Annotated in this window: 106 protein-coding genes, 1 pseudogene and 1 riboswitch (1 of these 108 cut by a window edge); of the genes and pseudogenes, 43 read left to right on the forward strand and 64 right to left on the reverse strand. The window is 58.3% G+C overall.

Annotated elements, in window-relative coordinates; translation table 11 throughout:
• Positions 1–146 precede the first annotated feature (146 nt).
• The 3 genes from CRO62_RS17230 to CRO62_RS17245 form a co-directional block, all read right to left on the reverse strand.
• Positions 147–563: an RNA-binding S4 domain-containing protein gene (locus CRO62_RS17230; protein ID WP_097100991.1), complete on the reverse strand. Its 417-nt coding sequence runs from the start codon at positions 561–563 to the stop codon at positions 147–149.
• A 3-nt stretch (positions 564–566) separates the two neighbouring features.
• A complete protein-coding gene (locus tag CRO62_RS17235; protein WP_097100992.1) occupies positions 567–3,653 on the reverse strand; it encodes a helicase-related protein in 3,087 nt (1,028 codons plus the stop codon).
• Positions 3,654–4,114: 461 nt separating this feature from the next.
• Positions 4,115–5,467, reverse strand: coding sequence for a ubiquinone biosynthesis hydroxylase (locus CRO62_RS17245; protein ID WP_373694483.1), 1,353 nt, complete (start codon positions 5,465–5,467; stop codon positions 4,115–4,117).
• On the opposite strand from CRO62_RS17245, the gene tesB reads away from it, so the two are divergent.
• From tesB to CRO62_RS17275, 6 genes are all read left to right on the forward strand, one after another.
• Positions 5,416–6,300, forward strand: coding sequence for an acyl-CoA thioesterase II (tesB, locus tag CRO62_RS17250; protein ID WP_065662955.1), 885 nt, complete (start codon positions 5,416–5,418; stop codon positions 6,298–6,300). The genes CRO62_RS17245 and tesB overlap by 52 nt on opposite strands.
• Positions 6,301–6,511: 211 nt before the next feature.
• Positions 6,512–6,862, forward strand: a complete 351-nt coding sequence (locus CRO62_RS17255; protein ID WP_019565993.1) for a P-II family nitrogen regulator — start codon at positions 6,512–6,514, stop codon at positions 6,860–6,862.
• Between the two features lie 28 nt (positions 6,863–6,890).
• Positions 6,891–8,240 carry an ammonium transporter gene (locus tag CRO62_RS17260; protein ID WP_003516494.1) on the forward strand — a complete coding sequence of 450 codons (1,350 nt, stop codon included), beginning with the start codon at positions 6,891–6,893 and terminating at the stop codon, positions 8,238–8,240.
• A gap of 217 nt (positions 8,241–8,457) precedes the next feature.
• Positions 8,458–11,133 (forward strand): DNA translocase FtsK, encoded by a 2,676-nt coding sequence (locus tag CRO62_RS17265; RefSeq protein ID WP_179784556.1) that lies wholly within the window; start codon positions 8,458–8,460, stop codon positions 11,131–11,133.
• Positions 11,134–11,288: 155 nt separating this feature from the next.
• A complete protein-coding gene (locus CRO62_RS17270) occupies positions 11,289–11,963 on the forward strand; it encodes an outer membrane lipoprotein carrier protein LolA (RefSeq protein ID WP_013636963.1) in 675 nt (224 codons plus the stop codon).
• A gap of 165 nt (positions 11,964–12,128) precedes the next feature.
• Positions 12,129–12,932: an exodeoxyribonuclease III gene (locus CRO62_RS17275; RefSeq protein ID WP_097100994.1), complete on the forward strand. Its 804-nt coding sequence runs from the start codon at positions 12,129–12,131 to the stop codon at positions 12,930–12,932.
• An 18-nt stretch (positions 12,933–12,950) separates the two neighbouring features.
• Here the strand turns inward: CRO62_RS17275 and CRO62_RS17280 are convergent, their stop codons facing one another.
• Together CRO62_RS17280 and CRO62_RS17285 are read right to left on the reverse strand one after the other, a co-directional pair.
• Positions 12,951–13,406, reverse strand: a complete 456-nt coding sequence (locus CRO62_RS17280) for a cyclic nucleotide-binding domain-containing protein (RefSeq protein WP_097100995.1) — start codon at positions 13,404–13,406, stop codon at positions 12,951–12,953.
• 117 nt (positions 13,407–13,523) lie between these two features.
• Positions 13,524–14,207: a response regulator transcription factor gene (locus CRO62_RS17285; protein WP_003492637.1), complete on the reverse strand. Its 684-nt coding sequence runs from the start codon at positions 14,205–14,207 to the stop codon at positions 13,524–13,526.
• 286 nt (positions 14,208–14,493) lie between these two features.
• Between CRO62_RS17285 and CRO62_RS17290 the strand changes: the two genes are divergently transcribed.
• Positions 14,494–14,997 (forward strand): L,D-transpeptidase family protein, encoded by a 504-nt coding sequence (locus tag CRO62_RS17290; protein ID WP_041694570.1) that lies wholly within the window; start codon positions 14,494–14,496, stop codon positions 14,995–14,997.
• Between the two features lie 62 nt (positions 14,998–15,059).
• On the opposite strand, the gene CRO62_RS17295 is transcribed toward CRO62_RS17290, so the two are convergent.
• The gene (locus tag CRO62_RS17295; protein WP_003492641.1) at positions 15,060–15,629 is read right to left on the reverse strand and encodes a CarD family transcriptional regulator; all 570 of its coding nucleotides are present in this window, start codon (positions 15,627–15,629) and stop codon (positions 15,060–15,062) included.
• 541 nt (positions 15,630–16,170) lie between these two features.
• Here CRO62_RS17295 and CRO62_RS17300 point away from each other — a divergent pair.
• The gene (locus CRO62_RS17300; RefSeq protein ID WP_097100996.1) at positions 16,171–20,931 is read left to right on the forward strand and encodes an NAD-glutamate dehydrogenase; all 4,761 of its coding nucleotides are present in this window, start codon (positions 16,171–16,173) and stop codon (positions 20,929–20,931) included.
• A 108-nt stretch (positions 20,932–21,039) separates the two neighbouring features.
• Positions 21,040–22,416 carry an MFS transporter gene (locus CRO62_RS17305; RefSeq protein ID WP_097100997.1) on the forward strand — a complete coding sequence of 459 codons (1,377 nt, stop codon included), beginning with the start codon at positions 21,040–21,042 and terminating at the stop codon, positions 22,414–22,416.
• 51 nt (positions 22,417–22,467) lie between these two features.
• Here CRO62_RS17305 and phaR read toward each other — a convergent pair whose 3' ends face one another.
• Positions 22,468–23,043: a polyhydroxyalkanoate synthesis repressor PhaR gene (gene phaR / locus CRO62_RS17310; protein ID WP_003516476.1), complete on the reverse strand. Its 576-nt coding sequence runs from the start codon at positions 23,041–23,043 to the stop codon at positions 22,468–22,470.
• Positions 23,044–23,284: 241 nt separating this feature from the next.
• On the opposite strand from phaR, the gene CRO62_RS17315 reads away from it, so the two are divergent.
• From CRO62_RS17315 to bfr, 4 genes are all read left to right on the forward strand, one after another.
• Positions 23,285–24,463 (forward strand): acetyl-CoA C-acetyltransferase, encoded by a 1,179-nt coding sequence (locus CRO62_RS17315; protein WP_097100998.1) that lies wholly within the window; start codon positions 23,285–23,287, stop codon positions 24,461–24,463.
• A 127-nt stretch (positions 24,464–24,590) separates the two neighbouring features.
• Positions 24,591–25,316, forward strand: a complete 726-nt coding sequence (phbB, locus tag CRO62_RS17320; RefSeq protein ID WP_013636970.1) for an acetoacetyl-CoA reductase — start codon at positions 24,591–24,593, stop codon at positions 25,314–25,316.
• A 263-nt stretch (positions 25,317–25,579) separates the two neighbouring features.
• A complete protein-coding gene (locus CRO62_RS17325) occupies positions 25,580–25,891 on the forward strand; it encodes a bacterioferritin-associated ferredoxin (protein WP_013636971.1) in 312 nt (103 codons plus the stop codon).
• Positions 25,857–26,342 (forward strand): bacterioferritin, encoded by a 486-nt coding sequence (gene bfr / locus CRO62_RS17330; RefSeq protein ID WP_003516472.1) that lies wholly within the window; start codon positions 25,857–25,859, stop codon positions 26,340–26,342. The genes CRO62_RS17325 and bfr overlap by 35 nt, the downstream gene beginning before the upstream one ends.
• 48 nt (positions 26,343–26,390) lie before the next feature.
• On the opposite strand, the gene CRO62_RS17335 is transcribed toward bfr, so the two are convergent.
• The 14 genes and pseudogenes from CRO62_RS17335 to rplU all read right to left on the reverse strand — a co-directional run bounded on the left by CRO62_RS17335 (position 26,391) and on the right by rplU (position 38,570).
• Positions 26,391–26,903, reverse strand: a complete 513-nt coding sequence (locus CRO62_RS17335) for an RNA pyrophosphohydrolase (protein ID WP_013636972.1) — start codon at positions 26,901–26,903, stop codon at positions 26,391–26,393.
• A gap of 58 nt (positions 26,904–26,961) precedes the next feature.
• Complete coding sequence (locus tag CRO62_RS17340) at positions 26,962–28,161, reverse strand: divergent polysaccharide deacetylase family protein (RefSeq protein WP_097100999.1); 1,200 nt, start codon at positions 28,159–28,161, stop codon at positions 26,962–26,964.
• Between the two features lie 63 nt (positions 28,162–28,224).
• Complete coding sequence (locus CRO62_RS17345) at positions 28,225–29,550, reverse strand: S41 family peptidase (protein ID WP_003516467.1); 1,326 nt, start codon at positions 29,548–29,550, stop codon at positions 28,225–28,227.
• Positions 29,540–30,946 carry a murein hydrolase activator EnvC family protein gene (locus CRO62_RS17350; protein WP_097103090.1) on the reverse strand — a complete coding sequence of 469 codons (1,407 nt, stop codon included), beginning with the start codon at positions 30,944–30,946 and terminating at the stop codon, positions 29,540–29,542. The genes CRO62_RS17345 and CRO62_RS17350 overlap by 11 nt, the downstream gene beginning before the upstream one ends.
• A gap of 160 nt (positions 30,947–31,106) precedes the next feature.
• Entirely contained in the window at positions 31,107–31,589 is a 483-nt protein-coding gene (gene rlmH / locus CRO62_RS17355; RefSeq protein WP_097101000.1) for a 23S rRNA (pseudouridine(1915)-N(3))-methyltransferase RlmH, read from the reverse strand.
• Positions 31,590–31,747: 158 nt separating this feature from the next.
• Positions 31,748–32,192 (reverse strand): annotated as a pseudogene (gene rsfS, locus CRO62_RS17360) (ribosome silencing factor).
• Between the two features lie 94 nt (positions 32,193–32,286).
• Complete coding sequence (locus CRO62_RS17365; RefSeq protein WP_075807713.1) at positions 32,287–32,871, reverse strand: nicotinate-nucleotide adenylyltransferase; 585 nt, start codon at positions 32,869–32,871, stop codon at positions 32,287–32,289.
• Between the two features lie 42 nt (positions 32,872–32,913).
• Positions 32,914–34,200: a glutamate-5-semialdehyde dehydrogenase gene (locus CRO62_RS17370; RefSeq protein ID WP_065662946.1), complete on the reverse strand. Its 1,287-nt coding sequence runs from the start codon at positions 34,198–34,200 to the stop codon at positions 32,914–32,916.
• Complete coding sequence (gene proB, locus CRO62_RS17375; protein ID WP_003516458.1) at positions 34,193–35,362, reverse strand: glutamate 5-kinase; 1,170 nt, start codon at positions 35,360–35,362, stop codon at positions 34,193–34,195. The genes CRO62_RS17370 and proB overlap by 8 nt, the downstream gene beginning before the upstream one ends.
• Positions 35,359–36,426 (reverse strand): GTPase ObgE, encoded by a 1,068-nt coding sequence (gene obgE, locus CRO62_RS17380; RefSeq protein ID WP_097101001.1) that lies wholly within the window; start codon positions 36,424–36,426, stop codon positions 35,359–35,361. The genes proB and obgE overlap by 4 nt, the downstream gene beginning before the upstream one ends.
• Positions 36,427–36,594: 168 nt before the next feature.
• Complete coding sequence (locus CRO62_RS17385) at positions 36,595–37,185, reverse strand: GNAT family N-acetyltransferase (RefSeq protein ID WP_097101002.1); 591 nt, start codon at positions 37,183–37,185, stop codon at positions 36,595–36,597.
• The gene (locus tag CRO62_RS17390) at positions 37,182–37,814 is read right to left on the reverse strand and encodes a GNAT family N-acetyltransferase (protein ID WP_003516453.1); all 633 of its coding nucleotides are present in this window, start codon (positions 37,812–37,814) and stop codon (positions 37,182–37,184) included. The genes CRO62_RS17385 and CRO62_RS17390 overlap by 4 nt, the downstream gene beginning before the upstream one ends.
• Positions 37,815–37,945: 131 nt before the next feature.
• Complete coding sequence (rpmA, locus tag CRO62_RS17395) at positions 37,946–38,215, reverse strand: 50S ribosomal protein L27 (RefSeq protein ID WP_003492686.1); 270 nt, start codon at positions 38,213–38,215, stop codon at positions 37,946–37,948.
• Positions 38,216–38,255: 40 nt separating this feature from the next.
• A complete protein-coding gene (gene rplU / locus CRO62_RS17400) occupies positions 38,256–38,570 on the reverse strand; it encodes a 50S ribosomal protein L21 (protein ID WP_003516451.1) in 315 nt (104 codons plus the stop codon).
• Between the two features lie 328 nt (positions 38,571–38,898).
• On the opposite strand from rplU, the gene CRO62_RS17405 reads away from it, so the two are divergent.
• Entirely contained in the window at positions 38,899–39,339 is a 441-nt protein-coding gene (locus CRO62_RS17405; RefSeq protein WP_003516449.1) for a metallopeptidase family protein, read from the forward strand.
• 21 nt (positions 39,340–39,360) lie between these two features.
• Here the strand turns inward: CRO62_RS17405 and CRO62_RS17410 are convergent, their stop codons facing one another.
• Both CRO62_RS17410 and CRO62_RS17415 read right to left on the reverse strand, forming a co-directional pair.
• Positions 39,361–39,567: a DUF1737 domain-containing protein gene (locus CRO62_RS17410; RefSeq protein ID WP_003505258.1), complete on the reverse strand. Its 207-nt coding sequence runs from the start codon at positions 39,565–39,567 to the stop codon at positions 39,361–39,363.
• Complete coding sequence (locus tag CRO62_RS17415) at positions 39,564–40,475, reverse strand: HpcH/HpaI aldolase/citrate lyase family protein (RefSeq protein WP_179784557.1); 912 nt, start codon at positions 40,473–40,475, stop codon at positions 39,564–39,566. The genes CRO62_RS17410 and CRO62_RS17415 overlap by 4 nt, the downstream gene beginning before the upstream one ends.
• 109 nt (positions 40,476–40,584) lie before the next feature.
• Here CRO62_RS17415 and CRO62_RS17420 point away from each other — a divergent pair, with 109 nt between their 5' ends.
• The 3 genes from CRO62_RS17420 to leuB all read left to right on the forward strand — a co-directional run bounded on the left by CRO62_RS17420 (position 40,585) and on the right by leuB (position 42,923).
• On the forward strand, positions 40,585–40,815 hold the full coding sequence (locus CRO62_RS17420) for a hypothetical protein (RefSeq protein ID WP_003516445.1): 231 nt from the start codon (positions 40,585–40,587) through the stop codon (positions 40,813–40,815).
• Positions 40,816–40,980: 165 nt separating this feature from the next.
• Entirely contained in the window at positions 40,981–41,586 is a 606-nt protein-coding gene (gene leuD / locus CRO62_RS17425) for a 3-isopropylmalate dehydratase small subunit (protein ID WP_025594665.1), read from the forward strand.
• A gap of 224 nt (positions 41,587–41,810) precedes the next feature.
• A complete protein-coding gene (gene leuB / locus CRO62_RS17430; RefSeq protein ID WP_097101003.1) occupies positions 41,811–42,923 on the forward strand; it encodes a 3-isopropylmalate dehydrogenase in 1,113 nt (370 codons plus the stop codon).
• Here the strand turns inward: leuB and CRO62_RS17435 are convergent.
• The 3 genes from CRO62_RS17435 to cobA all read right to left on the reverse strand — a co-directional run bounded on the left by CRO62_RS17435 (position 42,904) and on the right by cobA (position 46,379).
• The gene (locus CRO62_RS17435) at positions 42,904–44,154 is read right to left on the reverse strand and encodes a cytochrome-c peroxidase (protein WP_097101004.1); all 1,251 of its coding nucleotides are present in this window, start codon (positions 44,152–44,154) and stop codon (positions 42,904–42,906) included. The two genes, leuB and CRO62_RS17435, sit on opposite strands and share 20 nt — an antisense overlap.
• 123 nt (positions 44,155–44,277) lie before the next feature.
• Positions 44,278–45,594: a cobyrinate a,c-diamide synthase gene (locus CRO62_RS17440; RefSeq protein ID WP_097101005.1), complete on the reverse strand. Its 1,317-nt coding sequence runs from the start codon at positions 45,592–45,594 to the stop codon at positions 44,278–44,280.
• Positions 45,591–46,379: a uroporphyrinogen-III C-methyltransferase gene (cobA, locus tag CRO62_RS17445; RefSeq protein WP_097101006.1), complete on the reverse strand. Its 789-nt coding sequence runs from the start codon at positions 46,377–46,379 to the stop codon at positions 45,591–45,593. The genes CRO62_RS17440 and cobA overlap by 4 nt, the downstream gene beginning before the upstream one ends.
• 59 nt (positions 46,380–46,438) lie before the next feature.
• Here cobA and CRO62_RS17450 point away from each other — a divergent pair, with 59 nt between their 5' ends.
• Complete coding sequence (locus CRO62_RS17450; protein WP_179784558.1) at positions 46,439–47,569, forward strand: cobalt-precorrin-5B (C(1))-methyltransferase; 1,131 nt, start codon at positions 46,439–46,441, stop codon at positions 47,567–47,569.
• On the opposite strand, the gene cobM is transcribed toward CRO62_RS17450, so the two are convergent.
• The 3 genes from cobM to cbiE are packed head-to-tail and all read right to left on the reverse strand — an operon-like array spanning position 47,524 to position 49,978.
• The gene (cobM, locus tag CRO62_RS17455; protein ID WP_097101007.1) at positions 47,524–48,297 is read right to left on the reverse strand and encodes a precorrin-4 C(11)-methyltransferase; all 774 of its coding nucleotides are present in this window, start codon (positions 48,295–48,297) and stop codon (positions 47,524–47,526) included. The two genes, CRO62_RS17450 and cobM, sit on opposite strands and share 46 nt — an antisense overlap.
• Entirely contained in the window at positions 48,294–48,707 is a 414-nt protein-coding gene (locus CRO62_RS17460; protein ID WP_097101008.1) for a cobalamin biosynthesis protein, read from the reverse strand. Before CRO62_RS17460 ends, cobM begins: the two co-directional genes overlap by 4 nt.
• Positions 48,701–49,978 (reverse strand): precorrin-6y C5,15-methyltransferase (decarboxylating) subunit CbiE, encoded by a 1,278-nt coding sequence (gene cbiE, locus CRO62_RS17465; RefSeq protein ID WP_097101009.1) that lies wholly within the window; start codon positions 49,976–49,978, stop codon positions 48,701–48,703. Before cbiE ends, CRO62_RS17460 begins: the two co-directional genes overlap by 7 nt.
• Here cbiE and CRO62_RS17470 point away from each other — a divergent pair.
• Positions 49,977–50,759 carry a cobalt-precorrin-6A reductase gene (locus CRO62_RS17470; protein WP_097101010.1) on the forward strand — a complete coding sequence of 261 codons (783 nt, stop codon included), beginning with the start codon at positions 49,977–49,979 and terminating at the stop codon, positions 50,757–50,759. The genes cbiE and CRO62_RS17470 overlap by 2 nt on opposite strands.
• On the opposite strand, the gene CRO62_RS17475 is transcribed toward CRO62_RS17470, so the two are convergent.
• Genes CRO62_RS17475 through CRO62_RS17505 form a run of 7 tightly spaced genes read right to left on the reverse strand, consistent with a single transcriptional unit; the run spans position 50,726 to position 59,008 of the window.
• Complete coding sequence (locus tag CRO62_RS17475; protein ID WP_097101011.1) at positions 50,726–51,487, reverse strand: precorrin-3B C(17)-methyltransferase; 762 nt, start codon at positions 51,485–51,487, stop codon at positions 50,726–50,728. The two genes, CRO62_RS17470 and CRO62_RS17475, sit on opposite strands and share 34 nt — an antisense overlap.
• Positions 51,484–52,251 (reverse strand): precorrin-2 C(20)-methyltransferase, encoded by a 768-nt coding sequence (locus CRO62_RS17480; RefSeq protein WP_097101012.1) that lies wholly within the window; start codon positions 52,249–52,251, stop codon positions 51,484–51,486. The genes CRO62_RS17475 and CRO62_RS17480 overlap by 4 nt, the downstream gene beginning before the upstream one ends.
• Positions 52,248–52,880: a precorrin-8X methylmutase gene (locus CRO62_RS17485; RefSeq protein WP_097101013.1), complete on the reverse strand. Its 633-nt coding sequence runs from the start codon at positions 52,878–52,880 to the stop codon at positions 52,248–52,250. Before CRO62_RS17485 ends, CRO62_RS17480 begins: the two co-directional genes overlap by 4 nt.
• A complete protein-coding gene (gene cobG / locus CRO62_RS17490; protein ID WP_097101014.1) occupies positions 52,877–54,235 on the reverse strand; it encodes a precorrin-3B synthase in 1,359 nt (452 codons plus the stop codon). Before cobG ends, CRO62_RS17485 begins: the two co-directional genes overlap by 4 nt.
• Positions 54,232–57,582: a cobaltochelatase subunit CobN gene (cobN, locus tag CRO62_RS17495; protein ID WP_097101015.1), complete on the reverse strand. Its 3,351-nt coding sequence runs from the start codon at positions 57,580–57,582 to the stop codon at positions 54,232–54,234. The genes cobG and cobN overlap by 4 nt, the downstream gene beginning before the upstream one ends.
• Positions 57,583–57,587: 5 nt before the next feature.
• Positions 57,588–58,625, reverse strand: a complete 1,038-nt coding sequence (gene cobW / locus CRO62_RS17500; protein WP_097101016.1) for a cobalamin biosynthesis protein CobW — start codon at positions 58,623–58,625, stop codon at positions 57,588–57,590.
• Entirely contained in the window at positions 58,622–59,008 is a 387-nt protein-coding gene (locus CRO62_RS17505; protein WP_179784559.1) for a DUF1636 family protein, read from the reverse strand. The genes cobW and CRO62_RS17505 overlap by 4 nt, the downstream gene beginning before the upstream one ends.
• A gap of 154 nt (positions 59,009–59,162) precedes the next feature.
• Positions 59,163–59,378: riboswitch (cobalamin riboswitch) on the reverse strand.
• 127 nt (positions 59,379–59,505) lie between these two features.
• On the opposite strand from CRO62_RS17505, the gene cobO reads away from it, so the two are divergent.
• Positions 59,506–60,123, forward strand: a complete 618-nt coding sequence (gene cobO / locus CRO62_RS17510) for a cob(I)yrinic acid a,c-diamide adenosyltransferase (protein WP_097103096.1) — start codon at positions 59,506–59,508, stop codon at positions 60,121–60,123.
• Position 60,124: 1 nt separating this feature from the next.
• Positions 60,125–61,582, forward strand: a complete 1,458-nt coding sequence (locus CRO62_RS17515; RefSeq protein ID WP_097101018.1) for a cobyric acid synthase — start codon at positions 60,125–60,127, stop codon at positions 61,580–61,582.
• On the opposite strand, the gene cbiB is transcribed toward CRO62_RS17515, so the two are convergent.
• The gene (cbiB, locus tag CRO62_RS17520; protein WP_097101019.1) at positions 61,569–62,534 is read right to left on the reverse strand and encodes an adenosylcobinamide-phosphate synthase CbiB; all 966 of its coding nucleotides are present in this window, start codon (positions 62,532–62,534) and stop codon (positions 61,569–61,571) included. The genes CRO62_RS17515 and cbiB overlap by 14 nt on opposite strands.
• Here cbiB and cobD point away from each other — a divergent pair.
• Positions 62,533–63,579 (forward strand): threonine-phosphate decarboxylase CobD, encoded by a 1,047-nt coding sequence (gene cobD / locus CRO62_RS17525; protein WP_097101020.1) that lies wholly within the window; start codon positions 62,533–62,535, stop codon positions 63,577–63,579. The genes cbiB and cobD overlap by 2 nt on opposite strands.
• Here cobD and CRO62_RS17530 read toward each other — a convergent pair.
• From CRO62_RS17530 to CRO62_RS17570, 9 genes are all read right to left on the reverse strand, one after another.
• Positions 63,561–64,838, reverse strand: coding sequence for an L-fuconate dehydratase (locus CRO62_RS17530; RefSeq protein ID WP_097101021.1), 1,278 nt, complete (start codon positions 64,836–64,838; stop codon positions 63,561–63,563). The genes cobD and CRO62_RS17530 overlap by 19 nt on opposite strands.
• Positions 64,839–64,874: 36 nt before the next feature.
• Complete coding sequence (locus CRO62_RS17535; protein ID WP_097101022.1) at positions 64,875–65,204, reverse strand: L-rhamnose mutarotase; 330 nt, start codon at positions 65,202–65,204, stop codon at positions 64,875–64,877.
• A gap of 11 nt (positions 65,205–65,215) precedes the next feature.
• On the reverse strand, positions 65,216–66,349 hold the full coding sequence (locus CRO62_RS17540) for a mannitol dehydrogenase family protein (RefSeq protein ID WP_097101023.1): 1,134 nt from the start codon (positions 66,347–66,349) through the stop codon (positions 65,216–65,218).
• Positions 66,346–67,356, reverse strand: a complete 1,011-nt coding sequence (locus CRO62_RS17545) for a zinc-binding alcohol dehydrogenase family protein (protein ID WP_025594697.1) — start codon at positions 67,354–67,356, stop codon at positions 66,346–66,348. Before CRO62_RS17545 ends, CRO62_RS17540 begins: the two co-directional genes overlap by 4 nt.
• Positions 67,357–67,359: 3 nt before the next feature.
• Positions 67,360–68,181, reverse strand: coding sequence for an amidohydrolase family protein (locus tag CRO62_RS17550; RefSeq protein WP_097101024.1), 822 nt, complete (start codon positions 68,179–68,181; stop codon positions 67,360–67,362).
• Positions 68,182–68,185: 4 nt separating this feature from the next.
• Entirely contained in the window at positions 68,186–69,199 is a 1,014-nt protein-coding gene (locus CRO62_RS17555; protein WP_097101025.1) for an aldo/keto reductase, read from the reverse strand.
• A gap of 121 nt (positions 69,200–69,320) precedes the next feature.
• Entirely contained in the window at positions 69,321–70,262 is a 942-nt protein-coding gene (locus CRO62_RS17560; protein ID WP_097101026.1) for an ABC transporter substrate-binding protein, read from the reverse strand.
• 74 nt (positions 70,263–70,336) lie between these two features.
• Entirely contained in the window at positions 70,337–71,359 is a 1,023-nt protein-coding gene (locus tag CRO62_RS17565) for an ABC transporter permease (protein WP_003516396.1), read from the reverse strand.
• A gap of 8 nt (positions 71,360–71,367) precedes the next feature.
• Complete coding sequence (locus tag CRO62_RS17570) at positions 71,368–72,933, reverse strand: sugar ABC transporter ATP-binding protein (RefSeq protein WP_013637002.1); 1,566 nt, start codon at positions 72,931–72,933, stop codon at positions 71,368–71,370.
• Positions 72,934–73,187: 254 nt separating this feature from the next.
• On the opposite strand from CRO62_RS17570, the gene CRO62_RS17575 reads away from it, so the two are divergent.
• On the forward strand, positions 73,188–73,880 hold the full coding sequence (locus CRO62_RS17575; protein ID WP_097101027.1) for a FadR/GntR family transcriptional regulator: 693 nt from the start codon (positions 73,188–73,190) through the stop codon (positions 73,878–73,880).
• Between the two features lie 43 nt (positions 73,881–73,923).
• Positions 73,924–75,456 (forward strand): UxaA family hydrolase, encoded by a 1,533-nt coding sequence (locus tag CRO62_RS17580; RefSeq protein WP_097101028.1) that lies wholly within the window; start codon positions 73,924–73,926, stop codon positions 75,454–75,456.
• 94 nt (positions 75,457–75,550) lie between these two features.
• Here the strand turns inward: CRO62_RS17580 and purH are convergent, their stop codons facing one another.
• From purH to htpX, 4 genes are all read right to left on the reverse strand, one after another.
• Positions 75,551–77,167, reverse strand: a complete 1,617-nt coding sequence (gene purH, locus CRO62_RS17585; protein ID WP_097101029.1) for a bifunctional phosphoribosylaminoimidazolecarboxamide formyltransferase/IMP cyclohydrolase — start codon at positions 77,165–77,167, stop codon at positions 75,551–75,553.
• Positions 77,168–77,320: 153 nt separating this feature from the next.
• The gene (locus CRO62_RS17590; protein ID WP_097103098.1) at positions 77,321–78,961 is read right to left on the reverse strand and encodes a heparinase II/III domain-containing protein; all 1,641 of its coding nucleotides are present in this window, start codon (positions 78,959–78,961) and stop codon (positions 77,321–77,323) included.
• A gap of 151 nt (positions 78,962–79,112) precedes the next feature.
• A complete protein-coding gene (locus tag CRO62_RS17595; protein ID WP_097103100.1) occupies positions 79,113–80,498 on the reverse strand; it encodes an RsmB/NOP family class I SAM-dependent RNA methyltransferase in 1,386 nt (461 codons plus the stop codon).
• On the reverse strand, positions 80,495–81,460 hold the full coding sequence (gene htpX, locus CRO62_RS17600; RefSeq protein WP_097101030.1) for a zinc metalloprotease HtpX: 966 nt from the start codon (positions 81,458–81,460) through the stop codon (positions 80,495–80,497). The genes CRO62_RS17595 and htpX overlap by 4 nt, the downstream gene beginning before the upstream one ends.
• 119 nt (positions 81,461–81,579) lie before the next feature.
• Between htpX and CRO62_RS17605 the strand changes: the two genes are divergently transcribed.
• Complete coding sequence (locus tag CRO62_RS17605) at positions 81,580–81,780, forward strand: DUF1674 domain-containing protein (protein WP_003516384.1); 201 nt, start codon at positions 81,580–81,582, stop codon at positions 81,778–81,780.
• Positions 81,781–81,842: 62 nt separating this feature from the next.
• Here CRO62_RS17605 and CRO62_RS17610 read toward each other — a convergent pair whose 3' ends face one another.
• The 8 genes from CRO62_RS17610 to hemE all read right to left on the reverse strand — a co-directional run bounded on the left by CRO62_RS17610 (position 81,843) and on the right by hemE (position 90,589).
• The gene (locus CRO62_RS17610) at positions 81,843–82,724 is read right to left on the reverse strand and encodes a ParB/RepB/Spo0J family partition protein (RefSeq protein ID WP_097101031.1); all 882 of its coding nucleotides are present in this window, start codon (positions 82,722–82,724) and stop codon (positions 81,843–81,845) included.
• A gap of 31 nt (positions 82,725–82,755) precedes the next feature.
• Positions 82,756–83,550 carry a ParA family protein gene (locus CRO62_RS17615; RefSeq protein ID WP_097101032.1) on the reverse strand — a complete coding sequence of 265 codons (795 nt, stop codon included), beginning with the start codon at positions 83,548–83,550 and terminating at the stop codon, positions 82,756–82,758.
• A gap of 19 nt (positions 83,551–83,569) precedes the next feature.
• Positions 83,570–84,187, reverse strand: coding sequence for a 16S rRNA (guanine(527)-N(7))-methyltransferase RsmG (rsmG, locus tag CRO62_RS17620; RefSeq protein ID WP_097101033.1), 618 nt, complete (start codon positions 84,185–84,187; stop codon positions 83,570–83,572).
• An 11-nt stretch (positions 84,188–84,198) separates the two neighbouring features.
• Positions 84,199–86,082, reverse strand: a complete 1,884-nt coding sequence (gene mnmG, locus CRO62_RS17625) for a tRNA uridine-5-carboxymethylaminomethyl(34) synthesis enzyme MnmG (RefSeq protein WP_097101034.1) — start codon at positions 86,080–86,082, stop codon at positions 84,199–84,201.
• A 62-nt stretch (positions 86,083–86,144) separates the two neighbouring features.
• The gene (gene mnmE, locus CRO62_RS17630; RefSeq protein ID WP_179784561.1) at positions 86,145–87,476 is read right to left on the reverse strand and encodes a tRNA uridine-5-carboxymethylaminomethyl(34) synthesis GTPase MnmE; all 1,332 of its coding nucleotides are present in this window, start codon (positions 87,474–87,476) and stop codon (positions 86,145–86,147) included.
• Positions 87,477–87,561: 85 nt separating this feature from the next.
• On the reverse strand, positions 87,562–88,827 hold the full coding sequence (gene rho, locus CRO62_RS17635) for a transcription termination factor Rho (RefSeq protein ID WP_013637014.1): 1,266 nt from the start codon (positions 88,825–88,827) through the stop codon (positions 87,562–87,564).
• A 185-nt stretch (positions 88,828–89,012) separates the two neighbouring features.
• On the reverse strand, positions 89,013–89,558 hold the full coding sequence (gene hemJ / locus CRO62_RS17640; RefSeq protein ID WP_097101036.1) for a protoporphyrinogen oxidase HemJ: 546 nt from the start codon (positions 89,556–89,558) through the stop codon (positions 89,013–89,015).
• Positions 89,555–90,589 carry a uroporphyrinogen decarboxylase gene (gene hemE / locus CRO62_RS17645; RefSeq protein ID WP_097101037.1) on the reverse strand — a complete coding sequence of 345 codons (1,035 nt, stop codon included), beginning with the start codon at positions 90,587–90,589 and terminating at the stop codon, positions 89,555–89,557. Before hemE ends, hemJ begins: the two co-directional genes overlap by 4 nt.
• A 407-nt stretch (positions 90,590–90,996) precedes the next feature.
• Between hemE and CRO62_RS17650 the strand changes: the two genes are divergently transcribed.
• The 5 genes from CRO62_RS17650 to dnaQ are packed head-to-tail and all read left to right on the forward strand — an operon-like array spanning position 90,997 to position 94,604.
• A complete protein-coding gene (locus tag CRO62_RS17650) occupies positions 90,997–91,818 on the forward strand; it encodes a pyruvate, water dikinase regulatory protein (protein WP_003516369.1) in 822 nt (273 codons plus the stop codon).
• Between the two features lie 31 nt (positions 91,819–91,849).
• On the forward strand, positions 91,850–92,449 hold the full coding sequence (locus tag CRO62_RS17655) for a Maf-like protein (protein WP_097101038.1): 600 nt from the start codon (positions 91,850–91,852) through the stop codon (positions 92,447–92,449).
• A complete protein-coding gene (locus CRO62_RS17660; protein WP_097101039.1) occupies positions 92,442–93,302 on the forward strand; it encodes a shikimate dehydrogenase in 861 nt (286 codons plus the stop codon). The genes CRO62_RS17655 and CRO62_RS17660 overlap by 8 nt, the downstream gene beginning before the upstream one ends.
• Complete coding sequence (coaE, locus tag CRO62_RS17665; RefSeq protein ID WP_097101040.1) at positions 93,302–93,910, forward strand: dephospho-CoA kinase; 609 nt, start codon at positions 93,302–93,304, stop codon at positions 93,908–93,910. The genes CRO62_RS17660 and coaE overlap by 1 nt, the downstream gene beginning before the upstream one ends.
• On the forward strand, positions 93,903–94,604 hold the full coding sequence (dnaQ, locus tag CRO62_RS17670) for a DNA polymerase III subunit epsilon (RefSeq protein WP_097101041.1): 702 nt from the start codon (positions 93,903–93,905) through the stop codon (positions 94,602–94,604). The genes coaE and dnaQ overlap by 8 nt, the downstream gene beginning before the upstream one ends.
• Positions 94,605–94,724: 120 nt before the next feature.
• Here the strand turns inward: dnaQ and secB are convergent, their stop codons facing one another.
• Together secB and CRO62_RS17680 are read right to left on the reverse strand one after the other, a co-directional pair.
• Positions 94,725–95,207, reverse strand: a complete 483-nt coding sequence (secB, locus tag CRO62_RS17675) for a protein-export chaperone SecB (protein WP_003516359.1) — start codon at positions 95,205–95,207, stop codon at positions 94,725–94,727.
• 100 nt (positions 95,208–95,307) lie between these two features.
• Positions 95,308–95,865: an FxsA family protein gene (locus tag CRO62_RS17680; protein ID WP_097101042.1), complete on the reverse strand. Its 558-nt coding sequence runs from the start codon at positions 95,863–95,865 to the stop codon at positions 95,308–95,310.
• 141 nt (positions 95,866–96,006) lie between these two features.
• Here CRO62_RS17680 and CRO62_RS17685 point away from each other — a divergent pair, with 141 nt between their 5' ends.
• The 5 genes from CRO62_RS17685 (at position 96,007) to gyrB (ending at position 101,333) form a co-directional block, all read left to right on the forward strand.
• Positions 96,007–96,705 (forward strand): Tim44/TimA family putative adaptor protein, encoded by a 699-nt coding sequence (locus CRO62_RS17685; protein WP_003516349.1) that lies wholly within the window; start codon positions 96,007–96,009, stop codon positions 96,703–96,705.
• On the forward strand, positions 96,702–97,814 hold the full coding sequence (locus tag CRO62_RS17690; protein ID WP_097101043.1) for a murein transglycosylase A: 1,113 nt from the start codon (positions 96,702–96,704) through the stop codon (positions 97,812–97,814). The genes CRO62_RS17685 and CRO62_RS17690 overlap by 4 nt, the downstream gene beginning before the upstream one ends.
• Complete coding sequence (locus CRO62_RS17695) at positions 97,811–98,380, forward strand: Smr/MutS family protein (RefSeq protein WP_097101044.1); 570 nt, start codon at positions 97,811–97,813, stop codon at positions 98,378–98,380. Before CRO62_RS17690 ends, CRO62_RS17695 begins: the two co-directional genes overlap by 4 nt.
• Positions 98,377–98,742 carry a helix-turn-helix domain-containing protein gene (locus tag CRO62_RS17700; RefSeq protein WP_097101045.1) on the forward strand — a complete coding sequence of 122 codons (366 nt, stop codon included), beginning with the start codon at positions 98,377–98,379 and terminating at the stop codon, positions 98,740–98,742. The genes CRO62_RS17695 and CRO62_RS17700 overlap by 4 nt, the downstream gene beginning before the upstream one ends.
• 155 nt (positions 98,743–98,897) lie before the next feature.
• A complete protein-coding gene (gene gyrB / locus CRO62_RS17705; RefSeq protein WP_097101046.1) occupies positions 98,898–101,333 on the forward strand; it encodes a DNA topoisomerase (ATP-hydrolyzing) subunit B in 2,436 nt (811 codons plus the stop codon).
• 103 nt (positions 101,334–101,436) lie between these two features.
• Here gyrB and CRO62_RS17710 read toward each other — a convergent pair whose 3' ends face one another.
• A complete protein-coding gene (locus CRO62_RS17710) occupies positions 101,437–102,039 on the reverse strand; it encodes a nitroreductase family protein (protein ID WP_097103101.1) in 603 nt (200 codons plus the stop codon).
• A 127-nt stretch (positions 102,040–102,166) separates the two neighbouring features.
• On the opposite strand from CRO62_RS17710, the gene CRO62_RS17715 reads away from it, so the two are divergent.
• The 8 genes from CRO62_RS17715 (at position 102,167) to CRO62_RS17750 (ending at position 110,420) form a co-directional block, all read left to right on the forward strand.
• Positions 102,167–103,009 carry a fumarylacetoacetate hydrolase family protein gene (locus tag CRO62_RS17715; protein ID WP_097101047.1) on the forward strand — a complete coding sequence of 281 codons (843 nt, stop codon included), beginning with the start codon at positions 102,167–102,169 and terminating at the stop codon, positions 103,007–103,009.
• A gap of 125 nt (positions 103,010–103,134) precedes the next feature.
• Positions 103,135–104,367 carry a polyhydroxyalkanoate depolymerase gene (locus tag CRO62_RS17720; protein ID WP_097101048.1) on the forward strand — a complete coding sequence of 411 codons (1,233 nt, stop codon included), beginning with the start codon at positions 103,135–103,137 and terminating at the stop codon, positions 104,365–104,367.
• Between the two features lie 68 nt (positions 104,368–104,435).
• Positions 104,436–105,203 carry a M48 family metallopeptidase gene (locus tag CRO62_RS17725; RefSeq protein WP_097101049.1) on the forward strand — a complete coding sequence of 256 codons (768 nt, stop codon included), beginning with the start codon at positions 104,436–104,438 and terminating at the stop codon, positions 105,201–105,203.
• A 102-nt stretch (positions 105,204–105,305) separates the two neighbouring features.
• Entirely contained in the window at positions 105,306–105,968 is a 663-nt protein-coding gene (locus CRO62_RS17730; RefSeq protein WP_097101050.1) for a phosphoribosylanthranilate isomerase, read from the forward strand.
• Between the two features lies 1 nt (position 105,969).
• Positions 105,970–107,190 carry a tryptophan synthase subunit beta gene (gene trpB, locus CRO62_RS17735; RefSeq protein WP_038489230.1) on the forward strand — a complete coding sequence of 407 codons (1,221 nt, stop codon included), beginning with the start codon at positions 105,970–105,972 and terminating at the stop codon, positions 107,188–107,190.
• A gap of 4 nt (positions 107,191–107,194) precedes the next feature.
• Positions 107,195–108,034, forward strand: coding sequence for a tryptophan synthase subunit alpha (gene trpA, locus CRO62_RS17740; RefSeq protein WP_003516338.1), 840 nt, complete (start codon positions 107,195–107,197; stop codon positions 108,032–108,034).
• A gap of 27 nt (positions 108,035–108,061) precedes the next feature.
• The gene (gene accD / locus CRO62_RS17745) at positions 108,062–108,955 is read left to right on the forward strand and encodes an acetyl-CoA carboxylase, carboxyltransferase subunit beta (protein ID WP_013635186.1); all 894 of its coding nucleotides are present in this window, start codon (positions 108,062–108,064) and stop codon (positions 108,953–108,955) included.
• Positions 108,956–109,040: 85 nt separating this feature from the next.
• Entirely contained in the window at positions 109,041–110,420 is a 1,380-nt protein-coding gene (locus CRO62_RS17750) for a bifunctional folylpolyglutamate synthase/dihydrofolate synthase (protein ID WP_179784562.1), read from the forward strand.
• A gap of 50 nt (positions 110,421–110,470) precedes the next feature.
• On the opposite strand, the gene trxA is transcribed toward CRO62_RS17750, so the two are convergent.
• The 3 genes from trxA to addB all read right to left on the reverse strand — a co-directional run.
• Entirely contained in the window at positions 110,471–110,791 is a 321-nt protein-coding gene (gene trxA, locus CRO62_RS17755; protein WP_003516334.1) for a thioredoxin, read from the reverse strand.
• A 78-nt stretch (positions 110,792–110,869) separates the two neighbouring features.
• On the reverse strand, positions 110,870–114,427 hold the full coding sequence (addA, locus tag CRO62_RS17760; protein WP_097101051.1) for a double-strand break repair helicase AddA: 3,558 nt from the start codon (positions 114,425–114,427) through the stop codon (positions 110,870–110,872).
• Positions 114,417–115,343, reverse strand: the 3' end of a protein-coding gene (gene addB / locus CRO62_RS17765; RefSeq protein WP_097101052.1) for a double-strand break repair protein AddB. 2,259 nt of this gene lie beyond the right edge of the window; the window shows 927 of its 3,186 coding nt (coding positions 2,260–3,186); its start codon lies off the right edge, out of view — the gene reads right to left on this strand; the stop codon is at positions 114,417–114,419. Before addB ends, addA begins: the two co-directional genes overlap by 11 nt.

Raw genomic sequence — 115,343 nt, forward strand, 5'->3', positions numbered from 1 at the left:
AATATGCAGGCCGGGTCTGTGGGCTTCGGAACACAAGCCGTCGCCCGGAATTCAGACAGGGCAATTTTGCAAGTGAGGTAATGCCTTTGCCTTCAGATAGCAAGGATAAACAATTCTGAAAAACCGCTAAGACTTGAAGGTTTATTCTATTCTTTGTTTCCGTCGCTGTCCGACAGGAACCTGTCAAGCGCCCTGCGCTCTTTTTTGGTGGGGCGACCGCTTCCCGGCTGACGTATCGCCTGCTCCAGAGGGCTCAGCCTATCGGAAGGCTCACGCGGCGGCGTCAGATCGTCGTAAAGAAGTCTGGCCTCTTCATAGGGCCCGCGCCGCTCGCCCCCGGATTTGACGACAAGCACTTTGTCCATGCGCTCGAAACCGATATCGAGCCTGTCACCGGCCTTTACCAGATGGCTGGGCTGGCGAATGGAGACACCGTTGACCTTGACCTTGCCCGACTGAATGTAGCTCTGGGCAAGTGAACGGGATTTGGCCATGCGGGCAAAGAACAGCCACTTGTCCAGACGCTGACGCGTGCTTTCGAGTGGCTGTTCGTTGCTCGCCATAGCTTACTTCTTCAGCTGCTCCTTGAGAGCAGCAAGCTTGGCGAAGGGCGAATCCGGATCGATCGGCTTTTCCTTACGCGGCGGCTTGGCTTCGAAACGCTGCTGACCCTGCGGTTTCCCGCCACGGTCGTTGCGGTCCGGCCTGTCCTTGCGCTCCCCGCGATCCTGACGATCATTATTGCGGTTGTTGCCACGGTCTGGACGTCCGCCATCACGCTTGCGCTCGCCGTCGCCGCCACGATTGGCAGCCTCGCGATTTGCTCCGTCACGATTATCGCGACGGCCTTCGCCACGACGTTCACCCTGTTCGCGTGGCGCCTGATCGCGACCCTCGCCACGGCCTTGACCGCGATTGCCGGGACGACGGTTTTCACCACGCTGGTTTTCGTTGCGCCCACCCGGACGCCACAGAAGAACAGGCTTCGGCTCGGCAGCCTCGGCGCTTTCCGTCGGCGCAGCCTCGCTAACAGCAGCCTCTTGGCCCACAGCTTCCGCAACCGGCGCTTCTTCAGCAGTTTCGACAGTCGTCGTCTCGGAAACCTGCTCTTCCGAAGCCGGTTCCTCGTGTTCGGTCTCTGCGCTCTCGTCTTCCGTCACCGCTTCAGAAGCGGCCGGAGCGGCAGCACCGGTCTGGCTGGCGAGGAAGGCCTGCGCCTCTTCCGCCGTTACCTGATCGGCACGATAACCAAGACCCTTGAGGATTTCTTCCATGTCGTCGAGCGTTGCGCCGAGAATGGAAAGCATCGCGGTCGTCGTCGTGAAACGGCGGCCGTCATAAGCGCCTTCCGGACGCGGCTGCTGGCCGGGCTTCCACTGCAACAGCGGACGGATGAGATCGGCCAGACGCTCGAGAATGTCGATACGCACGGCGCGCTTTCCGAGGAAACGGAAACCGGCGAGCTTGTAGAACATCCGCTCGAAGGTGGGGTCCGTCACGACAGAGGTGCGACCGGCGGCCAGCACCGGAATGAGATCGCCGTAACCCGGCTTGCCGAGACCATCGTTCTTCAGCGCCCAGAGCAGCGTGACAAGCTCCGCCGGAGCGGGCTTGAGAAGCGCGGGCAGGAAGACGTGATAGGCACCGAAACGCACGCCGTAGCGGCGCATGGAGGCGCGTGCGTCCTGATCCAGCGACTTCACGTCTTCGGTGACGTCGCGGCGGAACAGGACACCGAGATTTTCAACCAGCTGGAACGCCAGACCCTTCGCCAGACCCTGAAGGTCTTCGGCGCGCGAAATATCGTCCAGCGGCTTCAGCACGGTCGCAATCTGATGATTGACGAAACGTTCGACGCGCGCCAGCGCATGATCGCGGGCATTGCCGCTCAACTGCTCGTCGGCAAAGAGGATCACGCGCGGCTTCATGATATTGTCGCCTGCCGAAAGGCGGGCCACCGGTTCGCCCAACCAGCGAACCAGACCATCGGAGCTCAAAGCGAGATCACCGTTTCCGCTGGCGTGCAGACGCGCGGCACGCGCCTCGTATTCGAGCGCGAGCGCCTTCTGCGCAGCAGCCTGCACGGCCTTCTGATCCGGCCCTTCCATTCCCGGCACCGGCGTGAACCGGAACCCGGCCAACTGGCCGACGTGATGTCCTTCTACGAAGACATCACCATTTACACTGATTTCAGCTTCAAGCATCGCATTCTCTCTCAGGCGCCTCATGAGCACAGATGTCCTGCGATCAACAAAGCGTTTCGTCAACCTTTCATGTAGAGCATCGGACAATCGATCTTCGATTTCCCGCGTCTTTTCTTGCCAGTGTGTCGGATCGGCAAGCCATCCTGGGCGGTTCGATACATAAGTCCATGTTCTGATCTGCGCAATCCTTGCAGACAAGGTATCGATCTCTCCATCGGTACGATCGGCGCGACGCACCTGTTCGCCCATGAAATCTTCGTTCACCGTGCCACGTTTTACCAGATCGAAATAGAGCGTTGAGATCAGATCAGCATGTTGAGCGGGCGCAATGCGGCGATAATCCGGAAGCGCGCAGGCCTCCCAGAGTTTTTCCACCCGCGCCTCCGTCGTCGCCACGTCGATGATTTCAGGGTAGCGCGACAGATATTCGAGCGCCTGCTGGTCGATCGCCGGCAAGGCCCGTGATAAGCCCTGGATCGCCGGGGCGGCATCGAGGCTCAGACGCAGATTGGCGATGGAGGAAAAATCGAAATTTTTCGTCCGCCATTGCAGCACCTTCACCGAGTCGAACTGATGGGTTTCGATACGCTCCACCAACTCGTCGTCAAATGGATCGACGCGCCCCGTCACACCGAACGTGCCATCGCGAAGATGGCGGCCGGCGCGGCCGGCGATCTGGCCGATTTCGCCCGGATTGAGATTGCGGAACTGATAACCGTCGAACTTGCGGTCCTGCGCAAAGGCGACATGATCGACATCAAGGTTGAGGCCCATGCCGATGGCATCAGTCGCCACGAGATATTCGACGTCGCCGGACTGGTAGAGCCCCACCTGGGCGTTGCGCGTACGCGGCGAAAGCGCGCCCATCACAACGGCTGCGCCACCACGCTGGCGGCGCACCAGCTCGGCAATGGCATAGACCTCTTCCGCCGAAAAGGCGACGATTGCCGTGCGTTGCGGCAGGCGGGTTATCTTCTTCTGGCCCGCATAAAAAAGCTGCGACAGGCGCGGACGTTCGACCACGGTAATTCCCGGCAGCAGCTTTTCGAGGATCGGGCGCATCGTGCCCGCACCCAGAAGCAGCGTTTCCTCCCGCCCGCGCAGATGCAGCACGCGGTCGGTAAAGATATGCCCGCGCTCCAGATCACCGGCCAGCTGCACTTCGTCGATGGCGACGAATGCGGCCGTTGTCTCGCGCGGCATGGCTTCCACCGTACAGACGGAATATTTGGCTTTCGGAGGGGCGATCTTTTCTTCGCCGGTTATCAGCGCCACATTCGGCGCACCCACCTTTTCGACAAGACGGGTATAGACCTCACGCGCCAGAAGGCGCAGCGGAAGGCCGATGACACCGTTGCCATGTGCCACCATGCGCTCGATGGCGTAATGGGTCTTGCCGGTATTGGTGGGGCCGAGAACGGCCGTGACACCGCGGCCGCTCAGGATCATGGGGCGAGAATTCAACGTACTATCCGTGAATCGACTTCATCTGCTTGCTGTGCCGCCCGCCATTCACTGATACGGGCCGCACACGCACCACACATGGCAACGCCCGCCGACAAAGGCAATAGGCCTTGTCCGCAAAGTGGTAAGAGGTCCTTCCCCGGCGGAATTTTCCGTTTTGATTCAGATAGTTGAAATATTAAAAAGAATCCGGCGAAACCGGAATCGATTCGGACACGGAACAGTCTGCGAACGAATCGAATACGAATCGCTGACTCCACCGGATTCAGCTTTTGTTCTCCGCAACATCTGGTTGGCAGATGCCTGCCCTATACCAGATTGTGAATCCGGGTAAGTCCTTGTCCGGATTCAGCTTTGCGGCACCGGCTTCCGGCGGAAAATACCGGAATCGACTGTCAAGCGGCAATCGCTGGAAAGCCGCTCCGGCACAGGCACGAACGGCAATATCAGAGTGCCTCGCCGGCAAGCAGGCGCGGCGCGCCCGCATCTGTCGTGCCGGCAGCCTGACCGATGAAATAGGATTTCAGACCCGGCAAACGATCGACCACACCCAGACCGAAATCACGCATGACGCGAATGGGACCGACATCATTGGAGAAAAGCCGGTTAAGCACATCCGTCGTCACACCCATCCGCAACGTGTCGAAACGCCGCCAGGACTGGTAACGGTCGAGAACGTTGAGAGAGCCAATATCAAGGCCGAGACGGTCGGCCTCGACCACGGTTTCGGCCAGTGCCGCAACATCCTTGAAGCCGAGATTGAGGCCCTGACCGGAAATCGGGTGAATTCCATGCGCCGCATCGCCGGCAAGTGCAAAACGTGGCGCGACGAAGGAACGCGCCAGCGTCAAGCCCAGCGGAAAGGCGCGACGGGGACCGATGGGACGGACCGGACCGAGCTTGTGGCCGAACCGGCGTTCAAGTTCCTCCTCGAACACCAGATCGTCGACAGCAACCAGCCTGTCGGCATCGGCCGTACGTTCGGTCCAGACAAGCGAGGAGCGGTTCCCTTTCAAGGGAAGCACGGCGAAAGGCCCCGACGGCAGGAAATGTTCCTCCGCGCACCCCTCATGCGGCCGCTCGTGTTCAACGGTGGTGACGATCCCGGACTGGTCGTAATTCCAGTGCACGGTTTTTATTCCTGCCATATCCCGCAAAGCAGAGCGAACCCCATCGCAGGCTATGAGCAGTCGCGCCTCAAGCGACGAGCCGTCGGAAAGTGAAATAGCCGTCGATTGCGGGCCGGCGGAAAAGCCGGAAACACTGAGACCATGGCGGATCTCGATGCCGAGGCGCTCACACAGGCCTCGCAGCGCACCCACCATCGCGACATTCGGCACCATATGAGCGAAGGGCCTGCCCTCCTCCACCGCGCCGTCGAATGTCAAAAACACCGGGCGAACCGGATCGGCGGTCTTCGAATCGGTGACGATCATCTTGTGGATCGGCTGGGCCTCCGGCTCGATCTCGTTCCATATGCCGAAAACGTCGAGCATGCGTGTGGCCGCCGCGATAATGGCGGAAGCGCGGACGTCCTTCTTCCAAACATCCTCGGGAGCGGCTTCAACCACCTGCACATTAAGATGTCCGGCTGCCTGCTTAATTGCGACAGCAACGGAAAGGCCGACATAACCGCCGCCTGCCACCACCACGTCCAGCATCGCGCTTCTCCTCAAATCTTGTGCACGCATCATCGGCGCACTATAGACCATGTGACGTCTTCCTACAGCCGGAGCAGGCCGAAAAAATGTCGCATCCCTCGCAAACGTCAGATCCGATGGCCAATCTGATCTCCACACTCGATCTCGAGAAGCTGGAAGAAAACCTGTTTCGGGGTGAAAGCCCGCAAATTGGCTGGCAGCGCGTTTTCGGCGGCCAGGTCATCGCGCAGGCATTGATCGCAGCTCAACGAACCGTGGATGATGATCGTTTCGTTCATTCGCTGCATTCCTATTTCATGCGCCCCGGCGACCCGCTGGTGCCCATCCTCTACCAGGTGGAGCGCATTCGCGACGGTGCGAGCTTCTGCACCCGGCGCGTGGTCGCCATCCAGCATGGCAAGGCGATCTTTTCCATGTCGGCGTCGTTCCAGATCGTCGAGGACGGCTTCGATCATCAGATAAGAATGCCGGATGTGACGCCGCCCGAAAAGCTGATGAGTGAAGATGAGATGCAAGCGGCCTTCCTCGCCAACGCACCCGCTTCGATCCGCAAATACTGGAGCAACAAGCGCCCGATCGAGATCAGGCCGGTTTCGCTGACCCACTATATTTCGAAAGAAAAGCTGGAACCGCAGCAGGATATCTGGGTTCGCGCTGTCGGTGATGTGCCGGACGATCCACGTTTCCAGTCGGCCATTCTCGCTTATCTCTCGGATATGACATTGCTCGATACGTCGCTCTATGCCCACGGAACGACGATCTTCGATCCGGCCATTCAGGTGGCGAGCCTCGATCACGCCATGTGGTTCCACCGTCCCTGCCGGCTGGACGACTGGCTGCTCTACACGCAGGACAGCCCCAGCGCCTCGGGAGCACGCGGTTTGACCCGTGGCAATATTTTCACCAGACAGGGTGAACTGATCGCCTCCGTCGCACAGGAAGGTTTGATCCGCAAAAGGGCAAATGCTTAAATAATGCGCTTTTTTAAAAAATCGCACATTTAATAGACGAAAATTGCGCCACCCAATGCCCGTTTTTCAGACGCCTGTCATATAATTTTTATATTTCAATAACTTAGAAGCCACATCAAAACTGGCACGCCCCTTGAATGTATGTCCGTAGTCGCTGTTACTGATCTGCCAGCGCGAGGAGAGTCGGCTCCGTGCCGAGGACAAACAAAGGATGGGAAACCAGATGAAAATTGTGATGGCCATTATCAAGCCGTTCAAGCTGGATGAAGTGCGCGAAGCGCTCACCGGCGTCGGCATCCAAGGCCTGACCGTGACCGAGGTAAAGGGTTACGGACGCCAGAAGGGACATACCGAGATTTATCGCGGCACGGAATATGCGGTGAGCTTTCTTCCCAAACTGAAGATCGAGATCGCGGTTGCATCAGACGTCGTCGACAAGGCTGTCGAGGCAATCGCATCGGCTGCAAAAACCGGGCAGATCGGTGACGGCAAGATCTTCGTCTACTCTATCGAACAGGCCGTGCGCATCCGTACCGGCGAAACCAACACAGAAGCGCTTTGAAGCACGGCTGACAGGGAGTTTTCTAGCTATGCAACTCAACAAGTTTTCAACGCTCGGCAAACTGGGCGCCGGTGTGGCGGCCCTGATGGCCCCGGCAATCGCCTTTGCGCAGGATGCCGCGCCGGCAGTAGCAGCGGCGGCCCCCGTTCCGGAAAAAGCCGACACCGCATTCATGTATGTCGCGACGATCCTCGTGCTTTTCATGATCATTCCGGGTCTGGCCCTGTTCTATGGCGGCCTCGTGCGCACCAAGAACATGCTCTCCGTTCTCATGCAGTGCACGGTCATCGGCGCGGTCATGATGCTCGTCTGGGTAATCTACGGTTACTCCTTCGCCTTCGGCGGCGGCACCGGCCCGTATTTCGGCGGTTTCGGCAAGCTGTTCCTGTCCGGCGTTTCGCTTGACAGCACCTCGGCAACCTTCTCCCAGGGCGTCGTGATCTATGAATACACCTTCATCGCCTTCCAGATGACCTTTGCGGCTATTACGCCTGCGCTGATCATCGGTGCATTTGCGGAACGCGTGAAGTTCTCGGCAGTCATCCTGTTCACCATCCTGTGGGCCACCTTCGTCTACTTCCCGATCGCTCACATGGTCTGGGACGCGAATGGCCTGATCTTCGGCATGGGCGCACTCGACTTCGCCGGCGGCACGGTCGTTCACATCAATGCCGGCATCGCTGGCTTGATCGGCGCGATCATGGTTGGCAAGCGTACCGGCTTCGGCAAGGACATGATGGCCCCGCACTCCATGACGCTGACGCTGGTTGGCGCAGCCATGCTGTGGTTCGGCTGGTTCGGCTTCAACGCCGGCTCCAACCTCGAAGCATCTGGCGGTGCGGTTCTTGCAACCATGAACACCTTCCTCGCCACTGCAGCAGCCATCGTTTCCTGGTCGCTGGTTGAAAGCTTCACCCGCGGCAAGGCTTCCATGCTGGGCGCAGCTTCGGGCATGATCGCCGGCCTCGTCGCCGTAACGCCTGCGGCCGGTTCCGTCGGACCCATGGGCGCTATCGTTCTCGGCCTCATCGTCTCGCCGATCTGCTACTTCTTCGTCTCGGTTGTGAAGAACAAGTTCGGCTACGACGACACAGCTGACGTCTTCGGTGTCCACGGCATCGGCGGCATCATCGGCGCCCTCGGCACCGGCATCTTCACGTCTCCGCTGCTTGGCGGCACGGGCAAGGCGGACTTCTCCATCTCCTCGCAGCTCTGGACGCAGTTCGTTGCCGTCGCCATCACCATCGTATGGTGCGCAGTCGTCTCGGCAATCCTCTACAAGATCGTCGACGTGATCGTTGGTCTGCGGGTTCCGGTTGAAGCGGAACGCGAAGGTCTCGACCTTGCGACCCACGGCGAAGCCGCCTACCACTCCTAATATCAGGGAAAAGGGGTTCTCCATCCCCTCTCCCAAAAGAAGGCCCGCTTCGGCGGGCCTTTTCTTTGCCGCAAATCCGGAAGCGGCTTTTAAAAAACCGCATGGTTAACACGACATTAACCAGCAAGCTGTTAGTTTTCCCTGTCAATCCTGGATCTGGTCAACTGCCGGATCTTGCCGAAACCACAAAAACTACGGGTTCAGGGACATGGGCAGAATGAATTCTCCGACATTCGACGGTCGTCACACGCGTTTCGTGCTGACGGCGTTTTTCGTGCGGCAGGTCATGGCTCTTGCCGGTTTTGCCTTGCTTGCCACGATTGCGCTGGGGATTACCGCACTTGCCACATGGAACGTGGCGGACCCGAGCCTGTCCTATGCGACGGGCAACCAGCCCACCAATCTTCTCGGCTACGGCGGCGCAATCTTCGCCGATATCGTGATGCAGTTCCTCGGCCTTTCCGCAATTATTGCGCTTTTGCCGGTGATTGCCTGGGCGATCGCCCTGATCGCCGGTCGTAAGTTCAATCGGATACCCGCCCGCCTCGTCGCCTGGATCGCCGGCGCCATCGTCTGCGCCGCCTCACTCGGCTGTTTTCCCGCGCCCGTGACATGGCCGCTGCCGAACGGCATCGGTGGCGTCATCGGCGATATGATCCTGCGCTTCCCAGCTCTCTTCATCGGCGCTTACCCCACCGGCACGATTGCGACGGTGCTGGGCGCGATATTCGCTGCTCCCGCCGCCTTGATGATGCTGTTTGCCGCCGGTCTCGTGGGACGCCCGGAAGATGACCTGGAACAGGAGGAACGCGCGCCGGTCGCAAACAAGGCCCGCGCCACCCGTCAGGTCGAGGAAGAAGACGATGAAGAGGGCGAAGGCTTCTTCGCCAATATTCTCGCCTTCGGCGCAATCGCACATTACTGGTACATCTCGCAGGCCCGCCTTCGCCGCCTGTTCGGCCTGAAGTCGAAATCCCTGCACGGCGAATTCGAACATCCATACGATTTCAACGAATATGAATTCGGCACGCTGAACGAACCCTCTCGCCTCAAGACGGCGATCAACCGCCTCGACCAGCGCGCGGAACCGTCGTTCGAAGAACGCGCCGCATCCCGCCGGCAGATGTCGCCTCCCTCCATCGCACCCGATCATGATGCGGACGGGGACGACGAACCGTCGTTAGACGCAGACGGTCGGCGATTGCCCAACGGTATTCTCTCGGACGACGACAGCCTGGACGAGAACGACCCGAAGTTCGTGGCAAGACAGGCACCCGGACGCGGCCAGCCCAGAATAACCGCCCCTTCCGCACGCCCGAAGCCCAGCGAGCGCGTGGCAAGGGAAGCGCAGACCTCCTTTATTGCCGCAGACGGTTTCCAGCTGCCCACCGTGCATCTTCTGGCGGAACCCAAGAACGTCGTTCGCGACCATACGCTGAACGAGGAAGTGCTGGAGCAGAATGCCCGCCTTCTGGAAGGGGTTCTCGAGGATTTCGGCGTCAAGGGTGAAATCATTCACGTCCGCCCCGGCCCGGTCGTCACGCTCTACGAACTGGAACCAGCACCCGGCATCAAATCTTCGCGCGTCATCGGCCTTGCCGATGACATCGCCCGCTCCATGAGCGCGATCGCCGCGCGCGTTGCCGTTGTGCCCGGCCGCAATGCCATTGGCATCGAGCTTCCGAACCAGACGCGTGAAACCGTGTTCCTGCGTGAACTGGTCGGCAGCCGCGACTTTGAAAACAGCAAGGCCAAGCTCGCCATGGCGCTCGGCAAGACCATCGGCGGCGAACCCGTCATTGCCGATCTTGCCAAGATGCCGCATCTTCTCGTTGCCGGTACCACGGGTTCGGGCAAGTCGGTCGCCATCAACACCATGATCCTGTCGCTGCTTTATCGCATGTCGCCGGAGCAATGCCGCCTGATCATGATCGACCCGAAAATGCTCGAACTATCGATCTATGACGGTATTCCGCATCTGCTCTCCCCCGTCGTTACCGATCCGAAAAAAGCCGTCGTGGCGCTGAAGTGGACGGTGCGCGAGATGGAGGAGCGCTACAAGAAGATGTCGAAGATCGGTGTGCGCAACATCGATGGCTTCAACAGCCGTGTGCAGCAGGCGATCGACAAGGGCGAAATCCTCACCCGCACGGTGCAGACCGGCTTCGACCGTCAGACCGGCGAGGCAATGTACGAAACGGAAGAATTCGACCTGAAGCCCCTGCCCTATATCGTCGTCATTATCGACGAAATGGCGGATCTTATGATGGTGGCAGGCAAGGACATCGAAGGTGCCGTACAGCGCCTCGCTCAGATGGCGCGTGCCGCCGGCATTCATGTCATCATGGCAACCCAGCGCCCGTCCGTCGACGTCATCACCGGCACCATCAAGGCGAACTTCCCGACCCGCATCTCGTTCCAGGTAACGTCGAAGATCGATAGCCGCACCATTCTGGGCGAACAGGGCGCCGAACAGCTGCTCGGCATGGGTGACATGCTCTATATGGCCGGTGGCGGCCGCATCCAGCGCGTGCACGGTCCCTTCGTCTCCGACAATGAAGTGGAAGAGATCGTCGCCTATCTCAAGACGCAAGGCACGCCGGAATATCTTGAAGCGATCACCGAGGAAGACGATGAGGAAGGCAATGGCGGCGGCCCGGCCGGCGCCGGCAATTTCTCCGATTCGGAAGACCCCTATGATCAGGCCGTGGCTGTCGTGCTGAGGGATGGCAAGGCCTCCACCTCCTACGTCCAGCGGCGTCTCGGCATCGGCTACAACCGCGCCGCCTCGCTAATCGAACGCATGGAGCAGGAAGGCATCATCGGCCCGGCCAATCATGCCGGAAAACGCGAAATACTCGTACCAACGGAAGCAGACATCATCGAGCGGTAATGCACGTCGCCCAAAAGGCTGTCGTGGTTTCGGGATAACGACATGCGTGAGGCGAAGACGGCAACCAAGCGGGGCGAAGAAGCGTTAATACACGCTTTCAACGTCATGAAGCCGCCGCCTTTATGCGGAAAATCGCTGCGATGAAGGAGAACAGAATGAACGACCTCACCACCGGCGAGATTGCCACCGCAAACACACCAGAGAACGGCGTGACGCGACGTGGCGTGCTGACGGCGTTTTCCATGGCTGCTGTCATGGCTGGCCTGTCGCCGCTCAACGCATTTGCCCAGGCTGCCGGTAACAGCGCGACCGCGCAGAAAATTGCCAATCACTTCTCGTCGGTCAAAACCATGATGGGAGAGTTTGTCCAGTTTGGCCCACGCGGTGAACAGACCGGCGGCAAATTTTACATCGAACGGCCCGGCAAGCTTCGCTTCAATTATGAGGACCCCTCGCCCATGCGGGTCATCTCCGACGGCAAGAATGTCGTCATCGGCAACATGAAGCTGAAGACATGGGATCTGTATCCACTGTCAAAGACCCCGCTCAGCCTGCTTTTGTCCGACAAGATCGATCTGAGCAACCAGAAGGTCCGGAACGTGAAGGAAGAGTCCGACCTGACCACCATCGTACTGGGTGACAAGAGCGTGTTCGGCGATTCCACCATTACCCTGATGTTTGACCCGAAAACCTTCGATCTGAGGCAATGGACGACGACCGATGCCCAGAACAAGGACACGACCGTCATGATCTTCAACGTGCAGACGGGCGTTAACCTCGACGAACGCGTTTTCAACATCAACTACGAAGAAGTCCGCAAACGCGGCTAAAGGCCGGGGCGGTCCATGGCGACAGTTCAAAAGGCGGCCGTGCGGTCGCCTTTTTTATTTTGCCGCTAAAATACATTCCCGTTTCCATTGCGATGTTATAAGCCTGCGCCCCGGAAACATGTCTCGAAACAATCGGCTTCGAGGCTATAGAAGCGGAGCACATGCATGTCGTTTTCGATAACCACCTGGAACATCAACTCGGTCAGGCTCAGAATGCCGATCGTGGAGCAGTTTCTGGTGCGTTACAAACCCGACATTCTCTGCCTGCAGGAAACGAAATGCCCGAATGGCGAGTTTCCGATGAAGCCGCTGAAGGCGCTCGGTTACGAACACGTCATCATCCATGGCCAGAAGGGCTATCACGGTGTGGCAATCGCTTCGAAAATTCCGCTGACAGAAGATCACCGTCAGGACTATTGCGGTATCGGCGATGCACGACACATTTCCGCGATTTTTCAGGTTGGGTCGCGCCGCATACGGCTGCATAATTTTTATGTTCCGGCTGGCGGTGACGAACCCGACCGGTCGATAAACCCGAAATTCGGCCACAAGCTGGATTTCATCGAAGAGATGAAGGCGCTTCGCGCCGACGGCGTGCCCGGCACCTCGTCCATTCTCGTGGGCGATCTCAACATCGCGCCGTTTGAAAATGACGTCTGGTCGCACAAGCAACTGCTGAAGATCGTCAGCCATACGCCGGTGGAAACCGACGGCATGCTCGATATCATGAAGAAGGGCAGCTGGCTCGACCTGATGCGGCTGAACGTGCCTGATAGTGAAAAGATTTATACCTGGTGGAGCTACCGCGCCAAGGATTGGGAAGCCGCAGACCGTGGCCGCCGTCTCGACCATATCTGGTCGTCTCAGGATCTCGGCCCCTCGCTTGAAAAGATCGATATCCTGCGCGAAGCACGCGGTTGGAACCGGCCATCCGACCACGTTCCAGTTACAGCCCATTTCCGTTTCTGAAGCGCTGGCTCTTTAAAATCAGGAGAAGCGGTTCTGCAAAAGGGCCGCGCCCGCCGCAAGTGCGGCGATATTATCGCGAATACGCGCCGACACGATATCGGCAACCTCGGGAAACTCCTCCACCAGCCGGTGAAAGAGAATGCGCGTTATCCGGATGACCTCGGAATCCTCCGCGGCAATGGCGGTGAATTTCCTCTCACAGAGCGTGAAAAGCGCCAGCTCCGAAAGCAGCGCCCCCTTGCCCGGTGTCGCCTGCAACGCTGGCTTGCCATCCCGCCCGGCCGTAAATAGCTCGAAATGGCCTGACGTCACAGCAAAGGCGCACTCGGCCGGGGAATGTTCCCTGAACAAAGTCTGACCCGCCGCCACGCGGCGGCGTTCCGCGCCGAAGGCGATCAGCCGCAACTGATCGTCGCTGAAGCCGGCAAACAACGGCACTTGCCCCAGAAGCATGATGTCATCCGTCAAGGCCATGTCGATTGCTACTCCAGAAAACCGCCTGCACCACTATAGCGGTTTTCGGATATCGGCCTTCAAAATACAAGATGTTAGAATATTCTGCGTCCTTTCGAACGCAGAAAGGGCGTTCGTTCAGGGAACGATCTTGTATCCGCCGTTCTCGGTCACCAGAATTTCGGCATTGGAGGGGTCTCGCTCGATCTTCTGGCGCAGACGATACACATGCGTTTCGAGCGTATGCGTCGTCACTCCGGAATTATAACCCCAGACCTCTTCCAGCAAGACGTCGCGGGTAACGACGGCGCTCCCGGCGCGGTACAGATAACGGATGATCGCCGCTTCCTTTTCCGTCAGCCGGATTTTTTTGCCGTCTTCCGTCGTCAGCAGCTTCTGGCTGGGTTTGAACTGATAGGGGCCAACGGTGAAAACCGCATCCTCGCTCTGCTCGTATTGACGCAGCTGCGCCCGGATGCGGGCCAGAAGGACGGCGAAGCGGAATGGCTTCGTCACATAATCATTGGCGCCCGCTTCGAGACCGAGAATAGTGTCGGAATCGGTATCGTGCCCGGTCAGCATAATGATCGGCGCCTTGAAGCCACCCTTGCGCAGCAGCTTCACCGCCTCGCGGCCATCCATGTCAGGAAGGCCGACATCCATGATCAGAAGATCGACCTGGGCAGTCTTTGCGGTCTGCATCGCCTGCGCAGCGTTTGCGCCGCTCAGAAGCGAGAATTCCTCATAGGGAGATAGTTGCTCAGTCAGCGTCTCCCGAAGATCGTCGTCGTCGTCCACCAAAAGGATAGTGCGAGCCGTCATTCGGATTCTCAGCCTTTCTTACTTTAGCGCATCGGCCCAAAAATCACCGTCGATTTTCGGAAAGCGCAATGCGTAGTTTAAAAGAGTTAGAGCATCCCTTGTGCCTCTGAAATAAGGCACGGCGCTCTAATTGTCAGCCAATTCAGCGGTTTGCCGATAAAAGGTCAACCCATTGCCATGATATTACGAAGTGCTATGACTTCACGTTAGATAACCTGCAAAGCAAAATCTCGTGAAAAACATGAGCAGACAGCCCGTAAAGCAACATAAACGCGCATCGACGCTCATGGTTCGGCCAGCGCCTTTGAAAATAAGCCGGGCCATCGTTCAGCTTGGGCATCTCACCTTTCCCGCAGCGATCGGGCGCAATGGCCGTACCGTGCTCAAACGCGAGGGAGATGGAAAGTCACCCATTTCCGTCACGCGCCTGCTGCACGGATTTTATCGCGGCGACCGTAACCCCGCCATCGCCACGACATTGCCGATGCAACGGACGCAGCAATCCATGCTTTGGTGCGACGAGCCACGCAGCGCCAGTTACAACAGGTTGGTCAAGTCCCCTTTCGCACTGAGCCACGAGGAGATGATGCGAAAGGACGGCCTTTATGACGTTTGCCTCGTGCTCGATTGGAACATCACGTCGAGAAGTCGGAACCGCGGTTCGGCAATCTTCATGCACATGATCCGCCCGGGATATGAGCCGACCGCCGGCTGCGTCGCTCTCCATCCCCGCGACATGAGGCGCATTCTGCCCCATATGCGCAAGGGTACGAAAATTCGCATCCTGTAGATCAGGCACAAAAAAACCCGCCATTCTTGGCGGGTTTTTTTAAAAAAGGAGAAAGCCGGTGATTACGCGGCTTCTTCCTGAGAATCGTCCTCTTCGACGGCCTTGCCGCGCTTCGGACCCTTGGCAAGGTTGACTTCCACCAGGCGGACAGCCTCGGTTTCAGACATCTTGTTGACAGCAGCAATTTCGCGCGCCATGCGATCAAGAGCAGCTTCGTAAAGCTGACGCTCGGAATAGGACTGCTCCGGCTGATTTTCCGCACGGTAAAGATCGCGCACAACTTCCGCAATCGCGATAAGATCGCCGGAATTGATTTTCGCATCATATTCCTGGGCGCGGCGCGACCACATGGTACGCTTCACACGCGCCTTGCCCTGCACCACTTTCAGCGCCCGCTCGACAAAATCGCCTTCGGAAAGCTTGCGCATGCCGATGCTCACGGCTTTAGCGACGGGAACTTTAAGACGCATCTTGTCTTTTTCGAAATCGATGACAAAAAGCTCAAGCTTCATGCCGGCAACTTCTTGTTCCTCGATGGCAGAAATGGTACCGACACCATGAGCGGGATACACAATCGCTTCACCGGTTTTGAAACCGTGATGTGCTGGAGATTTCTTCTGCTGGGTCGTCATTCGTTCTAAAAACTCCCTGTTACATACCCGGCAACGCCGGGGTTGGGTCGGTCAGGCCCTGATGAGACGGGGGAACCGTCAGGTGACTCCGCACTGGTCCAGCCGTGCACGCAAAAACACACCTTCCCGCATTGCGGGCTTCGATAACGTAAACGCTCGATATGTCACGGAAACCGCGTGCAAAAGAGGTGTTGCTTTCGTGGTGTTTTTGGGCACACAAATGCCACGCTGTGGATCAGTATCGTTGGTGTACCACAAAAATAGGCACAAATCAATAATTTGCTTCGACCGTGGCCGCAACATCACATGGCGGCCAAAGAACCACCTATAAATGGGCTACCGGAATACTGTCAAATGCTTCGTAACCGGTCCCTACCGTATAAGAAGCAAAAAAATTTCACTTCCCGACTGAAGAAACACGAAAGCCTCTTAAACTCTTCGTAATTACACGCCAATATCCGATTCGAATGAAAAGGCAAAATCCGCAAATTGACGGTGCTTTTTTACGTTAAAGTGTGATTTTTGGAGGAATCCACATCAAATGGGCTACAGAAATAATCCAAAACGCGAAAAACAGATCGAAAAAGCACGACAGCAGGCAATTGCCGAAAACGCGCCATTTCTTGATCCGGGTATACTCTATGGAAGAGCAAGCGCCGACGACATAGAATATTATTCCGCCGAAATGCTGGCCGCAAGCGCGGCGCACAGTTTCGAGGCTCTTTCGCGCTGGACTGGAGACGCGCCCCATATCAGCATCGCCCAGGTGGAGGGCGTCACCCCGCGAGATATTCCGGTAACGGTTCTGACGATTATCGGCCGCAATATGCCCTTCCTCTACGATTCCGTCATGGGTGAGGTCACAAGCAGCTATCGCGGCCTCTATCTCGCGGTCCACCCCATTCTGGTGCCGGATGCAACGGCGCAGGCGGGTTATCGCCTTGCGGAGCCTGATGACGATCCCACCGGGAATATCAGCCTCATCCAGTTGCACATCGCCCCACTGACCCAGCAGGCCGCAACGGCGCTGGAAGAAAGATTGCGTTTCGTGCTGGCGCAGGTTCAGTCCGCCTACAGAGACTGGCGGCCCATGCTGTCGAAGCTCGACGAAGCCCTAGACGAATTGTCGAAACGCGGCTCCTCGCGGCGCAAGACCGAGCGCGCGGAAGCCGTCGAGTTTCTCAACTGGCTTCGCAACGACAATTTCACCTTCCTCGGCATGCGCGATTACACCTATTCCGGAACGGGAAAGAACGCGAAAATCGAACGCGGTGACGGAGTCGGCCTCGGCAGTTTGAGCGATCCGGATGTGCGCGTGCTGCGCCTTGGCAAGGACGCCGTGACGACGACGCCTGAAATCCTCGCCTTCCTCGACGGTCCGGATTTCCTCATCGTGACCAAGGCGAATGTGAAGTCCATCGTGCATCGCCGCGCTTACATGGATTATATCGGCATCAAGCGCTTCGACGAGGATGGCAATGTCATCGGTGAATTGCGCATCGTCGGCCTTTTCACCGCCACCGCCTATACGCGTTCGGTAAAGCACATCCCGCTGCTACGTGCCAAAATTGCGGATGTCGAGCGGCATTTCGGTTTTGATCCGAACAGCCACTCCGGCCGCATTCTGCAGAACACGCTGGAAGCCTATCCGCGCGACGATCTCTTCCAGATCGAAACGGATCTTCTGATCCGCTTTATCGAGCAGATCATGGAACTGAGCGACCGCCCACGCGTGCGCGTCCTCGCACGTATCGACCGTTTCGACCGCTTCGTCTCGGCCATCATCTTCGTGCCGCGCGAGGAATACAATTCCTATGTGCGCGAGAAGATCGGCGACTATCTGAGCAAGGTCTATGACGGGCATATTTCCGCCTATTACCCGGCCTTCCCCGAAGGCGCTGTCGCCCGCGTCCATTTCATCGTCGGCCGCACGGAAGGCAAGACGCCGCGTATCGCGCAGGACAGGCTGGAGGATGCCGTCAGCGATATCGCAGCACGCTGGATAGACCATTTCGTTGCCCTTTCCGAACCGGGTGCGCCGGTTCTGGAGGTGGATCAGGCCTATCAGGAAGCCTTCACGCCGGAAGAGGCGATTGGCGACATGGCGGATATTCTGGCCACCGTGAAGGGTGAGCCGGTCCGCATCGAATTTTACCAGCAGGAAGGCCAGTCAGCTGAAACGCTGTCGCTGAAGATCTTCCATCGGGACGGCCATCTGCCACTGTCGCGCCGTGTGCCGCTGCTCGAAAACCTCGGTTTCAACGTCATCAGTGAGCGCACCTTCGACATCGGTGTCATCTCGGATGGCGAAAAGCGCGACATCGTGCTGCATGATATGGAACTCGCTGTCGCCAAGGGCGTGACGCTGGATCTGCCGCAATACGGACAGAAACTCGAAGAAGCATTCCTTGCTGCCTTCTCGGGCAAGGTCGATAATGACAACTTCAACCGGCTGATCCTCGCCTGCGGCCTTACCGTGCGCGAAGTGTCCGTCCTGCGCGCTTATGCCCGTTATCTGCGCCAGACTGGAATCGTTTATTCCCAGGAGCATATTTCCGAAACGCTCTTTAAATATCCGGCCATTTCACGGAATATTTTCGCTCTGTTCAAGGCTGGCTTCGATCCGTCCATCGACGAGAAGAAGCGGCTGAAGAAACTGGCAGAAATGCACAAGACGATCGAAGCGGCATTGAGCGGTGTTCCCAATCTCGACGAAGACCGCACCTTGCGGCGTTATGTCAATGCCATCGACGCCACGCTTCGTACCAACTACTTCCAGAAAAACACCGATGGCACGCCGCGTGACCTGTTGGCGTTCAAGTTCGATCCCAAACATCTGGACGGCCTGCCCGATCCGCGTCCCTTCCGCGAAATCTTCGTCTACGGAACCGAAGTAGAAGGCGTGCATCTGCGCTTCGGCAAAGTGGCGCGCGGCGGTCTGCGCTGGTCGGATCGCGGCCAGGACTACCGCACGGAAGTGCTCGGTCTCGTCAAGGCGCAGCAGGTCAAGAACGCGGTGATCGTTCCCGTTGGCGCCAAGGGCGGCTTTTTCCCGAAGAACCTGCCTGTTGGCGGCTCCCGCGACGAGGTCTTCAATGCAGGCCGTGAAGCCTACAAGACCTATATCCGCACTCTTCTGTCCATCACCGACAATATCGTCGACGACGCCGTCTTACCGCCGGCCGATACGTTGCGGCTTGATGGTGACGATCCCTATTTCGTCGTCGCCGCCGATAAGGGGACCGCGACATTCTCCGATACGGCAAACGGCCTTGCCCACGACGCCGGCTTCTGGCTGGACGATGCCTTCGCATCGGGTGGTTCCGCCGGTTACGACCACAAGAAGATGGGCATCACCGCGCGCGGTGCGTGGGAAACGGTAAAGCGTCATTTCCGCGAAATGGACACTGACATCCAGACCACGCCCTTCACAGTGGCGGGTGTCGGCGACATGTCCGGCGACGTTTTCGGCAACGGCATGTTGCTGTCGGAAAAGATCAGGCTGATCGCAGCCTTCGATCACCGCGATATCTTCATCGATCCGGATCCCGATACCGACAAATCCTTCGCTGAGCGCAAGCGGCTTTTCGAATTGCCACGCTCAAGCTGGCAGGATTACGACCGTTCGACGCTCTCAAAAGGCGCAATGATCATCTCGCGTTCCGAAAAATCGGTGACGCTGACGCCGGAAGCCGTCGCTGCCATCGGCATCGACAAATCCGTTGCCACACCCTTCGAGATCATGACCGCCATTCTGAAGGCGCCAACCGATCTTCTGTGGTTCGGCGGCATCGGCACCTATATCAAGGCGGCGGTGGAAACCAACGCCGAGGTGGGTGACAGGGCGAATGACCCCATCCGCGTCAACGCCACGGAGCTGCGCGCCAAGGTCATCGGCGAAGGCGCCAATCTCGGCATCACCCAGAAGGGCCGCATCGCCTATGCGCTGGCGGGTGGACGTTGCAATTCCGACGCCATCGACAACTCGGCCGGCGTGAATTCCTCCGACGTCGAGGTCAATATCAAGATCGCCCTCGCCTCCGCGGTCAATAGCGGTCGCCTGACGATGCCGAAGCGCAACCAGCTTCTTGCCTCCATGACGCCGGAAGTGGCGCAGCTGGTGCTGCGCAACAACTACCTGCAATCGCTGGCAATCTCGCTGACGGAGCGGCTTGGGCTTGCAAACCGGGAAGAACTCGGCCGCCTGATGAGCGCGCTGGAGGCAACCGGGCAACTGAACCGCAAGGTCGAAACCTTGCCGAGCAATGCCGAGCTCAGCGAAAGATACGCCACCGGCAAGCCGCTGACCCGGCCGGAAATCGGCGTGCTGCTTTCCTACGCCAAGCTGACGCTGTTCGACGCTCTGGTGGCAAGCCCGCTGCCCGACGAACCCTATCTCCAGCATCTGCTCGCAGACTATTTCCCGGCCAAGATGCAGAAGAACTATGCAGACGATATCAAGGCGCATCGCCTGCACCGCGAAATCGTTGCGACAGCGCTCGCCAATGCCGTGGTAAACCGCGGCGGCCCTGGCTTCGTGCAGAAACTCGCCGATGCGAGCGGCCTCCTGTCGGCCGATGTCGTCAAGGCAGCGGTGATCGTGGAGGATGGTTTCGGCCTCAAACGTCTGTGGAGCGAGGTCGACGCGCTTGACGGAAAGGTCGGCGGAGAAGTCCAGAACGGACTTTATGCCACGATCACCCGCATCTACTCCGATGCAAGCAGGCTTTATCTGCAAACCGGGAGCGTGGGCGCTGGAACGAGCGACATGGCAACCGAAATCGAGCGCCTGAAAACCGCCATCAAGACGCTGTCACCGGCAGCGGCGAAATATCGCCGCGAGCTTGGCGTCACGGAAATTGACGGTGTTCCCTCTGGCCTTCTGGAGGAGCTGGATACGCTTTCCCTGCTGGTCTATGTGCCGGAGATCATGCGTATCGCCGAAAATGCGGGCACGACGCTTGCCCGCGCCGCCGAAAGCTACGCCACGGTCTCCTCGACCTTCCGTGTCGCGCGGCTGCTGGATGCCAGCCAGCGCATTACACCGGCCGATCATTACGAGAGCCTGGCCCTTCTGCGCAGCCAGGACCAGATCGCCTTGTCAAGACGCCGGATCGTCATCTCGGCCCTCACCGAGTATGCGAAGGAAAAGGACCCGGTTCAGGCCTGGTATGCGGCCGACCGCGTGCGCGTCAATCGCATCGTCTCGGAACTCGGTGCGCTCAGCGAAAGCGGCGATACCAACCTCGCCCGCCTGACAGTGGCGGCGGGGCTGCTTGGTGATATCGTTCTGACGCGCTGATCGACCATTCGAAAAACGCCATCCGGGTGACTGGCCCGGATGGCCTTAAATGAAGCGGTTGCGCCGGCATCACGCATTTTATCCCCCCGATATCCGATAGGACGATGAATGACTGTCCCCTCCCCAAATGCGGAAACAGTGGTTGCCAAACGCGGCATCTGGGGCTGGGTCATGTTCGACTGGGCGGCACAGCCCTTTTTCACGGTCGTTACGACCTTCGTTTTCGGACCCTACTTTGTCGCCCGCCTCACCGATGATCCTATTTCGGCGCAGGCGACATGGAGCAACATGGCGACGGTCTCTTCGATCATCATCGCCCTCTTCTCCCCCATTCTCGGCTCCATCGCTGACCAGTCCGGCGCGAGAAAGCCGTGGATCGCCTTTTTTGCCACCATCAAGATCGTCAGTCTTTTATTCCTCTGGTTTGCAGCACCGGGTTCGCCGATCATCCTGCCGATCATCTGCATGATATTCGCATCCATCGCGGCGGAGTTTTCGATCGTCTTCAACGATTCCATGATGCCGCGACTGACCAATCCGCAGAATGTCGGACGCATTTCCAATCTCGCCTGGGGACTCGGTTATCTCGGCGGCATGGTGGTGCTGATCGCCGTGGTGACGCTTCTGGCCGCAAATCCACAGACAGGCCTGACTATCGCCGGTATCAAGCCGCTTTTCGGTCTCGATCCAGCAACCGGCGAGGACGCCAGAATAACCGGCCCGATAGCCGCAATCTGGTATTTGCTCTTCATTCTGCCGATGTTTCTGCTGACCCCGGATGCGGACAAGGGCCTACCCTTCGGAGCGGCTATCCGCTCCGGTCTTGCGGAGCTCAAGACAACCCTGCGCGAACTTCGAGACAGACCCTTCCTGTTGCGGTTCCTGATTGCACGTATGCTTTATCAGGACGGCGTGAACGGCGTGCTCATTCTGGGTGGCGTATTTGCGGCGGGAATGTTCGGCTGGGCGACGATGGAAATCGGCCTCTTCGGCATCCTGCTCAACGTTGTCGCCATCGTGGGTTGCTTTGCGGCCGGGCGCGTCGATCAGAAACTTGGCTCGCGGATCACCATCCTCATCAGCCTGGTTATGCTGCTCATCGCGACGGTCGGCATCGTCTCGACAGAAAAGGACTCGACACTGTTTGGCTGGATCCAATTGTCGACAGCGGACAATGGCGGCATCTTCGCAACCGGCGCGGAAAAGGCCTATCTGCTCTGTGGCATATTGATTGGCCTCGCCTTCGGTCCCGTTCAGGCCTCGTCGCGTTCCTATCTGGCGCGCAACATCACCATTGCTGAGGCGGGACGCTATTTCGGCATCTATGCGCTATCGGGCCGCGCCACCAGCTTCATGGCGACGCTGTCCTTTTCAATAGCAACCTACCTCAGTGGCTCCGCACATATCGGAATGGCCACCCTCATCGTGTTTCTGGGGTTGGGGTTTGTTCTGTTGCTGCGCGTCCCGGAACGGACGGCAAACTGAAGAACCGGAGAGAGCATTTGAGGGGTCTCACCCGAAATGCTCCAGCCTCCTTCAGAGCTGATCGAGTTTTTGCTGCAATGCGCGCAGCTGCGACTTCAGCTCATCGATTTCGGATGCATTCGGCTTGCGCGTTTCCTTGGGCGCCTGCGGCATTGCAAAAGGTGTGAACCCCTGCATCGCCTGCCGGAACAGTTCCGTATTGCGGCGGATCTGCTCTTCCATCATTTGCAATGGAGCCTGGAAATTCCGGGCAAGCGAACCGTCTCCGAACGCCTTGGCCATATGCTCCTGCATCTGGCTCTGCTGATCGGAGAAGGTTTTCATCGAATGTTCGAGAAATGTCGGAACGACCATCTGCATCTGGTCACCGTAATAGGAGATCAATTGCCGCAGAAACGCCGTTGGTAACAGCGTATTGCCGGTTTTGGCTTCCTGTTCGACGATGATCTGCGTCAGAACCGCATGGGTGATGTCTTCGGATGATTTGGCGTCCTGAACCTTGAAGTCCTCGCCGCGTTTAACCATCTGCGCCAGATCATCCAGCGTCACATAGGTGCTGGTGCCGGTGTTGTAGAGCCGCCGGTTAGCATATTTTTTAATGATTGTTTCGCCGTCGTGTTTTGCCATGCCCGCCTCCTCGCGATGATGGTATTTTCTTGTTTTTTGGTGTTATTGCTCTTCCCGCGCGAAGTGTATGCGCAAAACAAGCCCCGTGACAAATGTTTTGTGCATCGCAACAGTTTGTTTTTTGCGCAGCAATTTTCCGCAAGATTCCGGCTTGATTTAGCAACATCTTTTAAAGCAACTTTCGGCATTTGACTTGTATTCAAAGCTTTGCCAGTCTCCGCCCGCAAGTGAGGAGAAACAGATGACGCCTTCAATCGTGATTGCCAGCGCTGCGCGCACTGCCGTCGGTTCTTTCAATGGTGGCTTTGCCAATACGCCCGCCCACGAGCTTGGGGCAACCGTCATCAACGCCGTCCTGGAGCGCGCCGGTGTCGCAGCCCATGAAATCGATGAGGTCATCCTTGGTCAGGTGTTGACGGCAGGCGAAGGGCAGAACCCGGCGCGGCAGGCGGCAATGAAAGCCGGCATTCCGCAGGAAGCAACCGCCTTCGGCATCAATCAACTATGCGGTTCCGGCCTGCGCGCCGTCGCACTCGGCATGCAGCAGATCGTTGCCGGCGACGCGGCCATCATCATTGCCGGCGGTCAGGAATCCATGTCCATGGCGCCCCATTGCGCCCATTTGCGCGGCGGAGTGAAGATGGGCGATTTCAAGATGATCGACACCATGCTGAAAGACGGCCTGACGGATGCCTTTTACGGCTACCACATGGGCATAACCGCCGAGAACATCGCCCGGCAATGGCAGCTTTCCCGTGATGAACAGGACCAGTTCGCTGTCGCATCGCAAAACAAGGCCGAAGCCGCGCAAAGCGCCGGCCGTTTTGCAGATGAGATCGTGGCTTTCACGGTCAAGGGCCGCAAGGCAGATATTATCATCGATGCTGACGAACACATCCGTACCGGCGTCTCGCTGGAAACCATGGCAAAGCTGCGCCCCGCCTTCGACAAGGAAGGCACGGTAACGGCCGGCAACGCCTCCGGCCTCAATGACGGCGCGGCTGCCACACTTCTGATGTCGGAGCAGGAAGCGGCAAAGCGCGGTATCAAACCGCTGGCGCGCATCGCCTCCTGGGCGACGGCGGGTGTCGATCCGCAGATCATGGGAACCGGCCCCATCCCCGCCTCTCGCAAGGCACTGGCCAAGGCAGGCTGGTCGATCGGTGATATCGGCCTCGTTGAGGCCAACGAAGCCTTTGCCGCCCAGTCCTGCGCTGTCGTGCGTGAGCTTGGTCTTGATCCTGATATCGTCAACGTCAATGGCGGTGCGATTGCCATCGGCCATCCGATCGGCGCTTCCGGTGCGCGTGTGCTGAACACGCTGATTTTCGAGATGCGCCGCCGCAACGTATCGAAGGGGCTCGCAACGCTCTGCATCGGCGGCGGCATGGGTGTTGCCATGTGCATCGAGGCGCTCTGAAAACCGCCGCGCGGCCTTCCAAAAAGCAATTTCGGTTCAGCGGCCAATAGGGTAGAAGCGGTCTCCCATTGGCCGCATTTCTGTGGCCGTTGAGCACGGCTAAAACAGTTCAGGAAATGGAGGCCATATGAGCCGGGTTGCGTTGATTTCGGGCGGGACAAGCGGCATAGGCGCAGCAATCGCCCGCGCCTTGCAGGCAGCCGGCTACCAGGTGGCCGTCAACTACGCCTTCACGACCGATAGGGCAGAGGCCTTCCAGAAAGAAACCGGCATCCCCGCGTTTCAATGGGACGTGCGAGACTATGATGCCTGCGTAAAAGGCATAGCCCAGGTTGAAGAGGCCTTCGGCCCCGTCGAGGTTCTCGTCAACAATGCCGGCATCACCCGTGATGCGATGTTTCACAAGATGACACCGCAGCAATGGCGCGAGGTGATCGACACCAACCTCACCGGCGTCTTCAACATGACGCATCCCGTCTGGCCGGGTATGCGCGACCGCGGCTTCGGTCGCATCGTCAATATTTCCTCCATCAATGGCCAGAAGGGCCAGGCAGGCCAGGTCAACTATTCCGCCTCAAAGGCTGGCGATATCGGCTTCACCAAGGCGCTCGCCCAGGAAGGCGCAAGCCGCAACATTACCGTCAACGCCATCTGCCCCGGTTACATCGGCACGGAGATGGTGAGGGCTATACCGGAGAAAGTGCTGGCCGAGCGGATCGTGCCGCAAATCCCGGTCGGGCGCCTGGGCGAACCGGAAGAAATCGCGCGATGCGTCCTGTTTCTCGTGTCGGACGAGGCTGGTTTCATAACCGGCTCGACGATGACCGCGAATGGCGGGCAATATTTCGCCTGAGATCCGCATCCCTTTCTAACGGGACGGAAGCGGGTAAACTTTTCGTGATATCCGCCCTGATAATATCGCCACGCACAAAAACTTGATCGAAAAATACCGCAATATAGGAACTGCTAAACTAATGAAAATACGACAGTTTTTGTATAGTTTAGAATGAATCCAGAGTTCACTTCCGGATATCCTCGGAGGTTTTTCTTGACAGTGGGTGTCCTGTTTTGGTTTAAGAACGAAAACAACGTGTTGCGTCATACAGGCAGTCGATCATGCTGGTTTGCAGCTGCAATTACATCACCGACCACGATATCCGGGACGTCATTAACGAGCTCCTCGATGAGGACTGTTGGCAGCTTATCGTTCCGGCAAAAGTGTATCATGCCATGGAAAAACGTGGCCGCTGCTGCGGCTGTTTCCCGACTGTCGTCGACCTGATCATACAGACAACCGAAGAATATCACGCCCGTCGCCACTCGACGGAAGCCGATGTTTTTGATTTTATGTCCCGCTTGAAGCGATTCCATGAAGAGAACAGGAGAGCGGACATTGAAAGGCGACACAAGAGTCATCGAGCGGCTTAACGAAGCCCTTTTTCTAGAACTCGGTGCGGTAAACCAGTATTGGCTTCACTACCGACTTCTGAATGACTGGGGCTACACCAAGCTTGCAAAGAAGGAGCGTGCGGAATCCATCGAAGAGATGCAGCACGCCGACAAGATCATCGATCGTATCATTTTCCTGGAAGGTCATCCCAACCTCCAGACCCTGGCTCCCCTTCGCATCGGTCAGAACGTCAAGGAAGTGCTCGAAGCCGATCTGGCGGGCGAGTATGACGCACGGACGTCCTACAAGAAGTCGCGCGACATCTGTTCCGAGGCCGGAGACTATGTCTCCATGAAGCTGTTCGAAGCCCTGCTGATCGACGAGGAAGGTCACATCGACTTCCTTGAAACCCAGCTCGAACTGCTCGGCAAGATCGGTGCGGAAAAATACGGCCAGCTCAACGCCGATTCCGCCAACGAAGCAGAATAAGCTTTCGCAATCGACCAAAGAAAAGGCGGCCAGTGGCCGCCTTTTTTATTATTTGCCGGCAAGGTGCCGGAATTCCGCAACCACTTTCTCGTAGACCGCGCGCTTGAAGGGCACGATGAGCTCCGGCAGGCTTTCCATCGGCTTCCAGTCCCAGGCGTCGAATTCAGCCGTATGCCCTGTTGGGGGTGGGTCGATCTGGATTTCGCTTTCGTCGCCATCGAAACGGAAGGCAAACCAGCGCTGCGCCTGCCCGCGATACTTGCCTCTCAGGCCGATGCCGATCAGTTCGGGCGGCAGATCATAATGGATCCAGTCGCTCGCTTCCGCCAGCAACGTCACCGTTTTCATCCCCGTCTCTTCGTAAAGTTCGCGAATGGCGGCCGTCAAAGGTCGTTCACCGTCATCGATGCCGCCCTGCGGCATCTGCCACAATTGCGGTGAACCGTCATATTCCGAATTGCCTTCCCTGATGCGCCGGCCGGCCCAGACAAGGCCTTCGGCGTTCAGAACCATAATCCCCGCACAGGGACGGTAAGGCAAATCTTCTGCTTTGATTGTCATTGGAAACCCGCACTGTCTGGGCGCCGAAAAGGCGCTAAGGAATGGCCGCGCAGAAGGTTTACTGCCCCGCCTGCTGCGAAACAAGCGCAGAAACGCCAACGATCTCTATACCGCGACCGCCCGCCTCCCGCGACCATTTCGAGATTGCAGCGATGCTTTCGTCAAAAGCCGAGGCAACGCCGATCGCCTGACCGTTACGTCGCGCGATCCGCTCCAATTCGTCCAGTTTGCGCAGGATAGAGGCTTCGGTGACCTCACCGTCGAGGAGAACATCGGCAAAGCCCTGCGGCGCGGAAATGGCTTTGGCAATCCCGCCGCTCAGCGACTGCGCCGAAGAGGCATCGTCCAGAAAGAGCAGCCCGCGCTTGCCGATATCGCGCATGACCGGCTCCAGCGCCGCCTGCTCGGAAAGGAAACGCCCGCCGAGATAATTCATGATGCCGGTATAATTGGTAATTTTCGCCATGGAGCGATGCAGCCGGTCGATATTGACCTTCGCGGGATCGCCCGCCAGCAGCGTGTCCGGGCCGGGATTGGTGCCGGGATACCCGAAGGGCTCCAGCGGTATCTGGAGAAGGATTTCATGCCCCTCACGGCGCGCTTCCTGCATCCAGCGCTGCAGGCTGTTGCCGCTTGCAGCAAAACCGAGCGTCACCTCCGGCGGCAGTTCCCGGATCGCCTTTTGCGAACCCGTCTGGCTGAGGCCGAGACCACCGACCACGATCGCCACCCGGGTGCCACGTGCGCCGGACCACGGCCGGGCATATTGCTCCATCGGCCGCAAACCATCGGCACCGACGACCGGCAATCTGCCGAATGCGGTTTCTTCCAGCAATGCATCATTGGGCCGCGTGGCAATGCGCGGATCCTGACCGTAGGTCTGGCCGCTCATCAGCACCGGTCCGTCGCTGTCACGGGGGCGCGGAGAATAGACCGATACCACATTGCCATCCGGCATCGTCGCCCGATTTATATTGGCGCCGGAGCGGCCGCTTTCCGGCTTCAGACCAGCCGTGTCGTTGGGATCCGCCACATCGGCTGCTGCCGTTTTCGGAGCGTCTTCGGGGATCCGGGGCTGGATATCCGGCCCGGAGGCCGTCTTCTGCAGATTGCCGGGCGACAGGGCCGTATAGACGGAAAGCCCGCCGATCGTCAGAACTGCAAGCGCGGACAGAACCATAATGACGGAAAAGCACCGGTTGATACCGGCGCTTTTTTTCTGTCGACCCAGAAGCGGTTTTCGCAGGTCAGAAGGCAATGAACGATCCGTCCAAACGGTTAGGCAATCGAGAAAATGCGCCGGCTGGCCGGCGCATTCATCTTACTGCTTGTTGACCACAGCCTTGTCCGGGTTCGGCGGGAACGACGGATCGGTCTTGGCACCGCGCAACAAGTCCAGCGCATAATTCAGCTGGATATCGTCCTTGGCTTCCGGCGGAACGTAAGCGGAAGAACCCGAGCCTTCGTCCGTTTCGCTCTGGCCCTTGATATGGCCGGTCAGGCTGGATTCACCTTCTGTCGTGACGCGGCCCTGCAATTCCGGCGGCAGCGGCTGTTCGACCTTGATATCAGGCGTAATGCCCGTGCCCTGGATCGATTTGCCCGACGGCGTGTAATAAAGCGCCGTGGTCAGACGCAGCGCGCCGGCTTCGCCGAGCGGAATGATCGTCTGGACCGAACCCTTGCCGAAGGAGCGCGTGCCGACCACAGTCGCGCGACGCAGATCCTGCAGCGCACCAGCGACGATTTCAGACGCCGAAGCAGAGCCACCGTTGATGAGCACGATAACCGGCTTGCCATCGGTCAGATCGCCAGCCGTTGCATTGAAGCGGCGGGTCTCGTCCGGGTTACGGCCACGGGTCGAAACGACTTCGCCACGCTGGAGGAAGGCGTCGGAAACATTGATCGCCTGATCGAGCAGACCACCGGGGTTGAGACGCAGATCGAGCACGTAGCCCTTCAGCTTGTCAGCCGGCACATCCGTCTTGATCTTCTTGATCGCCTTTTCGAGATCGTCATAGGTCTTCTCGGTAAATGAGATGACGCGGAGATAACCGACATCGCCCTCGACACGGGACTTAACCGCGCGTACGGCAATGACATCACGCATGACGGTGAATTCGAGCGGTTTGTCGGCGCCCTGGCGGATGATCGTCAGCTTGATCGGCGTCTTCACCGCGCCGCGCATCTTCTCGACCGCCTGCTCCAGCTTCAGACCTCGAACCGGCGTACCGTCGATTTCCGAAATATAGTCGCCGGCAAGAATGCCTGCGCGCGAAGCCGGCGTGTCGTCCATCGGCGAGATGACTTTGACCAGTTCATTTTCCATGGTCACTTCGATGCCGAGACCGCCGAACTCACCCTTGGTCTGGGTGCGCATGTCGTTGGCGTCCTTGGCATTCATGAAGCTCGAATGCGGATCAAGCGAGCTGAGCATGCCGTTGATGGCATTTTCGACCAGCTTCTCGTCATCCGGCGGCGTCACATATTGCGCACGCACACGTTCGAACACGTCGCCAAAGATTGACAGTTCCTTATAGGTCGAAGGCCCGGCCGCCTGTGCCGGCATGCTCGCCGAATAAATCACACTCATCGCCGTGGCGCCCATAAGCCCACCGATAAGGAGAAGCGAAACCTTACGAATCATTGTGCGCCCTTCCGGTATTTTTTGCGGTCCACCAAGGTTGGGAATCAACCGGCACACCATCTTTCCTGAACTCAATGTAGAGCGTTGGCCGGTCGGTTTCCAGCGCCAATGCTGCTGCACTCGCTACTCTTTTTGCACCCATGGAGGCGATTGGCTCTCCGGAGAACACAAACATTCCCTGTCGTGTCCTCACATTGTCCATGCCCGTCATGACCACATGGTATCCGTCACCCGTATTGAGGATGATCATTCGGCCGTAACTGCGAAAATCTCCGGCAAATACAACAAAGCCGTCTGCGGGTGCCGTGACGATGGCCTCAGGTCCGGTCGCGACGACAATTCCCTTGGAAAAGTGACCCGTACCATCCGCATCGCCGAACCGGCGCAACACGTCTCCAGCCACCGGCAGGTCCAGCTTTGCCTTCAAACTCGCGAAGGGATATGCGGGCGCAATACGGTTTTTATCGGGCATTCCCGCCTCGGCTGCGGCACGCTCCTTCTCACGTTCCGCTTCGGAAAGACGGGCCACGCGCTGCTCTTCCGCACGCGCCCTTTCCATAGCTTCCCGCACCGAACTGATCTCGCTTTCAAGCGAACCGACCAGACCCTCGAGGCTGGTCGCCTTGCTTGCAAGCTCCTCGGATCGCTTGCGTTCCGCCTCCAGCGCCGCGGCCGTCTGCGAATTTCTGCGGTCGTTTTCAGCAAGCAGCAGGTCGAGGCGTTTTTCCTCTTCCAGACTTGCCGTCATCATACCCGTAAGATCGTCCTTTTCGCGAGCGATTGCCTGCCTGACGTCGGTCAATTCTTTGAGAGCAGAAACCAGCTTGTCGGTCTCACCACGAATGCCGGGCACGACGGCGCCGAGAAGAATGGCGCTGCGCACCGAAGCCAGCGCATCATCAGGCGAAACGAGAAGGGCGGGGGGAGGGTTTCTGCCCATACGCTGCAGCGCCGCCAGAACCTCCGCCAGCACACCACGCCTCTCGCGCAGGGATGCCTTGACGCCATCTTCGCGGACCGAAAGCTTGGCCAGACGATCCTCACCATCGCTGATCTTGGTTTCCAGTGCCTTGCGGCGCGCAGCCGACGCTATCAGCTCGTCGCGGATACGGGCGCTGTCCTGATTAAGGGAAGCAATGCTTTCCTCGAGATTTCGGGTCTTGTCTTCCGAAAGTCCGATGCTGTCGACCAGCTCTTCCAGATCCTGGCGGTTCTGATCACGGCGCTTTTCCAGCGTCTGAAGCGCCTCCGGCGACGAATCACCCTCACCAGCAGGCGCGGCACCGGCATCATCGCGCGAAAAGGCGCGTTCAACGGGGGAAATCCCCAGGACAAGGACAGCGAAAACCACGCCCGCAAGGGCAGCGTGGCGTTTTCGTTGAGACCTCTTGTCCATTTGAACTTTCTTTGATGCCGAAGCAGGAGCGCCGATATTAGGGATTTTGCCCCAATCTTCCAAGAGGCCTGAAAGAGGCTGGCTGCAAAGCTTTCCACGCCTTTCCGTCTCGCGAAGCTTCATGTTGAAATTGAGACAATTTTCCGCATGAAGATCACGCTCAAACGCGATGATAGGGATGACCGGAGAGAATGGTGACGGCGCGGTAAAGCTGTTCGGCGATCAGAATACGAACGATCTGGTGCGGCCATGTGAGCTTGCCGAGATTAACAACGGCCGCCGCTCTGTCGTAAAGTGCAGGATCGAGGCCGTCGGCGCCACCAATCGCGATCACGAGGTCGCGCTTACCGCTATCACGCAGATCGCCAAAAAACGTGGCAAAGGCCGGGCTATCCAGCGCCTTGCCGCGCTCGTCCAGCAGCACGAGCACAGTACCATCAGCCAGATGTTTTTCCAGCATCGCCGCTTCTTCGCGCTTGCGCGTCTCTGCGTTCGATGCCCGGCTTTCCGCGACCTCGATCACGCGCGAAAACTCCAGCCCGATCGCCGGGCCGGTCTTGGCAAGGCGTTCGATATAACGGGTCGCAAGATCCTTTTCCGGGCCGGATTTCAGCCGTCCCACCGCAAAAATCGAAATCCGCATCGCAAACCTGCATCCACCGTGACCCAACAGGGTCACGCTCTTAACAGCATAGCCTACGGATTCCTATGCGGCCGGCTTGCTTTCCGACCAGACACATCGACCCGAAATCAAAAATGATATTCGGGAGGCCCGATGTGCGACGTCAAAGGTTCACCGCATCAATGCAGCGTGTCTTCCGGCATCTCCGGCGTCGCCCACATTTTTTCAATGTTGTAGAAGACACGGATTTCCGGACGGAACACATGAACGATGATATCGCCGGTATCGATCAGCACCCAATCTCCGGTCTCGAGACCTTCGACGCGGGCGCTTCCAAACCCTTCATCCTTCATATCCTTGAGAAGATGCTCGCAGATCGCCGAGACATGCCTGTTCGATCGCCCGGAGACTACCACCATGTAGTCCGCAAGCGCCGATTTTCCGGCAATGTCTAGAGATACGATATCTTCAGCCTTGGAGTCCTCGAGGCTCGCGAGGACGGTTTCGAGGGCGTGGTCGGCGGCATCGGCGCCACTGTCCTGACCCTTCGGGATAGCAACAAATGCTCTTCCCTTGGCGTGTACTGTTGTCAGAGGTTTTCCCTTTCCAAGAATGACAAAACAGGCACTGGCGACGCGAATCTGTGCGTCACCAGATTAAGGTGGCACCAAAGCATTAACTTTTCAAGATATGGAGCCTTCAACGGCTGTCGCATACATCATTTGTGATTATTGCGGAGCGCCGTCGAACTGAGCGTCGAACGCGGGCCATGGATAAAGACCCAGGCAGGCGCCTTTTTTTTCCACAAAACACCCGCATCATCCTCATCGATCCGCGCCTGGCTATATGCCTGCGCCATGGTGGAGGAGAGGTAGGAAAGGGTGGAGCCCGGCCGGTCGATCACCGCAATCGGAAAGGTCTCGGCGATCCTTCGCCATTGTTGCCAGCGATGGAAGCTTTTCAGATTGTCGGCTCCCATGATCCAGATGAAGCGGACATGCGGATTTTTTGCTTTCACTTTGGCAAGCGTATTGGCCGTATAGCTGATCCCCAGCGATTTTTCAAAAGCCGTCACCTTGATGCGGGGATCGCTGACCAGCCTTTCGCAGGCAGCGATACGATCCTCCAGAGATGCCAGTTCCGAGCGGCTTTTCAGCGGATTGCCTGGCGTGACCATCCACCAGAGCTGGTCTAGACCCAGCCTGCGAAGCGCTATTTCGGCAACAAGGGCATGGCCGGCATGCGGCGGATTGAAAGAGCCGCCGAACAGCCCGACGACCATGCCGCGCTCCGCATGCGGCATGGTGAGATAACGTCTGTCGAGGCGTGTTTCGACCAGCAACTATCAAGTCCGCGTCTGACCGGTGCCATGCACGCGGTATTTGAACGACGTGAGCTGCTCGACACCAACCGGGCCGCGTGCATGCATCTTGCCAGTGGCGATGCCGATTTCCGCACCCATGCCGAATTCACCGCCATCGGCAAATTGCGTGGACGCGTTATGCAGCAGAATGGCCGAATCGAGTTCGTTGAAGAAACGCTCGACCACCGCTGGGTCCTCGGCGATCACCGCCTCCGTGTGGTTGGACGAATAGGTGCTGATGTGGTCGATCGCGCCGGAAATACCGTCCACGACAGCAACCGAAATGATCGCATCGAGATATTCGGTGCGCCAGTCATCTTCCGTTGCGGCTTTCAAGCCCTCGACAACATTGCGCACGGCCTGCGAACCGCGTACTTCACAACCGGCCTCGATCAGACCCTTGACGAGCGGTTCAAGATGCGTGGCAACAACAGCGGCATCCACCAGCAGCGTCTCCGCCGCGCCACAAATACCGGTGCGGCGCATCTTGGCGTTTACGACGATGCGTTTCGCCATGTCGAGATCGGCCGATCCGTCGACATAGATATGGCAAATACCTTCCAGATGCGCAAAGACCGGAACCCGCGCCTCAGACTGCACCCGCGCAACCAGGCTTTTGCCGCCGCGCGGCACAATCACGTCAACCGCGCCATTCAATCCTCCCAGCAAAGCGCCCACGGCTGCGCGATCGGTGACCGGCACCAGTTGAATGGCATGCTCGGGAAGACCGGCGATCTTCAGGCCCTCGACGAGGCAGGCATGGATAGCACGCGATGAATGTTGCGAATCCGAGCCGCCGCGCAGGATGACCGCGTTGCCCGCCTTGAGGCAGAGCGCGCCCGCATCTGCCGTCACATTCGGGCGGCTTTCGTAAATCACGCCGATGACGCCGAGCGGCGTGCGCACGCGCTCGATCTTCAGACCGTTCGGGCGATCCCAGGCGGCAATGACTTCGCCAACCGGATCAGGCAGCGCGGCAACCGAGCGGATGCCTTCGGCAATGCCGGCGATCCGCGCATCGTCAAGCGTAAGCCTGTCGATGAAGGAAGCGGCAAGGCCGCTATTATCCGCTGCAGCCAGATCTTTCCTGTTGGCGGCAAGGATCGTTTCCCTCGACGCCTCGATGGCGGACGCCATGGCGAGAAGCGCACGGTTTTTCTGATCAGTGCCTGCGATGGACAACGGTCGCGAAGCAGCTTTTGCCTGTGCACCGATGGTCATCATCAATGCATCGATATCATGGCTCTGCTTCACGGCCTGTTCAGGCATGGACCTCATCCTTTTCAGTATTTTTAACTTTCACGGCGGCACCCGTCATCACCAGATCGTCGCGATGGATCATCGCCGCACGTCCGACATAACCAAGTATCGCCTCGATCTCGTTGGACTTGTGACCGATGATAAGACGCGCCTCTTCCGCATCGTAGCCTGCAAGGCCGCGCGCGACCTCTCGGCCTTCAACGCCGATAATGGCAATCGCATCGCCGCGTCCGAAATTGCCCTTCACCACCCGAACGCCCGCGGGAAGCAGGCTTTTACCGGCATAGAGCGCTTTTTCCGCACCCGCATCCACATGAATCTCACCTGCCGGCTGCAACTGACCGGCAATCCAGGTCTTTCGCGCCGTCACCGGTGTGCCTGATGGCGCAAACCACGAGGAGCGGGCGCCGTTTTCGATGGCCTTCAACGGATTGAGCGTCTTGCCGGAAGCGATGATCATGCCGCAGCCGGCAGCGGTCGCGATCTTGCCGGCATCGATCTTGGTGCGCATGCCGCCGCGTGAAAGCTCGGAAGCCGCGCCGCCTGCCATGGCCTCGATCTCGGGGGTAATATCTGCAATCGTCTCAAGGAACTTCGCATCCGGATCAAGATGTGGCGGAGCGGTGTAAAGCCCGTCAATATCAGACAGCAATACCAGAAGATCGGCACCTGTCATGGTGGCCACGCGGGCGGCCAGACGGTCATTGTCGCCGTAGCGGATTTCGGTGGTTGCCACCGTGTCGTTTTCATTGATGATCGGAATGGCACCGATCTTCAGCAGCTGGTTGATGGTGGCGCGCGCATTGAGGTAACGGCGGCGCTCCTCGGTGTCGGACAGCGTCAGCAGAATCTGGCCAGCGACGATCTCATGCCGCGACAGGCTTTCCGACCATGCCCGCGCCAGAGCGATCTGGCCGACGGCCGCCGCTGCCTGACTTTCCTCCAGCTTTAATGCGCCGGAGGGCAGACCAAGCACCGTGCGGCCGAGCGCGATGGCGCCAGAAGACACCACCTGAACATCTGCGCCGTTTTTCTTCAGCGCAGCGATGTCCTCGCAAATGGCGTCGAGCCAATCTTTCTTGAGCCCGCTTTTCCGGTCCACCAGAAGTGCCGAACCGATCTTGATGACGATCCGGTGGTGGCTACCCAGCGGTTTGCGGGTGAGGCTCATAGGCGATCGTCCTCTTCCTCGGCCTCGCTATCCACAGGCATTGAGCGGTCGGGAAGGGCGGTCTCGCCGCCATTGCTCGCCGAGACGATGATATCGCGAAGGGCGCGCAGCGCCTCCGTCATACCGATGTGGGCAGCGGCAGACAGAAGGAGCGGAGGACGGCCGCAGGCCTTTTCCAGTTCCTTTGCCTTCTTTTTCAGTTCTTTTTCGTCCAGCACGTCGATCTGCGACAGCGCAACGATTTCCGGCTTGTCGATCAAGCCGCCGCCATAGGCATCCAGCTCGGCCTTGACCGTCTTATAGGCCTGCCCGACCTTTTCTTCCTGCGCGGAGACGAGATGCAGAAGCACACGGGTGCGCTCGACGTGGCCGAGGAAACGGTCGCCGATGCCCACACCCTCATGCGCGCCTTCAATCAGGCCGGGAATATCGGCCAGCACGAATTCACGGCCGTCGATGGTCGCGACGCCGAGATTCGGATGCAGCGTTGTGAAGGGATAATTGGCAATCTTTGGCCGCGCGCGGGTCACCGTCGCAAGGAATGTCGATTTGCCGGCATTCGGCAGACCAACGAGACCGGCGTCAGCGATCAGCTTCAGGCGAAGCCAGAGCGTCTTTTCTTCGCCCGCAAGGCCCGGATTGGCATGGGTCGGCGCCTGATTGGTCGAAGACTTGAAATAGGCATTGCCGAAACCGCCGTTACCGCCAGCGGCAAGACGAAAACGCTGGCCTTCCTTTGTCAGGTCGACGATCAGCGTCTCATTGTCTTCCTCGAAAATCTGCGTGCCGACAGGCACTTTCAGAACCACATCGGAACCCTTGGCGCCGGTGCGGGTCTTGCCCATGCCGTGCTGTCCGATCGAGGCCTTGAAATGCTGCTGGAAGCGGAAGTCGATCAGCGTGTTGAGACCGTTGACCACCTCGATCCAGACGTCGCCGCCGCGTCCGCCATCGCCGCCATCAGGGCCGCCGAACTCGATGAATTTTTCGCGCCGGAAGGAAACAGCGCCCGCGCCGCCGTCACCGGACTTGATATAGATTTTTGCTTCATCGAGAAATTTCATCGGACTGCCGTTCTGTCGGTTTGCGGGCACATCAGCTCAAGGCGTTGTGCCAAACAAAAATATCGTCGTTTCGAATACAAGCGCTTCTCCACAAGGTCAAAGACTATCGTGCGGGAAGCGCCTGCGTGAGACAAGGCCGGTTTGCGGCAACCGGCCTTGTTTTGATTGTCAGCGGTGCTGCGGAATGAAATCCTCAGCCGTGATCGCCGTATCGATATGCGCCACCATTGCAGCACGCGCCGTGGCGTAAATCTGGTGGCAGCCGGTCACCCGGAAGCCCAGTTTTTCCTGCACGCGCAGCGAAGCCGGATTATCCGCAAACACACCGGAATGGAGAACCACACCGGGCATGCGGCGGAAGAACCGCTCGACCACGGCGGCCACCGCCTCGGTCATGTAACCCTTGCCCCAGTAGAACCGGTTCAGCCAGTAGCCGAGATGCCACTCGCCGTGCCGCAATTCGACCGAGACGACGCCGATGAGGGTATCGTCACCGCTTGTGATGGCGAAATCCCAATCGGGCAGGGTGCCTGAAGTGCGCAGGACCAGCCATTCCAGCGCATCCTGTCGATGATAGGGCGCGGGAACGCGGGCCAGCATCCTGGTCACGGCAAAATCGCCAAGCGATTCCGCAATGCTGCCGGCATCGGAAAGCCGCTGCGGACGCAGCACCAGACGCGACGTCTCGATGACCGGGCAGGGGCCGGGCGGCGCGACCGTCGCAGTTGCCCGGTGACGGGTAAGCTCGATCGTGCTCATCCCATGTCCCCCCAGCTCTTCAGCGAAACCCAGGTCTTGCGGTCCAGCCTGTACCATTCTACCGGTACCATGCCGCCCAGTGCCAGCGAACCGACCATGCCGGAGCCCTGGAACTGGAAACCGCACTTCTGGATGACCCGGCGCGAGGGGATGTTGGTGACCCGGCAGCGGGCATCGATCTGGTCGATTTCACGCGTGCGGAAGGCCATGTCGATCAGCGCATGCGTGGCTTCGGTCATGTAGCCCCGGTTCCAGTAGGGTTCCCCCAGCCAGTAACCGATTTCCAGCGTCTTTTCGTCTTCCTGCGGTTCAAGCGCGCAGCAACCCAGAAACTCGCCATTGTCCATGCGGGTAATCGCATAGACGCACTTGCCGATCTCGCCAGCATTGGTGCGTCGCACGAAGTCCGCGGCGTCTTTGGCCGTGTACGGGTGCGGCATACGCGACACCATGGTCGCGATATTGGCATTGTTGGCAAGATGGGCAAGGGCGTCGATGTCTTCTTCGTGAGGCTTGCGTAAAACCAGCCTCTGCGACAGTAAAACGGGGCAATCGCTCCTCGACCGATCGGGCCTCGGCCGCTCTTCGGGTGACCGTGATTGGTCAACCCTCAACAATTCAGCTTGCATGGTTCAGTCCCTCCTGGGGGTTAAAGAAAAAGGGGAGTTGGGTGGTACCCCATCTCCCCTGTTTTCTTGACTGAACCTGATACGTCTCAGCCGGGTCGATGGGACACCGGCTGCATATGACGCTTACCGGCTTATTCTGCGGCTTCCGCTTTCGGGGCCACGGATACGAATACGCGGCCGTTGGCCTTCGTACGGAAGTTCACGTTACCTGCGGTCAGTGCGAAAATCGTGTGGTCCTTGCCGATGCCAACATTGGCGCCGGGATGCCACTGGGTTCCGCGCTGACGCAGAATAATGTTGCCCGGAATGACAGCTTCGCCGCCGAACTTCTTTACGCCAAGGCGCTTGGATTCGGAATCGCGACCGTTACGCGAGGAACCGCCAGCTTTTTTGTGTGCCATTGGAGTTCTCCTTTAAACCTTGTTTCCCGTGTCGCGCCGATTAGGCAGCAACGATGTCCGTGATGCGGACGACAGTGTGATGCTGACGATGGCCGCGCGAACGCTTGGAGTTCTGACGACGACGCTTCTTGAAGGCGATGACCTTCTTGCCGCGATTGTGCTCGACAACTTCAGCCTTGACGATGGCACCCTTGACAAAGGGAGCACCGAACTGAGCGTCGGCGCCTTCGCCGATCACGAGAACTTCGGTGAATTCTACGGTTGCGCCTGCCTCTGCTTCCAGCTTTTCGATGGTCAGCACGGCATCGGCCGCTACGCGGTACTGTTTACCGCCGGTCTTGATGACTGCGAACATTTGTTATCCTTTCATGTTCGTTCCGGCTCTGCCCGCCAAAGCAAGCTGGCCGTCTTTTTATCAGTCGGAGTAGCGGAAATCCGTCAGGACTGAATGCCCTTTTGAAAGTCTGCCGGTGAAGCCGCCTTTGAAGGGCGGAATAAACAGAAGGCGCAATACGCCATCAATTTGGGTGCGAATTACGCGAGACATCAGTTTATGTCAAGATGACGAATGTTTGAAAAGTAACTCTAACGCCAAGAATTTCATGCTTTTTTGGCGAGCGAAGCAGTCAGGTCTCGAAATTTGCGCAGCAAGTGTTTATATGGGCCTTCAACAAGGAGCAGAAATGGCCCGCATAGACCAGACCGACGATTGGCGGGACCGCCATGCGCCGACACTTTCCGCCTTCGAGTCGCTTGCGATCGAGGCATATGGCCACCTGCCAGAAGAATTCCGTGCATTGACCAAGGATCTCGTCATCGAGATATCTGATTTCCCGACAGACGAAGTGTTCGAGGACATGGCGCTCGAAACACCATTCGACCTGCTGGGATTGTTCGAGGGACGCGGCATCTCCGAACGTTTCACCATGGAAACCGGCGAGATGGTGAACCGCATCACGCTTTATCGCCGCCCCATTCTCGACTACTGGGCCGAGAACGAGGAAACGCTGGGCGACATCATCACCCATGTCCTCATCCACGAGATCGGCCATCACTTCGGCCTGTCGGATGACGACATGGAGCGGATAGAGGAAAGCGCCGACGAGGCCGCGGCGGAGCGCTGAGCCCGCCGGCGGCCACGCCTCTTATTGCTCGCCGAGCTTCATATCCGGGTGGTATTCCTTGCCCTCGACCACCTTGGTCACGGCCTGGCCGCAATGCATGACGCCGCTTGCGGCATTGAAGGCATAGCTGGGCGAACCGGCAAGTTCCCACCCCTTGTTCAGAGCTTCGGTGACCCGGTGACAGAACTTCGCGTCATCGGGACCTGTAATGAAACGATAGACCTTCACGTCTTTTGCGCCTTTCGTTGTGCGATGATATCGACCATGGCGACCAGCCTTTCGGCTTGGCTCACATGCAGCCGTTCGATCATCCGCCCGTTCATGTTGATGACGTTCAATTCCACAGATTCGGGTTTTGCGAAAGCGTCAATAATCGCCCTGGCTTCAGCGACAGCGGCCTCATCGGGGCCGAAGTGACGATTGGCGGGCTCGATCTGGGCCGGGTGGATCAGCATCTTGCCATCGAAGCCCATGGCGTGGCCCTGCTCGCATTCGGTGCCAAAAGCCGCGATATCGCGAAAATCATTCGACACGCTATCGATGACATCAAGCCCATAGGCGCGGGCGGCAAGCACCACCTGCATCATCCATGGCACGAGGTAGGTTCGCCCGGGCAGGGAAGGAACCCGTGTTTCCTTGCGCAGATCGTTCAGCCCGAGGACGAAAGCGGCAAGCCGTCCATCCGGCGTATGGGCAGCGTCAGCAATGGACGCTGCGTTCAACACACCGAGCGGCGTCTCTATCATCGCCCAGATTTTCAAGCCCTGGGGCGCATCGGCCTCCGCCAGAAGGTCGGCCACATCGTGAATATCGGCGGGCTGCTCTACCTTCGGTAATAATACCGCATCCGGCCGGCAGGAAAGCACGAGCTTTAAATCTTCCATACCATCCGGCGTTGACAGCGGATTGATACGGATAATGATCTCGCGTCCCGCAAAGGGCGCATCCGAAAACAGCCTGCCCAGATTCTCTCGCGCCTCGCCCTTCATGTGGGGCGCAACGGAATCCTCCAGATCGAGAATAACCCCATCGCAATCGAGATCGCGGATTTTTTCGAGCGCCCTGACGTTGATGGCCGGAACCGACAGCAGCGAACGGCGCGGTCTCACAGGAATATTTTCGAAAAAATTAGTCATGCCGCACTTGTGTCAAGCTTTTGTGACATCTGCAACACGACAATCCACTGAATCCTCTTGCAAGCCGGAAGAAGAAGGCCCACATTCGTCTGGAAAGAAAGGTTGAATCATGCAAGGCATCCGTTCATTTTTCATTGCCGCATCCGGCATCGCACTTCTGGCTTTGGTGGCTCTTTTTACCGCCTCGCTTACGGTCGCTTTTATCGGCGTGCTCGCCGTTCTCAGCGCTGCCCGTCTGCTTTCGGCGCGTATGAAGCCGGCACCCATTCCGGTCAAGCCCCGCAACCAGCGCGATATGCGCGTCTGGAACGACGGCAAAGGCACGATCATCGATCTCTGAGATCGTTAATCCTGTCAAAATGCGAGAACGCTGCACGCGGCGTACCGAAGAATGCGGGTTTGCGCTTCTAAAGCGATCCGTTTTGCAGTATTTCCCGACAGAAAATATCCGGCGGGTCCCAGTCCACGCCGGATTTTGTGACAAGGGAAACACGGGAAGCGACAGATGGAAAAATTTACCAAGCTGACGGGCGTTGCTGCGCCCATGCCGGTCGTCAATATCGACACCGATATGATCATTCCCAAAGACTATCTGAAGACCATCAAGCGCACGGGTCTTGGCACCGGCCTTTTTGCCGAGTCACGTTATCTCGAAGATGGCTCGCCCAATCCCGATTTCGTGCTGAACAAGCCCGCTTACCAGAACGCCCAGATCCTCGTCGCGGGTGACAATTTTGGCTGCGGCTCTTCGCGCGAACATGCACCATGGGCGCTTCTCGATTTCGGCATCCGCTGCGTGATTTCCACCAGCTTCGCCGATATTTTCTACAACAACTGTTTCAAGAACGGCATCTTGCCTGTCGTCGTCAGCCCCGAGAATCTCGAAAAGCTGTTGGACGACGCCTCGCGCGGATCGAACGCCGTTCTGTCCATCGATCTGGAACGTCAGGAAATCAGCGGCCCTGATGGCGGCACGATCACCTTCGAGATCGATGAATTCAAGCGCCATTGCATGCTGAACGGCCTCGACGACATCGGTCTGACACTGGAGCATTCCGGCGCCATCGACACGTTCGAAAAGGCAAATGCCTCGGTCCGCCCCTGGGCCTGATCGCATTTCCATCCCTTTTAAAAGCCGATCCCGTACAAAACCGTACCGGATCGGCTTTTGCTTTGCTTGAAAAGCCGATGAGGCGGGGATAAGAAGCCCCCGATCCCGTTCGGCTGGCGATGTGACTTGTGAGGCGGCAGGACGGAAACGAGTTTGACGCCGCGCTCGCCGCAATCGAAAACCCTTCATGATGGTTTCCGGCGCGCCGCCCAAGGAGGGTTCTCATGACAGTCCGCACGCTTTTCCTTCTGCCCGGTGACGGTATCGGCCCCGAGGCCATGGCCGAAGTCCGCAAGCTGATCGACTATATGAACAGCGCGAAAAATGCCGGCTTCACCACACAGGAAGGTCTGGTCGGCGGCTCCGCTTATGATGCCCATGGCGTCGCGATTTCCGACGCAGATATGGAAAAGGCCCTTGCCGCCGATGCGATCCTGTTTGGCGCCGTGGGCGGCCCGAAGTGGGATGGCGTTCCCTACGAACACCGCCCCGAAGCCGGCCTGCTTCGCCTGCGCAAGGATCTCGAACTTTTCGCCAACCTGCGCCCCGCCATCTGCTACCCGGCACTTGCCGAAGCCTCCTCACTGAAGCCGGAGCTGGTCGAGGGTCTTGATATCCTCATCGTCCGTGAACTGACGGGCGGTGTTTATTTCGGCGAGCCCAAGCAGATCATCGACCTCGGCAACGGCCAGAAGCGCGGTATCGACACGCAGATCTACGACACCTTCGAGATCGAGCGCATCGCCAGCGTCGCTTTCGAACTGGCACGCACGCGCGACAATCGCGTCTGCTCCATGGAAAAGCGCAACGTCATGAAATCTGGCGTTTTGTGGAACCAGGTCGTCACCGAGACCCACGCTGCGAAATACAAGGACGTTCAGCTGGAGCATATGCTGGCCGATGCCGGCGGCATGCAGCTGGTGCGCAAGCCCAAGCAGTTCGACGTGATCGTGACCGATAACCTCTTCGGCGACATGCTTTCCGACGTCGCCGCCATGCTGACGGGCTCGCTCGGCATGCTGCCGTCGGCATCGCTTGGTGCACCGGATGCCAAGACCGGCAAGCGCAAGGCCATGTACGAGCCGGTGCACGGTTCGGCACCTGACATTGCCGGCAAGGGCATCGCCAACCCCATTGCCATGATCGCGTCCTTCGCCATGTGCCTGCGCTATTCGTTCAACATGGTAGATGAGGCAACGAAGCTCGAAACTGCAATTGCGAACGTGCTCGACAAGGGCATCCGCACCGCCGACATCATGTCCGACGGTTCCCGTCAGGTCAGCACCTGCGAAATGGGTGACGCGGTTCTCGCAGAATTCAAGGCGCTTTCGGCGTAACGCTGACGGCAACCGGTTGGGCAGGCGGCACGGTCGCTTGCCCATCGTCCTTTGGCAAAAGATGTTCATATCTTTTGTCAGTCAGCGTCTTCAAAAAGGCAACGATGGCGTCCACACGCTTGTCGTCCAGCGCCGGTGCGGAAGTCAGCTCTGTCATGGCGATATTATCAGGCACTTCCGGCGCATCCCAGGTTTTACCCGTTTCAGGGTTGATCTGCCGGCTGGGTTTCTTGCTTTTGTATTTCACGTAAAACAGCACCACCGTGCGCAGATCCTTAAACACGCCATTGTGCATGTAGGGACCAGTGACAGCGACGTTGCGAAGGGTAGGCACCTTGAACTTGCCGCGCTGGGCCGGATCGCCGGCCACGGCGGGATTTTGCGCCAATCCGAGATCGACCGCATCCGGCTTGAAGCCGTTGGCTGCCCTGACCGACGTGTTAGCCGGAACACCGATGTTGAAATATTTGTGGTTGGTGAAGAGGCCGTCTTCCAAACCCTTGGCGCCGCGGATTTCATGGCAGGTATTGCAATTGGTGAACTGCGTCGAGGAGATCAGAACCCGGCCCAGCTCCTCCTGATCGGTTAGCTTTTCCTCGCCGCGCAGGAAACGGTCATATCTGGAATCGAAGGTGGAGAATTCATCGGAGCGCTCGAAGCTCGCCAGCGCCTTGGTCATCGCAGCAAAGGCGCCTTCGTCACTCTGGAAAACATCGCTGCCGAACTGTGTGCCGAACGCCGCAACATAATCAGGGTTTTCCTTGAGCCGTTTGACGACAGAGGCTTTATCCGGCATGCCCATTTCGATCGGGTTGAGCGGTGGTCCACCCGCCTGGTCTTCCAGCAGGGAGGCACGACCATCCCAGAATTGCCCGCCGACATACTCTCCCGCAGCGTTCTTGCCGAAAGGCGGCGTGAACCGGGCATAGGCTGCAGTCGGCGCATTGCGGTCGCCCAGCGACATCCCGTCATCGCCGAGAGAGACGTCCCGCCCGACCTTGTCGCTTTCGCGCGCATCGGAAAAACCTGCCGCCTGCATATGGCAAGTGGAACACGCCATCGTCCGGTTCATGGAGAGATTGGCATCATCGAACAGCGCCGCGCCGAGTTTTTCAAGCGTTGCATAATCTTCGCCGCCGTGAGCCTGCATTTGACCAGCACCGATCTCGAGCGGAACCGGTATCATGGCCACGGCGAGGGCGGCAGAAATGAACAGGCGCAGTATTTTCATTGAAATAGCGTTTCGGAAACTCGGGACGACAGTGGCTATATAGCACTTACCTATCGCACCAGACTACAAACTTTCGCAGCCCGCTCCACTTTGACGCAACCCCGCATCCGGTCGCCAAATTGCTTACCCGGCTTTTGCTATCGCGTGGAAGAAAGTGCCTGAAACAAGATCCCGCCTGCCACCGGAGGGGCCGAGCGGACGACCCTGCCCGTCAGCGATCTGAGCGAAAGGCTGATCATGACCCGGATCGATAACACGCGCATAGTGAAACTCATGGCCGCGCAGAACCTCGCCCGTTTTGCCGAGCGGCCCATCTGCCACGATTGCCGCCTGCCGGTAGCCGAGATTCATCTTGCGCGTGGCGAAACTGGTGGCATGTGACAGAAGCCCGGTCATGGCATGGGTGACGCCATCGGCATCTTCCAGCGCGGCGCCCAAAACCATATAGCCGCCGCACTCGCCATGCACCGGCTTCGTCTTGGCAAAACGGACAATGCCCGCTTTGAACCCGGCCGCATCGGCAAGCCTTCCAGCGTAAAGTTCGGGATAACCACCTGGCAGCCAGCAAATGTTGCAGGTCTCATCGGGTGCCTCGTCGGCCAGCGGTGAGAAGGGCACGATCTCTGCCCCCGCTGCATGCCAGTGGTTCTTGAGATGCGGATAAAGAAAGGTGAAAGCCGCGTCGTCTGCAAGCGCGATGCGCTGGCCGGGCGGCGCAATCGCTGCCTCCACCGAGCCGGAGGGCACATCCACAGGCGCAGCGAGCGAAAGCAAGGCATCGAGATCAATGGACCTTTCCATCGCATCCGCCAGCCGTTCTATATGCGCGTCGATTTCCGGATGTTCGCTGGCCTGCACCAGCCCCAGATGCCGTTCCGGCAGGATGAGTGACGGATCACGCAGGACGCATCCTGCGACAGGCAGACCGATTTTTTCGATGGCCTCCGTGCACAGCGTCCGGTGTCTTTCGCTGCCGGCGCGGTTCAGCACCACCGCCGCCATGGTGACAACAGGATCATAGTGGGCAAAACCATAGGCGACAGCAGCAGCTGTCTGTGATTGACCCGACACATCCAGCACCAGCAGCACGGGAATGCCGAACAGCCGGGCCAGATCCGCCGCAGAACCGGTGCGGTTTTCCGCCACGGGGATACCGTCGAACAGGCCCATGGCGCTTTCGATCAAAACGAGGTCGGCACCGTCAGCCTGCTGCAACAACAGGTGTCGAAGCAATTCCGGCTGCATGGCCCAGCTGTCGAGATTAAGGCCGGATGTGCCGGTGGCGAAGGCATGGAAACCGGGGTCGATATAATCCGGCCCCGTCTTGATGCCGCGCACCTTGATGCCGCGCCGGGCAAAGGCCCTCAGCAAGCCGATTGTTACGCTGGTCTTGCCGGAACCAGAGCGCGGTGCGCCGATGATAATCGCCCGTGTGGTCATAAGGTCGGCACTCCAAGTCGGTCGCGCATCGAAACGATCTCGCCAATAACGATCAGCGCCGGCGCCTCGAATTTTTCCCGTTTTGCATCGTCAGCTATGCTTTCCAGTGTGCCGATGAAAATACGTTCCTGCGCGGTCGTTGCCGACATGATGACGGCGACCGGCGTTTTGCCCGAACGACCGCCCTGCATCAGAAGACCGGCGATCGAACCTATGTTCTTAAGCCCCATATAAACGACGATGGGTTCCTGTGTCTTCGCCAGTGCCAGCCAATCCAGATCCTCTTCGGTCCCGGCGGCATGGCCGGTGGCAAGCGTGACAGCGCGGCTGATACCGCGCATGGTGGCGGGAATGCGCGCTGAAGCAAGGGCTGCAAGCGACGAGGTCATGCCCGGCAAGATACGAAATGGGATGCCGGCGCGGACAAGCGCCTCTGCCTCTTCGCCGCCACGCCCGAAAATAAACGGATCGCCACCCTTAAGCCGCAACACCTTCTTACCCTGTCGGGCGAGATCAATCAGCGAGGCGGTGATGTCGTCCTGCGTTGCCGACGGCTTGCCGCCACGCTTGCCGGCAAAGACGATTTCAGCCTGAGGCCCGAGGGAAACGACGTCGTCGCTCACCAGCGCGTCGCGCACGATCACATCGGCCTGAGAAAGGGCAAGCGCCACTTCCAGCGTCAGATAACGCACATCGCCCGGACCCGCGCCTGCGAGCCAGACATGCCCGGCCTCAAAGACCGGACTTTTTGCGGCGATGCTGTTCAAAACCTGCGCTATCGACATTCTTCTCGGCTGCTTTTTTAACGATGACGGAAATAGCCGTCCCGGCTATAGGAATTCATATGGAAACGGATGGAAAGACCCTTCGCCGCGGCTGGACCACGGGCACTTGCGCGGCAGCCGCCACGAAGGCGGCCTGCGCTGCCCTTCTGACCGGCGAGTTTCCTTACCCTGTCGAAGTCGAACTTCCAAGCGGCGCGAGGCCGGCATTTTCTCTCGCCACTGAGGAAAAAGGTGAAAACTTCGCAAGGGCAGGCGTCGTCAAGGATGCTGGCGACGATCCCGACGTGACCCATGGTGCGCTGATCGAAAGCACCGTGCGACGGGGAAAGCCCGGCAGCGGCATAACCTTCAAGGCCGGAAAAGGCGTCGGCACCATCACCCGGCCTGGATTGCCCCTGCCGCCGGGCGAACCCGCGATCAACCCCGTACCGCGCAAGATGATCGAAACCGCCATTCGCGAAGTAGCCGGAGACGGCGCAGATTTCGAAGTCGAGATTTCCGTTCGCGACGGCGAGAAAATCGCGGAAAAGACCCTGAATGGCAGGCTCGGTATTGTCGGCGGCATTTCCATCCTTGGCACCACCGGCATCGTCATCCCGTTTTCCTGCTCGGCATGGATCCACTCCATCTGGCGCGGCATCGATGTGGCGCGCGCCACCGGCTGCACCCACCTGCTCGGCGCGACCGGCAACACCTCCGAAAAGGCGGGGCAGGCAGTTTACGGCCTGCCAGAGACCGCGCTGATCGATATGGGCGATTTTATCGGTGGCATGCTGAAATATCTGCGCAGCCACCCCGTCGAACGGGTAACAATTGCCGGCGGCGTCGCCAAGATGACGAAGCTCGCCCAGGGCATGCTGGACGTGCATTCCAAGAAAGGCCTGGCCGATCTTGATGCGCTGGCGGTACTCGCAACCGACGCTGGCGGAGATGAAAATCTTGCCCTCGCCATTCGTCAGGCCAACATGGTTGCGCACGCCTTTGAGCTGGCCGAACGCGCGGGGATAGACCTCGGTGCGATCGTTGCGGAAAATGCCTGGGTAACAGCGGCTGCCGCTTTGAAGGTGCCCGGCATCGAACTTGATATTCTGGTGTTCGATCGTCAGGGCACGCTCAAGGGACGCACCGCCTCCACGCCGTCGCATCAGCCCTTCGCATCTTCCTTCGGGGAGCGGAACCGCCGGACATAAACGGTACTATAAAGTGCGCTCTCGCGAAAATCCGTCGAGGCAAGCCCATGCCCGACGAAGATCAGCGCCGTCCGCTCCACCGGTTCGGCTGCCAGTTTTCCTTCGATGTCGAACAACGTGCCGCGAACGACCCGCTCATCCGGCCAGGAGGCGCGGACAACGATGGCGACCGGGCAATCGGAACCATAAAGCGGCGTCAGTTCTTCCACCACCTTGCCGATGGCATGGATGGCGAGATGGATGGCAAGTGTCGCCCCTGTCACACCGAAGGCTTTCAGCGTCTCGCCCTCGGGCATTTTCGAAGCGCGGCCCGAAATACGGGTCAGAACAAGGCTTTGCGCCACTTCCGGCACAGTCAATTCCCGCTGCAGGGTGGCAGCGGCAGCAGCGAAAGAGGGCACACCTGGAGTCACGGTATAATCGAGACCCAGCCGTTCCAGCCGGCGGATCTGTTCACCCATGGCGCTCCAGACGGACAGATCACCGGAATGCAGCCGTGCCACATCCTTGCCGGCCTTTGCCGCCGCAACGAACTCCGCCTCGATCTCATCAAGCGACAATGCTGCCGTATCGACAATGCGTGCATCCGTCGGGCAATACTCGATCAGCGCCTTCGGCACCAGCGAGCCCGCATAAAGGCAGACCGGGCAGGCAGTGATAAGATCGCGCCCGCGCACCGTGATGAGATCGGCGGCACCCGGACCGGCGCCGATGAAATGAACCGTCATTTTTGTTCTCCGTGTTCGATGGCGCGGTCATTTCGCGCGTCGCTCGTCGTGGCGATGGCTACCGTCACATCGCCAACCACGAGACGCGCCGCGACCAGCCGCGCATTTTCTCCGACGGCAGCAAGTGCCGCCGCTTCACTGACGCTGGGCGTCCCGGCATGATCAAGGCTTGCCTGTGAAAATGTCATTGTTTTCGAAGCAGCCGCCTCGAGCTGTTCCTTCGATACGATTTCAAGCGGCAGCGCCAGACGTTTCGCCGCTTCCGCAAGACCAGCTTCTTTTGCCTTGAGCGGCGCAGTCGCCAAGCATTCAACGGTCATGCCAAAAGCAAGCTCGGCAGCGTGCACGGCTGCAATAATTGCATCTGAACCCGTGCCCTTGCGGCAACCGATACCGGCCACGGTCACCATGGCTTAATCCAGCTCCATTGCGTCACCGGCATGGCCGGACGCCAGCCCGACATGGAGCCGACAGCAACAACGCGCGAGACATCGACACGGATCATCGAACCGCCGAACCTGGCATGGGCCGCAAGCAGCACCGCTTCCATTTCAAGCGTCACCGCATTGGCAACCAGCCGCCCGCCTGGCTTCAAGGCCTCCATAGCAGCCTCAAACACGCCCGTTTCGCTGCCGCCACCACCAATGAAGATCGCATTCGGTTGAGGCAGGCCTTCAAAAGCCGCAGGTGCTGCACCGATCATGACTTCAAGCCCCGGAACGCCAAATGCCTCGGCATTGCGGGCGATACGTTCGGCTCTTTCCGCGTGCTGCTCTATGGCGATGGCACGGAGCGAGGGGTGCGACAGCATCCATTCAATACCAATCGAACCCGAACCGGCACCGATATCCCACAGCAGCTCGCCCCGGCGCGGAGCCAGCGATGAAAGCGTCACGGCACGGATTTCACGCTTGGTGATCTGCCCGTCATGTTCGAACAGGTTGTCATCCAGCCCCTGCACAAAAGGCAGGACGCGTGCGCCCTCAGCAGCAACGACATCGATAGCCACGACGTTCAAAGGATCGATGTCGTCAAAGGTAAAATCGACCGCCCTGATTTGCCGCCGCCTCTCCCGCTTTCCGCCCAAAGCTTCGAGCAGGACAAATTCCGACTGGCCGAAACCGGATTGAGACAGCAATTCCGCGATCAGGGCGGGCGCGCGCTCATCCGAAGTAAGCGCGATGATCCTCGCTCCGGGATGCAGATGCGGTCGCAACAGATCAATGGAACGCCCGTGCAACGACACGTATTCGATCGATTGCAAGGCCCAGCCAAGCCGCGCCGCGGCCAGAGAAAAGGCAGAAGGTGAGGGATAGCAGACTGTCTCCTCCGACGGTATCCGCCGCAGAAGTGTGACGCCGGCGCCATAAAAGAACGGATCGCCGGAGGCGAGCACGCAGACCCGTCTACCGCGCAACGCCACGACATCGCTCATCTCCGCATCGAACGGCACCGGCCAAGGGCGCGCTTCACTACGAATGGCTGCAGCCGCCAGTTCCAGATGGCGTTTGCCGCCGAAAACAATCTCGGCCGCCTCTATCGCCGCCACGGCATTCCGACCGAGCCCATCCAGCCCATCTTCGCCAATGCCGACGATGGAAAGCCACGGCTTGCCTTTCTTTTCAGTGGAGGCCTTCTTTTGAGTGGAAGCGTTGCCCGTTCCGGAATATTCAGACGTCATGACACGCTCCATACTCATCCTTGGCGGCACGGCGGATGCCCGCATTCTGGCCGGAAAGCTGGCGATGGACTCCGGCTACCGAATCCTGCTCTCCATGGCCGGGCGTACGCTTTCGCCAGTGGAACAGCCCGTGCCGATGCGCAGTGGCGGGTTTGGCGGTGCTGCGGGTTTGGCGGATTTCATTCGCGCCGGGAATTTCGATATTCTGGTCGACGCCACCCATCCCTATGCGGCGAGGATTTCCGCCAATGCCGTAGAGGCGGCGAGACTTGCCAAGGTTCCGCTCGTAGCACTTTCGCGTCCCGCCTGGCAGCACCAGCCGGGCGACAGGTGGCAGAGTGTCGATACCGTCGAACAGGTTGTTATCGCGCTCGGCGATGAAGGCAAGCGGGTGTTTCTGGCGCTCGGCCGGCAGGAACTTCTTCCTTTCGAGGCCGCACCCCAACACAGCTATCTCATCCGCAGCGTCGATCCGGTGGAGCCGCCGCTGAAGGTGCCGGATGCTCGCTATATTACCGCGCGCGGACCCTTTGCGCTGGATGAAGAGATCCGAATGCTTGAAGAAAACGGGATAGAGACGTTGGTTTCCAAGAATTCCGGTGGAAGCGCCAGCTACAGCAAGATCGAAGCGTCGAGGCGGCTTGGCCTGCCGGTTATCATGATCGAGCGGCCACCACAGCTGAACGCCGCAATCCTCAATGGCGCGAACGTGCCGGATATAGCGACTGCGCTCACCGCCATCCGCCATCAGCTCTCTCTTCTCGAAAAACGCGGCGAGTAAACCAGCGGATCTTTGTCCGAACGCTCGATCAGACGGGTTTCCACCGAACCGACGATGATGCAGGTGGCCATATCCGCCATGTCGCTCGATGCTTCCGACAAAGGCACGACCCGGATGCGCTCATCCGCACGGCCTGCCGCACGGCCAAAGATCACCGGCACCGAGCCGGGCAAATGTGCGCGCAAAAGATCGAAGGCGGTGCCAAGCTGGTGCGGGCGCGCCTTGCTGACGGGATTATAGAAAGCCATCACGAATCCGGCTTCCGCAGCCGCGATCAGCCGCTTTTCGATAATGCCCCAGGGCTTCAAATTGTCCGACAGCGAGATAGCGCAGAAGTCATGCCCGAGCGGCGCGCCGGCTCTTGCGGCAACCGCAAGCATGGCCGTCACGCCCGGCACGACCGAAAAGTCTATTTCGCGCCATTCGCGCGGGCCATTTTCAATCGCCTCGCAAACCGCCGCCGCCATGGCAAAAACGCCGGGATCGCCGCCCGAAACCACACAGACCTTGCCGCCCCCGGCTGCGAGCCGCAGCGCCTGTTCGGCACGGGAGATTTCCTCACGATTGTCAGAGGCATGGCGACGTTGGTCGGGTCTGAGCGACAGCCGATCGAGATAGGGAATGTAACCGAAGAAATCCTCCGACGCCTCAACGGCGGCGAGCGCCTCCGGTGTCACCTGCGCAGAACTGCCAGGGCCGAGGCCGACAACGACCAGCCTGCCGGTCATGACGCTTCACCGCCAGCGGGTCTGGTTTTCCAGCCCGGCACCAGAACCAGCGAAAAATAGGGGGCGGGCGATGCGTCCCGCTCGATCAGCGGCACCGCATGGCTGTTCGCCATGGTGCCGCGCTCAACATAAAGCGCTTCATTGAGCTTGCCAGCCTTTTCCAGCGCCCGGCGGATCTTCGGCAGGTTGCGCCCGACCTTCATGATCACGGCGCCATCCGTGCCGGACAGACGCTCTGTCAGAACATCTTCTGCCAGCGTGCCGGGAAGCACGCTCAAGATATCGTCACCCTGCACCAGCGGTAGACCGGCCATCGACCAGCATCCGGACATGGCGGTAATGCCGGCAACGACCTCCGCCTCATAGGAAGGCGCAAGCCGCAGATGAAGATGCATATAGGAGCCGTAGAACAGCGGATCGCCTTCCGACAGCACGGCGACATTCCGCCCGGCATCGAGATGAGCGGCAATATCCATTGCCGACTGATCGAAAAATGCGGCGATCGCACCGCGATAATCCTCGCCGTTTTTATCGCTCTCGACGGTTACCGGATAGACCAGCGGCATTTCCAGTGTGCCCGGACGGATGAAGGCCTCAACGATACCGCGACCGTTGCCGCTACTGCCCCTCTTGCAGAAGAAGGCGAGGACATCGGCATTTTCGATGGCACGCACGGCTTTCAGCGTCAGAAGCTCTGGATCGCCGGGGCCGGTGCCGACGCCCACAAGTTTACCCTTGGAATTTTCGAAAAGAGCCACGCTCACAGACCTGCCCTCGCAACGGCGTTCACAGCGGCGGCCGTCATGGCCGATCCACCCATGCGTCCCTTGACGATGGCATAGGGAATGCCGAGCAAACTAGCCTCCAGCGCATCCTTTGATTCCGCCGCACCGACAAAACCGACCGGCATGCCGATAATGGCAGCTGGACGTGCAGTGCCTTTTTCAAGCATCTCCAGAAGATAGAACAGCGCTGTCGGCGCGTTACCAATGGCAACAAGAGCGCCGTCCAGCTTCTCCGCCCAGAGATCGAGCGCTGCGGCGGAACGGGTATTACCGATCTTTTTCGCAAGCTCAGGGGTGCGCGGATCGCGAAGGGTGCAGATCACGTCATTGTTGGCCGGAAGGCGGGCGCGGGTCACGCCGTGGGCGACCATTTCCGCATCGCACAGAACGGGCTTGCCCGCCAGCAAAGCACCACGTGCAGCGACAACGAAATCCGGAGAAAAACGGAAATGGCTGGCCGCTTCCACCTGCCCGCAGGCATGAATCATGCGAATGGCGATATCCGCCTGATCTTCGGTAAAGGCGGACAAATCCGCTTCCTCGCGAATGATGGCGAAGGAGCGCTCGTAAATCGCATTGCCGTCGCGAATATAGTCATGGTCGGTCATCGGTCATCCTGTCGAAGCGCGGCAACGATTGCCTCCTTACCCAGACGGGTAAGCAGGTCGGCAGCGTTTTCCCCGGGCTTATGTTCTTTTTCGTAAAGGCGGGCAAGTCGCGAAAGCGCCGTCCTCTGTTGCTCGAAAGGTAAAATACCGTCCTGCGGGTCGCAGGCGCGGCCCGAAAACGAAAAGGCCAGACCATCGGCGGTGCCGGAAAAGGCCAGAAGCGACGGGGCGGGATGCGCGCAACCCTTTCCGCAGCCTGAGATATGCAGTGTAAAGGAGCCATCGAGCAGGGAAGCTAATTCCCGCGACGCAAAGGCGGCCAGATCATGCGTAGGAAAGAAAGCCGAAGCGCACCCCGGCGCGCCGGGACACACGGCGATGGAAGACCGCGCATCACCTGCCGTTGTGATGAAACCGGCACTGTCCGCAGTCTGCATCAACGCAACACAAGCATCCCGCGACCCGAAAAATAGCAGGCTATGATTGAGCGACGGCCGCAATTTTTCGATACTAAGTACGCGCGCCGGTCCGCAGAGCCGCGACAGATCGGAAGCACGAACTTGCGCGAAAGCAGGCGTGATACCGGCAGCAAAAGTGCGGTTCCCGGCCGGCATGAGTCCCAAGGGCGAAGAAGGCGCAGGCGTCTCGCCTTCACTCTCGCTATCTACCAGGCGGTCTCCGCAAATCGCCTTTACCGTCCGCAAATCCAGATCACGGCCACGGGCAAGCGGTCCTTTGCCGGCCAGATGAACGAGCAGCAACAGGACAACATCCGCCGCCTTGTCGGCTTCAACAAATCCCGCGCGTAGCGCCTTGCTCTCCGGGCCTCCGACAAGCAATTGCCAGAAAACTCGATGATCGAGCCGCACCGCCTTCAGACGGATATCGGCAAGCAAATCTCCCATTAGGAGACGGCCGCCCCCATCGATGATGACGGACATTTTGGCGGCGAGGTTGTCATGCAGCGCCAGCGCGGCAGCTTCTCTGCGAATCTCATCCGCAATAGCACTGCCATCGGCGATTTCCTGATCATCCCGGCCTGCAAGAGGTGAGGTCTCGACTGCCAGTCCGTCGCGAAGCGGCAAAGTGAGCGCTAGAACATCATTCTCCAGATCGCAGGCGCTCTCCGGCGTCAGGCCGCGGAACTGGAGGCTGCCGCGTGCAGTGATGTCGATCACCCCGTTGCCGTGCCGCTCAGCAAGATCGCAAAGCGCGATCATATCGCGAGGCGTAATGTCTGCCTCGAATGCGATCCGCGACAGGTAGCCGTCACCGGTCAGCATCGGGGTCGATAAGGCCGGACACGTGCCACGGCGGCCAAACGGCTGGACGGGATCGGAAACGGCCGTCCTCATGCTCCAATCCTTTCAGAACGGGGCAGGATCAGCATTTCAAGTTCCGCATCCACCGCATTGCGGCGGCTGTGCCACAGGCCGCGACGACGGGCGGATAAAAAGCGCGTCGCCATGACCTCCGCCGCTTTCGGATTTTCCCGCAGGATGAAATCGCGAACATCCTCATTGCCGAAATAGGCGTCATAAAGCGCCTCGATCAGCGAGGAGGAAACGGCGTGGGTGGTTTCGGCAAAGCCGATCAGCCGGTCAACCGTCTCGGCAAATTCCGCCGCCCCGCGAGGACCGTGCCGCATCTGCCCGGCAATAAAGCGCGGATTGACGGCACGGGCCCGAACCACCCGTGTCAGTGCCTGCGAAATGGACCGCGCGCGCGGACGCGCGGGATCGGTCGTATCCAGCGCCACGATATCGGCAACGCCGCCAAGGACTGCTTTTGCGGCGGAAAAACCACCGATGAAGGCTACATCTGACGAGCCATCGAGAAGATCGCGGCCCGGATCGTCGCCGGTGTGAATGAGAAGATCGGCCCGGCGCACCAGCTCGACAAAACCGGCATCCTCGAAAATCTCAAGCCCATCAGCACCGCCAAAGGCATGGCTAGCCGCATCCAGATAGGCCTGGCCCAGTTCCTCGCGTTCTTCCCATTTTCCGCTGGCGAGTTTCTCCTCTGTGCCTGCACCATAGGTGCCGGGTGCCGAGCCGAAGATGCGTGCCGGTATGTGCCCGAGCACAGCCGCCTCTTCCGCCAGCGGATTGTCACCCGGCGCTTCCTCCCGCCGCGCGACGGCCTTGGCGGCAGCGTCCAGAAGAGCGATCAACGCCGGAAACATGTCGCGGAACAGGCCGGAAATCCGGAATGTCACGTCGACACGCGGCCGCCCGATACTCGCCGGCGGCAAAACCTCGATACCGGTGACGCGACCCGTCGCCAGGTCATGGATCGGTCTCGCCCCCATCAGATGCAGCGCCTGCGCCACATCTTCGCCGCCGTTGCGCAGGCTGGCGCTGCCCCAGAGATCGAAAACCAGATGCTTCGGCCAGTCGCCATGGGACTGCAGATGGTGCCGAAGCACCTCTTCACCCGCCATGCGGCCCAGTTCAAAAGCCGTCGGCGTCGGCATGGTGCGAGGATCGGCGGCATAAAGATTGCGGCCCGTCGGCAGCACGTCGAGCCGTCCGCGCGCGGGCGCGCCGGAAGGGCCGGGGACAATATGGCGGCCATCAAGCGCGGCAAGCAGCGCTGCTTTTTCCGCCCTTGCACTTTCCAGCCTCAGAGGATCGATCTCGCCCTCAGGGTAGCGGCCGAAAACATGCTGGCCATCCTTGATGGCGAAGTCCTTAAGGTCGCAGAGGAAGGCGTCGATGCGCGAAAGCGCCGCATCGGCATCGTCCTTAGCCCCCACGCCCGCATCCGCCGCGAGCCCGGTTTCCTGCGCCTTTTCAACAATCAGTTTCGCCAGCCGGTCACGACGGCGGCGATCCAGCCCATCCGCCTGCGCATATTCATCGACGAGCTGTTCCAGAGCCGATTGTTCCGGCGAAAGCCCGGCATCTACCAACACAGGCGGAACATGGCCGATCGTGACGGCAGCGATCCGCCGTTTGGCAACCGCCGCTTCGCCCGGATTGGAAACGATGAACGGATAGACCACCGGCAAAGACCCGGTGACGATTTCAGGAAAACAATCGCGAGAAAGTGCCACTGTCTTGCCGGGCAGCCATTCCAGCGTGCCATGCGCGCCGACATGCACAATGGCATGCGCCTCTGCGACACGCTGCATCCAGGCGCCGAAAGCGACCAACGCATGGCGTGGCGGCAGGGCAGGGTCATGGTAATCCACCCGCCGATCCTCATTTCGCCCACGATCCGGTGCCAGGGCCACGAATATCTGGCCGAAACGGGCGACGCGAAAACGGAATGCGCCGTCGGCTAATGCGTCGTCCTGTTCGGCCGAACCCCACGTGCCATCCACGGAGGCGGCAACCCCTTCAGGCAAACCCAAAAGAAAATCACGATAGGCTGAAAGTTCGATAGCCGCTTCCTGCTGCTCGACACGATCCAGCAAAGCCCGTGCCGTTTCGGGAATATCCGAAACCACATATCCTGCCGCAGCCAGATCGCGCAGCATTTCAAGCACGCTTTGCGGCACATCGAGACCAACGGCATAACCCGTGCGCCCCGGCGCAGCACCGGGATAGTCCGGCATCAGAATGACGATCCGCCGTTCCTGTGGCGTGGAGTGTTTCGACCGCAGAAAGGCAGCGATGCGGTTTGCCACCTGCTCGACGCGATCAGCCTCCGCTACATTGATGAGGCTGATACCGCCATCAGCCCGCACCTGCTTGAATGAGATCGCGCCAGCAAGAATCCGGCCATCGAGTTCCGGCAGGACCACATGCATGGCAAGATCGGAAGGGTTGAGACCGCGCGCATTTTCCGCCCAGCCGTCCCGTCGCGTCGTCGCCATAACCACCTGAAACACCGGCACGCCGAGGCGGTCAAACAGGGTTTTACCGCTGTCGTCCATCTGACTGGCAAAAGCCGTGGCGGCAACTATGGCGGCGGGCTGGAGTTTGGGCAGTACGGTTTCGAGAAAGCGGATCGCCTCCCCATCCTTGAGGCCGCTGACGAAAATCGGCAATGGCGCAAAACCACGCTGAGAGAGCGCGTTAAAAAGCGCATCCACGGGCGCCGCATCGGCCGCAAGAAGCATGGAGCGGTAAAAGAGAATGGGAAGCACAGCTGCACCGGCGGGAAAACCGGCGCAGGCTTCCGCCTGATCCACGACGCCTTTACCGGGCCGGTAAAAGCCGGCTTTCGGCAGCGGTTGAGCCTCTATATCTGGCCATGCGTCACCATTTGCAAGGGCAGCAAGACCAGTGACAAGCCGGTCCATATTTTCCCGCCCGCCCTCGCGGAAGAAGGCGAGGACCGACGCCAACGTCTGGCGATCAACGGTCGAGGCCGCTTCGAGCTTTTCGTCTCTCTCACTGCATTCACCCGGCAGGAGCATAAGTTTTATGCCGCGTCGCCGAGCCATCGTGCTGAGCTGATCGACGCCGTAGCGCCAGCGCTCCGCGCCACCGAGAATCCGGATAAGGATCACACGGGCATGTTCGACCGTCTTTTCGATCCACAGATCGACCGACATCGGATGCCGAAGCTCGGAGAGGTTGGCGGCAGACAGGGACGGAAGCGCGCCCCCTGCCTGCCGCCATGCCTGTTCCAGCCCGGCAAGATCGCTTGCCGAAAAAGACAGCATCACCACATCCGATCTCGGCTGGTTGAGATCAACCGGCTCGATCAGGTCGTCCAGAGACGATGATGTGGTGGCGAGAATGTGCATCTCTATCAGGCGGCCAGCATCTGTTCGATCTTTTCGCGGTTGAGGCCCTTTTCGCCTATGACGACGAGGCGGCTGCGGCGTTCTTCACCGGCCGCCCAAGGGCGGTCGTAATAATGGTTGACGCGGCTACCGACTGCCTGCACCTGCAGGCGCATCGGCTTGGTGGATACTTCGACGAAACCTTTGATGCGCAGAACATTTTCCGCAGCCGCCGTCTCGGCGATACGAGCCGCCAGCGCTTCCGGATCGGTCACGGCCGGCAGATCGATGACGAAGCTGTCGAAATCGTCATGTTCGTGGTCGAGTTCACCATCGTGATGGGTGCGACGATTTTCGATATCCTCTTCAACCGCAAGACCGAGGCCGATCAGCACGGCCGGATCGATGGCGCCATTCGAGGCGACGACGATCTTTGCGGCCCGCGGCAAATGTTCGAGAATATGAGCTTTCGCCTTTTCCAGACCGGCACTATCGAGCAGATCCGCCTTGGTCAGCACGATAAGATCGGCACAGGCGATCTGATCCTCGAAAACCTCTTCGACCGGATCGTCGTGATCGAGCGCTTCGTCATTTGCGCGCTGGGCGGCAAGTGCTTCCATGTCATGCGCCACCTGCCCCTCGGCAAGGGCAGCGCCATCCACGACAGCCACAACAGCGTCAACCGTCACGCGGCTCTTGATGGCCGGCCATTGAAATGCCTGCACCAGTGGCTTGGGCAGGGCAAGGCCGGAGGTCTCGATGAGGATATGCTCCACCTTCGGCTGGCGGCTCAGAATCTGTTCGATTGCTGGCTGGAAATCATCCGCCACCGTGCAGCAGATGCAGCCATTGGCCAGCTCAACGATGTTTTCCTCCGGGCAGCTCTCAATGCCGCATCCCTTGAGGATATCGCCATCGATGCCGATATCACCGAATTCGTTGACGATGATGGCAAGCCGCTTGCCATCAAGCTTTTCGAGAAGACCGCGCAGCAGCGTGGTTTTTCCAGCCCCCAGAAAGCCGGTGACGATGGTGCAGGGAACGCGGTCCAGAAGGGTGCTCATGATCTCTCCTCGGTAAAATCGAATGGGGGAATGCGCGCCACCATGCCGCGCTTCAGTGTGTCGGGGCGGCCGCGCCAGGGCATCAGGCCATCTGAGGAGGCGGCCAGCATTTGCGCGCCCGTGAGCAGGTCTTCCGCATCGTTGGGCGTCAGCCCGCCGAATACATAGGACCAGCCATCGGCACCGCGCAACACGGCACTGAGGCCGCGTTTGCAATTGGCAAGACAATTGACGGAGCGAACATCGATGTCGGAGTCACGCGCTTTTGCGATGGCAGCTTCCGCAAGGATGGTGCCGGGGCGGGGCTCCGCATTGGGATCGGTGTCGTCGCGACAGCTTCGGCAGACAAAAACGACCACGCCGGAAGCTGTGTTGACTTCCATTGTCCCGTCCGCACAAGAAGATGTTGTGGTAATATCCAAACCGTTCCGCTTTCCGCGCCTTTAAACTCATCGGGGTGCGGATGTCGAAAACAGCGCACTGAGAAGCGCGGCTGCAAATAAATTCGACCGGCTGACCGGAGCACCCCGCCCGGCAGACGTTTTTTCCTGAAACGGCAGGTCTCCTGGCTTGCGGCTTTAAAACACCCTGCACCACCTTCCCGGACCAATTTTATGGTCTAGTGGCTTCATAGTGCGGGCTTACCGCTTACAGTTGCGGGGGCAGCCACGGAATGACCCGGTATGGGGTGGAACCGTGTTCCCTCTTAGCTTTTCCCGTTGCCGGGAAAAGACCGTCAGTGCCTTACCCTTAGGCTGAACGGGCGTGACGGTCAATGCTGCCGGCTTGTCGATTGCCGGGTGCGGCAAATTGAGTATAGTCGCCGCTCCGAATGGCGGGGGCATACGGTCCCGCGCCGCTGGACGAGAAGGAAAACGCGATGACACGCGATATCAGCGACAGCGAAGCCGAACGCCACCGGCAGAAAATGGTCAACCGCAAGACGGTTCAGGATGCCGAAGTCGCGGAAAAGACCATCGAAAAAGGTCTGCTGATGATCAATACCGGCCCTGGCAAAGGCAAGTCCACGGCCGCTTTCGGTCTTGCTTTACGCATGCTCGGCACAGGGCGGCGGGTCGGCGTCGTCCAATTCATCAAGGGCGCATGGTCGACGGGTGAACAGCAGGCCCTGGCTTTGTTCGGCGACAGGGTGGAATGGCGCACCATGGGCGAGGGATTTACCTGGGACACGCAGGACCTGAAGCGCGATGTCGCGGCAGCTAAAAAGGCCTGGGACGAAGCGAAAGCACTGATGGCTGATGAGACGATCGGATTGCTGGTTCTCGACGAACTGAACATTGCGCTCCGCTACGATTATCTGCCGCTGGAAGAGGTCGTCGAAACGCTTTCCAACCGTAGACCCGATCTGCATGTCATCGTTACCGGCCGCAACGCCAAACAACCGTTGATCGACGCTGCCGACATGGTGACGGAAATGACCCTCGTCAAACATCACTTCAAGGCGGGCGTAAAGGCGCAGGCCGGGATAGAATACTGACATGACTGCACGTGTGCTGATGTTTCAGGGAACCGGCTCCGATGTCGGCAAATCGCTGATGGTGGCTGGCCTTGCCCGCGCCTTCGTCAGGCGCGGCCTGTCCGTCATGCCGTTCAAGCCGCAGAACATGTCGAACAATGCGGCGGTCACCGCCGATGGCGGCGAGATCGGTCGCGCGCAGGCGCTGCAGGCGCGTGCAGCAGGCGTTCCGCTGTCGGTTCACATGAACCCTGTGCTTTTAAAGCCGCAGAGCGAAACCGGCGCACAGGTCGTCGTACAGGGCAAAATTGTCGGCAATGCCAAGGCTGCCGATTACCAGCACATGAAAGCCGGGCTGATGCCGCGTGTGCTGGAGAGCTTCGAGCACCTGAAACAACAGGCCGATCTGGTGCTGGTGGAAGGGGCGGGAAGTGCTTCCGAAATCAACCTCCGCGCCAACGACATCGCCAATATGGGTTTTGCCCGCGCCGCAGATGCTCCCGTGATCCTGATCGGCGATATCGACCGGGGCGGGGTCATCGCCAGCCTCGTGGGCACAAAAACCGTTCTCGAACGCGATGATGCCGCGATGATAGAGGGCTTCATCGTGAACCGCTTTCGCGGTGACCCTACGCTGTTTTCAGACGGCATGCAGATGATCGCGGAAAAGACCGGCTGGGCGTCCATCGGGCTATTGCCGCATTTTTCCGATGCTGCGAAATTGCCAGCGGAGGACGCCCTTGGGCTTACCGGCCCGGCGCAACAAAAGCCCGGCGCGAAAATCCGCATTGCCGTGCCGATCCTGCCGCATATTTCCAATTTCGACGATCTGGATCCGCTCGACATGGAGCCGGATGTGGAGCTGATCCGAGTGCGGCAGGGCGAGACCATTCCCGCCGATTGCCGGCTGGTTCTGCTCTGCGGTTCGAAATCCACCATAGCTGATCTCGCCGTGCTGAAGAATGCGGGCCTCGACATCGACATCAAGGCACATGTGCGCCGCGGCGGTTATGTTCTCGGTCTCTGCGGCGGATACCAGATGCTTGGAAAAACCGTTGCCGACCCTGACGGCATCGAAGGACCACCAATGACAGTCGATGGGTTGGGCCTGCTGGATGTGACGACGGTTTTGACCGGCGACAAGAGGCTCGTTTCCGTCCAGGGACAGAGTTTCGACGGAATTCCCTTATCCGGCTATGAAATGCATGTTGGCGAAACAACGGGTGCTGCGGGCAACCTGCCATTTTCGACCATTGACGGACATGACGATGGCGCAATTTCGCCCGATGGCCGCATCTTAGGCACCTATATCCACGGCCTGTTTGCGGATGACCGCCAGCGCGGGGCGTGGCTTGAGCGCCTTGGTGGGCAGGGCACGCAACTGAACTACGATGCGCAGGTGGATGCCGTTCTTGATCGCCTGGCGGCCCATATGGAGAACCACCTCGATCTCGACAGGCTGCTTTCTATAGCGCGATAAGGATCGCCAGCAATCCGAACAGCGCGATCAGCAAGAAGTCTGCGATCCTCGCCAGCCTGAGCGCCGTGCGAATATCGCCAGCAACCAGTGTCGCTCTTCCGCCTTCGCCCATGAAACGAGCCTCGATCATCTGCCCGCCATAGGAGCGCGGCCCTGCCAGCGCAAAGCCCAGTGCCCCGGCCAATGCCGCCTCCGGCCAGCCGGCATTGGGAGAGCGGTGATGCCGCGCATCGCGGCGTATCGCGGCAATAGCCCCTTTCGGTGATGCACCCTTCACGAAAAACGCGGCGACCACGAAAAGACCGCCGCTCAGTCTCGATGCCGGCAAATTGACCAGATCGTCCAGCCGGGCCGACGCCCAACCAAAGGCCTCATGGCGTGGCGAGCGATGACCGATCATGCTGTCGGCCGTGTTGATTGCCTTATAACCCGCACCGCCTGGCAGCCCCAGAAGACCAAGCCAGAGGGAAGGGGCGACAATGCCGTCAGAGAAATTTTCAGCCAGACTTTCAATCGCCGCCCGGCAGATTGCCGCCTCATCCAGCGCCTGCGGATCGCGCCCGACGATCATGGAGACAGCTTTGCGCCCGCCGTCCACCCCCTCGCGTTCCAGCGCAATGGCGACAGCCTCCACATGCTGTTCCAGACTTTTTTGGGCCGGAAGTGACGCCCCAAGCACCGCAACAAGCAACAAACCAAGGGGCAATAAAAGCAGAACCGATTGCACTAACCATGCAACAAGCACCGTCAGCGCCAGAAAAACGGAAAGCGCCACGACGCCTGCCACCTTGCGCTGCGAAAATGAAGCACTCTCCCGGTTCCATTTTTTGTCCAGCAGCGCGATAAGCGAACCGATCCAGGTGACGGGATGACCGATGCGTTTGAACAGCCAGTCCGGATATCCAGTCAGGCGTTCGATCAAGAGCGACAGAAAAGCGAGAGCAAAGAACATGGGCGATAAGGTACCGGAAAAGGCGCAGGCTGCGATCCCTCACGGCGGCAATCTCGGCAAGGCGCGTCTGATGTTTCCTGAAGCGCCGGAACCGTGGATCGACCTGTCGACCGGGATCAATCCGCACTCCTACCCGCATTCTCCCGTTCCCGCCAGCGCATTTGCCCGCCTGCCGGAGCCTGACGCAGCCGAAGAATTGAAAAGGCTCGCCGTCGCCTCTTTCGGCGCACCATCCGCAGGGCATATGGCACTGTCCCCCGGCACCCAGATGCTGATGCCATTGCTGGCTCACCTGGCACTCGAACGCGGAGCGAAAAGCGGAGCCGTGCTCTCCCCCGCTTATGCCGAACATGCCCGCACCGCGCGCATGGCCGGACTGACAGTGACCGAGGTAGACCATATCAGTGATCTGTCAGCTTACGACTATGCGGTGGTGGTCAATCCCAACAACCCCGATGGTCGCGTCACGGATCGAGAAGCTTTGTTGTCGCTGGCCGAGGCGATGCGCCGCAAAGGCGGCCTGCTTGTCGTAGACGAGGCCTTTATCGAGACAGGACATACGGAAAGTCTTGCAAATGCCGCAGGGCGCGACGCGCTGGTGGTGCTGCGATCCTTCGGCAAGTTCTACGGCATGGCAGGGGTCCGGCTCGGTTTTGCGCTTGCGCATCCCGACATCGCTGCGGAACTGGAGGCAAGGCTTGGCCCTTGGGCAGTATCCGGGCCGGCGCTCAATATCGCGACGCAGGCTTTGGCGGACAGGGAATGGCAATCATCCATGCGCCTCCGTCTTGCGGCAGAAGCACAGCGCTTGAGTGAATTGCTGGAAAAAGTAGGCCTGAAGATTGCCGGCGGTACGTCCCTGTTTACCCTGGTGCGGGACCACCGGGCCAAAGAACTGTTCGATCACCTTGGCCGGCACGGCATTCTGGTGCGCATTTTTGATGAAAGGCCGAACGACATGCGTTTCGGCCTTCCCGGCAGCGAAGAGGAGTGGCAGCGCCTCACGGAAGCGCTGTTATCCTTCAATCATCCCTTGAACGTGTAGGTCGCGATAGAATCCGGCTTCATTTCAATGGAGAAACCGGGCAGCTTCGGCGGCATGTACGCGGCATTGCGAATATCGCAGGGTTCGATGAAATGCTCGTGCAGATGGTCGACATATTCGATCACGCGGCCTTCCTTGGTGCCGGAAACCACGAGATAGTCGATCATCGACAGATGCTGCACATATTCGCAAAGGCCGACGCCACCGGCATGCGGCCAGACCGGCAAATTGTATTTGGCAGCAATCAACAGAACGGCCAGCACCTCGTTGAGACCACCCATACGGCAGCTGTCGATCTGCACCACGTCGATTGCACCTTCGGCGATGAACTGCTTGAACATGATACGGTTCTGGCACATTTCTCCGGTCGCCACCTTCACGGAGCCGATGGCTGCACGGATCTTGCGATGGCCGGCGACATCGTCCGGGCTGGTCGGCTCCTCGATGAAGAAGGGCTTGGCGAAGGCAAGCTGCTTGACCCAATCAATCGCCTGATCCACTTCCCACACCTGGTTGGCGTCGATCATCAGATAACGGTCGGGGCCGATCACCTCGCGGGCGATGGTGAGGCGGCGGATATCGTCTTCGAGATCACGGCCAACCTTCATCTTTACATGGTTGAAACCGGCATCGATCGCTTCCTGGCAAAGACGGCGCAGCTTGGCGTCGTCATAACCGAGCCAGCCGGCTGATGTGGTGTAGCAGGCGTAGCCTTCGTTCTTCAGCGTCTCGATACGTTCCTTTTTGCCGCTTTCGGCTTTTTTGAGGATCGCAAGCGCATCGTCCTTCGTCAGCACGTCAGTCAGATAGCGGTAATCGACGATATCGGCGATTTCTTCCGGGCTCATATCGGCAACAAGCTGCCAGACGGGTTTGCCCGCCTTTTTGGCCAGCAAATCCCAGACAGCATTGACGACAGCGCCGGTGGCGAGATGCATCGCGCCCTTGTCCGGGCCGATCCAGCGCAGCTGGCTATCACCAGTCAGGTGGCGCCAGTATTTGCCGGGGTTCTCGGTGACCGTCGCCAGATCGGTTCCCACCACCAGATGGCGCATCGCCTTGATGGCCATGCAGCAAATCTCATTACCGCGGCCAATGGTGAAGGTCAGTCCGTGACCTTTCAGTTCCGGTTCGTCGGTGTCGAGAATGACGTAAGCCGCCGAATAATCCGGGTCGGGGTTCATCGCATCCGAACCATCAAGGCTCTGGGAGGTCGGAAAACGCAGGTCGAAAACTCGCAGATCAGTAATTTTGGTCATGGCCGTTCACTCGCGGTCAGTGTCAAAGGAAATCATTCAGTCGTGGTGGAAGGTTTCTTCCATCATTGCCCACCACTCGCCTTCCTTGCGGCTTTCGAGTGGTTGCTGGCAGGGAATGGTGAAAGACCACCATTCCTGGTTCTTTGGGCTTGCCGTCATCTTCGCCATATCGGCGCTGAAATCGGTGCCGTGATATTCCCAATATCCGAACAGCAGATTTTCCGGTTCGCGCAGGAAGATCGTGTAGTTGCGGATGTTGCAATCGCTGATGAGCGCCAGAATTTCGGGCCAGACGGCGGCGTGCAGTCTTCTATATTCCGCAATCATGTCCGGTTTGACGCCGATGACCATTCCCATGCGCTGCATACAAAACTCCGTTATTGCTTGATGGTGGCGAGCGCCGCACGCAGTTTCTGCTGCGGCAGGTTTAACCCCAGACGTTCCGCCGCAGCGATGACCGGGACAAAACGACGGCGTTTCTTTTCATCGTGATTGCCTGAAATGTCCGCGAGCCGGTGGGCGAGAAAGGGGTTCATGAAACGCTCCCGCACCGCACGGATATAGGCTTGCGCTTCTTCTCCCATGCCTTCTGCGGCAAAGACCGGCAGAACCTCGTCCCGCCAGAGCGTTTCCAGATCTCCCGAGAGCGCATCGTCGGCCATTGCCTGCCGCACCGTCTCGTCTTTCGCACGGGCATCCCGCAACCATCGTTCCGCCAGATAGGAATGACCAAGATTGAGCAGGAACAGCTTCAGCTTTTCATAGTGGTCGAGATCATCAGTCAGCACCACCGCAGGGTGGGTGCAGGGCAGAACAAGGCCCTCCTGCTTCTCGATTGCCCAAAGCGCATAGGGCTCGGCAACTGCGCCAACCGGATCGATCGGCTCGGAAACAATGCGGTCCACAAGGCTGTTGGCAAAACGGCATTTCTCATTCAGGTAGAAGCCGAAACCCGCCGGCAACTGCCATTCGTCGGCAAGCTGGCGAACAACCTCTCTCAACCGGTCGCCGTTGCGCGGAACAAGCTCGCAAGGAAAGATCGATACAGGGGCTTCCGGATTGGTCTGAAAACGTTCCAGCAGCAACAGGCAGAGCTTTGCCGGAAAACTCTTTGGCACAAGCGTGAAGTCGTCGGCAAGACCCGGTCCGTCGAACGAATCCAGCTCATAACCGCGGTCACCCGTATTGGACAGAATGACCTCAGCCCCGCAGGCGATGCGCCGCACCTCGGCCCAGTCGGCCGCCGCCGTCAGCGCGCGCGCGACAGCCTTGCCTGGAATTTCCTCGTCCACCTCTTGCCCGTCGCGAATGCCGCGAATGCGCACCGGATAGGGCGTGCCATCGTTCAACGCTGCCACACGCTTCAGGCTCTCCGCATTGCCGGTCGTCTGGACGATTGCGATGCGCCCGAGAGCCTCGCCTTTTTCCAGCGCCTGCGAAATGAACAAATCCGCATGCGCCAGAAGAAAGCGGCTGGTACCGAATTGCAGGATGGGTGTGTCGGTCGTCATGCGACCTCCACCATGCCCTTGATGACTCCGGCTTTCGGATCGGTCAGCCCGGCGAATTTGGAAGGCACATCGGCAAGTGTCATGCGGTGAGTGATGAGTGCCTCCGGTACCTTGCCTTCCCGCAGCGCCTGCAACACCCGCTCGAAATCCTCCGGCGTGGCGTTGCGGCTGCCGAGCAGCGTGGTTTCGCGCTTGTGAAACTCCGGATCGTTGAAGGAGATATCGCTGGCAACGATGGAAACCAGCACATAGGAACCACCGTGGCCGACGAAGGAAAAGCCACGCTCCATGGCTTTAGGATTACCGGTCGCATCAAAAACGGCATCGAAGAAATCACCGCCGGTGATATCAGACAGGCGATCCTTGTCGCCCTCGCCAAGCGTCACCGTATGGGCAACGCCGAGATGGTCCTTGCAGAAATCCAGCCGGTCGGTGCGCCCGTCAATCATCGTTACCTCACCGCCATCGAGAACGGCGAAAACCGCAACCGCCATGCCGATCGGACCGGCACCGACGATCAGGACCTTCTGACCCTTTTCCACCGACCCACGACGCACGGCATGCGCGCCAATCGCCAGAAATTCGGTCATTGCCGCCTGATCGAGGCTCAAGCCCTCGGCCTTCAGCACGAATTGCTGAGGAACGCTCAGATATTCGACCATGCCGCCATCGCGATGAACGCCGAGCACACCGATGTTGCGGCAGCAATTGCTCTTTCCTTTACGGCAGGCGCTGCACTCACCACAGGAAATATAGGGTATGACGGTAACGACATCGCCCGCTGAAAGATGGCTGCCTTCCGGCGCCTCTTCCACCGTGCCGGAAAGCTCGTGGCCCATGATACGCGGATAGGAGAGATAGGGCTGATTACCGGTAAAAATATGCAGGTCCGTTCCGCAGACACCTATGCGACGAATACGCACCAGCACTTCACCTTCGCCACGGGCGGGCTTTGGTAGTTCCTTGGGGACAAGTTGACCGGGGGTCTCGCAGAAAATCGCCAGCATGCATCACCTGTTGCGAAGGGAATAAAAACGAACGGCGTTACCGCCAAAGACGGCCGCATGATCGTGCTCAGGCACGATTTCGCGGCAGAAGTCCAGCCATTCCTGATAGTCGCCAGCCAGCCGCAATACCGGCCAGTCGCTGCCGAAGATCACGCGTTCGCCGCCGAACAGTTCCAGAATGGTTTCGGCATAGGGCCTGACGGCTTCCGGTCTCTGCTCGCCACGCTCGGTCAACAGGCCGGACAGCTTGCAATGGAGGTTGGGAAGGGCCGCCAAAGCTGCCATGTCCCTGCGCCAGTCGCCATATTGGCCCGTGGCGATAAGCGGCTTCGCCCCGTGATCGATGACGACAGGCAATTGCGGATGGCGGCGCGCGAAGGCGAGAAGATGCGACAGATGCGGCGGCAGGACCAGCGCATCGAACACCAGTGCATGTTTCACCAGCGCATCCACGGCGGCATCGAGCGCCGGATCGTCGATCCAGGTCACATCGTCCATGCTTTGCAGCATCGGTCGTACGCCCTTGAAGGCCGGATTTTTTGCCCGCCGGGCGATTTCCGCCGCAGCATCCGCGGACTTCATGTCTACCCAGCCGACCACGCCCTTGATGAAATCGGTGCTGCCAGCCAGATCGAGCATGAAATCCGTATCGGCCGCACTTTCCATCGTCTGCACCAGTACCGTGCCGGAAACCCCGGCCTTTTCCAGCAGAGGGGACAGATCCTGCGGAAGAAAATCCCGGTAGATGGCAGCCAGAGACGGTGGCGGCCATTGCCCGGCGCGATCCTTCATCAGCCAGAAATGCTGGTGGGCATCGATGATCATCGCTTCAGGCCTTTGTGCCAGGCACAGGTACGCCTTCGGAAATCAGGCCACGCTTTTGCAGCTCCGACCAGAATTCGTCCGGAACAGCCTGTTCGAACCATTCGATATTTGCGGCAAGTTGCTGCGCATTGCGCGCGCCGGATACGACCGTGACCGAAGCCGGATGCCCGAGCGGAAACTGCAGCGCAGCCGCCTGCAACGAAACACCAAGGTCGTCACAAACGCCCTGAAGCGCATCCACCCGCGTGATGATGTCGGCAGGCGCATCGGCATAGTTGAATTTGCGGTTGCCTGCCAGAATACCTGAATTGAAAGCACCGGCGACCACGATCGCAACGCCGGTTTCCGCGCAGCGGTTCATGAAGGCAAGGCTCTGCTGCTCCAGAAGCGTATAACGGCCAGCAAGCATGGCAACGTCGATGTCGAAAACATCCATGGCGTCGCCGACGATTTCCCACTCGTTGACGCCGAGACCGATAGCGCCCGTCGACCCTTCCTCGCGCAGCTTGCCGAGTGCCCTGAAGCCGCCGCCGGTGGTCAGCTGCTCCCAGTAGTGCTGGTGCTTTTCGCCATGCGTGAAAGAGCCGATATCGTGCACATAAAGAATATCCGGCTTCAGAACGCCGAGCCGCTGCTGGCTCGCCTCGAAGGAGCGCAGGATACCGTCATAGGAATAATCATAGACCGGGCGGAAAGGCAGCGGCGCAATGTAGGCGTCCTCTTCCGGGCCAACCGTTTCATCGGGAACCATGACGCGACCGACCTTGGTGGAGAGCGTGTATTCGCTTCGGTCATGCTCCGTCACCATGGTTCCAAGACGACGCTCCGAACGCGTGTAACCGTAAAAAGGTGCGGTATCGAAATAGCGAATGCCGCTTTCCCATGCCTTGTCGAACGCGCCTTTGGATTCCTCGTAGGGCGTGACGCGGTAGAGATTACCCATCTGGGCGCAACCAAGGCCCATGACCGTGACTTCAACGGCACGGCGCGGCAATTTACGTGTATCGGAGACTTTCATCGCAAGGGCTTCCTGAATTTTTCGGTAGAGCGGATGGTGAAAACCGTATGCGGTATTGACTGAAATCCCGCTTCTAAAATTTGTGAGGCGCGCCGCTCACAAAGCGGCGCGCCATCATGCATTAATAAAGAACGTTCTTGGCTTCCGGCTTCTCGATATTGTCCTTGGTGACAACAACAACGCCGGTGTCGACGAACTTCTCGACCTTTTCCTTGCCGATGAGCTTGGAAACGGTCTGGATGCCCTTTTCGCCCATCTGATACGAACCCTGAACGACGATTCCGGCCAGCGTGCCGTCCTTGACGAAGCCCTGAAGGTCCTGGTTACCGTCAAAGCCGATGCCGACAACCTTGCCAGCCTTGCCGGTCTGGGCAAGTGCGCGGCCTACACCAATTGCGGTGGGTTCGTTGGCGCCGAAGATGCCCTTGAGATCGGAATTGGCGGCCAGAACGTCGGTTGTCTGGTTCAGCGCCGTCGCCATCTGCGACTGCGAATAGAACGGACCTACGATCTTAAGGTTGGAATGCATCTGGATATAGTCGGTGAAACCACCGACGCGGCCGATTTCCGAGCCGGCACCGGCGACGTAGGACATCACGGCGATCTTGCCTTCCTTGCCAACCTTGTCGATCAGCGCCTGAGCAGCCAGTTCGCCGGCTTTCTTGTTATCCGTCGCCAGGAAGGACTGGTAATATTGCTCGGAACCCTTGGCGAGCTGCGAGTCGATCAGAACCACGGGAATGCGGGCTTCCCAGGCTTTCTTGACAGCCGGAACCAGCGCATCAGGATCGGAAGGAGCAAGAACGATACCCGAAACCTTACGGTTTACGGCGTTTTCAACCATGTTGACCTGATCGGCGATGGCCGATTCAGAAGCCGGACCCTGGAAGGTCATGGTGTTGCCGGCAGAGTCCTTCATCGCCGCATCGGCGCCCTTCTGAACGTTCTGCCAGAAGGTGGAGTTGACGGTCTTGACGATGACGGCGATTTCGCCGGCCTGCACGGTGGAGACGCTCCACAGCGCGATTGCGGATGTCAGAAGGGCGGTCGTAAGCTTGTTCATTTCTTCCTCCGTAATGTCGGCATACCGGGCCTCCCGTGCCGATCTTGTTTGCGGATAGGGTCCGCAGCCCTGTATCAGCGGCGATTGCGCAACTGGTCGATCCAGACGGTGACCAGAATGACAAGGCCGATGATGATCTGTTGCGTGAAGGCGGATACGCCGTTCATATTAAGACCGTTGCGCAGGATGCCGATGACGAAGGCGCCGATGGCCGTGCCCGAAATCGTACCCACGCCGCCGATGAGCGATGTGCCGCCGATAACGGCGCTGGCAATGGCATCCAGCTCATACATCACGCCCTCATTCGGCTGGGCGGTAACGAGGCGCGACATCAGCACGCAACCCGTCAACCCGGCGAGTGTACCGGACAGGATATAGGTGAAATTGGTGACGCGTGCGACGTTCACGCCGGACAGACGCGCAGCATCCGCATTCGAACCGACGGCATAGATGTGACGGCCGAGGATGGAGCGGTTGAGCATGAAGGAAACCGCAAGCGCAATCACCACCATCAGGATGACGGGGTAGGGAATGCCCGGAAACACCACGTTCGGAAAACCGTCATCACCGATATTGACGATGCGGAAGAGGGCGCCGTTGCCGAGTTCACCGAAGGATTCGCCGAGGCCGGAAACCGCGCGCGCGCCGGTGATCTGCAGCGCCACACCACGGGCGATCAACATCATGCCGAGTGTCGCGATAAACGGTGGCAGCTTGAAGCGCGTGACCATGAGGCCGTTGATAAGACCGCAAAGTGACCCCGTCAGAATGCCGAGTAGCATGCCGACCGGCACCGGCATACCCAACTCCTTCACCGCAAGCGCGGCAACGACACCGGCCAGAGCAAGCACCGAACCAACTGAAAGATCGATGCCGCCGGTGATGATGACGCAGGTCGCACCAATGCCGAGAAGGGCGATGGAGGTTACCTGAAGCGCAATGGTCATGGCATTGTTGACGGAGAAGAAGGCGCTGCTGGTGGCGGAAAACACCATAACCAGCACAACGAGACTGCCAAGAGCCGCAAACTTCTGGATGATGTCCTTCTGGCGGTCGCTGAAAGCGAAGCTCTTCTTGGGTTCTGCAATATTAGCCATGTCGTTCCTCACTGCGCGGCCCGGCCGTAACCGGACGCGTACCGCATGATTTCTTCCTGATTGGTCTTGGCGGTCTCAAGCACGCCCGTGATCCGGCCCTGGTGGAAAACGGCGATACGATCCGTCAATCCCAGAATTTCCGGCAGTTCCGAACTGATGAGAATGACGCCGATGCCCTGTGCAGCCAGCTCGTCCATGATCTTGTAGATCGCGAATTTTGCGCCGACATCGATGCCGCGCGTCGGCTCGTCGAAAAACAGCACGCGCGACTGCCGGAACAGCCATTTGCCAATGATGATTTTCTGCTGATTGCCGCCTGAAAGCAGCCGCACCGTCTGTTCGATCGAAGGGGTACGGATGTTCAGGAGATCGACGTAACGTCTGGCGACATCGTCGTGCTTCTTGAAGTCAATCAGCCCGAAGCGGTTGGAGACCTCGCCGATATTGGCAAGCGTCGTATTGGCCGCAACCGACATCTTGATGGCAAGACCATCGCTTTTGCGGTCTTCGGAGAGATAAGCGATACCCTCTTCGATGGCATCGCGCGGGGAACTGATCGAAAGCTCACGCCCGTTGAAAACGACCTTGCCAGCATCCAGAGGATCGGCTCCGAAGATCGCCCGTGCGACTTCCGTGCGACCCGCACCCATCAGTCCGGCAAAGCCGAGAATCTCACCGCGCCGCAGCGAAAAACCGACATCGTGGAACACACCCTTGCGCGTCAGCCCTTCCACCGAGAAAATAACGTCGTCCGTAGGGCGCGACGTGCGTTCCGGGAACTTCTCCTCCAGCGAACGCCCGACCATGCGCGTGACGATATCGTCAACGGTGATCGACGCAAAATCGTCGGTCGAAATATAGCGTCCGTCCCGCAGAACCGTCACGCGGTCGACGATTTCGGCCATTTCATCGAGCCGGTGGGAGATATAGACGATGCCGACGCCAGAAGCCTTGAGATCGCGGATCACCTTGAACAACAGCCGCGTTTCCTGCTCGGTCAGCGAGGAGGTCGGCTCGTCCATGATGAGGACTTCAGCATCCAGGGAAAGCGCCTTGGCAATTTCCACCATCTGACATTGGGCGACCGAGAGGCCGCGGACAATCTGGTCAGGGTCGATATCGACGCCGAGCCGATCGAGACAGCGCTTTGCATCAAGCCGCAGCTTCTTGCGGTCGACAAGGAAACCACGGCGCGGCTCGCGGGCGAGATAGATGTTCTCGGCAACGGAAAGATGCGGAACGAGGTTGAGTTCCTGATGGATGATGGCGATGCCGGCGGCTTCGGATTCCAGCGGCGATGCATATTGCACTTTGACGCCCTTGTGCAGGATGGTTCCGTCGCTTGGCTGGTAAACGCCGCTGATGATTTTCATCAAGGTGGATTTTCCGGCTCCGTTCTCGCCGCAGACAGCGTGAACCTCGCCGCTGCGTAAGTCGAAATGCACATTCGACAACGCTTTGACGCCCGGAAATTCCTTGCTGATGTTTTCGAGACGCAGGAGGCCTGAACCAAGGCCGCGCGCCGTCTCCTCAGGCGAAAAATCGCCTCGAATTGTCGATGCGCCCTGCGACATCAAGAAACCTCCACCCGCGCTCCCCGCTCCACCGGGGGCAATAATGAGCCAAATGGTTAGGCCGGTTTTTTAAAATGGTCAAGCCAATTAGCCCAAAATTTGAGTCCCGCTTCTGATACATGCAAAATCATCTCGAAAAACTTATTGAAATAATATTGTAAATTCATGTATTTAAGTAATTTCTTGCGTATTGATGCGCTTGCCGCTACGGTAAGGCCAAATTCAGATAACAGACAAGGTTCGTCAGAAAACACATGAATGGTCAGGCCAAAATAGCGGAACCACGCAGGCTTTATCAGCAGATTGCGGACCAGATACGCGAGCTGATCGATCTGGGAGAGTTTCTGCCCGGAACGCGACTTCCCGCCGAACGGGAACTGGCACAAAAGCTTGGGGTTTCGAGACCGTCACTGCGCGAGGCACTGATTGCGCTTGAAATCGACAACACCGTCGAAATCCGCATGGGTTCCGGTGTCTATGTCTCCGCCGAGGCCCTTCAGACAACCCACAACACCAAATCCTTGGGCGACAGCCCGTCCGAACTGATGCAGGCGCGCGCAGCGCTGGAAGGCGCGACAATCGTACTGGCGGCGAGCCGCATGACCGATGAAACGATTGCAAGCCTTCGCCAGATTCTCAATACGATGCAGCAGGAAATCGAGGCCGCGCGCAAACCTCTCGATCAGGACCGGCTTTTCCACGTCACCATTGCCGAACAATCCGGCAACAGTGTTCTGGCCCGGCTGGTGGCAAACCTCTTCGATGAGCGCCACAGCCCGATTTCGGCACAATTGCGCGTGAAATTTGAGGATCGCGATACCTGGACCCACGCCCTTCAGGAGCACGAAGCAATTCTGGCGGCCCTTGAGTTGAAAGATCCGCTGCTGGCGCAGGCGGCCATGCATACCCATCTGGAAGGTTCCAAGAGACGCTGGGTAGACGGCTGAATTCAAAACATAGCAGGCAATGTACCGGGGAGGAGAAAAACCCGTGAGTGAGAATTCCGAGGCAACCATTTTGCTGAACGCCAACGACAATGTCGCGGTGGCACGCCGGTCGATACCCGCCGGTGGTGCGACGGGCAGAGGCGATCTGACAGCCCGGGAGCTGATCGGACGCGGCCACAAGGTGGCCCTGACGTTTATCAGATCCGGAGACGAGGTCCTGAAATACGGACAGGTGATCGGCATCGCGACACAGGATATCGAGCCTGGCCGGCACGTGCATCTGCACAATCTCGCCATGGTGCCTTCCGAACACACGCATCAGTTCAGTGTCGATATCGAGGAAAAAGGCATGCTGCCCGAGGGCGAGCGCCGGACCTTCAAGGGTTTTGACCGGGGTCTCGGTGGCGTTGGCACACGCAACTATATCGGCGTCATCGCATCCGTGAACTGTTCCGCCACCGTGTCGCGTTACATCGCCGATTATTTCAACAAGCAGGGCGGCCTTGAAGGGTTCGACAATGTCGACGGTGTTGTGGCACTGACCCATGGCGGCGGTTGCGCGCTCAATACGAAATCGGAAGGTTATCGTCTTCTGATCCGCACCATTCAGGGTTATGCCCGCCACCCGAATTTCGGCGGTATTCTGCTGATCGGCCTTGGCTGTGAAACCAACCAGATCGCCCCCATCCTCGAACACTACAAGATGGAAGAGGGCGAACGGCTGCGCACCATGACCATCCAGCAGCACGGCGGCACACGCAAAACGATCGATGCCGCCATTGCCGAGATCAAGGCGATGCTGCCAATGGTCAATGCTGCCCAGCGGACTGAACAGCCGCTTTCGAAACTGAAGGTCGCGCTGGAATGCGGCGGTTCGGATGGTTACTCAGGCATATCGGCAAACCCGGCCCTGGGATATGCATCCGATCTCATCGTGCGCAACGGCGGCACAACGGTTCTTTCCGAAACGCCGGAGATTTACGGCGCTGAACACCTGCTGACGAAGCGAGCCGTCACGCCTGCGGTTGCCGAAAAGCTGTTGCAGCGCATCGACTGGTGGCGGGATTATACCGCTCGCAACGGCGATGAGCTGAACAACAACCCATCCCACGGCAACAAGCTTGGTGGACTGACCACCATTCTGGAAAAATCGCTGGGCGCAGTGGCCAAAGGCGGCTCCATGCCACTGAAGGCGGTCTACGAATTCGCGGAAACCGTTACCGAACAGGGCTTCGTCTTCATGGATACGCCCGGTTACGATCCTGTTGCCGTCACCGGCCAGGTCGCCGGCGGCTGTAACGTCATCTGTTTCACCACCGGTCGCGGCTCTGTATCGGGGTTCAAGCCGGCACCCTGCATCAAGATCGCCACCAATTCCGAAATGTACGAGCACATGAAGGAAGACATGGACCTCAACTGCGGCGAGATCGTTACCGGCGCGGAAACCATCGAGGAATCCGGCAAACGAATTTTCGAACACATTCTCGCGGTCGCTTCGGGAGACAAGACCGTCAGCGAGATTTACGACTACGGCGACAATGAATTTGTGCCGTGGCAGGTGGGCGCGGTTACCTGACCCTCTTCCAATAAGTGCATCAGACTGTCCCACGTGAAACAAAAGGCCCGGAAATCACTTCCCGGGCCTTTTAAATTCTCTGCGCCGTTTCTGCTTAATGGCGGAAGTGACGCATGCCGGTAAAGACCATCGCCACATTGTGCTCATTGGCCGCATCGATCACGTCCTGATCGCGCATGGAACCACCAGGTTGAATGACTGCGGTGGCACCTGCGGCGATAGCTGCGAGCAAACCATCGGCGAAGGGATAAAACGCTTCGGAAGCCACGGCAGAGCCGCGCGTCAGCGGCTCAGCAAGGCCGAACGCCTTGGCCGCATCTTCCGCCTTCTGGGCTGCAATACGGGCGGAATCCACCCGGCTCATCTGTCCGGCGCCGATACCTGCCGTCTGGCCGTCCTTGGCATAGATCACCGCATTGGACTTCACGTGCTTGGCAATCTTGAAGGCAAACTTCATGTCTTCAAGTTCCTGAGGTGTCGGCACACGCTTGGTGACCACCTTCAGCTCCAGATCCTCGACCATGCCGTTGTCACGGCTCTGAACCAGAAGACCACCGGAAACCGTCTTGGCCGTAATGCCGGCCGCGCGCGGATCTGGCAGGCCACCGGCTGCCAGCAGGCGCAGATTGGGCTTGCGGGCGATAATGGACTTGGCCTCTTCCGTCACATCGGGTGCAATGATGACTTCGGTGAAGAGCTTAACGATCTCTTCTGCCGTTTCCGCATCGAGCGTGCGGTTCAAGGCGATGACGCCGCCGAAGGCCGAAACGGAATCGCATGCCAGCGCGCGCCGGTAGGCTTCTGCAAGTGTGGGACCCGTCGCAACACCACAGGGGTTGGCGTGTTTGATGATCGCTACAGCCGGCGCATTTTCCGGCAGGAATTCCGCTACCAGCTCGTAGGCTGCATCCGTATCATTGATGTTGTTATAGGAAAGCTGCTTGCCCTGAAGAAGCGTCGCCGTGGAAACACCGGGGCGCTTTTCGCCAGTCAGGTAAAAACCGGCGCTCTGGTGCGGGTTCTCGCCGTAACGCATCTTTTCCTTCAGCGCACCGCCGATGGCACGATAATCCGGCGTCTCGATCGCCAGCGCCTCAGCAAACCAGTTGGAAATCACCGCATCATAAGCGGCGGTGCGGGCATATGCCTTGGCGGCAAAGGTCTGGCGCAGCGCGTAGGAGGTTTGACCGTCATCGGCCTGCAGGGCTTCCACCAGCGCAGGGTAGTCGGACGGATCGGTGACAACAGTGACATAAGCATGGTTCTTGGCCGAAGCGCGGATCATTGCCGGGCCGCCAATATCGATATTCTCGACCGTCGTGGGGTAGTCGCCACCCTTGGCGCGAACTTCCTCGAAGGGGTAGAGATTGATGACGGAGAGATCGATCGCCTCGATACCGTGAGCCTTCATTGCCTCGACGTGATCCGCATCATCCCGAATAGCCAGAAGTCCACCATGCACGTTGGGATGCAGGGTCTTGACGCGACCATCCATGATTTCCGGGAAATTGGTCACATCGGAAACATCCGTTACCGACAATCCCGCGTCAGCGATGGCCTTTGCCGTGCCGCCCGTCGACAGCAGCTTGACGCCAAGCTTGGTCAGGACAGTTGCCAGCTCAATAATGTCCGTCTTGTCAGACACGGAAAGAAGGGCTGTACGGATTTTGACTTTATCGGGAGCGGGGATTTTTTTGGAAACGACAGCCATCGGGCATACTCCGTTTAACGGGGAGGACAGGCTGGACTGGGATTGATCCAGCAATTGCCGCCGCGTTAACACAGCTTGCCATATTAATAAACAGCGGGGACGCAGAACGGCGAAAACTATGGCGGTTTTTGCCTGAAACCCGCCAGGAATCCTCTACGCCTTGCGTTCGATGATCCAGCGGATTTCCCGCGTATTCGCCAGATTGAACGGCAGCTCGATCTGCTGCGAAGGCCGCATGCCGGATGCATCCGCCATAAAGACATCCTCGGTCACGAAAAGCTCCAGTCCCGGCGCCGAAAACAGCCAGGTGGTTCCATCCGCTGCCTCCAGATAAACCGACTCCTCGTCCTGTTGGTATAGCTGGATGTGGGGGTGGATATGGAACCGCGATACAGCCGATATGGATCGCAATTGGGCCTTCACCACATTCTCGTCGGCCCGAAGCAGATCACGGCCCTTTATCTTCGTACCGGCAGCATTCAGCTCAATTTCCCGATCGTGATAGCAACCGAAATTCTGCAAATAACCGTCATGCGACGCCCACAGGACATCATTGCCATTTGCATCCGTTCCGCGGCGGCTCTCCACCTGACTGACACCGGAAACCATGATCGGCCCGAGCAGTCTCGAGCGGGACAGTCTGCAAGACGACGTGTCGGCCAGCGTGACCGTTGAATGGGCCGCCGTCGAGCGGCTCGCCCGCTGATATTCGGGTGCTGCGTTTTTCGGGAAGCCGGAATTGACGATGAACCGGCTCTTGCCACAGGACATCTCAAAGGACAGGCAGCCGGAATGGGCGTTGCGCGAAAGCTCCGCCGAGCCTGGATGACCAGTATCCACGATGATGACCGTCTCATCGGTTGCAAGACGATGATAATTCACATCCGGCAGCATTTTGGACGGCCGGCCGGCTGTCTCATCATAACGAAGTACCGACACAAGTTCATTGGCAAGCGTGGCGGTGGCGCCATTGAACAGCGCCAGATCGCCGCCCTGGTGGCGGAAAAACCGGATGGCCGGAAACATCCTGTCAATCGCCGGCACCAGCCCTGAGGGCAGATCGTGACCGAGATTGATGTAGCTTTGCCTAAGCGGCAAAAGATCGAGCAGCAAATCCAGCATGACCCGCGGATTGCGGGAAACATGCCCGCCATCTGGAAGAATCTGGCGTTCCATTTCCTGCGCCAGCTTCATTCCGTGTCGAGTAATATGGGACAGGCGGGTCGGCATGGCGATGGACGCGACGGCCAGCGCAATCCTGATCCGCAGCCTCGCTTCGCCATCCGGCGCATGTTTGACGATCCTGTCGAGATAACGCACATGAAACGCAAGACTTTTGAGGAAACGGCGATAAAAACCCGCGTCGGCCTCATGTAAAACGACGGGAGAATGGGACAGCCAGGCAATCAGCCTCTGTGCCGCGATCTCCGGAGACCAGGTGATCCCCGCAACCCGCTTGCCATGAATAGTCATCCATTCGGCGACGATACGGCGCGCCCGCTTGCTGGCCTCACTCGATCTGTCGGAACGGATATGCCGCAGCCAGCCGAATGCATGCAGCCGCTCTTCAAAAACCAGCGAGGGATAGTCCACCTGAAATGGCGATAGACCGCCGGTTTCGACGACGCGGCCGGCGAGCGCAATCCGGCCCCGCAGCAATTCCTCGGCAAAATACGGATCGATTGCCCTCAGATCAGTCGGCGCCGCCACGAGACCATCGGGAACGCGATTGGCAAACCGAGATATGCGCAGGCGCAAAGGAGCAAGGCCCACACACAGATGACGATACGCCATCCGCGAGAGAAGACCGGCGGCATTGATGCTGCCTGCAAAGGACCCTGACAAGCTGTGTTTCCCGTTTCACATGTTTTGTTTTTATGAGTGAACCGTGATGATCGGAACGTATCGGCAATTATCCAATGATTCGCGGAAGCTTGGCTTTTTTCTACTTCTTACGCAAGACACTGCTAAAAAACCCGTCGATGCCGCCGAACATATCCGGCGTTGTACGAAGATCGCCTTCGGCAGTGACGGCCGCTTCCATTCCCGGCCAATCTTCCTTGCGAACGGCAACACGCTCGAAGTCCGGGTTTTCCGCCAGGACCTGCGCAATCATCGCTTCGCCTTCAGAGGGATCGAGCGAGCAATTGGAAAACACCACAATGCCACCGGCCCCCACCAGCGTGAGCGCGTGTCGCAACATCTGGCCCTGAAGAGCGGCAAGCTTGGCAATATCATTCTCGTCCTTCGTCCAGCAGACATCGGGATGTTTACGCAACGTGCCGGTAGACGAGCAGGGGGCATCCAGAAGAACGGCGTCGAAAAGCTGTTCCGGCTGGTACTTCAGCATATTGGCTTCAACGGTTTCGGCGTGAAGACCAAGCCGGTCGAGATTTTCCCTGAGGCGTCGAAGACGATTGCCGGACTGGTCCAGGGCAGTCACCTTCGCGCCAGCAAGCGCGAGCTGGGCGGTCTTGCCGCCCGGAGCTGCACAGAGATCTGCAACACGTTTGCCGGAAATATCGCCCATCAGCTTCACAGGCATGCTGGCCGCGAGATCCTGAACCCACCAGGCACCCTCGGCAAAGCCTTCAAGCGAGGGAATCTGGCCTTCGAATTCACCGAGACGGACACTGCCATTCGGCAAAACCGTACCGCCCAGCTTTTCCGCCCAGACCGCCGGATCAGTCTTCACTGTGAGATCGATGGAAGAGGGCGTCAACTGCGCTTCGGAAATCCGTTTGGCAACCTCATCTCCGTAAGCCGAAACAAGCCGAGCGTAGAACCAGTCCGGCAGCACGGGCACATCCGCGATCGCCTTTTCGATTTCTGCTTTTTCCCGGCCCAATCGCCTGAGAACGGCATTCACCAGCTTGGCAAAACGCCTGTTGCGCGGGTCGCGATGGGCCTGTTCCACGGCAAGATCGACCGCAGAATGATCGGGGACATCGAGATGAAGCACTTGCGCTGCGCCAACGACAAGGACGTGATGAAGCGACCGGGCGCCCTGCGGCAACGGTCCGTCAAGCAGCATCGACAAAGCCGCTTCGATACGCGGAAGGTGGCGAAGCGCGCTGTTGACGATCGCTCTCACCAGCGCCCGGTCCGCAAGGGATAGCGCGCGATAGACGGGATTGCCGTTTTCGCTGTCCAGCATACCGTCCAGCGATGTTTTCTTTTCCAGAACGGCGGCCAGAATGCGGGTTGCGGCAACGCGTGCAGCAAGGCCGGGTTTATCCTGGAAAGACGAAGGGCCGTCTTCGCGGCCCCTTGCATGGTCCTGTCCCGGTTTTTTAGACCGCGACGGCTTATTTTGAGTATCGGATGTCAAGACCACGGTCCCTTGCGCTCGTTTTCTTTGCCTCGTCCCCAGCCCGTATTGGGAACGGAGCCTGATTTGCGCTGAGGTCTATCACTCGATGGCGCTGGCGTCGATCCTCGCGGGGAAAACTCCTGTGCCATGGCGTGAAGTGCGGCCACCCGGTTTTCCGTATTCGGATGCGTGGAAAACAGGTTGTCCATGCGCTCACCGGACAGGGGATTGATGATGAACATATGCGCCGTCGCCGGGTTACGCTCCGCATCCTCATTATGAATGCTCTGTGCCATGCCTGAAATTTTCTGCAGTGCCGAAGCGAGCCAGAGCGGATTGCCGCAAATTTCCGCGCCCCGCCGGTCGGCAGAATATTCCCGGGTACGGCTGATGGCCATCTGCACCAGCATCGCGGCAAGCGGCGCCACGATCATCGCAACCAGTACGCCTATAAAGCCCAGCGGATTATTGTTGTTTTCACGATTGCCACCAAAGAAAAACGCGAAGTTGCCGAGCATGGAGATGGCGCCTGCCAGCGTCGCGGTCACAGTCATCGTCAGCGTATCGCGGTTCTGCACATGGGCCAGCTCATGCGCCATGACGCCAGCCACTTCTTCAGGGGTGAGGCGCTCCAGCAGGCCCGTTGAGGCGGCGACGGCGGCATTCTGCGGATTTCTTCCCGTCGCGAAGGCGTTTGGCTGCGGGCTGTCATAAATATAAACCTTGGGCATCGGAAGATCGGCATTATGCGAGAGATCGCGGATCATGTGGAAAAATTCAGGCGCATTCGCCTCATCGATCTCGCGTGCACGATAGGCCGAGAGGACCATCTTGTCCGAATTCCAGTAGGAGAAAAGATTCATACCAGCGGCAATAAGCAAGGCGATCATCATGCCGCCCTTACCGCCGATCAGAAAACCGACACCCATGAACAATGCCGTCATGAAGGCCAGAAGCATTGCCGTGCGCATCATGTTCATATGTCAAATTCTCCTTGTCACCATTCAGGGAATATTCCGGGGTTTATAAAGCCCATCTGTTTATATAATCTGGTGGACGGCAAACATATTTCAATATCCCGTCATAGGGAGGATTACTCATGCAGGATGCGGATAATGACAACGGCGCGGAAATGCTCAAGCGGCTTTCGCCGGCGGCGGAACGTGCGTTGAAGGAAGCGGAAGAACGGCGCAAACAACAGGCGGATCTTCAATTGCCGCAGGAAACCGGCGGTCGCGGCGGTGCTGAACCCGTTCGTTTCGGTGACTACGAAATAAACGGCCGCGCCATCGACTTTTGAGCACCACGGCATAAAAATACCCGCCAAACGCGGGTATTTTATCAATTAAAACAAATACTTGCTTATTTTTGCTCCAGAAGCCGGCACACGGCTTCCAGCTGCTCAAGCGTGCGGTATCCGATGCGGATCTGTCCCGATCCGCCTTTGTGGCTGATCTTCACGTCCAGACCGAGAGCATCCGACAGGCTGCGTTCGAGCGCAACCGTATCGGAATCCTTCTCAGCCGAAGGCCGCTTCTCCAAGACGTCACCCTGCGACTTGATGTCGTTTTGCGCCAGGCGCTCGGCATCACGCACCGAAAGACCCTTGGAAACGATAGTTCGAGCCAGACCTGACGGATCGGAAGTGGAAACAAGCGCGCGCGCATGGCCAGCGGAAAGCGAACCATCCGCCAACATGTCCCGAACCGGATCGGGGAGTTTCAGAAGACGAAGGCTGTTTGCAACATGGCTTCGGCTCTTGCCGATGATTTCACCGAGGTCGTTCTGGGTGTAGCCATGTTCGGCGATCAACTGCTCATAGCCCATGGCTTCTTCAAGCGGATTGAGATCGGAACGCTGGACGTTTTCGACAATAGCCAGCTCCAGAGCCGTGCGGTCGTCCACATCCCGAACGATGACAGGAACGTCCGTGAAACCGGCCAGCTGTGCCGCGCGCCAGCGCCGTTCACCAGCGATGATCTCGTAACGGTTGACGCCAATCGTCCGCACGACCACAGGCTGAACAATCCCGTGCTGACGAATGGATGCGGCGAGATCCTGCAACTCATTCTCGTCAAAGTGACGACGTGGGTTTCTCTGGCTGCGAGCGATGAACTCGATCGGGATGGCGCGATCCGCACTAACGGCGCGTTGCGGTTCACCCACCGGCACAGGCTGATCCATTTCGCCGATCAACGCCGCAAGACCGCGTCCGAGTCGACGCTTGGAAAGATCATCACTCATAAGATATTACTCCATATAGTCCGGCAAAACGTCAGGCAGCTTTGCGCAGACGCTCTCTCTGGATCACTTCGGAAGCCAATTGCAAATAAGCCTGGCTGCCGGCGCATTTCAGATCATAAAGAATTGCCGGTTTACCATAAGACGGCGCTTCGGAAACCCGAACATTGCGCGGAATGAGAGTGTGGTAAACCTTTTCTCCCAGATGCGTCCGCACATCGGAAACCACCTGCTGCGCAAGATTGTTGCGCGCATCGAACATCGTCAAAACGATACCCTGAATATCAAGTTGTGGATTGACGGAGCCGCGTATCTGACTGACCGTATCCAGCAATTGGCTAAGACCTTCCAGCGCAAAGAACTCGCACTGCAACGGTACCAGCACCGAATGGGCGGCGGTCATGGCATTCATGGTCAAAAGATTGAAAGAGGGCGGGCAATCGACCAGAATATAGGAATAGTCTCTGGCTTCCTGCGTCTCCATTGCGGCACGCAAAAGAAAGACGCGGTTGGCAACATTCGCAACCTGCATCTCAAAGCCGAGAAGATCCATCGTCGACGGAACGATATCGAGGTTCGGAACTGCTGTCGGAACCGCAACTTCGGCAACTGTATGATCACCCACCAGAAGATCATAGGAAGAAAGCTTGCGCTCTTTGCGGTCGATTCCCAACCCTGTGCTGGCATTACCCTGCGGATCGAGATCAATGATCAGCACACGCTCACCAATAGCCGCCAACGCGGTAGCCAGATTGATGGCTGTCGTTGTTTTGCCAACGCCACCCTTTTGGTTTGCGACTGCGATAATCCGGTTTTTTTCAGAAGTCATACCGCACCTGACCAGCTCGTCAGTGCCTCTTAGTGAGGTTACTGATTTCAAGAACAACAGAATCTGCCTCAATGGCACTCTGGTGTTTTATCAGATCAAACTGCCAGCGGCCATGCGCTTTCTGCAGTTCGGATTCATAATCCCTGCCTTTATTAAAATATGCCCTGAGATTTGGATTATTCTGTGCCCACGGGTGAATATATTCGAAAAGTAAATCCATCTCGGCGAGGGCTCTCGCCGAAACCATATCGCAATTTTCAACTGTTTCAGGCGCTTTTTCAATTCTGACTGGATGAACCGCGCCTCTAGCGCCGGTTTCCTTCAGCGCAATTCGCAAAAACGCAGCCTTTTTATTGTTGCTCTCCACCAAATCGACCCAACCATCACCCAGTTCCGCGAGAAAAATCGCTGTAATGACGCCCGGAAAACCGCCGCCGCTTCCCAGATCAATCCAGTTTTGCGGTTGAGGGGCGAGCTGAAATATCTGTGCACTGTCGGCCACATGCCGGCTCCAGAGCTCAGTGAGAGTCGAAGGCGCCACCAGATTTGTGGTTTTGTTCCACTTCTTGAAAAGCTCGACGAAATGCTCGAGCCTCTCCTGTGTTTCACGTGAAACACTCTGGCCGTTTATCTTCATGGTCCGACTCGCTATTGGTGCATGCGCAATTTTTCACTTCCTGGTGCGGAGCCTTTCCGCAGAAGTGCGAGAAGCAGCGATATCGCAGCAGGTGTCATACCGTCAACACGGGCAGCTTGAGCAATGTTCTCTGGACGCGCCTTTTCCAGCTTTTGTTTCAGTTCGTTGGAGAGACCGGACAAAGACTGAAAATCGAAATCACTAGGGATTTTTCTATCTTCATCCCGCTTGATATCGACAATATCCGCGCTTTGGCGCTGCATATAGACAGCGTAACTCGCTTCGATTTCCAAAACCTCAGAGACCTTGGTATTAAGCGCCCGTAGTTCCGGCCAATGAGCGGTAAGAGTTTCCATCGTGATATCGGGGTAGGCGAGCATTTCATAAACCGAACGACGCTGACCGTCCTGGTTGAGTTTCAATCCCTGTTTGGCAGCCTGGGAGGGACTGATGGAAATGCTCTTCATGAGCTCGCGACCCCGATCCAGATCGGAGATAAAATCTGCGAAGCGTTTTTGGCGGTCATGACCGACAATGCCAGCCATCTGACCAATAGGTGTAAGTCGCAGATCAGCGTTGTCAACGCGCAGCGAAAGCCGATATTCGGCTCTCGACGTAAACATGCGATAGGGTTCGCTGACACCCTTCGAGGTGAGATCGTCGATCATCACGCCGATATAGGATTCGGTACGACTGAAATGAATGGGGTCTGCGTTGCCTGCATATAACGACGCATTCAACCCGGCGACCAGACCCTGGGCGCCTGCCTCTTCATAACCCGTCGTGCCATTGATCTGCCCTGCCAGGAACAATCCCGGAATTTTCCGGCATTCCAGAGAAGGCTTCAGCTCACGCGGATCGACATAGTCGTATTCAATTGCGTAGCCGGGCTGAATGATGTTGACTTGCTCAAGGCCGGGAATGGTGCGGATAAACTGCTCCTGAACTGAGGCAGGAAGCGACGTCGAAATTCCGTTTGGATAAATTGTGTGGTCATCAAGGCCTTCTGGTTCCAGAAATATCTGGTGACCGTCCCGTTCACCGAAGCGTGTAATCTTGTCTTCAATCGACGGACAATAGCGCGGGCCAACACCTTCAATCTGTCCCGAATACATCGCTGACAGATGAATATTATCCTGAATGATCTTGTGTCCGGCCGGCGTCGTTCGGGTTACGCCGCATTCGATCTGTGGATTGACAATGCGATCCGTCATAAAGGAGAACGGAACGGGATCTTCATCGGCAGCTTGCCGATCCACAGCGTTCCAATCGATCGTGCGACCATCAAGCCGGGCAGGGGTGCCAGTCTTCAATCGCCCCATGGCAAGGCCGAGGCGGGCAAGTGTTTCGGAAAGACCGAGAGACGGCTTTTCACCAACCCGGCCTGCGGGAATCTTTTCGGAGCCGATATGAATAAGGCCGCGTAGAAAAGTGCCGCTCGTCAACACAACAGCACCACAAGGAATCCGGCTACCGTTCGCCATGATAACGGCGGATACCCGATCATTGGTCATGTCAATATCGAACGCATCGCCTTCAATAATGTTCAGGTTTTCAATTGTGTCGATTTCACGCTGCATGGCCTCGCGATAAAGCCGTCGATCGGCCTGCGTACGCGGTCCGCGCACAGCAGGTCCCTTCTTGCGATTGAGCATGCGGAACTGAATTCCGGCAGCATCGGCCACGCGACCCATCAAACCGTCCAGCGCATCAATTTCGCGAACCAGATGCCCTTTTCCCAGACCGCCAATCGCCGGATTGCAGGACATCACCCCGATCGTGTCTCGTTTGTGAGTAACGAGGGCGGTTCTTGCGCCATGGCGTGCGGCAGCAGCAGCAGCTTCACTGCCGGCATGTCCACCACCGATAACAATGACATCAAATGACTGGTGCATATCGCTGCGCCTTATCCTAAATCATCAGCATTGCCGCGATGGCTGCCAATGTTTCACGTGAATCATTTTCCTATGCAGAATTCCGAGAATATTACGCCCAGCAAATCTTCCACATCGACGCGACCGGTAATGCGTCCAAGCGATGTTGCTGCGAGTCTCAAATATTCAGACCTTATCGCAAGGTCCATGGTCTCGGAATTGAGCGCATCACTAACATAGTTCAGCGTCTCTTCAAGTCGTTTTTTGTGACGGGCGCGGGCAGGGGCCAATGTCTGTGCTGCACCAACCCTGCTTTCAATCTCTCGCTTGATTAATAGACGCAATTTGTCGAGACCGATGCCTTCCTTGGCGGAGATGGTGAGATCGAAAACGGCGTCAACTGTAGAAGAGGAAATCGCGGTTTTTGTCCGTAAATACAAATGGCGAGCATTTTCCAGCGAAACGACCAATTGTTTCGGAGTCGAATCGTTATCTTGCAATATCAGAATAAGATCTGCGGTTTCCGCGGTTAGAACGGCCCGCCTTACACCTTCCTTTTCGACCACATCCTGCGTCTCCCGAATTCCAGCCGTATCGAATATACGGACCAAGTAACCGTCGAGGTTAATATCAACGCTCAGCACGTCTCTGGTCGTGCCAGCGATGTCAGTGACGATAGCAACGTCACGGCCGCTGAGAGCATTAAGAAGCGTGGACTTGCCAGCGTTAGGCTCTCCCACCAGCGCCACCTTGAAGCCGTCACGAATAATCTCGCTGCTTCCGCCATTCTGGAGATGGCTGGTGATTTCACTCTGAAGTTGCATCATCGCCTCCCACACCTGCGCGGCAACTGAATCCGGCACGTCTTCTTCGTCGGCGAAATCCAGCTCCGCCTCGATCAGGGCGCGAGCACGTGTCAACCGGCCTGCCCAGCCATCGTAGAGCGCTGACAGCTTACCAGTGCTCTGCTCGACCGCCAGCCGCCGCTGCATCTCCGTTTCAGCCTGCAACAGATCCGCCAGACCTTCGATTTCGAGAAGATCCATCTTGCCGTTTTCAAACGCGCGGCGGGAGAACTCGCCGGCATCCGCAGGCCGAAATCCTTCGAGCAGTTCGAGCTCGGCAAAAATTGATGCGACAACCGCACGGCTGCCGTGGCTGTGGATTTCGATGCAGTTCTCACCTGTAAAGGAATTGGGAGCCGGGAAAACCATCATCAGCGCTTGGTCGATGATCTCATTGTTTCGGTTTCGAATCGAACATAAAGCCGCCTGCCGCGGTGCGGGAAGGTCACGACCGGTCAACGTCACAAAGGCTTCGAACGCCCCGGGGCCACTGATCCTGATAATAGCGACTCCGGCCGGCAATGCTCCACTGGAGAGCGCATAAATGGTATCGGCGGAAGCTGGCATCATTCACCTCGGTTAAAACAGTCAAGCCGCATCCGAATGAACGGATGCGGCTTTAAAGCTTTGTCGATGGGTCCGGTAAAACTCCGGATCAGGTATTCATGGATTCGAAGAAATCCGAATTGGTCTTGGTCTGCTTCAACTTGTCGATCAGGAATTCGATGGCATCCATCGTTCCCATCGGCGCGAGAATGCGGCGAAGCACGAAAATCTTCTGGAGATCCTGACGCGGCACCAGCAAGTCTTCCTTACGTGTACCGGACTTGAGAATATCCAGCGCCGGGAAGATACGCTTGTCAGCGACCTTACGGTCAAGCACGATTTCCGAGTTACCCGTACCCTTGAATTCTTCGAAGATGACTTCGTCCATGCGGCTGCCGGTGTCGATCAGCGCGGTCGCGATAATCGTCAGCGAACCACCTTCTTCGATGTTACGCGCGGCACCGAAGAAACGCTTCGGCCGCTGCAGCGCATTGGCATCCACACCACCGGTCAGGACCTTGCCGGAAGACGGAACGACCGTGTTATAGGCTCGGCCGAGGCGGGTGATGGAATCGAGCAGGATAACGACGTCGCGGCCATGTTCGACAAGGCGCTTCGCCTTTTCGATGACCATTTCGGCCACCTGGACGTGGCGTACAGCGGGTTCGTCGAAGGTTGACGACACCACCTCACCCTTGACCGAGCGCTGCATGTCGGTGACTTCTTCCGGGCGTTCGTCGATCAGAAGAACGATCAGGTAACATTCCGGATGGTTAGCCGTGATGGAATGCGCGATGTTCTGCAAGAGAACAGTTTTACCGGTACGCGGCGGCGCCACGATCAATCCACGCTGGCCCTTGCCAAGTGGCGCTACCAGATCGATCACACGCGACGACAGATCCTTCGATGTCGGAAGCTCCAGCTCCATCTTGAACCGCTCATTCGGATAAAGCGGCGTCAGGTTATCGAAGTGAACCTTGTGACGGATCTTTTCAGGATCGTCAAAATTGATCGTGTTGACCTTGAGAAGCGCGAAATAACGTTCGCCTTCCTTGGGTCCACGGATCGGCCCCTCGACAGTATCGCCGGTCTTCAGAGAGAAACGGCGAATTTGCGAGGGCGAAATGTAGATATCGTCCGGACCCGGCAGATAATTTGCATTTGCGGACCGTAGAAAACCGAAACCGTCCTGCAGGACTTCAACGACGCCTTCGCCGATAATTTCGATGTCCTGGCTCGCGAGAACCTTGAGGATTGCGAACATAAGCTCCTGCTTGCGCATGGTGCTCGCATTTTCAACTTCCAGGGATTCAGCAAAAGTTAGCAAGTCGGTAGGCGATTTGCTCTTAAGTTCCTGAAGCTTCATTTCAGCCATGAAGGAAAGACCGTTTGATAATGTAATGTCGGGGGAGGGCGTGTTCGCGAATCAGATGCTGTGGGAGAAGCCGCAGATGACTGAATAATTCACATGCCACGAGATGAGTGGTCCGAAAATAGCGATTGAATAGGGCTACTGCAAGAGGAAAGCACGAATTCCGCGAAATTTATCGTTGCGACCTCTTAACCGAAGGGTTTCACAACCACAAGTATGACTATGAGGATCATCAGTACCGTCGGAACCTCGTTCATCAACCGCCAGTGACGGGCAGGCCTGATATTTTCATCCCGGGCGAACCGTTTGGCGCTGCGGGTGAAATAGACATGGGCGACGGTCAGAAGCACCACCAGCGCGATTTTCGCATGTAGCCAGCCGCCGGAAAAACCATAAACCGACCATGCGAGATAAAGCCCCAATATCCAGCTTATCATCATCGCCGGGTTCATGATGACCTTGATCAACCGCTGTTCCATCACCTTGAAGGTTTCGGATTGCTGCGAACCGCTGGGTGCATCGGTGTGGTAAATGAACAGCCGCGGCAGATAAAAAATCGCCGCCATCCAGGAAATCACCGCGATGATATGAAGCGCCTTGATCCAGAGATAGAGATCGGCCGGATCGGCGTAAAACAACAGAGCGACAAAAGCGGCAAAGACACCGAGCGCCATACCTGCGCGAAGGGCAGCCCTGTTTCCTGAGCGGGCGGAGGTCTGCTTCTCGCCGCTCATGCCCCGGCTCCGCCGGCACGCACCCGCTGCACCAGCCTTGCAACGTTTTCCGGATCGGCTTGCGGCGTGATGCCATGGCCGAGATTGAAGATCAGCGGGCCCTGTCCCAGAGCCTGCAGCACAGCGTCGATACCGTCCTCCAGAGCCTTGCCACCCGCCACCATCAGCATGGGGTCCAGGTTGCCCTGTACCGGGCCTTCCTTCTGCAAGTCCCTTGCAAAACCGAGTGGCACCGACCAGTCGAGCCCGATGGCGTCTGCGCCCGTTTTGCGGCGATAATCCTTCAAAAGATAACCGGCCCCCTTGGCAAAGGCGATGATCTTCGCGGAGGGGCGGCGAGCGCGCACCGAGGCGATGATACGGGCGACGGGTTTTACCGCATATTCCTCGAATTCCTTCTCGCCGAGCACCCCGGCCCAGGAATCGAAAATCTGCACCGCATCGGCGCCGGCATCAATCTGCGCCACAAGGTAATCGGCGGAAACCTCAGCCAGCAAGGCAAGAAGCTTTTCCATGGCTGCCGGCTCCCGATAACCGAACAACCGCGCCGGTGCCTGATCAGGCGTTCCGTGGCCGGCAATCATGTAGGTGGCAACCGTCCAGGGCGCACCGCAAAAACCAAGAAGCGTCGTCTCATCCGGCAAGGTCTGGCGCACACGTGAGACGGTTTCGAAAACGGGCGAAAGATGCGCAATGACATTGCTCGCATCCAGCCTGTCGATGCCATCCACATCGATCGGATCCATTGCCGGACCCTTTCCCTCGCTGAAGGAAACATTGCGATCAAGCCCATCCGGTATCACCAGAATATCGGAAAAGAGGATAGCGGCATCAAGACCGAACCGGCGAATGGGCTGAAGGGTCACTTCGGTTGCCAGTTCGGGATTATAACAGAGATCGAGGAAACTGCCGGCGTTCTTTCGCGTTTCCCTGTACTCCGGAAGGTAACGCCCTGCCTGCCGCATCAGCCATATGGGCGGAGGTGTGACCGTCTGCCCGTTCAACACCTTTAAAACCTTACGCTCGCTCATGCCACCCAACTTCTAAAAAATAAAATCTAAGAGATTTAAAAGATTTTCTATTTCTTAGAGTCGGTGAGTAGCAAGGATTAAAATCTTTCCAGTCGATATGCCGCAGTCGGGTGTGAGCGCCAAGACCTGGATACGGTATTTCGTCGCTTCATGGCGATAAATGGGATAACAGATATTTATATAATATTTTCAGTAATTTACGTTTTACCCTCTGAAGCCGTTGCCTGTGGATCATCTGTGGACAGATTTGAACAAGTTCAGAGTTTCCAGACAATTCACAGGCATGCCTGATAGCAAGGACGCCACTTGCGGATTGTGGAAAAAAACCACTTTATCCACGAGGCGGCTCGGCCCGCGGAACAATTCGGAAGTTTGTCCCGGTTTATCAACAGCGAGAGAAAAACAGCGTGGAGAACAAAAAAAGTTTCTTCCATTTGCACCTGATTTCGGACTCAACCGGAGAGACTCTCATGTCGGCCGGTCGTGCCGTCTCGGCGCAGTTCCACGCTTCGATGCCGGTGGAACATGTTTATCCGATGATCAGGAACCAGAAGCAGCTCGCCCAGGTGGTGGATCTGATCGACAAGGAACCGGGCATCGTTCTTTATACGATCGTGGATCAGCAGCTGGCCGAGTTCCTGGATTTGCGCTGTCACGCGATCGGGGTGCCCTGCGTCAACGTCCTCGAACCGATCATCGGCATTTTCCAGACCTATCTCGGCGCACCTTCGAGACGGCGGGTCGGGGCGCAGCACGCGCTGAACGCGGATTATTTCGCGCGGATCGAAGCGCTCAATTTTGCGATGGACCATGATGACGGGCAAATGCCGGAAAGCTATGACGAAGCCGATATCGTCATCATCGGGATCAGTCGAACGTCGAAAACACCGACAAGTATCTATCTCGCCAATAGAGGCATAAAGACCGCCAATATACCGGTCGTTCCAAACGTGCCGTTGCCGGAAAGCCTCTATGCCGCCACCCGTCCTTTGATCGTCGGTCTTGTCGCGACATCGGACCGCATATCGCAGGTGCGTGAAAACCGGGAACTCGGCACGACCGGTGGATTTGACAGCGGGCGCTACACGGATCGCGCCACCATCATGGAAGAGCTGAAATATGCGCGTGCGCTCTGTGCCCGTAACAATTGGCCGCTGATCGATGTCACACGCCGCTCCATAGAGGAAACGGCCGCGGCAATCCTTGCCCTTCGTCCGAGGACACGATAATCCGGATTGCACCATTCGGAGCAGACAGTCGATGAAACAAGAGTTGATCCTCGCCTCGTCCAGCGCATCCCGTCAGATGTTGATGCGCAATGCGGGGCTGACATTTTCGGCGATCCCGGCGGATATTGACGAGCGCGCGCTCGACGAGCAGCTGGAAAAAAATGGCGCAAAGCCGGAAGAGGTTGCGCTGGAACTGGCCAAGGCCAAGGCGCTCGCGGTAAGTGCCCTGCATCCGCAAGCGATCGTTCTTGGATGCGACCAGACGATGGCGCTCGGTGCCCGTGTATACCACAAGCCAAAAACCATGGCCGAAGCCGAAGCGCATCTGCTCTCGTTGTCCGGCAAGGTTCATCGACTGAACAGTGCAGCCGTTCTTGCCCGCGGCGGTGATGTCGTATGGCAGACGATTTCCAGTGCCGAGCTTTCGGTGCGAAATTTGAGCGCCGAATTCGTCTCCCGCCACCTGCAACGCGTGGGTGAGAAGGCCTTGAGCAGTGTCGGTGCCTATCAGCTCGAGGGCGAAGGAATCCAGCTATTTACTTCGATAGAGGGGGATTATTTCACCATTCTCGGCCTTCCGCTTCTGCCTCTCTTAATGAAACTGCGCGACATGGATGTCATCGATGGCTGATTCACGTGAAACATTAACTATAAATGCCTTCGTTGTCGGTTATCCGATCAAGCACTCCCGGTCGCCGATCATCCATTCCTACTGGCTAAAGAAATTCGGGATACCCGGCTCCTATAAGGCCATTGAGGTTGCCCCCGATGACTTCCCCGATTTCATCACGGCACTAAAGGAACAGGGACCTGGTTCAGCGGTGGGTGGCAATGTCACAATTCCGCACAAGGAAGTGGCCTACAAGTTGGCGGATAGTCCCGACGAACTGGCGGAGGAACTGGGTGCAGCCAATACCGTCTGGATGGAAGAGGGCAGGCTACACGCGACCAACACGGATGGCTATGGCTTCGTTTCCAATCTCGATGAACGCCATCCCGGCTGGGAGAAAACCGACCGGGCGGTGGTGTTCGGAGCCGGCGGTGCAAGCAGGGCCGTCGTTCAGTCGCTGCGGGACCGCGGCATTGCCGAAATCCATGTCCTGAACCGCACGGTCGAACGCGCCCGTGAAATGGCCGACCGTTTCGGTGCACGGGTTTTTTCTCATCCTCAGGGCGCGCTTCATGAAGTCATGCAGGACGCCGGGTTGTTTGTGAACACGACATCGCTTGGTATGGACGGAACGGAAGCGCCAGAGATTGATTTTTCGCCACTCGCCGCAAGTGCAGTTGTAACCGATATCGTCTATGTGCCGTTGAGAACCCCCATCCTTCGGATGGCACAGACGCAGGGTATTGCGACGGTCGATGGGCTTGGCATGCTCCTTCATCAGGCAAAACCGGGCTTTAAAAAATGGTTCGGCGAAACGCCGGTAGTTGATGACACTCTCCGTTCCCTCATCATCGAGGATATGGAGAAACATTGATGATCGTCATCGGTCTCACCGGCTCGATCGGAATGGGAAAAACGACCACGGCGAAATTGTTTGCCGCGGAAGGGATACCTGTTCTCGATTCTGATGCGGTTGTGCACGACCTCTATTCTGCAGAAGCCGTGCCGATGATCGAAGCCGCCTTTCCGGGCACGACCATTTCCGGCACGGTCGACCGTCTTGAACTGGGTAACATCCTCAGGGAGAATCCGGCTAATTTTAGCAAGCTGGAAGCAATCGTCCATCCGCTTGTTCGTGGAAGACAGGAAGCTTTTCTCCGTAAGGCGAGAGAGGAAAATCAAAATTTCGCGGTTCTCGATATCCCGCTGCTGTTTGAAACCGGCGCGGAAACAAGGGTCGATAAAATAGTCGTCGTTAGTTGCGCGCCGGAAATACAGCGCCAGCGGGTTTTGTCCCGTCCCGGCATGACGGAAGAGAAATTCGAAATGATATTGGCCCGGCAGATGCCCGATGCCGAAAAGCGCCGGCGTGCCGATTTTATCATCGATAGCGGAAATGGTGTCGAAGCGGCACGGGATCAGGTAAGAGAGATTCTGCAGAGACTAAGTGCCGGTTCGGGCAACGGAGAGAAAAATGCGTGAGATCATTTTCGATACGGAAACCACAGGCCTTGAATCGAAACTGGACCGCGTGATCGAAATCGGCGGAATCGAGCTCAACAACCATTTTCCGACCGGCCGCACATTGCATATTTATATCAACCCGGAAGATCGCAAGGTTCACCCGGACGCGCTTGCGGTGCATGGCATTACCGACGACTTCCTGAAAGACAAGCCGAAATTCGCCGATGTCGTCGACGAGATCCGCGAGTTTTTTGAAGGTGCCCGCTGGGTGGCGCATAATGCGACATTCGACATGGGTTTCATTAATGCGGAATTTGCCCGCCTCGGCATTGCGCCGGTCTCATCTGAATTGGTGACGGATACGCTTTCGCTTGCACGCCGCAAGCACCCTATGGGTCCGAATTCCCTGGATGCACTTTGCCGGCGTTACGGGATCGACAACTCCCACCGCACCAAGCACGGCGCGCTTCTCGACTCCGAACTGCTCGCCGAAGTCTACATAGAAATGATTGGTGGGCGCCAGACAGCGCTCGGTTTCGGTTCCGGCTCCAAACAGCAAGCGGTTACTATCGAGGATGATGATGTCCCGCATGAGCCGCTGCAAAGGCCGCATCCTCTGCCATCAAGACTGGATGCGGAGACCATCGCGGCCCACGGCAAGCTCGTTCTCGGCATGGGCGACAAGGCGATCTGGAACCGTTACCAGAATTAAGTGCGCCTGGCGCTTAGATGCGCCGTTGAAAAATGACGAGAACCGTCAAATAAAAAACCCGGGCGATGAACCCGGGTTTTGTTTTGTCTGAACTCTAAAAAGAGCGGCGTCGCGTGCCATTCAGTTCGGTACGGCCTGAACCTTGGCTCTGGCCTGTTCCTCGGCAACGCGCTGCGAAAACATCTGCGCGAAATCGATCGGATCGATCATCAGCGGCGGGAAGCCACCATTGCGGGTGACATCGGCGATGATCTGGCGTGCGAAGGGGAACAGCAGGCGCGGGCACTCGATGAACAGCACCGGCAGCATATGTTCCTGCGGGAAACCGGCAATGCGGAACACGCCGCCATAAACCAGCTCGGCTGCAAACAGAACCTTGTCGCCATCCTTGGCTTCGGCATTCAGCGTCAGCACAACGTCGAAATCCGAACCCGAAATCGGGTTTGCGTTGACATTGACATTGATGTTGATCGACGGCGCATTGTCACGAGCCTGAAGCGAACGAGGAGCACCCGGATTTTCGAAAGAAAGATCCTTGATGTACTGGGTAAGAATATTGAGGGAAGGACTAACTGCGCCCTGTGCACCATTTTCAGCGGTCATTACGTTTCCTCGCGGCGTGATTTCGTGGAAGGCGGTCTATCATTTCGACTTAAGCCTTACAACCCTCGTGCTCTCGCCTCTCTAACCCTTCGCCGTGCCTTCAGGGTTTGGGCAGGTTGCGATCATCCGGCTTGTGGGACCAGGGAGAATCCTTCGGCCCTTCGCGGTGAAACTCCTCTTCGTCGAGGTCCACGACCTTGGAGCTACCCTTATTTCCCTGACCATTGCTGAACCCGGAAAAGTCACCGGTTTGCGGGCCAGTCTGGCCGCCGGGTTGACCCGACTGGCGAAAAGAACCGGCCACGACGACACGGGGTCCGAGGATCTTCCAGAAAAAACGTCTTACCGTTTTCGACAGAAGCAGGAGACCGAGGATATCGGTGATGAAACCCGGGATGAACAGCAGGATGCCCGCCACGACGCGCATGGCGCCATTGACCAGCTCATCGGCAGGCTGGGCGCCGGTGCGCCCTGCGGCCTGAAGATTTCTCACCATGCCGATGCCGCCGAGCCGCAGGATCAGCAACCCCAGAAACGACGTGAACAGGACGAGCGCCAATGTCAGCCACAGACCGATTGTCTTGCCGACGATGATGAAACCGGCAATTTCCAGGATTGGCATCATCAGGATGACGATGGGGAGAAAGGAAAAACGCATCTTCTAGCCTTGCGTGTGCATCTCTGGCAGATTGCCGGTTCCCGAGAACACCGATGATTGAATCTGCACATTTGAATGATGATAAGATGCAGACTATATGATGTTCAGGTTTTTGAATTTAAATGGCGGTTTTGGTAAAAGATGGGCTTTAGCGACTTTATCACATTGTTTTTTCTCGTTGCAGCGGTGCTGATCTTTCTTCAGCTGCGCAGCGTTCTTGGTCGCCGAACCGGCAATGAGAAGCCGCCATTCGACCCTTACACCCCGCGCGATGTCGCGAAAGGCCCCGTCACGGACGATAACAAGGTCGTGACCCTGCCCAAACGCTCTGAGGCGGAGGACGAAAACCGCTTTGCCGAGGCGGATGCTCTGGCACCCGTCGATACGGCCTTGAATACATCCCTGCGCGAGCTGATGACCAAGGACCCGACCTTCCGCCCCAAGGAATTCCTGAACGGCGCCCGCATGGCCTATGAGATGATCGTCATGGGTTTTGCCGATGGTGACCGCAAGACGTTGAAGAACCTTCTGTCGAAGGAAGTTTTCGACGGGTTCGAGGCGGCCATTTCCGAGCGGGAAAGTCGCGGCGAGGTGGTTAAGTCCACTTTCGTGGGAATAGAGAAGGCCGATATCACCCAGGCCGGTATCCGCGATTCCGAAGAGCAGATCACGCTCAGAATAGTCAGCCAGCTGATTTCGGCCACCTATGACAAGGATGGCAAGCTGGTGGACGGCGATCCCGATGCGGTTGCGGAAGTGGACGACATCTGGACCTTCTCGCGTGATGTCCGCTCGCGCGATCCCAACTGGAAGCTGATCGCCACTGAATCCGAGCAATGAATACGCCCTTTTCATTCGAAGAAGTTTCTTTCGGTGATCTGCCGGGATGGCAGGAGGACGATCCGCGTAAGCTGTTTCCGGCGATGCGGACGATCCTGTCACATCTTCGGAATTCAAAACCCTACAGGACCGGCGCGCTGGGTCTCACCGCCGGCGAACTGGCCTCGCTTCTGGAACTGGCGGATGAGGAACAAGCGGATAGTCCGCAGCAGGCCCGCCGGTTTTTCGAGACGAATTGTGTACCTTTCAAAATTTCCCCACCCGGCGGAAAACGCGGTTTTGTAACTGCCTTTTATGAACCGGAGCTTGAGGTATCGTCCGTCCGCGACGATGTCTGGAAGTATCCGGTCTACCGCCGCCCACTGGAGCTGGTGGATATCGACGACGGAAATCGCCCGAGCGGTTTTGATCCGTCCTATGCTTTTGGCAGAGAGGGCGAGGACGGCATTTCCTATTTTCCTGATCGCCGCGCGATCGACGAAGGATATCTGCAGGGCAGGGGGCTTGAGATTGCCTGGGCGAGATCGAAGGTCGATCTGTTTTTCGTCCATGTTCAGGGTGCTGCCCGTCTTCTGTTTCCTGATGGAGAGGTAAAACGCATCACCTATGCCGCTAAGGCCGGGCATCCGTTCTCGCCGATCGGCCGGCTGCTTCTGGATCGTGGGGAACTGGATCCGAAAACGATCTCGATGCAGACAATTCGCAAATGGCTCGCCGACAATCCGGATGAGGTGGATGGGGTGCTATGGCATAATCGCTCCTATATTTTTTTCCGGGAGGCTGATGTTGCCGGCCTGGATATGGGACCGATCGCCGCCGCCAAGGTGCCGCTGGTCGCCGGGCGGGCGCTTGCGGTGGACAGGCTCATCCACACCTTCGGTTTTCCCTTCTTCATCCATGCGCCGTCATTGACTCACCTGGATAATGGCAAGCCCTTCGCGCGGTTGATGCTGGCGCTCGATACCGGTTCGGCCATCGTTGGCCCGGCACGCGGCGACATTTTCACGGGCTCGGGTTTCGAAGCCGGGGAACTTGCAGGCACGGTGCGCAACGACGCGGATTTCTATATGCTGCTGCCGCATGTTGCTGCGAAAAGGTATCGGCGATGAAGGGCAGTCGAAAGCTCGGCAAGGAAGAACGCATTCTGTGGGGTAAGGTCGCAAGAACAGCCCGACCCATCTCCGGCAGGCTGGAGGATTTGCTGGCTTTCGACGATATCGAAGAAACCGCGGCGGAACCTGTCGTCCCGCAAACGGCAAACGCCGTCTTTCCAAGGATGCTCGCGGAGCCGGTGGACGTTTCGCCCTTTACGCCGGACAAGAAGCCAAAAATTCATCAACCGATGGAAAAGCCGGTTAAGCGCAAGTTGACGCGCGGGCGGTTGCCGCTGGAAGGCCGTATCGATCTGCATGGCATGTTTCAGAGCGAAGCTCATGCGGTTCTGCTCGATTTTCTCTTGCGGGCGCACGAACGGGGCCTTCGGCACGTGCTCGTCATCACCGGCAAGGGTCGCTCCATAGGCAGCGATGGTGCGCTGAAAAGGGCCGTGCCCATGTGGTTCGCCAAACCGGAATATCGTTATTTGATTTCATCCTATGAGGACGCATCCGCCAATCACGGCGGCGATGGCGCTCTCTATGTCCGGTTGGCGCGCCGCAAGGGTGAAAAATCATGACGCCCTTTGCAGAAGCCGTGCGGTTGCTTCGTGAGCGCAAGGGCGTGACACAGAGGGAGATGGCAGCGGCAATCGGCGTTTCCCCCGCTTATCTCTCGGCACTGGAGCACGGCAAACGCGGCAAACCGAGCTTCGATCTCCTCCAGCGCATCGCCGGATATTTCAACATCATCTGGGATGAGGCGGAGGAATTGTTCTTTCTCGCCGGCTCTTCCGACCCCAAGGTGGCGATCGACACGGTCGGTCTGCCGCCGCAATATACGGCTTTTGCCAATCGGCTGGCGCGGGATATTCGCAAGCTGCCGCTGAGTGTGATAGAGGAACTGTCAGCGGTGCTACAAAAAAGCCGTTCTTGCGATTGAAACCCCTCTATCCCCTGCTTTATGCAGCGTTCTGAGGCATGTGGCCTTTGGGATTGAGTGTAGAATTTCTATAGTCGTATGTCGGATTTGAGTGATTCGCGGGCTTCAGGCCTTCTCACTGAAAACTTGGCCAGGAAATTTTGGAAAGAGTACTTATGACCGAAACATCGTCAAGCGAAGTCGGCGCCAACACTGAATACGGAGCCGATTCGATCAAGGTCCTCAAGGGTCTTGATGCTGTGCGCAAACGGCCCGGCATGTATATCGGCGATACCGATGACGGCTCCGGTCTGCATCACATGGTCTACGAGGTGGTCGACAACGCCATCGACGAGGCACTCGCTGGTCATGCCGATCTGGTGACGGTGACGCTGAACGCCGACGGTTCGGTGACGGTAACGGACAACGGACGCGGCATTCCGACTGATATCCATTCTTCCGAAGGCGTTTCCGCCGCGGAAGTCATCATGACCCAGCTTCATGCGGGCGGAAAATTCGACCAGAACTCCTACAAGGTTTCCGGCGGTCTGCATGGCGTGGGCGTTTCGGTCGTAAATGCGCTCTCGGTTTGGCTGAAGCTCAGAATCCGCCGCAATGGCAAGCTGCATGAAATTGGCTTCACCCATGGGGTTGCCGATGCTCCGCTCTCGGTCATTGGCGAATATGAAGGCCGCTCCGGCACGGAAGTCACCTTCCTGGCGAGCCCCGACACCTTCACCATGACGGATTATGATTTTGGTACGCTGGAGCATCGCCTGCGCGAACTGGCGTTTTTGAATTCCGGTGTTCGTATCGTGCTCACCGACAAGCGTCATTCTGATATCAAGCAGGAAGAGTTGCTCTACGATGGCGGTCTTGAAGCCTTCGTGCGTTATCTCGACCGGGCCAAGAAACCGCTGGTGGACAAGCCGGTCGCCATTCATGGCGAAAAGGACGGCATCACGGTTGAGGTCGCGCTCTGGTGGAACGACAGCTACCACGAAAATGTGCTCTGCTTCACCAACAACATTCCCCAGCGCGACGGCGGCACCCATATGGCCGGCTTCCGCGCGGCGCTCACGCGTCAGATGACATCCTATGCCGAGACTTCCGGCATCATGAAAAGGGAAAAGGTCAGCCTGCAGGGTGAGGACTGCCGCGAAGGACTGACGGCAATTCTTTCCGTCAAGGTTCCCGACCCCAAGTTTTCTTCGCAGACGAAGGACAAGCTCGTTTCGTCCGAAGTGCGCCCTGTCGTGGAAAGTCTCGTCAATGAGGCCCTGTCCACCTGGCTCGAGGAACATCCGTCCGACGCCAAGATCCTTGTCGGCAAGGTGGTGGAAGCGGCCATTGCCCGTGAAGCTGCCCGCAAGGCGCGAGAACTGACGCGCCGCAAGGGTGCGCTCGATATCGCCTCTCTGCCCGGCAAGCTTGCCGATTGTTCCGAACGCGATCCGGCGAAATCCGAACTCTTCCTCGTCGAGGGTGACTCCGCAGGCGGTTCGGCCAAGCAGGGCCGCTCGCGCGAAACGCAGGCCATCCTGCCACTACGCGGTAAGATCCTGAACGTTGAGCGCGCCCGTTTCGACAAGATGCTGTCCAGCCAGGAAATCGGCACGCTGATCACCGCGCTCGGCACCTCGATCGGCAAGGACGAATTCAACGCAGACAAGCTGCGCTACCACAAGATCATCATCATGACGGATGCTGACGTCGACGGCGCCCACATTCGCACCCTGCTGTTGACCTTCTTCTTCCGTCAGATGCCGGAACTGATCGAGCGTGGCCATCTCTATATCGCCCAGCCGCCGCTTTATAAGGTGACGCGCGGCAAATCCGTGCAGTACCTCAAGGATGAGAAGGCGCTGGAAGAATATCTGATCTCGATGGGCATCGAGGATACGTCGCTGACACTCGGCTCCGGCGAAGTACGCATCGGCGCTGACCTTCGTGAGGTCATTCTCGATGCGGTGCGCATGCGCACGCTGATCGACGGTCTGCATTCCCGCTACAGCCGCTCCATCGTGGAACAGGCCGCCATTGCCGGCGCCCTGAATCCAGAGCTTTCAACCGATGCTGCCCGTGCCCAGGAAACCGTTGCCGAAGTGGCCCGGCGTCTGGACATGATCGCGGAAGAAACCGAACGCGGCTGGTCCGGCACGGTGCTGGAAGATGGCGGCTTGCGCTTCGAGCGCATGGTACGCGGTGTCAAGGAAATCTCGACGCTCGATATGGGCCTGATCGGTTCGGCCGATGCCCGTCATATCGATCAGCTCGCGGCCCGCACGCGCGATATTTACGTCACTCCGCCGGTTCTGCAACGCAAGGACGGCACTATGGAACTGGCCGGACCGCGTGCGCTTCTGGATGCTATTTTTGCCGCTGGCCGCAAGGGTCTTTCCATGCAGCGTTACAAGGGTCTCGGTGAAATGAACGCCGAGCAGCTGTGGGAAACCACACTCGACGCCAATGTCCGTTCGCTGCTGCAGGTCAAGGTCAACGATGCGACGGATGCCGACGGTCTGTTCTCGCGCCTGATGGGCGATGAGGTGGAACCGCGCCGCGACTTCATTCAGGAAAATGCGCTCAGCGTTGCCAACCTCGACATTTAATCATGTGGAACGTCTCGCGTGACGATTCACGTGAAACGAAACTTTAACGAAAGGCCCGGCGGTCAATCTCCGCGGGGCCTTTTGTCATCTGTTTTGTCGGATATCAATCGGCCTTGCCCGTGAACCGCCCCTTGAAAGCCACCTCCGAAAGGGGGAGGCGATTGCTGGGCACTTCCCGTTCTGCCAGATCGTCAGGGAGAACAGCCTTGTCGGTCAATGTGCCGATGGCAACTGCGGCCTCCACCTTATATCCATCCGGAACATCAAGCTTTTCCACGATCTGGTCTTTAAATATGCCGGCCATGCCATGGGCGTGGTAACCGAGCAGATGCGCCTGCATGGCGAGTGAAAACCATGCCGCACCGGCATCGAAGGAATGGGTCGCTGAAGGTTTTTTCTCACCCTCTCGTGAAATATTGTGGTCGCGGGAAAGGACGAAGAGCAGCACCGAGGCATTTTTTGCCCAGCGCTGGTTTCCTTCCATCAGCAGTTCCACGAAGAGCGGCCAATCCTCGCTATCCTTGTGCGCGTAGACAAACCGCCACGGTTGCTGATTGGATGCCGATGGCGCCCAATGCGCAGCATCTAGAATGGTCAGCAGATGCTCGTTCGGCATCGCATCGCCATCGAATGCGCGCGGAGACCAGCGATCGAGGAAGAGTGGGTCGACTGGATATTCGGATTGCCGGGAATTGCTGTTCGTCACGGGCGTGTCCTTTTGATTGTCGGGAGGGAAAAGGTATTTTTCGAAAGTCGCAGCAGTCAAGGGGTGACAAGTATGAATGTATCGTTCATATATGCATCACCTTGTCTGACAACTGGGAGAGAGTTCCATGAAATTGATGCGCGTTGGCCAGCCTGGCCAGGAAAAACCTGCGATCCTCGACGCGGAAGGAAAAGTCCGCGATCTGTCCGCTCATGTTAAAGACATCGGCGGTGAAGCCATTTCTCCGGAAGGTCTGAAGAAGATTGCCGCCATCGACCTCGGCACTCTTCCCGTGATCTCCGAAGAGCGCATCGGCGCTTGCGTTGCCGGAACCGGAAAATTCATTTGCATCGGCCTCAATTTCTCCGACCACGCCGCTGAAACCGGTGCGACGGTACCGCCGGAACCGGTCATTTTCATGAAGGCGACCTCGGCGATCGTCGGTCCGAACGACGATGTTGTCATTCCGCGCGGTTCTGAGAAGACCGACTGGGAAGTCGAACTCGGCGTCGTCATCGGCAAGACCGCGAAATATGTATCTGAGGCAGACGCTCTCGACTACGTCGCCGGTTATTGCGTTTCGCACGATGTTTCTGAGCGCGCGTTCCAGACGGAGCGTGCCGGACAGTGGACCAAGGGTAAATCCTGCGACACCTTCGGTCCGATCGGCCCCTGGCTGGTCACGAAGGACGAAATCACCGATCCGCAGAACCTCGGAATGTGGCTGAAGGTCAACGGCCAGACGATGCAGGACGGCTCCAGCAAGACCATGGTTTACGGCGTCGCGCATGTAGTTTCCTATCTCAGCCAGTTCATGTCTCTGCATCCGGGCGACGTCATTTCCACCGGTACGCCTCCGGGCGTCGGCATGGGCCAGAAGCCCCCGCGTTACCTCAAGACCGGCGATGTCGTTGAACTCGGCATTGAAGGCCTCGGTTCCCAGAAACAGAACTTCGTCGCCGACATCTGATTGTCGACAAACGTTCAACTGAAATTGAGGCGCCGGAGGGAAACCACCGGCGCCTTCGATTTTGTGCAGTTGCGAAAAGCTGCTATGGTCAAAAAAAGAGCTTGATCCGCGAGGAGGCGTAATCAGTGTTCTACCACCTCTATGAAATGAACCATGCGGCGATGGCGCCACTGCGCGCCGGTGCCGATATGATGCGCCAGGCCTGCAGCAATCCTTTAAACCCGCTTTCCAGCACCGCCTTCGGGCGAAGCCTCGATGCAGGCTTTGAGGTATTCGAGCGCCTCACGCGCCGTTACATCAAGCCGGAGTTTGGTCTGGCGACTACCACCGTCGATGACCGGACCGTTGCCGTCACTGAAGAGATCATCTGGTCGCGTCCCTTCTGCAATCTCGTTCATTTCAAAAAAGAACTCGATACGGCCCGCAAACCAGATCCGAAGGTGCTGCTGGTGGCGCCAATGTCAGGCCACTACGCCACATTGCTGCGGGGAACGGTCGACGCGCTGCTGCCATCGGCGGATATCTATATCACCGATTGGATCGATGCCCGCATGGTGCCAGTCACCGAAGGGACATTCGATCTCGACGATTACATCAGCTACGTCATCGATATGCTGCGCGAGATCGGGCCCGGCGCCCATGTGGTCGCCGTTTGTCAGCCCTCGGTTCCGGTTCTGGCCGCAGTGTCCCTGATGGAAGCCGATGGTGATGGTTTCGCGCCTGCATCCATGACGCTGATGGGCGGTCCGATCGATACGCGCATCAATCCCACAGCCGTCAACGGTCTGGCCACGGCCAAGCCAATCGAATGGTTCCGCGACAATGTGGTCATGCAGGTACCGTGGCCGCAGCCGGCTTTTGGTCGGAATGTCTATCCCGGCTTTCTGCAATTATCCGGCTTCATGTCCATGAACCTCGATAAGCACATGACGGCGCACAAGGATTTCTACCTGAACCTCGTCAAGAACGACGGCGATTCCGCTGAGAAGCATCGCGATTTTTACGATGAATATCTGGCCGTGATGGATTTGACGGCGGAGTTCTACCTGCAGACAGTGGAAACCGTCTTCATCGAACACGCGCTTCCCAGGGGAAACATGCAGCATCGGGGCAGGGCGGTCGATCCCGCTGCCGTTCGTAACGTTGCGCTGTTCACCGTGGAAGGCGAAAACGACGATATTTCCGGTGTGGGCCAGACCAAAGCCGCGCACGATCTTTGCCGGAACATCCCCGATGAAAAGCGTGCGCACTACATGCAGCCCGACGTCGGTCACTACGGCGTTTTCAACGGGTCGCGTTTCCGCAAGGAAATCGTGCCGCGCATGGTGGAATTCTTCCGCAAGAACCAGACTGTCTAGCGCTGGAAGACAGGCGATGCCGCGCATTTGCGTGGCCAAGCCGGTGTCGAATCGGCTATGAACAGTCCATGTTTTCGTTCCTCAGAAAATCCGTGAAATCGCCGGCGCCGAAAAAGGTAGCGCCCAGCCAGCGCACCGTCGAGGTGGCTGGCCGTCATGTGCCCATTACGGTGAAGGAAAATCCGCGCGCCACGCGCATCACCTTGCGCATCGAGCCCGGCGGTCGGGCCCTGAAGCTGACGATCCCGATGGGGCTTCACCATGGCCAGGTGGATGATTTTCTCGAAAGGCATCAGGGCTGGCTTGAAGGCAAGCTTTCGAAAATCAGCCCAGATGACGGTTTGCGTCATGGTGCGTCGGTTGATATTCGCGGCGTATCCCATCGTATCCATCACACCGGCAGCCTGCGTGGCCTGACTCATATCTCCAGAGACGAGGACGGCACGGCGGTATTGAAAGTCAGCGGAGCGCCCGAGCACCTGCGCAGACGGGTGGCCACCTTTCTGAAAAAGGAAGCGAAGGCTGATCTGGAGAGGCTGGTTGCGGTTCATGCGAGCGCTGCCGGAAAGCCCGTGCGATCCATCAGCATGAAAGACACCCGCAGCCGCTGGGGTTCGTGTTCCCATGATGGAAATCTGAGTTTCTCGTGGCGTATCGTCATGGCGCCGGAGAAGGTCATCGATTATCTCGCAGCCCACGAAGTTGCGCATCTGCGGGAAATGAACCACGGCCCGAAATTCTGGGCCCTGTGCGAAAAACTCTGCCCGCATACGCAGGAAGCCAAGGAATGGCTGAAACGTCACGGCTCTAAACTCCACGCCATCGATTTTGATTGAAAGTGGAGGCGTGGATCGCCATCTGGATTCACGTGAAACATTCCATGGAAAACGGGTGCGATTTGGCTCGACTCTTGTCGCATTTCGTGTCAGGTCGCGGGTATGAAACCGGATATCAAGATTTGCGGATTGAAGACACCGGAAGCGCTGGAGCGTGCCGTCAGGCGCGGCGCCTCCCATGTCGGCTTTATTTTCTTTGAAAAAAGCCCTCGCAACATCGAGCCCGATATCGCCGGCAGGCTGGCGGAAGCTGCCCGTGGCGCCGCCAAGGTGGTCGCCGTTACCGTCAACGCCGACAATGATGATCTGGACGAGATCGTTGATCTGCTGAGACCGGATATTCTGCAGTTGCACGGCAGTGAAACGCCGGAGAGGGTGCTGAACATCAAAGCAATCTACGGCCTTCCGGTGATGAAAGCGCTTTCCGTTCGCGACGCCGCTGATCTTGCCAAGATTGATCCCTATATAGGCATAGCCGACCGTTTCCTGCTGGATGCCAAGGCGCCTGCGGGTTCCGATTTGCCGGGCGGCAACGGAGTATCCTTCGACTGGACCATCCTGCGCTCTCTTGACGGAAGTATCGATTACATGCTTTCCGGGGGATTGAACAAGGACAATGTCGCGGAGGCTCTGGCCGAAACCGGAGCTGGCGGATTGGATTTGTCGTCTGGTGTCGAGAGCGCGCCGGGCGTCAAGGATCTTGCGATGATTGATGCATTCTTCGATGTGGTGAATGATTGGTCGAAAGGCCCAAAGGGAGCTTGAAGTGAACGACGCGCCAACACCCAATTCTTTCCGCGCCGGTCCCGATGAGGACGGCCGTTTTGGCATTTACGGAGGCCGCTTCGTTGCCGAAACGCTGATGCCGCTCATTCTGGATTTGCAGGCGGAGTGGGACAAGGCAAAGACCGATCCCGAATTTCAGGCAGAACTCAAATATCTCGGCGCGCATTACACTGGCCGCCCGAGCCCGCTTTATTTCGCGGAACGCCTGACGGCCGAACTGGGCGGCGCCAAGATCTATTTCAAGCGCGAAGAGCTGAACCACACCGGCTCGCACAAGATCAACAATTGCCTTGGCCAAATCCTGCTTGCCAAGCGCATGGGCAAGACCCGTATCATTGCCGAAACCGGTGCCGGCCAGCACGGCGTTGCCTCGGCGACCGTGGCCGCACGCTTCGGCCTGCCTTGCGTCGTTTATATGGGCGCGACGGATGTTGCCCGTCAGGCGCCGAATGTTTTCCGCATGAAGCTTCTGGGCGCTGAGGTAAAGCCGGTAACGGCTGGCCACGGCACTCTGAAAGATGCCATGAACGAGGCGCTGCGCGACTGGGTCACCAATGTCGACGACACCTATTACCTGATCGGCACAGCTGCCGGCCCGCATCCCTATCCGGAAATGGTTCGCGATTTCCAGGCCGTCATCGGTGAGGAAGCAAAGGCACAGATGCTGGAGGCGGAGGGCCGTCTGCCGGATATGGTCATTGCGGCTGTTGGCGGTGGCTCGAATGCCATCGGCATCTTCCATCCTTTCCTTGATGACAAGAGTGTCCGTATCGTCGGCGTCGAGGCTGGCGGCAGGGGTCTTTCGGGTGAGGAGCATTGCGCTTCGATCACGGCCGGTTCGCCGGGCGTTCTGCACGGAAACCGCACCTACCTGCTTCAGGACGCGGATGGCCAGATCAAGGAAGGCCATTCCATCTCCGCAGGTCTCGATTATCCCGGCATCGGCCCTGAGCATTCCTGGCTGAACGATATCGGCCGCGTGGAATATGTGCCTATCATGGACCATGAGGCGCTGGACGCCTTCCAGATGCTGACCCGCCTCGAAGGCATTATTCCCGCTCTGGAGCCAAGCCACGCGCTGGCGGAAGTCATCAAGCGCGCACCAAAGATGGGCAAGGATGAGATCATCCTGATGAATCTTTCGGGTCGTGGGGACAAGGATGTCCACACCGTCAGCAAGTTCCTCGGAATGGAAATGTAAGACCATGACTGCACGTATGGACAAGCGCTTCGCGGATCTGCGCGCTGAAAACCGCCCGGCTCTGATTACCTATTTCATGGGCGGCGACCCGGATTTTGAAACCTCGCTCGGCATCATGAAGGCCCTGCCGGAAGCAGGCGCCGACGTTATCGAGCTCGGCATGCCGTTTTCCGACCCGATGGCGGATGGCCCGGCGATCCAGCTGGCAGGACAGCGCGCGCTGAAAGGCGGCCAGACGCTGAAAACCACGCTCGATCTCGCCCGCGAGTTCCGCAAGGAAGACGACGCGACCCCGATCGTGATGATGGGATATTACAATCCGATCTACATCTACGGCGTCGACAAATTTCTGGACGATGCGTTGGCGGCTGGTGTCGATGGTCTGATCGTGGTTGATCTGCCGCCTGAAATGGATGATGAGCTCTGCGTGCCCGCCTTGGCGCGCGGCGTGAATTTCATCCGTCTCGCCACGCCGACGACGGATGGCAAGCGCCTGCCGACCGTTCTTAAAAATACCTCAGGTTTCGTTTATTACGTATCGATGAACGGTATTACCGGTTCCGCACTGCCCGATCCCTCGTTGATCTCTGGCGCGGTCGGTCGTATCAAGGCGCATACTGAACTGCCGGTTTGCGTCGGTTTTGGTGTCAAGACGGCCGATCATGCTAAAGCGATCGGTGCCGTGGCGGATGGCGTGGTGGTCGGTTCGGCCATCGTCAACCAGATTGCCGGCAGTCTGACGAAGGACGGGCAGGCAACCGCCGATACCGTGCCATCCGTCACGACGCTGGTAAAAGGACTTTCAACGGGCGTGCGTGCGTCGCGCCTTGCCGCTGCGGAATAAGCGCGCGGCCCAGTCAGGAGTAGTCAGTTGAACTGGATCACCAATTACGTACGGCCCCGGATCAATTCCATGCTTGGCCGCCGCCCGGAGGTTCCTGAGAACCTGTGGATCAAGTGCCCGGAAACGGGCGAGATGGTCTTCCACAAGGATCTGGAAGATAACAAGTGGGTCATTCCGGCTTCCGGTTACCACATGAAGATGCCGGCAAAGGCGCGTCTCGTCGATCTTTTCGATGGTGGCGTCTATGAGGCCTTGCCGCAGCCGAAGGTAGCGCAGGATCCGCTGAAGTTCCGCGATTCCAAGAAATACACCGACCGTCTGCGCGACAGCCGCACGAAGACCGAGCAGGAAGATACGATCCTTGCCGGCGTTGGCCTCCTGAAAGGCCTGAAGATCGTTGCCGTCGTGCATGAATTCCAGTTCATGGGCGGTTCTCTCGGCATCGCGGCCGGCGAAGCCATCGTCAAGGCGTTCGAGCGCGCCATTTCCGAGCGTTGCCCGCTGGTCATGTTCCCGGCCTCCGGTGGGGCCCGCATGCAGGAAGGCATTCTGTCGCTGATGCAGCTGCCGCGCACCACGGTTGCTGTCAACATGCTGAAAGAAGCAGGCATGCCCTACATCGTGGTTCTGACGAACCCGACGACGGGTGGTGTCACGGCCTCCTATGCCATGCTGGGTGACGTGCACATCGCCGAGCCGGGCGCCGAGATTTGCTTTGCGGGCAAGCGTGTGATCGAGCAGACCATTCGCGAAAAGCTCCCGGAAGGCTTCCAGACATCCGAATACCTGCTGGAGCACGGCATGGTGGACATGGTGATCGATCGCCGCGAGATTCCCGATACGCTGGCAAGCCTTCTCAAGATCATGACGAAGGCTCCGGCAGAAGCAAACGCGGTCATTCCGCTTGCGGCTTCGGCCTGACGGAAAAATATGTCGCCCGGAGGCGGGAAGCGCCTTCGGGATGACGTTATACGTTGCATGATTTCATCTCGGGTGCGGCGGACAAATGGCCAAGACAACGCCTGAAAGGCGAACAGAAGATATGACGAAGCCCGCAATCGGCGAGGCCGAAAAGATCATCGAAGAGCTGATGCAGCTTCACCCCAAGGGTTTTGATCTTTCACTGGACAGAATTTCCCGTCTTCTGGAAAAACTAGGCAGCCCTCAGAAAAGGTTGCCGCCGGTTATTCATGTCGCAGGCACCAACGGCAAGGGTTCGGTTACGGCCTTTTGCCGCGCATTACTGGAGGCGGCAGGACTTTCCGTGCACGTTCACACCTCTCCGCATCTCGTGAACTGGCATGAACGTTATCGCATCGGCGTTTCCGGCGAAAAAGGCCGTTATGTCGATGATGCCGTCTTTGCGGATGCGCTGCGCCGCATCGAAGCTGCCAACGGTGGCCAGATGATAACGGTTTTCGAAATTCTGACCGCCGCGATGTTTCTGCTCTTCGCGGAGCATCCGGCAGATGCTGCCGTGGTCGAGGTAGGTCTTGGCGGACGTTTCGATGCGACCAACGTGATCAACCATCCGGCCGTTTCCGTTATCATGCCGATATCGCTCGATCATCAGGCCTATCTCGGCGACCGGGTGGAACTGATTGCCGCCGAAAAGGCCGGCATCATGAAGTCAGGTTCCCCCGTCGTCATTGGTCATCAGCAGTATGATGCGGCGCTGGATACCCTCGTTTCCACGGCTGAGCGTCTTGGTTGCCCGGCATCAGTCTATGGGCAGGATTTTTCCGCCCATGAAGAATTCGGCCGTATGGTCTACCAGGATGAATTCGGCCTGACCGATGCGCCGCTGCCGCGTCTTCCCGGTCGCCACCAGCTTGCCAATGCCGCTGCCGCGATCCGGGCCATCAAGGCTGCCGGTTTTGAGGTGACGGAGCGGATGATCGAAAAGGCCATGACAACAGTGGAATGGCCCGGCCGTCTTCAGCGTGTCCTAACCGGAAAAATCGCTGAAATCGCTCCGAAGGATGCGGAAATCTGGATCGATGGTGGTCACAACCCCGGCGCGGGCGAAGTCATTGCCGAGGCAATGGCGGGGTTTGAAGAAAAGACACCGCGCCCGCTGTTCATCATTGCCGGCATGATCAACACCAAGGATCCGGTCGGCTATTTCAAGGCTTTTGCGGATATCGCGGAGTATGTCTTCACGGTTCCAATCGGCGGTACTGATGCCGCAATCGATCCCGTCGTGCTTGCCCATGCGGCCTTTGATGCCGGTCTGGTTGCGGCACCTACATCTTCGCTGACCGAGGCACTGGACGAGCTATCGCGTCGCTTCGATCCCGAAGGGCCGCCGCCGCGCATCCTGATCGGCGGCTCGCTTTATCTTGCCGGAAACGCGCTTGCATTGAACGGTACGGTTCCCGAATAAGAAAAGCCCGGCATCGCTGCCGGGCTTTTCTTTATTCCATGGAAAATCGCTTACGCGGCGCCGGAAATCCAGGCCGAAAGCGCTGTCTTGGGCGCAGCGCCGACCTTTATGTCAGCCACTTCGCCGCTCTTGAAGATGGCAAGAGTCGGGATGGAGCGAACGCCGAACTGGGCAGCCAGTTCCGGGTTTTCATCGATGTTGAGCTTTGCGACCTTAACCTTGCCGGCAAGCTCGGACGAAATTTCTTCAAGGCTCGGCGCGATCATCTTGCAAGGGCCGCACCATTCGGCCCAGAAATCCACCACGACTGGTTCGGAGGATTCGAGGACTTCGGACTGGAAGTTGGCGGCGTCGACTTTTACGGTAGCCATATCTGGCTCTCCTTTCAGTGAATCTTTTCCACTATCGATGTGATGCGGGCGCGTCGAAATTTCAATGCCCCCGGTATCTCACTTTGTCTTTATTGCGGCAAGGGCTTGCATCATGGCATCGTCACCAACCGTCATAAAAGCGGCATTTTCCGTATAAATCAGCGCGCAGACAAATTCCTTGCCAGGATAAAGCGGTGACAGAATTTCGCGATAGATGGCAAGCTGTGCCGTGTGGGAGAAGGGTATCGCGCGCGCGTCGCGCGGCGGAACGCGGTTCGTCTTGTAATCGACCAGAATGACGCGGTCGCCATCCACTGCCAGCCTGTCGATACGGCCGGAAACCGCATAATGCTGCCTGCCGATCGTCATGGTCCCCATAATGGAAACTTCTGCGCGGCTATTTGGCAAAAATGCCGGCTGCACCGCTGGTTCGGACATGACCCGCAAAACCGCCCGTATCAGATTTTCGCGCTCGGCAGACGGCCAGAACCGTGCGGCGCGTTCAGCATAGCGGCGGGCTGCCTCTTCCCGCTCACTCTCGGCAAAATCCGGCAGGGCCTGCAGCATGCGATGCACCAGCCGACCGCGTTGCAGAGCCAGCGAGGAGACATCGGCTTTTTCGCCGAAAAGCGGCGAACGCACGGCAAGATCGTCCGCACCGTCATCAATGATGGTGCCCGCGCCGGAAGGGCTGAGTGGCCTCGGCAATGATGGCAGGGCGGGCAAGGGGGTAAGAAGCCCCGCCGGAAGAGCGTATTCTTCTTGCTTCTGTGGTTCAGGCAGCCTTTGCGGAGCGGGGGTCGAACGAGCATCGGACTTACGCCAGACAAGCCCCTGCCACTCTTCACCATCGGCCATAAACTGTTGCGGCTGGCAGTGCTTTTCATTGCCGGCAAGTGCGGCCTTGACGACGGCATGCCAGCATTCGGGATTTTCCTTCTGGCCGCGATAACCGCAAACGACCAGATGATCGGCAGCGCGTGTCATCGCGACATAAAGCAGCCGGCGATATTCGTCTTCCGCGGCTGTCTTCAGGCGTTCCTCATCAGCGCGAATGAGATGATTGGAAAAGCCGCTGCCAGGCAGCCAGACGGGAAAGGCATCCCCGTCTGCTTCAACGAAGCGCAGTTTCGGGACATGGCTGTGGTTGAAGGCTTTCGAACCACCATCGACCACAAAAACGACAGGCGCTTCAAGACCCTTGGAGGCGTGCACGGTCATGATCCGCACTTCACCGCGATCCTTGTCCTGTTCGCGTTTCACCTCCGGCGAATCCGTTTCCAGAACGGATAGGAAGGCTTGCAGGCCGGGCAAGCCGGTCCTTTCATGGTCAAGCGCAAACGACAGGAACTCGTCCAGAACGTCGCTGGCCTCGTTGCCGAGACGACCCAGGAACTTTTTGCGCCCGTCATGCAGGGTCAGAACCGCGGCGAAGAAATCATGCACCGTTGCCGTTTTCGAAAGCGCGATGAAGTTTTTGAGGTTGTTGGCGACTGCGAAGAAGCGGCTGTTCTCGTCTTGCGAAAGCGTCTGCAATCTCTGCCACACGCTCTCCGTATCGGATCGCGTAGCGGCGACGTCGAAAACATCGTCTTCGGAGAGATTGAAAAGCGGGCTTTTCAACAGGGCGGCCAGAGAAAGGTCATCCTCAGGCAGCACGACAAAACGGCCAAGCGCCAGAAGGTCCTGCACGGCGATGTGGTCGGTCAGGCGAAGACGGTCGGCACCGGCGACGGGAATGTTCTTGCACCGTTTCAGCTCACGGGTCAGCGCATTGACGAAAGCATGGCGTTTTCTGACCAACACAAGAATATCGCCGGGCTCAATAGCGCGTTCCACGCCCTTTTCGATGATTGTCTGGTTGCCGATCATGCCGGCAATGCGCGCAGCGATCCGGCGGGCAACGATGGTGGCCGGCGCGCTTTCCCGAAGTGCATCGAAAGGTGCCGTCCAGTCTTCTTCGTCTTCGGCGGTTTCCGGCGCCACCATATCCCAGACTTCCACGGTGCCGGGGTGGCCGGCGCGGTTGGAGCGGTGTTCGACTGGCTCGTTATCGGCACTGAGGCCGCTGGCATTTTTCGGGTCCGAAAAGACCTGATCGACGGCGGCCAGCACATCTTCCGTTGAACGGAAGGACAGCGGCAGGCGGATGCGGTGAAATGCCTGCTCCACCGAATCGACACGCCTTTTGGTCTCGTCGCGCTCCTGCGAAAACCGTTCCGGCCGCGCGCCCTGGAACGAATAGATCGACTGTTTTTCATCGCCCACGGCAAAAAGCGTGCGCCGACCCATGCGGGCGCTCTCGCCGCTGAAGAAATCCGCCGCCAGCGACTGAATGATCGACCATTGCACAGGGCTGGTATCCTGCGCCTCATCGACGAGAATATGGTCGATACCCTGATCTAGCTTGTAATGCACCCAGGCGCCTGCCGTATCGCGGTTGAGGAGATTGGCGGCGCGCTCGATCAGATCCTCAAAATCGAGCTGGCTTCGCTGTTTTTTCAGATCCTCGAAATCGCCGATCAGTCTCTCAGCCAGAACAAGCGCGCATTTCGTTGCCTCCAGCATTCGCACCAGACGATAGCGGTTGCGACAGGCAACAACATGGTCTCGCGCAAGCGTCAGCGCGTCGACGAGATCGGGTGCGGATTTCTGCATGCCCTTGTTGATGACATAGGCATCGGATTTTTTTTCGCCCTTGGCTGTCAACAGCGCAGCTTCGATGAATTCCATGCGCCGCACGGAATCCGTCTGCCGTTTCGCTTCCCGCAGGGCATAAGCGACATCTATGACGCGCGATCCGCCCACTTCGTCAGCAAGCGTCAGATAGGTATCGAGGGAAAGCCCGGAGAGACCGGGCAAGGGCCAGAATGCCGCCGCTGCCGTTTCTTCGGTTTCACCCGCGTCTATCTGCATTGCCTGCCGCAACTGGGCATCGATGCCATCAGCCTGTTTTGCATCGATCAAAAAGGCGCGAAGGGCGCTGCGATTGGCGATGATGGCGGTGAGTAGTGATTCGAGCCCGCTTTCGTCCGCCAAATCAAGCACATAGGCGAGAGACTGCGCGAGATCGGTGTCTCCCTCCGTCGAAACCGCCGTTAAAAGCGACCGACGTGCCTCGGCCAGCAGGGTAGTTGCGGCGCGGTCATCAAGAACGGAAAAGTGGCCGGCGACATTGGCCTCCAGCGGGAACTGATGCAACAAGGCTTCGCAGAAGGCGTGGATCGTCTGAATCTTCAGCCCACCGGGCGTTTCCAGCGCCTTGGCGAACAGCCGCCGTGCTTCGGCCAGCTTGATGCGATCCGGCATCTTTCCTTCGATGGCAGCGACGCGATCCCCAAGATCGTTATCCGGCAACGTAGCCCATTCCGCCAGGCGGTCGAAAACGCGGCTCGACATTTCGGACGCCGCAGCCTTGGTATAGGTGAGGCACAGAATTGCGGCGGGTCGGCACCCGGCCAAAAGCAGACGGATGACGCGCTGGGTCAGCACATGGGTCTTGCCGGAACCGGCATTGGCCGAAACCCAGGCAGAACTTGCCGGATCGGAGGCGAGCCGCTGCCGGTCGCTCGTCCAGTCGATCCAGCTCTGCGGGCTATCAGTGGCGGGCCCGTGATCGATAGGGTCAATCATCATCGCCGTCTCCCGGTTCTGCCGTCGACCATTCCGAAACCCGGGCGAGGTGGTCATATTCCCCACCGTAGGATTGCTGCTCCTCCGGCACCAGCCGCGAGGCAAAACCGTTCTCGCCATCACGCAGCGAACGCACGAACTTGGCCAGCTGATCGATGGATTCGGTTGCCAGCTCGATTGCCGATTTCGGACCCTTTTTGCCGCTCCGGCTGGAATGCTCGTTGTTCACCTGGTCGGCAAAGAAACGGGTACCCGGCCGCAGGCGCACATAGATAAGGTTTTCCGGTGTCTGCGAACCCGCCTCGCGGAAAGCGCCCCGCATCAGTGCTGCCGCTTCCAGCGCGAGCTGCGGGTCGAGCAGCGCGCGCGCCTGATTGACTGAAGGCGCAAGCCCCGTTTTGTAGTCGATAATATCCGCCTGACCGCCGGTCTTGATATCTATGCGGTCGGCGATGCCGGTCAGCCTTATGCCTGCCTCGGGGATTTCCTGTCCGGCACGCGCCTCGAAAAAGCTGCTGCGGATGGATGGATGTCGTTCCTTCTCCCAGTCGATAAAGGCGCGTGCCACCGCCTCGAATCGCGGGCGCCAGATGACATCGACATGTGCAGGAAGATCTTCCGCGTCGAAACTTTCATCCAGAATACGCTGCATGGCCTCGAGGGATGCCGGCGTGCCGGGAATATGCCCCTCGCGGGAATAGCGCTCGATGATTGCATGATAGAGCGTGCCACGGTCGGCGGCATTGGGATCGCGGTTGAAACCATCAAGCGGGTTGAGCTTCAGGATACGCCGCGCGTAGATTGAATAGGGGTCGCGGCGCAGCCTGCCCACTTCGCTGAAGGAATAGCTCTTCGGCTGCAAGTCGGCCGGGGGTTTGGGGGCAGGGCGCTTTGCTGCTTCCTGATCGATGCTCGCATC

Source organism: Rhizobium sp. AN6A, assembly GCF_900215635.1.
GTDB classification, from domain to species: Bacteria; Pseudomonadota; Alphaproteobacteria; order Rhizobiales; family Rhizobiaceae; genus Agrobacterium; species Agrobacterium tumefaciens.

Bases quoted from the DNA above. Each gene is read 5' to 3' on its own strand.
- CRO62_RS17230 (WP_097100991.1), bottom strand. From the start codon at position 563: ATGGCGAGCAACGAACAGCCACTCGAAAGCACGCGTCAGCGTCTGGAC.
- CRO62_RS17235 (WP_097100992.1), bottom strand. From the start codon at position 3,653: ATGATCCTGAGCGGCCGCGGTGTCACGGCCGTTCTCGGCCCCACCAAT.
- tesB (WP_065662955.1), top strand. From the start codon at position 5,416: ATGTCGCATCCCTCGCAAACGTCAGATCCGATGGCCAATCTGATCTCC.
- CRO62_RS17255 (WP_019565993.1), top strand. From the start codon at position 6,512: ATGGGAAACCAGATGAAAATTGTGATGGCCATTATCAAGCCGTTCAAG.
- CRO62_RS17260 (WP_003516494.1), top strand. From the start codon at position 6,891: ATGCAACTCAACAAGTTTTCAACGCTCGGCAAACTGGGCGCCGGTGTG.
- CRO62_RS17265 (WP_179784556.1), top strand. From the start codon at position 8,458: ATGAATTCTCCGACATTCGACGGTCGTCACACGCGTTTCGTGCTGACG.
- CRO62_RS17270 (WP_013636963.1), top strand. From the start codon at position 11,289: ATGAACGACCTCACCACCGGCGAGATTGCCACCGCAAACACACCAGAG.
- CRO62_RS17275 (WP_097100994.1), top strand. From the start codon at position 12,129: ATGTCGTTTTCGATAACCACCTGGAACATCAACTCGGTCAGGCTCAGA.
- CRO62_RS17280 (WP_097100995.1), bottom strand. From the start codon at position 13,406: ATGGCCTTGACGGATGACATCATGCTTCTGGGGCAAGTGCCGTTGTTT.
- CRO62_RS17285 (WP_003492637.1), bottom strand. From the start codon at position 14,207: ATGACGGCTCGCACTATCCTTTTGGTGGACGACGACGACGATCTTCGG.
- CRO62_RS17290 (WP_041694570.1), top strand. From the start codon at position 14,494: ATGGTTCGGCCAGCGCCTTTGAAAATAAGCCGGGCCATCGTTCAGCTT.
- CRO62_RS17295 (WP_003492641.1), bottom strand. From the start codon at position 15,629: ATGACGACCCAGCAGAAGAAATCTCCAGCACATCACGGTTTCAAAACC.
- CRO62_RS17300 (WP_097100996.1), top strand. From the start codon at position 16,171: ATGGGCTACAGAAATAATCCAAAACGCGAAAAACAGATCGAAAAAGCA.
- CRO62_RS17305 (WP_097100997.1), top strand. From the start codon at position 21,040: ATGACTGTCCCCTCCCCAAATGCGGAAACAGTGGTTGCCAAACGCGGC.
- phaR (WP_003516476.1), bottom strand. From the start codon at position 23,043: ATGGCAAAACACGACGGCGAAACAATCATTAAAAAATATGCTAACCGG.
- CRO62_RS17315 (WP_097100998.1), top strand. From the start codon at position 23,285: ATGACGCCTTCAATCGTGATTGCCAGCGCTGCGCGCACTGCCGTCGGT.
- phbB (WP_013636970.1), top strand. From the start codon at position 24,591: ATGAGCCGGGTTGCGTTGATTTCGGGCGGGACAAGCGGCATAGGCGCA.
- CRO62_RS17325 (WP_013636971.1), top strand. From the start codon at position 25,580: ATGCTGGTTTGCAGCTGCAATTACATCACCGACCACGATATCCGGGAC.
- CRO62_RS17335 (WP_013636972.1), bottom strand. From the start codon at position 26,903: ATGACAATCAAAGCAGAAGATTTGCCTTACCGTCCCTGTGCGGGGATT.
- CRO62_RS17345 (WP_003516467.1), bottom strand. From the start codon at position 29,550: ATGATTCGTAAGGTTTCGCTTCTCCTTATCGGTGGGCTTATGGGCGCC.
- CRO62_RS17350 (WP_097103090.1), bottom strand. From the start codon at position 30,946: ATGGACAAGAGGTCTCAACGAAAACGCCACGCTGCCCTTGCGGGCGTG.
- rlmH (WP_097101000.1), bottom strand. From the start codon at position 31,589: ATGCGGATTTCGATTTTTGCGGTGGGACGGCTGAAATCCGGCCCGGAA.
- CRO62_RS17365 (WP_075807713.1), bottom strand. From the start codon at position 32,871: ATGCCGCATGCGGAGCGCGGCATGGTCGTCGGGCTGTTCGGCGGCTCT.
- CRO62_RS17370 (WP_065662946.1), bottom strand. From the start codon at position 34,200: ATGCCTGAACAGGCCGTGAAGCAGAGCCATGATATCGATGCATTGATG.
- proB (WP_003516458.1), bottom strand. From the start codon at position 35,362: ATGAGCCTCACCCGCAAACCGCTGGGTAGCCACCACCGGATCGTCATC.
- obgE (WP_097101001.1), bottom strand. From the start codon at position 36,426: ATGAAATTTCTCGATGAAGCAAAAATCTATATCAAGTCCGGTGACGGC.
- CRO62_RS17385 (WP_097101002.1), bottom strand. From the start codon at position 37,185: ATGAGCACGATCGAGCTTACCCGTCACCGGGCAACTGCGACGGTCGCG.
- CRO62_RS17390 (WP_003516453.1), bottom strand. From the start codon at position 37,814: ATGCAAGCTGAATTGTTGAGGGTTGACCAATCACGGTCACCCGAAGAG.
- rpmA (WP_003492686.1), bottom strand. From the start codon at position 38,215: ATGGCACACAAAAAAGCTGGCGGTTCCTCGCGTAACGGTCGCGATTCC.
- rplU (WP_003516451.1), bottom strand. From the start codon at position 38,570: ATGTTCGCAGTCATCAAGACCGGCGGTAAACAGTACCGCGTAGCGGCC.
- CRO62_RS17405 (WP_003516449.1), top strand. From the start codon at position 38,899: ATGGCCCGCATAGACCAGACCGACGATTGGCGGGACCGCCATGCGCCG.
- CRO62_RS17415 (WP_179784557.1), bottom strand. From the start codon at position 40,475: ATGACTAATTTTTTCGAAAATATTCCTGTGAGACCGCGCCGTTCGCTG.
- CRO62_RS17420 (WP_003516445.1), top strand. From the start codon at position 40,585: ATGCAAGGCATCCGTTCATTTTTCATTGCCGCATCCGGCATCGCACTT.
- leuD (WP_025594665.1), top strand. From the start codon at position 40,981: ATGGAAAAATTTACCAAGCTGACGGGCGTTGCTGCGCCCATGCCGGTC.
- leuB (WP_097101003.1), top strand. From the start codon at position 41,811: ATGACAGTCCGCACGCTTTTCCTTCTGCCCGGTGACGGTATCGGCCCC.
- CRO62_RS17435 (WP_097101004.1), bottom strand. From the start codon at position 44,154: ATGAAAATACTGCGCCTGTTCATTTCTGCCGCCCTCGCCGTGGCCATG.
- CRO62_RS17440 (WP_097101005.1), bottom strand. From the start codon at position 45,594: ATGACCACACGGGCGATTATCATCGGCGCACCGCGCTCTGGTTCCGGC.
- cobA (WP_097101006.1), bottom strand. From the start codon at position 46,379: ATGTCGATAGCGCAGGTTTTGAACAGCATCGCCGCAAAAAGTCCGGTC.
- CRO62_RS17450 (WP_179784558.1), top strand. From the start codon at position 46,439: ATGGAAACGGATGGAAAGACCCTTCGCCGCGGCTGGACCACGGGCACT.
- cobM (WP_097101007.1), bottom strand. From the start codon at position 48,297: ATGACGGTTCATTTCATCGGCGCCGGTCCGGGTGCCGCCGATCTCATC.
- CRO62_RS17460 (WP_097101008.1), bottom strand. From the start codon at position 48,707: ATGGTGACCGTGGCCGGTATCGGTTGCCGCAAGGGCACGGGTTCAGAT.
- CRO62_RS17470 (WP_097101010.1), top strand. From the start codon at position 49,977: ATGACACGCTCCATACTCATCCTTGGCGGCACGGCGGATGCCCGCATT.
- cbiE (WP_097101009.1), bottom strand. From the start codon at position 49,978: ATGACGTCTGAATATTCCGGAACGGGCAACGCTTCCACTCAAAAGAAG.
- CRO62_RS17475 (WP_097101011.1), bottom strand. From the start codon at position 51,487: ATGACCGGCAGGCTGGTCGTTGTCGGCCTCGGCCCTGGCAGTTCTGCG.
- CRO62_RS17485 (WP_097101013.1), bottom strand. From the start codon at position 52,880: ATGACCGACCATGACTATATTCGCGACGGCAATGCGATTTACGAGCGC.
- cobG (WP_097101014.1), bottom strand. From the start codon at position 54,235: ATGAGGACGGCCGTTTCCGATCCCGTCCAGCCGTTTGGCCGCCGTGGC.
- cobN (WP_097101015.1), bottom strand. From the start codon at position 57,582: ATGCACATTCTCGCCACCACATCATCGTCTCTGGACGACCTGATCGAG.
- cobW (WP_097101016.1), bottom strand. From the start codon at position 58,625: ATGAGCACCCTTCTGGACCGCGTTCCCTGCACCATCGTCACCGGCTTT.
- CRO62_RS17505 (WP_179784559.1), bottom strand. From the start codon at position 59,008: ATGGAAGTCAACACAGCTTCCGGCGTGGTCGTTTTTGTCTGCCGAAGC.
- cobO (WP_097103096.1), top strand. From the start codon at position 59,506: ATGACACGCGATATCAGCGACAGCGAAGCCGAACGCCACCGGCAGAAA.
- CRO62_RS17515 (WP_097101018.1), top strand. From the start codon at position 60,125: ATGACTGCACGTGTGCTGATGTTTCAGGGAACCGGCTCCGATGTCGGC.
- cobD (WP_097101020.1), top strand. From the start codon at position 62,533: ATGGGCGATAAGGTACCGGAAAAGGCGCAGGCTGCGATCCCTCACGGC.
- cbiB (WP_097101019.1), bottom strand. From the start codon at position 62,534: ATGTTCTTTGCTCTCGCTTTTCTGTCGCTCTTGATCGAACGCCTGACT.
- CRO62_RS17530 (WP_097101021.1), bottom strand. From the start codon at position 64,838: ATGACCAAAATTACTGATCTGCGAGTTTTCGACCTGCGTTTTCCGACC.
- CRO62_RS17535 (WP_097101022.1), bottom strand. From the start codon at position 65,204: ATGCAGCGCATGGGAATGGTCATCGGCGTCAAACCGGACATGATTGCG.
- CRO62_RS17540 (WP_097101023.1), bottom strand. From the start codon at position 66,349: ATGACGACCGACACACCCATCCTGCAATTCGGTACCAGCCGCTTTCTT.
- CRO62_RS17545 (WP_025594697.1), bottom strand. From the start codon at position 67,356: ATGCTGGCGATTTTCTGCGAGACCCCCGGTCAACTTGTCCCCAAGGAA.
- CRO62_RS17550 (WP_097101024.1), bottom strand. From the start codon at position 68,181: ATGATCATCGATGCCCACCAGCATTTCTGGCTGATGAAGGATCGCGCC.
- CRO62_RS17555 (WP_097101025.1), bottom strand. From the start codon at position 69,199: ATGAAAGTCTCCGATACACGTAAATTGCCGCGCCGTGCCGTTGAAGTC.
- CRO62_RS17560 (WP_097101026.1), bottom strand. From the start codon at position 70,262: ATGAACAAGCTTACGACCGCCCTTCTGACATCCGCAATCGCGCTGTGG.
- CRO62_RS17565 (WP_003516396.1), bottom strand. From the start codon at position 71,359: ATGGCTAATATTGCAGAACCCAAGAAGAGCTTCGCTTTCAGCGACCGC.
- CRO62_RS17570 (WP_013637002.1), bottom strand. From the start codon at position 72,933: ATGTCGCAGGGCGCATCGACAATTCGAGGCGATTTTTCGCCTGAGGAG.
- CRO62_RS17575 (WP_097101027.1), top strand. From the start codon at position 73,188: ATGAATGGTCAGGCCAAAATAGCGGAACCACGCAGGCTTTATCAGCAG.
- purH (WP_097101029.1), bottom strand. From the start codon at position 77,167: ATGGCTGTCGTTTCCAAAAAAATCCCCGCTCCCGATAAAGTCAAAATC.
- CRO62_RS17590 (WP_097103098.1), bottom strand. From the start codon at position 78,961: ATGGCGTATCGTCATCTGTGTGTGGGCCTTGCTCCTTTGCGCCTGCGC.
- htpX (WP_097101030.1), bottom strand. From the start codon at position 81,460: ATGAACATGATGCGCACGGCAATGCTTCTGGCCTTCATGACGGCATTG.
- CRO62_RS17605 (WP_003516384.1), top strand. From the start codon at position 81,580: ATGCAGGATGCGGATAATGACAACGGCGCGGAAATGCTCAAGCGGCTT.
- CRO62_RS17610 (WP_097101031.1), bottom strand. From the start codon at position 82,724: ATGAGTGATGATCTTTCCAAGCGTCGACTCGGACGCGGTCTTGCGGCG.
- CRO62_RS17615 (WP_097101032.1), bottom strand. From the start codon at position 83,550: ATGACTTCTGAAAAAAACCGGATTATCGCAGTCGCAAACCAAAAGGGT.
- rsmG (WP_097101033.1), bottom strand. From the start codon at position 84,187: ATGAAGATAAACGGCCAGAGTGTTTCACGTGAAACACAGGAGAGGCTC.
- mnmG (WP_097101034.1), bottom strand. From the start codon at position 86,082: ATGCACCAGTCATTTGATGTCATTGTTATCGGTGGTGGACATGCCGGC.
- mnmE (WP_179784561.1), bottom strand. From the start codon at position 87,476: ATGATGCCAGCTTCCGCCGATACCATTTATGCGCTCTCCAGTGGAGCA.
- rho (WP_013637014.1), bottom strand. From the start codon at position 88,827: ATGGCTGAAATGAAGCTTCAGGAACTTAAGAGCAAATCGCCTACCGAC.
- hemJ (WP_097101036.1), bottom strand. From the start codon at position 89,558: ATGAGCGGCGAGAAGCAGACCTCCGCCCGCTCAGGAAACAGGGCTGCC.
- hemE (WP_097101037.1), bottom strand. From the start codon at position 90,589: ATGAGCGAGCGTAAGGTTTTAAAGGTGTTGAACGGGCAGACGGTCACA.
- CRO62_RS17655 (WP_097101038.1), top strand. From the start codon at position 91,850: ATGAAACAAGAGTTGATCCTCGCCTCGTCCAGCGCATCCCGTCAGATG.
- CRO62_RS17660 (WP_097101039.1), top strand. From the start codon at position 92,442: ATGGCTGATTCACGTGAAACATTAACTATAAATGCCTTCGTTGTCGGT.
- coaE (WP_097101040.1), top strand. From the start codon at position 93,302: ATGATCGTCATCGGTCTCACCGGCTCGATCGGAATGGGAAAAACGACC.
- dnaQ (WP_097101041.1), top strand. From the start codon at position 93,903: ATGCGTGAGATCATTTTCGATACGGAAACCACAGGCCTTGAATCGAAA.
- secB (WP_003516359.1), bottom strand. From the start codon at position 95,207: ATGACCGCTGAAAATGGTGCACAGGGCGCAGTTAGTCCTTCCCTCAAT.
- CRO62_RS17680 (WP_097101042.1), bottom strand. From the start codon at position 95,865: ATGCGTTTTTCCTTTCTCCCCATCGTCATCCTGATGATGCCAATCCTG.
- CRO62_RS17685 (WP_003516349.1), top strand. From the start codon at position 96,007: ATGGGCTTTAGCGACTTTATCACATTGTTTTTTCTCGTTGCAGCGGTG.
- CRO62_RS17690 (WP_097101043.1), top strand. From the start codon at position 96,702: ATGAATACGCCCTTTTCATTCGAAGAAGTTTCTTTCGGTGATCTGCCG.
- CRO62_RS17695 (WP_097101044.1), top strand. From the start codon at position 97,811: ATGAAGGGCAGTCGAAAGCTCGGCAAGGAAGAACGCATTCTGTGGGGT.
- CRO62_RS17700 (WP_097101045.1), top strand. From the start codon at position 98,377: ATGACGCCCTTTGCAGAAGCCGTGCGGTTGCTTCGTGAGCGCAAGGGC.
- gyrB (WP_097101046.1), top strand. From the start codon at position 98,898: ATGACCGAAACATCGTCAAGCGAAGTCGGCGCCAACACTGAATACGGA.
- CRO62_RS17715 (WP_097101047.1), top strand. From the start codon at position 102,167: ATGAAATTGATGCGCGTTGGCCAGCCTGGCCAGGAAAAACCTGCGATC.
- CRO62_RS17725 (WP_097101049.1), top strand. From the start codon at position 104,436: ATGTTTTCGTTCCTCAGAAAATCCGTGAAATCGCCGGCGCCGAAAAAG.
- CRO62_RS17730 (WP_097101050.1), top strand. From the start codon at position 105,306: ATGAAACCGGATATCAAGATTTGCGGATTGAAGACACCGGAAGCGCTG.
- trpA (WP_003516338.1), top strand. From the start codon at position 107,195: ATGACTGCACGTATGGACAAGCGCTTCGCGGATCTGCGCGCTGAAAAC.
- CRO62_RS17750 (WP_179784562.1), top strand. From the start codon at position 109,041: ATGGCCAAGACAACGCCTGAAAGGCGAACAGAAGATATGACGAAGCCC.
- trxA (WP_003516334.1), bottom strand. From the start codon at position 110,791: ATGGCTACCGTAAAAGTCGACGCCGCCAACTTCCAGTCCGAAGTCCTC.
- addA (WP_097101051.1), bottom strand. From the start codon at position 114,427: ATGATGATTGACCCTATCGATCACGGGCCCGCCACTGATAGCCCGCAG.